Genomic DNA, 112956 nt, shown 5'->3' with positions numbered 1-112956 from the left:
TACCACTGCTACTGCACCGCCCTTGAGCTGGAGGCCCGCCGCGACGCCGCCCGCGCGGCCGGCAAGCCCTCCGGTTACGACGGCAAGTGCCGCGACCTGACCGCCGAGCAGAAGGCGGCGTACGAGGCCGAGGGCCGCACCTCCATCGTCCGCTTCCGGATGCCCGACGAGCCGATCACCTTCACGGACCTGGTCCGCGGCGAGCTCACCTTCACTCCGGAGAACGTCCCGGACTACGGCATCGTCCGCGCCAACGGCGCCCCGCTGTACACGCTGGTCAACCCGGTCGACGATGCGCTGATGGAGATCACCCACGTGCTGCGCGGCGAGGACCTGCTGTCCTCCACCCCGCGGCAGGTCGCGCTCTACAAGGCGCTGACCGAGCTGGGCATCGCCAAGGAGATCCCGGTCTTCGGCCATCTGCCGTACGTGATGGGCGAGGGCAACAAGAAGCTCTCCAAGCGCGACCCGCAGGCGTCCCTGAACCTGTACCGCGAGCGCGGCTTCCTCCCCGAGGGCCTGATCAACTACCTCTCGCTGCTCGGCTGGTCCTACTCCGCCGACCAGGACATCTTCTCGGTCGCCGAGCTGGTCGAGAAGTTCGACATCGCGGACGTCAACGCCAACCCGGCCCGCTTCGACCTGAAGAAGGCGGAGGCGATCAACGCCGACCACATCCGCCGGCTCGATGTGAAGGCCTTCACCGAGGCGTGCCGCCCCTGGCTGCAGGCCCCGCACGCCAACTGGGCGCCGGAGCAGTTCGACGAGGCGGCCTGGGAGGCGATCGCCCCGTACGCCCAGACCCGGGTCACCGTCCTCTCGGACATCACGGCCAACGTCGACTTCCTCTTCCGGGACGCGCCGGTCGAGGACGAGGCGTCCTGGACGAAGGCGATGAAGGAGGGCTCCGACGCCCTGCTCCGTACCGCCCGCGAGAAGCTGGAGTCCGCGGACTGGTCCAGCGCGGAGTCCCTGAAGAACGCGGTCCTGGCGGCCGGCGAGGAGCACGGCCTGAAGCTCGGCAAGGCCCAGGCCCCGGTCCGCGTCGCGGTCACCGGCCGCACGGTGGGCCTGCCGCTCTTCGAGTCCCTGGAGATCCTGGGCAAGGAGAAGACCCTGTCCCGCATCGACGCGGCGCTGGCGAAGCTCACGGCCTAAGCTCGCGGCATGCCGATCCGCGCGGTTATCTGGGACATCGATGACACGATCTTCGACTACGCCAGCGCCGACCGCGTCGGCATGCAAAGGCATCTGAACGCCGAGGGTCTGCCCGACGGATACGACTCCCTCGGGCAGGCCCTCGATGCGTGGCGCGAGCTCACCCAGCTGCACTGGACCCGGTTCGCCGGCGGCGAGACCGACTTCCAGGGGCAGCGCCGCGACCGCGTCCGGTCCTTTCTCCGTAGGGAGCTGAGCGACGCGGACGCGGACGCCTGGTTCGAACGGCACGTCGCCCACTTCGAGGCCGCCTGGTCCCTCTTCCCCGACACCGTGCCCGTCCTGGACGTGCTGGCGGACGAGTACCGCCACGCCGTCCTGTCGAACGCCAGCATTCACAACCAGGACCGCAAGCTGCGCGCCCTCGGCGTACGGGACCGGTTCGAAGCCGTCGTGTGCGCCGTCGAACTCGGGGTCTCCAAGCCCGACGCCGGCGCCTTCCACGCCGCCTGTGACGCCATCGACCTCACGCCGCAGGAGGTGGTGTATGTGGGGGATCATCCCGATATTGACGCTCGCGGCGCCGTCGCCGCGGGGCTCACCGGTATCTGGCTCGATCGCACCGGCCTCGGTGGGCACCCTGAGCTCACTCGTATCACCGGCCTCGACCAGCTTCCTGGCCTGCTGCGGGGCGATACCCGTTTTGGAGCGCCGGACACCTTCAGGTAATGTTCTTCCTGCGCCGCCCGAGAGGGCCGAGAGGTCCGGCCGGGAAGCGCAAACCAAACAAACCCCCACCTGGGGGTTGAGTTTTGGTGGGCTATGGTGTAATTGGCAGCACGACGGTTTCTGGTTCCGTTAGTCTAGGTTCGAGTCCTGGTAGCCCAGCGCAGATCTCATCTGTAACAAGCCCCCGTTGTGTAGCGGCCTAGCACGCTGCCCTCTCAAGGCAGTAGCGCCGGTTCGAATCCGGTCGGGGGTACAGATCCATCCCGTTGATCATCAGGGTCGCACCCGATGATCGTGCGGTGACATCACCCGGCTCTTGCCGGGTGGGATCGCTAGGGCCCCCGTTGTGTAGCGGCCTAGCACGCCGCCCTCTCAAGGCGGTAGCGCCGGTTCGAATCCGGTCGGGGGTACTGGTCTATACCATGGGCTATGGTGTAATTGGCAACACGACGGTTTCTGGTTCCGTTGTTCTAGGTTCGAGTCCTGGTAGCCCAGCGCGGTCGAGTGATCGACCTGCAAGTAGCTAGCCCCCGTTGTGTAGCGGCCTAGCACGCCGCCCTCTCAAGGCGGTAGCGCCGGTTCGAATCCGGTCGGGGGTACGCATCGAGAAGGCCCTTCGCGAACCGCGGAGGGCCTTCTCGCGTCTGTGGCCTTCCTCTGCCTTCCTCCTGCGGCCGCGTCGGCGGGATACTCCGCGTATGGATGCTGCCGGCGCGGAACCCCTCGTACGCACCGCGGAGTTACGCATCACGCGCATCCGCCGGCCTCCGGGCCTGAGCATCGAGGGCGTGGTTGACGTCCACACCCACCGCCATCTGCGTACCGCGCTCGAAGTGATCGCCTCGACCGACGGCGATGTCCAACTCGAGCTCTCCGGGCTCGAGTTCCTCGATCTCGGCGGACTGCGCATGCTGATTGCCTTCGCCGGAACGCGAGATGGGGGCCACCATGTGGAGCTGACCGGCCTCGCCCCGCATCTGCGGAATGTGATCGCCCTGGTCGGCTGGGACGACACTCCCGGTCTTCGGCTGGGAGCCCACCGTGTCAACTGACGCCCGGCCCAACGGTTTTGTGCACCATGCCTGTCTGTACCACGACGACGAAGAATTCCTGGCGATGGCAGTGCCGTTCGCCGAGGAGGGACTGGATGCGGGGGAGCCCGTGCTGGCCGCGACGACGCCCGCCAACATCCAACTCCTGGGGGACGCCCTCGGGGAGCGGGCCCGCGCACTCGACACCGCGGACACCGCCTACTTCGGCCGTCGCCCGGTGGAACGGGTCTCAGCGCTCCTGCGGTACGCGGACCGCGGCCGGATGTCCGGTCGCCCGGTGCGGATGATCGCCGAACCGGTCTGGGCCGGAAAAAGCGCGCGGCAGATCGCCGAGTGGAAGCGGATGGAGTCCGGGCTCAATGTGCTGCTCGCGCACACCGGCTCCCAGCTGATCTGCCCGTACGACACCCGGACCCTGCCCGGCCATATCGTGGAGGCCGCCTGGGCCACCCATCCCGGCCATGTGGTGGGCGATCTGGTGCTGCCCTGCGGGACGTACACGGACCCGGAGGCCTATGCGGCGGCCGGTGAGCGGCCGCTCCCGCCGCCGCCCGCGAGCGCCGCGCTGCTCGCGCTGCCCGTGTCACTCGCCGCGGTACGGCGCTTTGCGCGGCTGCGGGCCGAGACGGCCGGGCTGCCGGGGGAGCGGGTGGCGCTGGCCGAGACGCTGGCGAACGAGGCGCTGACGTGGCTGGTGGCGCGGGGTGCGGCGGCCGGTGCGGAGCTACGGGTCTGGGAGGAGCCGGGCGCGGTGGTGTGGGACGTGCTGGCCACGGGGGCGGGGGCGGCCCTGCCGGGCCGCTTCGCGGGCTTCGCGCCGCCGGGACCGGAGTCGTCCGCGGACGACGCGTTGTGGCTGCTGCGGACGCTGTCGGAGTCGCTGGACGTCCGCGTGGAGCATGGAGGGGGCTTGCGGTTGCGCGCGGTGTGCGCGGGCCCACGGGTGCTCACCCAGGGCTGAGGCCGCGACCTGGGGCTCCGCCTGCGCCTCAATCGCCGGGCGGGGCTTGTTCCGGAGGGGCTGGAAAATTCAGCCCCTCCGGCGATTGAGGAGACGCCCCGAGGGTGTGCCGCCTCAGCTCCGGCGGAGCGCCTCGCTCAGGCGGGCCGCCGCGTCGATGACCGCCTGGGCGTGCATGCGGCCCGGGTGGCGCGTCAGGCGCTCGATCGGCCCGGATACCGAGACGGCGGCGACCACGCGGTTGGACGGGCCGCGTACGGGCGAGGAGACCGACGCGACGCCCGGCTCGCGCTCGCCGATCGACTGGGCCCAGCCCCGGCGCCGTACGCCGGACAGCGCCGTCGCCGTGAAACGGGCGCCCTGCAGTCCGCGGTGCAGACGCTCCGGCTCCTCCCAGGCCATCAGGATCTGGGCCGAGGAGCCGGCCTTCATCGTGAGCGTGGAGCCGACCGGCACGGTGTCCCGCAGTCCGGACAGCCGCTCGGCCGCCGCCACACAGATCCGCATGTCTCCCTGCCGGCGGTAGAGCTGCGCGCTCTCGCCGGTCACATCGCGCAGATGCGTGAGTACGGGTCCGGCCGTGGCCAGCAGCCGGTCCTCGCCCGCCGCGGCGGCGAGCTCCGCCAGCCGCGGGCCGAGAATGAACCGGCCCTGCATGTCCCTCGCCACCATCCGGTGGTGTTCCAGTGCCACGGCAAGGCGATGTGCCGTGGGTCGTGCAAGCCCTGTCGCCGCGACCAGCCCGGCGAGGGTGGCCGGACCGGACTCCAGTGCGCTCAGTACCAGAGCTGCCTTGTCGAGAACGCCGACGCCGCTAGAGTTGTCCATGCAACGATATTCCCGTCTCACACTGTGAAACGCAAGTTCAATTTTCCCAGGAACTTGCGACGCTGTAGTTGCGGCCCGCGGACCAACGGGCTCTGCACAAGATCTCTAGTTGTGTCGGCGGACCAGTCGGCCGGAGGGAAAGCGATGGGTAGGACACTCGCGGAGAAGGTCTGGGACGACCACGTCGTCCGGCGCGCGGAGGGCGAGCCCGACCTGCTCTTCATCGATCTGCATCTGCTGCACGAGGTGACCAGCCCCCAGGCCTTCGACGGGCTCCGGCAGAACGCCCGCCAGGTCCGGCGCCTCGACCTCACCATCGCGACCGAGGACCACAACACCCCGACGCTGGACATCGACAAGCCCATCGCGGACCCGGTCTCGCGCGCCCAGTTGGAAACGCTCCGTAAGAACTGTGCCGACTTCGGTGTACGTCTGCACCCGCTGGGCGACATCGAGCAGGGCGTTGTCCATGTGGTGGGCCCGCAGCTGGGCCTGACCCAGCCCGGTACCACCGTGGTCTGCGGCGACTCGCACACCTCCACGCACGGCGCTTTCGGCGCGCTGGCGTTCGGCATCGGCACCTCCCAGGTGGAGCATGTGCTGGCCACCCAGACGCTGCCGCTGGCCCGCCCCAAGACCATGGCCATCACGGTCGAGGGCGAACTGCCCGACAGCGTCACCGCCAAGGACCTGATCCTGGCGATCATCACGAAGATCGGTACCGGCGGCGGCCAGGGCTACATCCTGGAATACCGCGGCTCCGCCATCGAGAAGCTCTCGATGGAGGCCCGGATGACCATCTGCAATATGTCGATCGAGGCGGGCGCCCGGGCCGGAATGATCGCCCCGGACCGCACCACCTTCGACTATCTGCAGGGCCGCGACCACGCCCCCAAGGGCGCGGAGTGGGACGCCGCTGTCGCGTACTGGGAGACCCTGCGTACCGACGACGACGCCGTTTTCGACGCCGAGGTGTTCATCGACGCCGCCGAACTGGCGCCGTTCGTTACCTGGGGCACCAACCCCGGCCAGGGTGCGCCCCTGACGGCGAACGTCCCCGACCCGGCTTCGTACGAGGATGCTTCGGAGCGGCACGCCGCCGAAAGGGCCCTGGAATACATGGGGTTGAGTGCCGGCCAGCCGCTGCGCGACATCAAGGTCGACACCGTCTTCGTAGGCTCCTGCACCAACGGCCGTATCGAGGACCTGCGCAACGTGGCCGCCATCGTCGAGGGCCGCAAAGTCGCCGACGGCGTACGGATGCTGGTGGTCCCCGGCTCCGTACGCGTCGCGCTGCAGGCCGTCGAGGAAGGCCTGGACAAGGTCTTCACTGCCGCGGGCGCCGAATGGCGGCACGCCGGCTGCTCGATGTGTCTGGGCATGAACCCCGACCAACTGGCCCCTGGCGAGCGCTCCGCGTCCACCTCCAACCGCAACTTCGAGGGCAGGCAGGGCAAGGGCGGACGCACCCATCTGGTCTCGCCCCAGGTCGCCGCGGCCACAGCGGTACTGGGCCATCTGGCCTCTCCCGCCGATCTGTCCGACGCCGACGCCCGTACGCCCGCTGGAGCCCGATAACCATGGAAGCTTTCACCGCACACACCGGCCGGGCCGTACCGCTGCGCCGCAGCAACGTCGACACCGACCAGATCATCCCGGCCCACTGGCTGAAGAAGGTCACCCGCGACGGCTTCGAGGACGGCCTGTTCGAGGCCTGGCGCAAGGATTCGTCCTTCATCCTCAACCAGCCCGAGCGCAAGGGCGCCACGGTGCTGGTGGCCGGCCCCGACTTCGGCACCGGATCCTCCCGTGAGCACGCCGTATGGGCCCTGCAGAACTACGGCTTCCAGACCGTCATCTCCTCCCGGTTCGCCGATATCTTCCGCGGCAACTCGCTCAAGAACGGCCTGCTGACGGTGGTTCTGGAGCAGAAGGTCGTGGACGCGCTCTGGGAGCTGACCGAGGCCGACCCGACTGCCGAAATCACCGTGGACTTGGAGAAGCGACAGGTTCTGGCCACGGGAATCACGGCTGACTTCGAGCTTGACGAGAACGCCCGCTGGCGGCTGCTGAACGGTCTCGACGACATCAGCCTCACCCTTCAGAACGAAGCCGACATCGCCGCTTACGAGGCATCCCGACCGGCCTTCAAACCCCGCACAATTGACGTCTGAGCAGCGGTTTTCCCGTACTGCGCCCTCCACCGCCCGGTGGGGGGCGCAGTCGCTTGTTGAGACCCTGTCGGGCGACAACTCGCCCCAGATGGCACAATCGGTGCATGGAACGCGACAGTCAACTCGAGCTCTACGAGGCAGTCGCCGCCCGATTGAAGGAAGCGCACACAAGGGTGCGTGAACTGCAAGTCCCGGAGGGCGTAAGGATGGCGCTGTCCCGGAAGCTGCTGGTCGTCACGGCCGCGGCGAAGCACGATCTCCCGGATGCGGCAAGGCGTCTGGACCGCTTGATGAAGGACCTCGACGAGGGCCGATTCCCTGAAGGCGACTGACACCCGGAGTTCCGCGACGGTCGACTTCGTTGCGGCACTAGGGTGATTAGCCCGTTTCGTGTTTGATTTGCGGTATATATCTGCCTAACGTGCGAAAAAGCCTGGACGCATTCGTTCCGGCAATGTCTCCGAAGGGGAAGACGTGAACAAGGCGCAGCTCGTAGAAGCGATTGCCGACAAGGTCGGAGGCCGTCAGCAGGCCGCCGAGGCTGTCGACGCGGTACTTGACGCGATCGTCCGCGCAGTTGTCGGCGGAGACCGGGTTTCGGTCACCGGCTTCGGCTCGTTCGAGAAGGTCGACCGTCCGGCCCGTTACGCCCGCAACCCGCAGACGGGTGAGCGCGTACGGGTCAAGAAGACCTCCGTTCCGCGCTTCCGTGCGGGACAGGGCTTCAAGGACCTGGTGAGCGGCTCGAAGAAGCTCCCCAGGGGTGGCGAGGTCGCCGTCAAGAAGGCTCCCAAGGGAAGCCTCTCGGGCGGTGCTTCCACTCGTACAGCGGTCAAGAAGGCCGCCGCCAAGAAGGTCGCGGCGAAGAAGGTCGCGGCCAAGAAGACCACGGCGGCAAAGAAGGTCGCGGCCAAGAAGACGACCGCCAAGAAGACCACGGCGAAGACCACGGCCAAGAAGGCCACCGCCAAGAAGGCGGCTCCGGCGAAGAAGACCACGGCCAAGAAGGCGGCGGCCAAGAAGACCGCCCCCGCCAAGAAGGCCACAGCCAAGAAGGCGCCCGCCAAGAAGGCGACGGCGCGCAAGACGACCGCCAAGAGGGCCGCTGCCAGGAAGAAGTAAGCGGCAAAGGGTCACAGGGCCACTCACGCGCCGGGCCGGACTCCCCCAGGGGAGCCCGGCCCGCGGCGTTTCCGTGGCGTTCGCAGTGGTCAGAGGGTCTGCAGCGTCACCAGCGTGATGCGGAGGGTCGTGCCCTCGCCCTCGGTCTCGATACGGACCCGCTGGCCCGGCCGGAGCAGTCGCAGACCGCCCGCGTCGAAGGCCGCGGCGTCGAACTCCACCGGCGTGCCGTCGTCGAGCAGCACGCTCCCGCTGCGGGTTTCGGAGTCGTATGTGTACGAGGTCGCCTGCATACGCGCCAGCCTATCCGCCTCATAGGCCGTCCACGGCGTGGGCTCAGCCGTCCATGACGTGGGCGCCGGACTGCCAGCGCTCCGCGGTGCGCGGCCCCACTCCGAGCACGAGCGCGGCCTTCAGATCGTCCCCGGTGTCCACGTCCTGCCGTACCGAATCGACCCCGGCGAGCAGGATTTCCGCAGCCCCCGAAGCCCTGTGCCGGCGCCGCGAGCGGCCGCCGAAAGCAGGACGCAATTCCACGCCGGGCGCTGCCGAGAGGAATGTCGTGCCGATTCCGGCCGCATCCGTCAGAAATGCCCGGGGAAATACCGAAGCTGTCGCGAGGACCCGCGCCAATTCCGCGGGACGCAATGCGGGCAGATCAGCGTTGAGTGCGGCGACCGCCGCGGCGGGTCGTACCGCCCGCACCGCTGCCGCCCCGTGCGCCAGCGCCGCGTTGAGTCCCGCCGCAGGAGCGTCCGGCACGATCCGCGCACCCAGTGCGGCCAGCTCGACCGCCGCCGCGGGGTCGTCCGTGACGACCGCCACATCCCGCACCGCCGGGCAGGCCAGCGCCGCGGCCACGGTGTCCTGGGCGAAAGCGAGTGCCAGATGCGGCCGCAGAATGTCGTCCGCCGCCTCCGCGAGCCTGCTCTTGGCCAGTACGAGGGGCTTCAGCGGGACGACCAGGGACCAGAGGGGCGTCGGGTCGGTGTTCGTGGCGGGCTCTCCGTCCGTGCGCATCGGGTGCCCATTGTCGCCTGAGCCCGCGAAGATCCGGAGGGCTGGGCCTGTGGCCGGGGCGTACGGTGTTCTCGACAGACCAGAGGCCTGGGGCGACACTTGACCCCCAGCAGCCAGGCAGCATGCCCGGTGATAGAGGAAGGTGTCCGAGTGTCCCGCCGTACAATCGGCTTCTGGTACCGCCTGGCGGCGGCCATCACAAAACCGCCGCTGCTGCTTCTGTTCAAGCGGGACTGGCAAGGAATGGAACACATTCCGGCTGACGGCGGATTTATCACCGCCATCAATCACAACTCGTATCTCGACATGTTCTCGTACGGTCACTTCCAGTACAACACCGGACGTGTGCCCCGGTTCCTGGCCAAGGCCGCGCTCTTCAGAGCGCCCGGTGTGGGGATCCTTCTGAGAGGTACCGGCCAGATTCCCGTCTATCGCGAGTCCTCCAACGCCTTCGGCGCCTTCCGCGCCGCCGTGGAAGCCGTGGAGCGCGGTGAATGCGTCGCCTTCTACCCCGAAGGCACTCTCACCCGCGATCCCGGCCAGTGGCCGATGACCGCGAAGACCGGAGTGGCACGTGCGGCACTGCTGACCAAGGCGCCGGTTGTGCCCGTCGCCCAGTGGGGCGCCAACTTGGCGATGCCGCCGTACGCCAAGGAGAACAAGGTCCGCTTCCTCCCCCGCAAGACGCTCCAGGTGAAGGCGGGGCCGCCGGTCGACCTCACGCCCTTCTACGACAAGGAGCCGACGCCGGAGGTGCTGAAGGAGGCGACGGAGATCATCATGTCCGCCATCACCGGCCTGCTGGAGGACCTGCGCGGCGAGCGGGCACCCGGGAAGCCGTACGATCTGCGCGAAATCCGCGCTCAGGAGCGCCGCAAGGCCGCCGAGGAGGGCACCAAGTGACGCGCGCAGCCGCCAGGGCAGCAGTATTCGGAACCGGCTCGTGGGGCACGGCGTTCGCCATGGTCCTCGCCGACGCGGGCTGCGAGGTGACGCTCTGGGCCCGCCGCCCCGAAGTCGCCGAAGCCGTCAACACCACCCGCACCAACCCCGACTATCTGCCGGGAATTGAGCTTCCGGAGTCGGTACGCGCCACCACCGACCCCGCCGAGGCCGCGGCCGGCGCCGACTTCACGGTTCTCACCATCCCCTCGCAGACCCTGCGCGGCAACCTCGCCGACTGGGTGCCCCTGCTGGCCCCCGACACCGTGCTCGTCTCCCTCATGAAGGGCGTCGAACTCGGCACCGCCAAGCGGATGAGCGAGGTCATCGAGGAGGTCGCCAAGGTCTCCGCGGACCGGGTCGCCGTGGTCACGGGGCCCAACCTCGCCAAGGAGATCGCCCAGCGCCGGCCTGCCGCGGCCGTGGTCGCCTGCCGCGACGAAGCCGTCGCACAGCGCCTCCAGTCCGCCTGCCACACCCCGTACTTCCGCCCGTACACCAACACCGACGTCGTCGGCTGTGAACTCGGCGGCGCGGTCAAGAACGTCATCGGTCTCGCCGTCGGCATCGCTGACGGCATGGGCCTCGGCGACAACGCCAAGGGCTCGCTCATCACCCGCGGCCTCGCCGAGACCACCCGCCTCGGCCTCGTGATGGGTGCCGACCCGATGACCTTCTCCGGCCTCGCCGGACTCGGCGACCTGGTCGCGACCTGCTCCTCGCCGCTCTCCCGCAACCACACCTTCGGCACCAACCTCGGGCGCGGCATGACGCTCCAGGAGACCATCGCGGTCACCAGGCAGACCGCTGAAGGCGTCAAGTCCTGTGAGTCGGTGCTCGATCTGGCGCGCCGGCACGGGGTCGACATGCCGATCACCGAGACGGTCGTCGGCATCGTCCACGACGGCAAACCGCCGGTGGTCGCGCTCAAGGAGCTGATGTCACGCAGTGCCAAGCCGGAGCGCAGTTGACGTGGCCCGCTGTGCCCTGTGGGGGGAATCCCCCCACGCCCCCCAAGCGGGTAGTCTCATCGCGATATGAGCAGCGAGAACCTCCCCCAGAGCCCTGAGCAGCAGCTCCGCAAGCCGCGCGTAGCCGTCGTCTTCGGCGGTCGCAGCTCCGAACACGGAATCTCCGTGGTCACCGCCGGTGCCGTGCTGCGGGCCATCGACCGTACGAAGTACGACGTACTGCCGATCGGCATCACGACGGACGGCCGGTGGGCGCTCACCGCCGACGACCCGGACCGGATGGCCATCGCCGACCGCAGGACGCCCAGCGTCGAGCAGCTGGCCGAGTCCGCCGACGGTGGTGTGGTTCTCTCCGTCGATCCGGCCAACCGCGAGGTCGTCTACAGCGAACCCGGCTCCGTGCCGAAGGTGCTCGGCGAGGTCGACGTCGTCTTCCCGATGCTGCACGGTCCGTACGGCGAGGACGGCACCCTCCAGGGCCTGCTGGAGCTCTCCGGCGTCCCGTACGTCGGCTCCGGCGTCCTCGCCTCGGCCGTCGGCCAGGACAAGGAGTACATGAAGCGGGTGTTCATCTCCTTCGGGCTGCCGGTCGGTCCGTTCGAGGTCGTCCGCCCCCGCGAGTGGGAGCAGGACCCGTCCGCCGCCCGCAAGAAGATCATTGACTTCGCCGGTGAGCACGGCTGGCCGCTCTTCGTGAAGCCCGCGCGCGCCGGCTCCTCGATCGGCATCACCAAGGTCGACGACCTCTCCGGCCTTGACGACGCGATCGCCGAGGCGCAGCGCCACGATCCCAAGATCCTGGTGGAGTCGCTGCTGCGCGGCCGCGAGATCGAGTGCGGAGTGCTCGAGTTCGAGGACGGTCCGCGCGCCAGCGTGCCGGCCGAGATCCCACAGGTCACGGCGCATGAGTTCTACGACTTCGAGGCCAAGTACATCGACTCGGCGGCCGGTCTTGTGCCCGCGCCGCTGACCCCGGAGCAGACCGCCGAGGTGCGGCGGCTCGCGGTCGAGGCCTTCGACGCCGCGTCCTGCGAGGGACTGGTCCGCGCCGACTTCTTCCTGCAGGAGAACGGCGAGTTCGTGATCAACGAGATCAACACCATGCCGGGCTTCACGCCCATCTCGATGTACCCGCGGATGTGGCAGGAGAGCGGCATCAGCTACTCGGAGCTGGTGGACAAGCTGATCCAGGCGGCGCTGCGCCGCCCGACCGGCCTGCGCTAGGGCACGTTTCAGAAGGAGCGCCGCTTGGAAGCAGCGCCGCCCGAGCTGCCTGCGCCACAGGTCAAAGGCTGGCCGGGACCGTCTTCTTGACGGGCCCGGCCAGATCTGTGAGCGGCCCGATGTCATGGGCGTACTGCTTCCCCAGCGTGACCTCGACATAGGTCTTGCGGTAGGTGGTGGTGAACCGGGGGCCGGCTTCCCGCTCTTCCAGCAGCCAGTTGACCCCGTTCACGTCCACGCCCTTCGACTGGGGGTCGCTCATCTTCTCCGGCCGGGGGACGCCGCAGCGCAGTACGATCGCGGCATCGCCCCAGCCGGCGGTCAGTTCGGAAGCCGGTTCGGGGTCGTTGCGGTCCTGTCCGGCGACGGAATCGGGCAGCTCCTTGTGCAGCGCACGGCACAAGGAGGCCTCCTCCGGCGGGGGGCTGGGAACCGTGATCGACGCCGCTGCGTCCGTGGAGGAGCAGCCCGCGGCAGCCAGGAGCACAACGGCGGCTGCGGACAGGCAGAAGGGCCGGCGGCGGTATGAAGTCACCGGCCAAGCGTAGACGGGGGCTACAGGTGCACGACCGGGCAGGTCAGGGTGCGGGTGATGCCGTCCACTTGCTGGATCTTGGCGACCACCATGCGACCGAGATCATCGACCGTCTCGGCCTGGGCGCGCACAATCACGTCATAGGGACCGGTTACGTCCTCGGCCTGTATCACTCCCGGAATCTTGCCGATGGTCTCGGCGACGGTCGACGCCTTGCCCACCTCGGTCTGAATAAGGATGTACGCCTGTACCACGGAACCTCCAGGGCGGCCACGAGGATCATGTGGGGAGAGAAGAAACGCCACGGTATCGCGTCGCCGCGGGCTGCGGGGAGACCTGCGCGCCGGACGATGTCGGCAGCGTGGCGTACGAAATGCAGAAGTTGGCGTATGTCTTGACGGTACGTACCGCGAAGACGGCTCGCGACCGCAAGCAAGCAGCACTGCCGGGCGTTCCGGCAGGACGACGGAGAGGTGAGACTCGGTGAAGGGCACTGTGGGCGAGTTGGGGGAGTTCGGGCTCATCAGGGAGCTCACCTCCCGGCTCACCTCCACCCCCGCGGTACGGCTGGGGCCCGGCGACGACGCCGCGGTCGTGGCCGCACCCGACCGCAGGGTTGTGGCAAGTACGGACATCCTGCTCGAGGGACGGCACTTCCGCCGCGACTGGTCGACGGCGTACGACGTAGGCCGCAAGGCCGCCGCCCAGAACCTGGCCGACATCGCCGCGATGGGCGCGGTCCCGACCGCGCTGCTGCTCGGCCTGGTCGTTCCGGCCGAACTCCCGGTCACCTGGGCCACCGAGCTGATGGACGGCATCCGGGACGAATGCCAGGTCGCGGGCGCGGCGGTGGTGGGCGGCGATGTCGTACGAGGCGACCTCATCACCCTCGCGATCACCGCGCTCGGCGATCTGCGCAACCACGAGCCGGTCACCCGGGCCGGCGCCCAGCCCGGCGATGTCGTCGCGTACACCGGCTGGTTGGGGTGGTCGGCGGCCGGGCACGCAGTGCTCTCGCGCGGCTTCCGCTCGCCGCGCGCCTTCGTCGAAGCGCACCGGCGGCCCGAGCCGCCGTACCACGCGGGCCCGGCGGCGGCCGGCCTCGGCGCCACCGCCATGACCGATGTCAGCGACGGACTCGTCGCCGACCTCGGGCACATCGCGGACGCCAGCAAGGTCCGTATCGATCTGCGGTCCGGCCTCATCGACATCCCCAGCCAGATGAACGACATCGGCCAGGCGGTCGGCGTCGATCCGCTGCAGTGGGTGCTGACCGGAGGAGAGGATCATGCGATCGTCGCGACGTTCCCTCCGGACGCGAAACTGCCGGCCCGCTGGAAGGTGATCGGCGAGGTGCTCAATCCCTCGGCGCTGCCACAGGTGACCGTCGACGGTGCGCCGTGGACCAGCAAGAGCGGCTGGGACCACTTCGGGGACATCGAGGACGGCAAGTAGATTCGGGGGCATGGACATACCCCCTCGCGTGCTCACCGTCGCCGGGTCCGACTCCGGCGGCGGCGCCGGCATTCAGGCCGACCTGAAGACCATGCTGGCGCTCGGAGTGCACGGCATGAGCGTGCTCACCGCCGTCACCGCGCAGAACTCCCTGGGGGTGCAGGGCGCGTGGGAACTGCCCGTCGACGCGGTACGGGCCCAGTACCGCAGCGTCGTCGACGACATCGGCGTCCAGGCGGTGAAGACCGGCATGCTGGCGTCGGCGCCGCTCGTCGAGACGGTCGCCGAGCTGCTGGCCGGCACGGACGCGCCGGTGGTCGTGGACCCGGTGGGCGTCTCCAAGCACGGGGACCCGTTGCTGGCTGCCTCCGCACTCGACTCCGTACGCACCAAGCTCCTGCCGTTGGCGACCGTGGCCACGCCCAACCTCGATGAGGTGACCCAGCTGACGGGCGTCGTGGTGAGCGACGAGGACGGGATGCGCCGGGCCGCGGACGCCGTGCTCGGCTTCGGACCGCGCTGGGCACTGATCAAGGGCGGGCATCTCGCGGGCGACGCGGTGGATCTGCTGACGGACGGCGCGGAGGAGCACTGGCTGCGCGCGCCCCGGCACGACAACCGGCATACGCACGGGACGGGCTGCACGCTGGCGTCCGCCGTCGCCGCGGGGCTGGCGAAGGGAATGGAGGTCCAGCGGGCCGTACGGGCCGCGAAGGAGTACGTCACGGGCGCGATCGCGGCCGGATTCGCGCTGGGAGGCGGGATCGGTCCTGTGGATCACGCGTGGCGCCTGCGCTGACGGGCACGAGGGGTGCGCGGGGCGGGGGAGCACGCGGGAACGACGAAAGCCGGCCCACCGAGGTGGACCGGCTTTCAAGGCAACCGCAGGGGCTGCGCTACGACGAAACGTCGCGGTTAGCGCGAGACCTTGCCGGCCTTGATGCACGAGGTGCAGACGTTGAGCCGCTTCGGCGTCCGACCGACCACGGCACGCACGCGCTGGATGTTCGGGTTCCAGCGACGGGACGTACGGCGGTGCGAGTGCGAAATGTTGTTGCCGAAGCCCGGCCCCTTGCCGCAGACGTCGCAGTTGGCAGCCACGGGTCACTCCAAAGACTTCAGATGCACTTACAGTGAATTCCGGCGCACCGGATCAGTGATCTGATTGGTGGCTTTGCCGGGGGAATGGCCCGACTTTCATCGGGCAACCGGAGCAGCATACAACGACTGCGTCCGAGATACGAAACTACCATGGCTTGTCCCGCACCCGCCCCGGCCCTTGGCCCCGACCGGGGTCTACCCTGCGGTGCAAACCCCGCAGCCCACGGCCCTGTCCGGCCGCTCAAGGAGGATCACCAGGTGCCAGAGAAGGAGGGGCGGCCCGCGGGGCCTCCCTTGAGGGCGGCGGTGGGAGACGGGCGGGCCCTCGACGCCGCAACGGTGCGTGCCTGGTGCTCACTGGCGCTGGAAGCCCTGGGCCGGGAGCGCGAGGCGATCGACGCGATCAATGTCTATCCGGTCGCGGACGGGGACACCGGAACGAATCTGTACTTGACCGTGGAGTCCGCGGCCCAGGCCGTTGAGGCGGTCTTCGCCGCTCATGAGACCGGGTCCTCCCTGCCCGCGTCGGCCGATGTGCTGCGGGCGATGGCGCACGGGGCGCTGATAGGGGCACGAGGGAACTCGGGGACGATCCTGGCGCAGCTGCTGCGGGGGATGGCGGAGCGGATCGGTGACGGTGATCATCTGGCCGCTGCGCTGCGGCGGGCGGCCGGGCTGGCGCGTGAGGCGGTCGCGCATCCCGTCGAGGGCACGATCCTGAGCGTGGCCGGTGCGGCGGCGGACGCGGCGGAGGCCTCCCCGGACGATGCCGTGCGCGCGGCGTACGCGGGGGCGCGGGCCGCGCTGGACGCGACGCCGGATCAGCTCGAGGTACTGGGGCGGGCGGGAGTCGTCGACGCGGGCGGACGCGGGCTGCTCGCCGTGCTCGGGGCGCTGGTCGAGGCGGTGTCGGGCGAGGCCCCGGTGCTCCCGGCGCTGGCCCATGTGCGGCCGGAGCCGGCGGCCCGGACCGTGGAGCCGTGCGCCAACGGGGGCCCGGCCTTCGAGGTCATCTACCTCCTGGAGGCGGACGACGCGGCCGTGGCCCGGCTGCGGACCCGGCTCGACAAGCTCGGCGACTCGCTCGTCGTCGTCGGCGGCGACGGCCTGTGGAACGTCCACGTGCACGTCGACGACGCGGGCGCGGCGGTGGAGGCGGGCGTCGAGGCGGGGCGGCCGTACCGGATCCGTATCACCCACTTCGACACCGCGGCGGCGGTGATGCGCGAACAGGTTCAGCGGGCGGTCGTCGTGGTCGTCCCCGGGGAGGGACTGGCGGGTCTGTGCTCCGAGGCCGGAGCGACCACGGTCCTCGCCCGCCCCGGCGAACCCCCGGCCAGCGGCGAACTGGTCGAGGCGATCCGGCACGCCCACGCGCGCGAGGTGGTCCTGCTGCCGAACTCCGCGGAGCTGCGTCACACGGCCGCGGCCGCCGCGGAACAGGCCCGCACGGAAGGTGTGCGGGTCGCTCTCATCCCGACCCGCGCCGCGGTCCAGGGCATCGCGGCGCTCGCCGTCCACGAGCCGGACCGGCGCTTCGACGAGGACGTGGTCGCGATGACCGCGGCGGCGGGCGCGACCCGCTACGCCGAACTGGCTGTCGCGGAACGGCAGTCGTGGACGACGGCCGGCATCTGTCAGGCCGGCGACGTACTGGGCCTGATCGACGGCGACGTGGCGGTGATCGGCGCCGACGTGCCGGCCACGGCGGAAACGGTCCTGGACCGGATGCTCGCGGCGGGCGGCGAGCTGGTGACGCTGGTACTGGCCGAGGAAGTACCGGACGCGGTGGCCGAACGCCTGGAGAGGTACGTTCGGGACGGCCACCTGGCCGTGGACACGGTTGTCTACCGGGGCGGCCGCCAGTCGTCACCGCTGCTGATCGGGGTCGAGTAGCGAGGCCGGCACGAGGCTCGCGGCACAGTTGTGACCAGGGGATATCCACAGGTACGCGACGACTGTCAGTGGTGTGGTGTGCAATGGATCGCGTGTCCGCGCTCGACGAACCCCTGACGAAGACGCTCGGTGCCGCCACCGCGAAGGTGATGGCCGAGCACCTCGACCTGCACACCGTCGGTGATCTGCTCCACCACTACCCGCGGCGGTACGCCGAGCGGGGCGAGCTCACACCCCTCTCCGAGCTGCCCCTGGACGAGCACGTCACGGTCGTCGCCCAGGTCGCGGATGCCCGCGTGCTCACGTTCAACCAGGGCCGCGGCCGACGGCTTGAAGTCACCATCACCGACGGCAGCGGACGGCTGCAGCTGGTCTTCTTCGGCAAGGGGGTCCACAAGCCGCACAAGGACCTGCTGCCGGGTAGCCGCGCGATGTTCGCCGGCAAGGTGTCGATGTTCAACCGCAAGCTGCAGCTCGCCCATCCCGCGTACGAGCCGCTGGGCGCCGCCAGTGCCGAGGACGCGGTGGACGCCTTCGCCAACCAGCTGATCCCGATCTATCCGGCCTGCAAGCAGCTGGAGTCCTGGAAGATCGCCAAGGCGGTGGACGCGGTCCTGCCGCGTGCCACGGAGGCCGCCGACCCGCTGCCGCCCTCGCTGCGTGAAGGCCGTGGATTCGCCACGCTCCCCGATGCCCTGCGCCAGATCCACCGGCCGCGCACAAAGGCGGACATCGCCGAGGCCAGGGACCGCCTCAAGTGGGACGAGGCGTTCGTGCTCCAGGTCGCGCTCGCCCGGCGGCGGTTCGCCGACAGCCAACTGCCCGCCGTGGCACGGAAACCCAGACCGGGCGGCCTGCTCGACGCCTTCGACGCCAAGCTTCCTTTCACTCTCACCGAAGGCCAGCAGAAGGTCACCGAGGAGATCTTCGACGACCTGGCGACCGAGCATCCGATGCACCGCCTCCTGCAGGGCGAAGTCGGTTCCGGAAAGGCGCAACCACTGGACGCGCAGGTGCTGACACCGGCCGGGTATCGCGCGATGGGGCAGATTCAGGTGGGCGATGAGATTGTGACGCCGTCCGGTGAGATCGCCCCGGTCGACGGCGTCTTTCCCCAGGGCGAGCGGGACGTCTGGCGCCTCGTCCTGTCCGATGACACCACGGTCGAGTGCGACGACGAACACCTCTGGATTGTGGCCACGAGCTGTTCGTGGCACAGAGGGGAAAACCCGAAGGTCCTTACCACGCGTGAGATTCGCCAAGATCTCCACAAGCGCAATGGCTCATCCAAGTGGTACCTGCCGGCGGCCGCACCAGTAGATCTTCATGGGGTGCACGAGGCGCTGCTGGATCCCTACCTCATGGGTGTGCTGCTCGGCGACGGCTCCTTTCGCCACAATCTCGTCCTCTCGACAATGGATCAGCAGATCCTCGATGCCGTCCGAACTGCCTTGCCCGAGGAGTGCGTGGTCGTGGCCGAGCCGGGTTCGCGATGCGACTACCTCATCCGGCTGCCCGGGCCGACCGGAGGCACGAGGCGGAATCCAGTGATCAGCGCTCTGCGCGATCTCGGCCTGTGGGGGACGGCATCCCACACGAAATTCGTGCCCGAGAGGTACAAGACAGCCTCGATCAAGGAGAGGCTTGCCGTCCTGCAAGGGCTGATGGACACGGACGGCACCGTTGCCAAGAACGGGTACAGCGTTTCCTTCTGCTCCGCGTCACGAGCACTCGCCGACGACGTGGCCTGGTTGGTGCGGTCGTTGGGCGGTAGGGCACGAGTGCTGCCGAAGCAGGCCGCGTTCCATGTCTCTGTGGAATTGCCGCGGGAATACGGGCCATTCCGGCTCGACCGCAAGGCTGGGCGCCTGGTGGAGCGTCGCAAGTACAACACCTTCCGCAGAGGGATCCGGCGCGTTGAATACGTGGGCCGGAAACCGGTTCAGTGCATCAGCGTCAACCATGCCGACCATGCCTATGTCACAGACAACTTCACTGTCACGCACAACACCATGGTCGCGCTGCGGGCGATGCTCACCGTCGTCGACGCGGGCGGCCAGGCCGCGATGCTCGCGCCCACCGAGGTCCTCGCCCAGCAGCACCACCGCTCGATCACCGAGATGATGGGCGAGCTCGCGGAGGGCGGGATGCTCGGCGGCTCCGAGCACGCCACCAAGGTGGTGCTGCTGACCGGTTCCATGGGCGCGGCCGCGCGCCGGCGGGCGCTGCTCGACCTGGTGACGGGCGAGGCCGGGATCGTCATCGGTACGCACGCGCTGATCGAGGACAAGGTGCAGTTCCACGATCTGGGGTTGGTCGTCGTCGACGAGCAGCACCGCTTCGGCGTGGAGCAGCGCGACGCCCTGCGCTCGAAGGGCAAACAGCCGCCGCATCTGCTGGTCATGACCGCCACACCCATTCCCCGTACGGTCGCGATGACCGTCTTCGGCGATCTGGAGACCTCGGTCCTGGACCAGCTGCCGGCCGGCCGCTCGCCGATCGCCAGCCATGTGGTCCCCGCCCAGGACAAACCGCACTTCCTGGCGCGCGCCTGGGAGCGCGTGCGCGAGGAGGTCGAGAACGGACACCAGGCGTACGTCGTCTGTCCCCGTATCGGCGACGGCGAGGACGAGCCGAAGAAGAAGTCCGCCGAGGACGACGCCGAGAAGCGCCCGCCGCTGGCCGTGATCGAGATCGCCGAGCAGCTCGCCAAGGGCCCCCTGAGCGGCCTGCGCGTCGAAGTGCTGCACGGCCGGATGCAGCCCGACGACAAGGACGACGTCATGCGTCGCTTCGCCGCGGGTGAGGTGGACGTCCTGGTCGCCACCACCGTCATCGAGGTCGGTGTCAACGTCCCCAACGCCACCGCCATGGTGATCATGGACGCGGACCGGTTCGGTGTCTCCCAGCTGCACCAGCTACGCGGCCGGGTGGGCCGTGGCACGGCCCCTGGACTCTGTCTGCTGGTCAGCGAGATGCCCGAGGCGAGCCCCGCCCGGTCCCGGCTGGGTGCGGTCGCCGCCACGCTCGACGGCTTCGAGCTCTCCCGTATCGACCTCGAACAGCGCCGCGAGGGCGATGTGCTCGGCCAGGCCCAGTCCGGCGTGCGCTCCTCGCTGCGGATGCTCACGGTCATCGAGGACGAGGAGGTCATCGTGGCTGCCCGCGAGGAGGCCGTCGCGATCGTCAGCGAGGACCCGGAGCTGGAGCGGCTGCCCGAGCTGCGTACGGCGCTGGACGCGTTGCTCGACACGGAGCGCGAGCAGTACCTCGACAAGGGCTGAGAGACTGTCGGCAAGAGATTCGCTCACCGAGCTCACGAGAAGGACTGAGATGACCCGCGTGATCGCCGGCGCGGCCGGCGGACGCCGCCTCGCCGTCCCGCCCGGCAACGGCACCCGCCCCACCTCCGACCGCGCTCGTGAGGGACTCTTCTCCAGCTGGGAGTCGCTTCTGGGCACGCTCAGCGGCATCCGTGTCGCCGATCTGTACGCCGGCTCGGGCGCCGTCGGCCTGGAGGCGCTCTCCCGCGGCGCGGTCCACGCACTCCTTGTCGAGGCCGATTCCCGCGCGGTCCGCACCGTCCGTGAGAACGTCCGCGCGCTCGGACTGCCCGGCGCCGAGGTCCGTACCGGCAAAGCGGAACAAATCGTGACGGGTTCCGCTCCCGAAGTCCCCTATGACGTGGTTTTTCTCGACCCTCCGTACTCCGTCACCGACGACGATCTTCGCGAGATTCTGCTCACACTCCGCACTCAGGGCTGGCTCGCGGACGATGCGCTCGCCACCGTGGAGCGCAGCACCAGAGGCGGCGAGTTCGTGTGGCCACCGGGTTTCGAGCCACTGCGGGCCCGTCGTTACGGCGAGGGCACGCTTTGGTACGGTCACGCCGCCTCTACGTGCGAAGACACACGATGACCGGACCGGAGAGCGAGGGACTTCAGTTGCGCCGCGCAGTCTGTCCGGGGTCATTCGACCCCATCACCAATGGACACCTCGACATCATTGCCCGCGCCTCCAAGCTGTACGACGTCGTATACGTCGCGGTGATGATCAATCAGTCCAAGCAGGGGCTGTTCACGGTCGAGGAGCGGATCGACATGATCCGCCAGGTGACCAGCGAGTACGGAAACGTCGAGGTGGAGTCCCACCACGGCCTCCTCGTCGACTTCTGCAAGCAGCGCGACATCCCGGCCATCGTCAAGGGTCTGCGCGCCGTCAGCGACTTCGACTACGAGCTGCAGATGGCCCAGATGAACAACGGCCTCTCGGGTGTCGAGACGCTGTTCGTCCCGACCAACCCCACCTACAGCTTCCTCTCCTCCAGCCTGGTGAAGGAGGTCGCCGCCTGGGGCGGCGACGTCTCCCACCTGCTGCCTCCCGTGGTGAACCAGGCGCTCACCAAGCGCCTCGCCGAGAAGTCACGAACTCAGTGACTACTCGGCGACGACTCACCGACGACGCGGTGACGCACTGAGTGACGAACGGGGTGGCGAGCTGACAGTCCGTCACCCGGTGTCGGACGGGCACCGACTGCCCGTACAGTCGTCCACGTCCGTCTCCCATCAGCTGTAGAGAGTGGCGAACACACGGTGGACGTCCAGAAGAAGCTCGACGAGATCGTCGAGGCGGTCGGCAACGCCCGGTCCATGCCCATGTCGGCCTCCTGCGTGGTCAACCGCGCCGACCTGCTCGCCATGCTCGAAGAGGTCCGCCAGGCCCTGCCGGGCTCGCTGGCCCAGGCCCAGGAGCTGATCGGCGGCCGCGAGCAGCTGGTCGAGCAGGCCCGCCAGGAGGCCGAGCGGATCATCGAGACCGCCCACGCCGAGCGCGGCTCGCTCATCTCGGACACCCAGGTCGCCCGCCAGTCCCAGGACGAGGCCGACCGGATCCTCGCCGAGGCCCGCCATGACGCCGAGGAGATCCGCGCCGAGGCCGACGACTACGTCGACTCCAAGCTCGCCAACTTCGAGGTCGTCCTCACCAAGACCATCGGCTCCGTCGACCGCGGCCGCGAGAAGCTGCTCGGCCGCGGCCCCGGCCTCGACCAGCAGGGATACATCGACCCGGGCGAGGACGACGCCCCCGAGTACAGCGCGGACCCGCAGACCCTGATCCAGCGCGCGGACGAGTACGTCGACGCCAAGCTCGGCGCCTTCGAGGCCGTGCTCTCCAAGACCCTCGACGCGGTGGGCCGAGGCCGGCAGAAGCTGCATGGCCGGACCACCAGTGACGCGCTCGGCGAGCACATGGCCGCCCAGGACGCGGCGGGCACGCAGCAGCACGCCAGCGACGCCGACTATCTGGCCGGCCTCGCGGGGCTGGCCGAGCCGCAGCCGCAGGTCCCGCAGCAGCCGCAGGTCCAGCCCCAGCACCAGTACCAGCCGCAGACTGAGCCGCAGCCCCAGATCCCGGCTCAGCCGCCGGCTCAGCAGGATCCGTACGCCTACCAGCCGCAGCAGCCGCAGGAGGTGTACGCCGCATATCAGCAGGATCCGTACGCCGCCTACCAGCAGCAGAGCTACGACCAGCAGCAGTACGCTCAGCAGGATCCGTACGCCTACCAGCAGCAGGTGCAGCCCCAGCATCAGCCTCAGCAGGCGCAGCAGCAGGGCGCCGCTCTCGATGAGACCAGCCTCTTCGACACGAGCATGATCGACCTCGAGCAGCTGCGCCGGTACGAGCAGGGACGCTGAGTATCAGGCCGCCGAGGACCGGATTGGGTCTACGGCGGCCCGTCCAGTATCCTGGCTCTTCGGTCGCGCGTATTTTCGCGATCCCGGCTGCCCGCTTCGACTCCGAGTCGGGACGGCCCCTCCCCACGATCCGAAAGCAGGAACAGCTCTGAACGCGCATCTCGACCACCGCAACCCCCTCGTGTTCGACACACGCGAGCTGGGTCGGCGTCCTGGTGCGCTTCAGCGGCTGACCCGCACGGTCACGGCCCCCAAGGACTTCGGTATCGAAGGGGTCATCGGCGTGCCCTTGGGCGCACCGATAGAGCTCGGGCTCCGCCTCGAGTCGGTCATGGAAGGTGTGCTTGTCACAGGCACCGCCCGTGCATCGGTCGAGGGGGAGTGCGTAAGGTGTCTGGAGCCGTTGCACCAAGAGGTTGCGGCGGACTTCCAGGAGCTGTTCACGTACCCCGACGCCGACGACCGGGGCCGCACTGCGGAACCCGTCGACGACGCCGAGGACGAGGACAGGCTCTATCTCGAGGACGGCCTGTTCGACCTCGAGCCCGTGCTGCGTGATGCGGTGGTGCTCGCACTGCCGATGCAGCCGGTGTGCCGGGAGACCTGTGCCGGCCTGTGTCCCGAATGCGGGATCAGGCTGGACGAGAACCCGGACCACCACCATGACGCCGTCGACATTCGTTGGGCGGCGTTGCAGGGACTCGTCGGAACCGTCAAGGACGACGAGAAGGACAACATGGGCGGCGCCGAAGCGGGCGTCGACGAGAAGCAGGAGAAGTAGCCGTGGCTGTTCCGAAGCGGAAGATGTCGCGCAGCAACACGCGCCACCGCCGGTCGCAGTGGAAGGCTGCGGTCCCCACCCTGGTTTCGTGTGAGCGTTGCCAGGAGCCGAAGCAGCAGCACATCGCGTGCCCGAGCTGCGGCACCTACAACAAGCGCCAGGTCCTCGAGGTCTGAGCGGCTGGTGAGAGGCCCGATGTCTGAGTTGTCCAACGCCAAGAAGCAGGCAGACAACGTCAACGCAGCCTCGTCCCACACGCTTCTGGAAGGGCGGCTCGGGTATCACCTCGAGTCCGCCCTTCTGGTGCGTGCGCTGACCCACCGTTCGTACGCGTACGAGAACGGCGGTCTGCCCACCAACGAGCGGCTCGAATTCCTCGGGGATTCGGTGCTCGGCCTGGTGGTCACCGACACGCTGTATCGCATCCACCCCGACCTGCCCGAAGGCCAGCTGGCCAAGTTGCGGGCCGCGGTGGTCAATTCGCGTGCGTTGGCGGAGGTCGGCCGTGGCCTCGAACTCGGTCTCTTCATCCGGCTCGGCCGGGGTGAAGAAGGCACGGGCGGCCGGGACAAGGCGTCCATCCTCGCCGACACCCTTGAAGCGGTGATCGGTGCGGTCTATCTCGACCAGGGCCTCGACGCGGCCTCGGAGCTGGTGCACCGGCTCTTCGACCCGCTGATCGAGAAGTCCTCGAACCTCGGCGCCGGCCTGGACTGGAAGACCAGCCTCCAGGAGCTCACCGCTGCCGAGGGGCTCGGAGTTCCGGAGTATCTCGTCACCGAGACCGGCCCGGACCACGAGAAGACCTTCACTGCTGCCGCCCGCGTCGGTGGTGTCTCGTACGGCACCGGCACCGGCCGCAGCAAGAAGGAAGCGGAGCAGCAGGCGGCGGAGTCCGCGTGGCGGGAGATCCGTGCCGCCGCGGACGAGCGCGCGGCTGCCGACAAGGCCGCCGCCGAGGTGGCGACCTCCGCGGAGGCTGCCGCTGATGCGGCGACCGACGCGGCGACCGACGCGGCAGGCGAAGAGGCCGCCGATACCTCTTCGTCCACGGAGTCCGCGGACCGGGCCTCGGCCTGAGTCCACGCTTCCGCTTTCCGCCGTGAGGCCCCTCGCTCCCTGGGAGCAAGGGGCCTCACGGATTTCGGTGGTGGGCGGAGCGGTACGCTGCGGGCGTCACCGCGAAAGTTCTGAAGGAGCCCCGTGCCCGAGCTGCCCGAGGTCGAAGTCGTACGTCGCGGACTCCAGCGCTGGGTCAGCGGACGCACGATCGCGGAGGTGCAGGTGCTGCACCCGCGTGCGGTCCGCCGGCATCTCGCCGGCGGCGAGGACTTCGCGGCTCGGCTCAAGGGTCACAGCGTTGGTGTGGCCCGCCGCCGCGGCAAGTACCTGTGGCTGCCGCTGGCGGACACGGACGCCTCGATCCTCGGCCACCTCGGCATGAGCGGCCAGCTCCTCGTGCAGCCGGAAGCCGCACCGGACGAGAAGCATCTGCGCATCCGTATCCGCTTCGACGACACCCTCGGCACCGAGCTGCGCTTTGTCGACCAGCGCACCTTCGGCGGGCTTTCGCTGCACGACAACACCCCTGAGGGACTGCCCGACGTCATCGCGCACATCGCCCGCGATCCGATCGACCCGGCCTTCGACGACGCGGCTTTCCACACCGCGCTGCGGCTGCGCCGTACGACCGTCAAGCGCGCGCTGCTCGACCAGTCGCTGATCAGCGGTGTCGGCAACATCTACGCGGACGAGGCGCTCTGGCGCGCGAAGCTCCACTACGAGCGCCCCACCGCGACCCTCACACGGCCGCGCTCGGTCGAACTCCTCGGCCACGTACGGGGCGTGTTGGTCGCCGCCCTCGCCGTCGGGGGCACCAGCTTCGACAGCCTGTATGTGAACGTGAACGGCGAATCAGGCTACTTCGCACGGTCGTTGGACGTGTACGGCCGCGAGGACGAGCCGTGCCGTCGCTGTGGCACGCCGATGCGCCGCCGCCCCTGGATGAACCGGTCCAGCTACTTCTGCCCGCGTTGTCAGCGGCCGCCGCGCACCTCGTCGTAAGTGTCGCGTGCCGCCAGTACCTCGGGCATCCGCCCCTCCACGAATCGGATGAGGGTCAGCAGCCGCTCCGCGACCTGGCGTCCCAGCGGGGTGAGTTCGTAGTCGACCCGCGGCGGATTGGTCGGCTGCGCGTCCCGTCGTACGAGCCCGTCGCGCTCCAGCGCCTGCAAGGTCTGGGACAGCATCTTCTCGCTCACACCGTCGATCCGCCGCCGCAGCTCGTTGAAGCGGAACGTGCCTTCGTGAAGCGCTCCCAGCGTGAGGCTGCCCCAGCGGCCGGTGACGTCCTCCAGCGTGTCGCGCGACGGGCACTGGCGGGAGAACACGTCAAAGGCGAGGTCGCCGCCCGGACAGACCCCGGTGCTCTCTTCCTGCGCACTGGTCTCCATGTCGACACCATACTCCGATGCAGCGCTAACTAGTGGGTTGCGCTATCTGGAAGTTAGTGCTCTTCTGGTGTCACCACCGACGAGCACACCGCTTTCGAGGAGACCCCTACCGTGACCACGCCTGTTGTCTCGATTGCCTACCACTCCGGGTACGGCCACACCGCCGTCATCGCCGAGGCCGTCCGCGAAGGAGCGGCCGCCGCCGGCGCCACCGTTCACCTGATCAAGGTCGACGAGATCGACGAGGCCCAGTGGGAGCTGCTCGACGGCTCCGACGCCATCGTCTTCGGGTCGCCCACCTACATGGGGACCGCGTCCGGTGCCTTCCACCAGTTCGCGCAGGACACCTCCAAGCGCTGGTTCACCGACGCCTGGAAGGACAAGCTGGCGGCCGGCTTCTCCAACTCCGGCTCCAAGAGCGGCGACAAGCTGCACACCCTGCAGTTCTTCGCGACGCTCGCCGCCCAGCACGGTATGCACTGGGTGAACCTCGGGCTCAAGCCCGGCTGGAACTCCACCGAGGGTTCCGAGCACGACCTCAACCGCCTGGGCTTCTTCTCCGGCGCCGCAGCCCAGACCAACTCCGACGAGGGCCCGGAGGGCGTGCACAAGGCCGACATCGCGACCGCGGAGCATCTCGGCCGCCGGGTGGCGGAGACCGCCCGCACTTTCATCGCGGGGCGGGCAGCCGTCGCCGCCTGACCCTGCATGACCTTGCCTCACCCGCCTGACAAGGAAGAAGGCCCCGTCACCGAGGTGACGGGGCCTTCTCGCGTACGTACGACCGGCTAGAAGCCGAAGTCCTGCGTCCACCAGGGGCCGCCGGCGCCCAGGTGCACGCCGACGCCCATGGTCTTGTAGTCGCAGTTCAGTATGTTCGCGCGGTGACCGTCGCTGTTCATCCAGGAGGTCATCACCGCAACAGCGTCGGCCTGCCCGCGAGCGATGTTCTCGCCGCCGAGCCCCTGCACACCCGCCTTGTCGGCACGGTCCCAGGGCGTCGCCCCTTCGGGGCTGGTGTGGTCGAAAAAGCCACGCGCGGCCATGTCGTCGCTGAAGTTCCCGGCCAGCGCCGCAAGCGGTGCACTGGCCTGCACCGGGCTGCACCCCACCTTCGCGCGCTCATCGTTGACCAGGCGGAGCACCTTGCCCTCGGCGGCCGCGGCGGTCTCCGCACCCGAGGAGACGGGGGGCTTGGCCGCCGCGGACGGCCGCTCGGGCGCAGGCGACTTCTTACGGGCCGGGGCGGCGCTCTTCGTCTGCTTCTGCGCCTCAGGGGCCTTCGCCTCAGGGGCCTTCGGCTGCTTCGAGGGCGTCGCCGACGGCTTGGTCGGCGTGGGCGAGGGAGTCTTCGACGGCGCCTGTGGGCGCGGGGCGCTCTGGCTCGCGGGGGCCGAGGCCCCGTTCGTCGGCTCCGCGCTCGCGTCGCCCTGGGTCTGCAGCTGCGCGGAACCCTCGGCGCGTACCCGCCCGGCGGAGTCGTTGCCGTGACCGACGGTGAACTTGTCGCCGCCAGGGAGCAGGCCGGTCGTGACGGCCACGGCACCTACGGCCATGGCTGCGGAGGCGCCGAGCAGTCCGGTGCGTACGGGTACAAGGCCCCGCTTCTTCCGGCGTGCACCACCCCGGTGCCGGCCTTCCGAGCCGTCCGCGTAGTCATCTGCAACGGGTGCGGCGGCGGAGCGTCGATGGCGTCCCATGCGCTGTGCCTTCCTGGTACTCGACGGTCAATCGTCAACATGACTCACCCATACGAGTGAGACTCATTGCGACGGGACTGTAGCCCATGTGGCGAGGGGGTGAAGTGATCGGAAATCTATTGGCCAGTTACCGTGCACGCATGAACGATGTTGCGCGGCTCACCGCGTGGGTACGCGGCCGAGTACAGGGAGTGGGCTTCCGCTGGTTCACCAGGGCAAATGCATTGGAGATCGGCGGCCTGACCGGCTTCGCGATCAATCTTGACGATGGCAGGGTGCAGGTTGTGGCAGAGGGGCCACGTGAGAATTGCCACCGTTTGCTGGAATGGCTTCGCTCCGACGACACACCCGGCCGGGTCGAAGGAGTCACCGAGATCTGGGACACGCCCCGCGGTGGATACGAGGACTTCGCGATCAGGTGATGATCACCGCGCAATTCGGCGCAACGAAGATCGCCGCCTATGCCGACGGCACCTGCCGCGGTGGAAATGGCCTGGTGGTTGCCAAGAACGGCTTGTCGTGCCAGGCTGCGGCAGTAAGGATGATCTCTACGCCCCCAGGGCCCCGCAGTGTGGCTCCGCCGCTTCTTTCGCGGCCGTGAGCCCCGGGTTGGCCCGTTGATACGGGGCGTGATCGTGTTGACCGTCAAACTTTTTGGTGAGACTCTGGAAGCCCCGCGCACCTTAGCTGTTTGGCAGTACAAATCGCAGTGCTAGCAAGTAACAATCACTGTCGAGCACCGCGGGTGCGAAATCCCTCACGACCCACACCGCATTCGGTCGGTCACTCAGTGTGGAGGACCATCCATCATGGCAAAGGCGCTTCTCGGTTACGTCGGCGGTTCCGACCCGCGACTCCTCGCCGAGATGCGACGGCTGCAGCAGCGCGTCCAGGACCTCGAATCCGAGCTTGTACGGATCCAGTCCGAGAATGACGCGCTCAACGCTGCCGTTGCTCAGCACCCTGGAGAGTCGCTGCTCAACGGCATCGACATCGACGTGCACCAGCCGGAGCCCGCGCTCACCTGAGCAGGGGCGATCAGCTGGAGTTCATCGCGCAAGATATGCAAGGGACGCTTCGGCGTCCCTTCTTTCTTTTCCCGCCCTGCCTCGCCCCTTGCAGTCCTTCCCTTACCGTCTGATGTGCCCTGCACCTTCATAGGTGAAACCGGGAGCGCTTTGTCTTGCGGGGTGACAACCCCCAGACCTTCAGTCGAAAATCCCACGTGGCAGGCCGGAGTGGAGCAGCTCCGGCGGTCCGAGCGAAGCGAAAGGTAGAGTCCGGCGGCGTGCACCTCAAGGCCATGACCCTGCGCGGGTTCAAATCCTTCGCCTCCGCCACGACGCTGCGTTTCGAGCCCGGCATCACCTGCGTCGTGGGCCCCAACGGCTCCGGCAAGTCCAATGTGGTGGACGCGCTCTCCTGGGTCATGGGAGAGCAGGGGGCCAAGTCGCTGCGTGGCGGCAAGATGGAGGACGTCATCTTCGCCGGGACGACCGGGCGGCCTCCGCTCGGCCGCGCCGAGGTCTCCCTCACCATCGACAACTCCGACGGCGCGCTTCCCATCGACTACGCCGAAGTCACCATCACGCGGATCATGTTCCGCAACGGCGGCAGTGAATATCAGCTCAATGGCGACACCTGCCGGCTTCTCGATATCCAGGAACTCCTCTCCGACTCCGGCATTGGCCGCGAGATGCACGTCATCGTCGGACAGGGCCAGCTCGACTCCGTACTGCATGCCGATCCGATGGGGCGACGGGCCTTCATCGAGGAGGCCGCCGGTGTTCTCAAGCACCGTAAGCGCAAGGAAAAGGCGCTGCGGAAGCTGGACTCGATGCAGGCCAACCTCGCCCGCGTGCAGGATCTGACCGACGAACTGCGCCGCCAGCTCAAGCCGCTGGGACGGCAGGCCGCGGTGGCCCGACGGGCCGCCGTCATCCAGGCCGATCTGCGCGATGCCCGGCTGCGGCTGCTCGCCGACGATCTCGTACGGCTCCGGGAGGCACTGCGCGGTGAGATCGCCGACGAGGCCGCGCTCAAGGAACGCAAGGACAGGGCCGAGGCGGAGCTCAAGGCCGCGCTGACACGCGAGGCGGAGCTCGAGGACGAGGTACGGCGGCTGGCGCCGCGGCTGCAGCGGGCCCAGCAGAGCTGGTACGAACTCTCCCAGCTGGCCGAGCGGGTGCGCGGCACGATCTCACTGGCCGACGCGCGGGTGAAGAGCGCGACCGCGGCCCCGGCGGAGGAGCGACGCGGCCGCGACCCCGAGGACATGGAGCGCGAGGCCGCCCGGATCCGTGAGCAGGAGGCGGAGCTGGAGGCCGCGCTGGAGGCGGCGGAGCACGCGTTGGAGGACACCGTCACGCACCGCGCCGAGCTGGAGCGGGAGCTGGCGGTCGAGGAGCGCCGGCTCAAGGACGTCGCGCGGGCGATCGCCGACCGGCGGGAGGGGCTGGCCCGGCTCAACGGCCAGGTCAACGCGGCCCGTTCGCGGGCGGCCTCCGCGCAGGCCGAGATCGACCGGCTGGCCGCGGCGCGCGACGAGGCCCAGGAGCGGGCCGTCGCGGCTCAGGAGGAGTACGAGCAGCTCAAGGCCGAGGTCGACGGTCTTGACGCGGGCGATGCCGAGCTGGGGGAGCGGCACGACGCGGCCAAGCGTGACCTGGCCGAGGCGGAGACGGCGCTGAGCGCGGCCCGCGAGGAGCTCACCGGCGCCGAGCGCAAGCGCGCCGCCGTCGCCGCCCGCCGGGAGGCGCTCGCCCTGGGGCTGCGCCGCAAGGACGGCACGGGTGCGCTGCTCGGCGCGAAGGACCGCCTCACGGGGCTGCTCGGGCCGGCCGCGGAACTGCTCGGTGTGACCCCGGGCTTCGAGGTTCCGGTGGCAGCGGCGCTGGGTGCGGCGGCGGACGCCATCGCCGTGGCCGACCCGGCGACCGCCGCCGAGGCGCTGCGGCTGCTGCGCAAGACCGACGCCGGACGCGCCGCCATACTGCTCGGCGGCGCCCCCGAATCCGTACCGCAGGCGCAGCGCTCCGACGGTCCTCCGTACGCTGCCGACCTGGTGCGCGGGCCCGCGGAACTGATGCCCGCCGTGCGCCGGTTGCTGCACGGCATGGTCGTCGTCGGGACGCTGGAGGACGCCGAGGACCTGGTCTGCTCGCGGCCCGAGCTCACCGCCGTGACCGCAGAAGGAGACGTCCTCGGAGCGCACTTCGCGCAGGGCGGCTCCGCCGGGGCGCCGAGCCTGCTCGAGGTGCAGGCCTCCGTCGACGAGGCCGCCGCCGAGCTGGAGGAGCTGGCCGTACGGTGCGAGGAGCTGTCGGCGGCCCAGCGGCAGGCCGCGGGGCGGCGCGGTGAATGCGCCGCGCTCGTCGAGGAACTGGGAGAGCGCCGCCGGGCCGCCGACCGCGAGAAGTCCGCGGTGTCCGGGCAGCTGGGGCGGCTGTCCGGACAGGCGCGCGGTGCTGCGGGCGAGGCCGAGCGGACGACCGCGGCCGCCGCCAGGGCCCAGGAGGCGCTGGAGCGGGCGCGCGAGGAGGCGGAGGAGCTGGCCGAGCGGCTGCTCGTCGCCGAGGAGGCGCCCGCGGAGGAGGAGCCGGATACGCATGTACGGGACCGGCTCGCGGCCGACGGCGCCAACGCACGCCAGACCGAGATGGAGGCCCGCCTCCAGGTCCGTACACATGAGGAGCGTGTGAAGGGGCTCGCGGGGCGTGCTGACGCGCTCGACCGGGGAGCGCGCGCCGAGCGCGAGGCCCGGGCACGCGCCGAACAGCGGCGCGCCCGGCTGCGTCACGAGGCGGAGGTCGCCGCCGCGGTGGCGAGCGGCGCCCGCCAGCTCCTGGCGCATGTAGAGGTCTCGCTGGTGCGGGCCGAGGCGGAGCGGGTCGCCGCCGAGGCGGCCAAGGCCGAGCGCGAGCAGGATCTGGGCGCCGCCCGTAATCAGGGACGCGACCTCAAGAGCGAGCTCGACAAACTCACTGATTCAGTTCACCGGGGCGAGGTACTCGGGGCCGAGAAGCGGCTGCGGATCGAGCAGCTGGAGACCAGGGCCCTGGAGGAACTGGGTGTGGAACCGGCCGGGCTGATCGCCGAGTACGGCCCCGACCAGCTGGTGCCGCCGTCCCTGCCGGCCGAGGGAGAGGAACTGCCTGATGACCCGGAGCACCCGCGCAACCAGCCGAGACCGTTCGTACGCGGAGAGCAGGAGAAGCGTCTCAAGTCCGCCGAACGGGCGTATCAGCAACTCGGCAAGGTGAATCCGCTCGCCCTGGAGGAGTTCTCGGCGCTGGAGGAGCGGCACAAGTTCCTCTCCGAGCAGCTTGAAGACCTGAAGAAGACCAGGACCGACCTGCTGCAGGTGATCAAGGAGGTCGACGAGCGCGTCGAGCAGGTCTTCACGGAGGCGTACCGGGACACCGCCCGCGAGTTCGAGGGTGTCTTCTCGCGGCTCTTCCCCGGTGGCGAGGGCCGGCTGATCCTGACCGATCCCGACAACATGCTCACCACCGGCGTGGATGTCGAGGCCAGACCGCCCGGCAAGAAGGTCAAGCGGCTGTCGCTGCTGTCGGGCGGCGAGCGGTCGCTGACGGCCGTCGCGCTGCTGGTGTCGATCTTCAAGGCCCGGCCGAGCCCGTTCTATGTGATGGACGAGGTCGAGGCGGCGCTCGACGACACCAACCTCCAGCGGCTGATCCGGATCATGCAGGAGCTCCAGGAGTCCTCGCAGCTGATCGTGATCACGCACCAGAAGCGGACGATGGAGGTTGCGGACGCGCTGTACGGCGTCTCCATGCAGGGTGACGGCGTCTCCAAGGTCATCAGCCAGCGTCTTCGCTGACAGGTCTTCAACTCTTCAATTCTTGAACACAAGTCCCTCACATGACTGCCTGGAACTTCTTAAGGATCAGGTCTTGACTTCGAAACTTGAACGAATAGTCTCTGCAGCGTTGCTTTTACCTTCAAGTGGTGGGTGGCAGGAAGTTGTGCGCCACTTGAAGGGCTCGCCCCCCACGCCCGGCGACGCTGCCGGACGGCCCCAGGAGTACACGTGACCAGCACTGAGCAGCCACAGCCGACATCGGGAGGCCGACAGGCCCACCCCGAACATCTCGGCCATGTCATCTTCATCACGGCCGCCGCCGCGATGGGTGGCTTCCTCTTCGGTTACGACAGCTCAGTGATCAACGGCGCCGTCGAAGCCATCCGGGACCGCTACGACATCGGCTCGGGAACGCTCGCCCAGGTCATCGCCATCGCCCTGATCGGCTGCGCCATCGGCGCCGCGACCGCCGGCCGGATCGCCGACCGTATCGGCCGCATCCGCTGTATGCAGATCGCAGCCGTGCTCTTCACCGCGAGTGCCATCGGCTCCGCTCTCCCGTTCGCCCTGTGGGACCTCGCCTTCTGGCGCATCATCGGCGGCTTCGCCATCGGCATGGCCTCGGTCATCGGCCCGGCCTATATCGCCGAGGTGTCGCCGGCCGCCTACCGCGGCCGGCTCGGCTCCTTCCAGCAGGCCGCGATCGTCATCGGCATCGCCATCTCCCAGCTGGTGAACTACGCCATCCTGCAGCTCGCCGACGGCAAGCAGCGCGGCGAGATGCTCGGTATCGAGGCCTGGCAGTGGATGCTCGGCGTCATGGTCGTCCCGGCGGTGCTCTACGGACTGCTCTCCTTCGCGATCCCCGAGTCGCCCCGCTTCCTGATCTCCGTAGGAAAGACCGACAAGGCGAAGGAGGTCCTCGGCGAGGTCGAGGGCCACAAGATCGACCTGGACGCCCGCGTCGCCGAGATCGAACTCGCGATGCGCCGCGAGCACAAGTCGACCTTCAAGGACCTGCTGGGCGGCCGCTTCAACTTCCTGCCCATCGTCTGGGTCGGCATCGGACTCTCCCTCTTCCAGCAGTTCGTCGGCATCAACGTCGTCTTCTACTACTCCGCGGCGCTGTGGCAGTCGGTCGGCATCGACCCGGCCAGCTCGTTCTTCTACTCGTTCACCACGTCGATCATCAACATCATCGGCACAGTGATCGCTATGGTCCTGGTCGACCGGGTCGGCAGGCGTCCGCTCGCCCTCGTCGGCTCGGCCGGTATGGCGATCGCTCTCGCCTTCGAGGCCTGGGCCTTCTCCGCCGACCTCGTCGACGGCAAGCTGCCCAGCACCCAGGGCGCCGTCGCCCTGATCGCCGCGCATGTCTTCGTGCTCTTCTTCGCCCTCTCGTGGGGCGTCGTGGTCTGGGTCCTCCTCGGCGAGATGTTCCCGAACAGGATCCGCGCCGCCGCGCTCGGCGTCGCCGCCTCCGCGCAGTGGATCGCCAACTGGCTCATCACCGTGAGCTTCCCGAGCCTGGCGGACTGGAACCTCTCCGGCACGTACATCATCTACACATTCTTCGCCGCGCTCTCGATCCCCTTCGTACTTCTGTTCGTCAAGGAGACCAAGGGCAAGGCGTTGGAGGAGATGGGCTAATCCCCGCTGCCCCGCTCCTCACCACGGAACTGCCCCGGCTCAGCTCTTGAGCCGGGGCAGTTCCGTTTCGCTGCGGCGGGACGGGTACGGAGGTCACCGTTCACGGGCGGTGACTGCCCTCGGCTCAGCCCTTGAGCCGAGGGAGAACGCGCTCCGCGAAGAGGTGCAGGCTGCGCCAGCCCTCATCCAGCGGCATCCCGCCGCACAGCGGGTGCAGCACCAGACTCTCCCCGCCGGCCTCCGCGCACTCGTCCGGTGCGACGACCCGGTAGACACCCTCGCGCCGCAACTCCTCGACGGTGGTGGCCTGCGAGCGCACCGCCGAGCGGATGTCCTTGGACTGCCAGGAGGCGTACATCCGAGCCTCGTGCAGGAAATGCTCGCCGTACGTGGCCCAGGTGCGGTCCGGGTCCTCCGATATGTGCAGCAAATGGGTCTTCGCTGCCGGCATCATCGTCCAGCCCTCCGTCCCGTACTCCGCGCGCCGCTCGTGGTAGTACGCCTCCAGCTCCGGCAGATGCGCGCTCGGGAAGAAGGGCAGTCCGAACCGGGCGGCGCGACGGGCAGCGGCCTGCGAGGAGCCGCCCACCAGCAGCAGCGGATGCGGCTGTGTGTATGGGCGGGGAGTGACCAGGACGGTGCGGCCGCGGTACTCGAACGGCTCACCCGTCCATGCCTTCAGCAGCGTCTCGAGGAGCTCGTCCTGGAGCTTGCCGCGCCGGCCCCACTCGACGCCCAACTGCGCGTACTCCTCGGGCCGGTAGCCGATGCCGGCCACCGTGACCAGCCGGCCCTTGCCGATCAGATCGAGTACGGCGATGTCCTCGGCCAGCCGCAGCGGATCATAGAGCGGGCCGATGATCGCGGAGACGGTGACCGCGATACGGCGCGTGGAGCCGAGCACCGAGCCGGCGAAGACGAAAGGGGAGGGCAGCCAGTTGTTGGTGGCGCCGTGGTGCTCCTCGGTCTGGATGCTGTCGATGCCGCGGTCGTCGGCGTACGCGGCCATCTCGAGCGCGGCGCGATAGCGGGCCGCGAGGGTCTCGGGCGTCGCGTCGGGATCGACGAGATTGAAGCGGGCCACTGTGAAGGCCATGGGAACGGTCCCCTCCGCCGGGTGTGCTGTGTCTTCCCGGGGGACAACCCCGGGACCCGCGGCCGAAGAACAGGTCGGCGGGGCTGAACGGACAGCGGAGGGAGACGGTAGCTGACGAAACGTCAGATGGACAGGGGTGCGGGGTCCGGTTCTGCGACCGGTGCGGCCGGAACCTGTTCCTGTGTCCGAGGCGGCACCGCGTACAGAACCGCCGCGACGACGATCGTGGCCGCCAAGCCCAGTCCGTTCTTCCCGACCCACGACGAAGCGAGCGGACCGCCGACCGCCGAGCCGACCATCGCCGTGCTGGAGGCAGTGCGGGGGAGGTGCGGGGGAGGTAGCGAGCGAAGTCGGGGCCCGAGGGGACCCGGCTGATACCGCCCGCCGCGACGGTGCCGATGCCCGCGACCACCATCGCCGTCGACCCGGCCGGCTTGTCGCAGCCGCCGCGCTTGCCGGCGATGGAGTTCAGGCCCACGATCCCGTACGAGAGGACCGGCGCCGCGGTGGCCGACGATCAGCACCTGCCAGAAGTTCAGGCCGTTGAAGACGATCATCCCCGCGCCCACCGTGAGCAACAGCACACTGATGTTGGCGGCGACCCAGGTGGGGAAGAGTTCGCGGACGTGGCCGGTGCGCTCGCCGTCAGGTACGGGTTCGAGGCCACGAGTCTCTGTCGCGCCTTCGGATTCGGAGGCGTACGGCATGAAAAAAGCTCCGCACAGGGGTGGCGGACTCCGGGGTTTCCGGGTCTCCGCGGACGAGGCGGATGGCTAAAGCCAGAACCACCAGCATCGTCCGTATCCCCCAAAGGGTTCAAATGGAGTCCGTCGTCCTTGTGTGATCCTCTGAGGCCGCTCTGTGTGAGCGGTCGTGGCCGATACTGGGTGGGTTATGGAAATCGTCATCCTTGCTGTAGTCATCGCCCTGGTCGCGGTCGGCGCGATCAGCGGGCTCGTGGTCAGCAGCCGCAAGAAGAAGCAGCTGCCGCCCTCGGCACCGTCGAGTACGCCGACCATCACTGCCCCGCCCGCCGAGCCTCAGGTCGGTGAGGACGCCGCACCGACGGTCGAGGAACCGCGCCGCACGATCGAGGAGGTCGACCTCCCCGACACCGCCGAGGCGGTCGGGACCCCGGCCGCCGTCGAGGATCCGGTCGTCGCGGCGCCCCCCGTCCCCGAGATCGAGATCCCCGAGCCGACCGCGGGCCGGCTGGTCCGGCTGCGCGCCCGCCTCGCCCGCTCCCAGAACTCCCTCGGCAAGGGGCTGCTCACGCTCCTGTCGCGCGAGCACCTCGACGAGGAGACCTGGGAGGAGATCGAGGACACGCTGCTCACCGCGGATGTCGGCGTCGCGCCGACCCAGGAGCTGGTCGAGCGGCTGCGCGAGCGCGTACGGGTGCTCGGTACGCGTACCCCCGACGAGCTGCGTTTCCTGCTGCGAGAGGAGCTGCTGCACCTCCTCGGTACCGACTTCGACCGCGCGGTGAAGACCGAGGGCGGTCTGGACACCCCCGGTGTCGTCATGGTCGTCGGCGTCAACGGCACCGGAAAGACGACGACGACCGGCAAGCTGGCGCGGGTCCTGGTCGCGGACGGCCGCTCCGTGGTGCTCGGCGCGGCGGACACGTTCCGCGCCGCTGCCGCGGACCAGCTGCAGACCTGGGGTGAACGGGTCGGCGCACGCACGGTGCGCGGCCCCGAGGGCGGTGACCCGGCATCGATCGCGTTCGACGCGGTCAAGGAGGGCATCGCCGAGGGCGCGGACGTCGTACTCATCGACACGGCGGGCCGGCTGCACACCAAGACGGGCTTGATGGACGAGCTCGGCAAGGTCAAGCGCGTCGTCGAGAAGCACGGCCCGCTGGACGAGATCCTGCTGGTCCTGGACGCCACGACCGGTCAGAACGGTCTGGTGCAGGCGCGGGTGTTCGCGGAGGTCGTGGACATCACCGGCATCGTGCTGACCAAGCTGGACGGTACGGCCAAGGGTGGCATCGTCATCGCGGTCCAGCGCGAACTGGGTGTACCGGTGAAGCTGGTGGGCCTGGGTGAGGGGCCGGACGATCTGGCGCCGTTCGAGCCGGAGGCGTTCGTCGACGCGCTGATCGGCGAGTAGCTGTCCCTGGGTGGGCCCGCTTTTCGTACCGGGGCTCCGCCCGGGCCCCCGCGCCTCAATCGCCGGCGGGGCTGAAATTCAGCCGTCCGGCGATTGAGGACACAGGGCGTACGGGCGGTCCCGCTGCGCGCGAGACCCGCGCGTCAGGGAAAGGTGCGGTGGCAGACGTACGCCAAGGTCCCCAGCAGCAGCCGCGCCTCCGGCGGAGCCGTCGCCGTGTCCAGGGACGGGGGCCGGAGCCAGCTCACCGGCCCCAGGCCCGCCTGGTCGGACGGCGGAGCCATGATGTGGTCACCGGTGCCCAGGCAGTACAGGTCCAGGTCCGCGTCGTCCCAGCCCATCCGGTAGAGCAGCTCCGGGAGTTCGGCCGCCGCGCCGGTGGCGACGAAGAACTGGCAGCGGCCGTCCGGCGTCGCCGAGACCGGGCCGAGCGGGAGGCCCATCCGCTCCAGGCGCAGCAGTGCGCGGCGGCCGGCCGGGGCGGCGACGTCGAGGATGTCGAAGGTGCGGCCGACCGGCAGGAGCAGGGACGCGCCCGGCACCTCCGCCCATGCCTTGGTGACCTCGTCCAGGGTGGCGCCGGCGGGAACCTCGGCGGCGAAGTCGAGAGGGTGGGCGCCCGGGGATGTACAGTCCGGGGCGCCACAGGAGCACCGGCCTGACGCGGCTCGCGCGCCAGGGATCACGGCCCAGCCCCACAGTCCCGTGTACTCGGCCACCACTGTGCACTCCGTGGTACGGCCGCGGCGCCGTGAGCCGGGCCTGATTTCCCTGGTCCCCCGGCTGCCGCCGATCGTGAAGCCCATGCCCCCTCCAACGGGTCGTCAACGCCGGTGGTTACGACCCGAAGTCTCCCCGTAACACTGCGTCGCAGTCGGTGAAGCTCCGGCGGCGTGCGGTAGCGCGAGGGGTGGTGCGGACCATGCCGAGCGCCTGTGCGTGCAACGCTCCGCTGCCTCCTGATCGTCGTATGTCAAGTGAATCGCGCCCGACGGTAAGCGAGTTCATTCGAAGGGGTGGCGAATGGTGGCGTTTCTGGAATCTCCCTCACTGGAGGGGTGATCGTAGGACTACTTTCAGTACACGAATCCTGGAGTTCTGCGCACCCATGGGTATGCCGGAGGCAACTCGGCTTCCTGTTCGATGGGGCGCAACCTCCGTACAGGCGGTCTCAACTCACGGCATTCTGGTAGGGGTTCGAGTACCAAGGCATTCAGTGGATGGGGGCGTTCCCGTGGGCGGCACCGGCGCAGACGGTACGAATACCGACAAGCGCCCGAACGAGCAATTGAGTTCGTGGTTCGTGCGCAGCGGTTGGTCGAAGGGCGAGCTCGCGCGCCAAGTGAACCGCCGGGCACGCCAGATGGGCGCACACCACATCAGCACGGACACCTCACGCGTGCGCCGCTGGCTCGACGGCGAGCAGCCGCGTGAGCCGATCCCGCGCATCCTTTCCGAGCTGTTCTCCGAGCGTTTCGGCAGCGTCGTCGCCATCGAGGACCTCGGACTGCGCTCGGCGCACCAGTCACCCTCGGTGTCCGGAGTGGATCTGCCCTGGGCGGGCCCGCAGACCGTCGCACTGCTCAGCGAGTTCTCGCGCAGCGACCTGATGCTGGCGCGGCGCGGCTTCCTCGGGACCTCGCTCGCACTGGCCGCGGGACCCGCTCTCGTCGAGCCGCTGCAGCGCTGGCTGGTGCCGTCGCCGGTCGGCGAGCCGGGACAGCCGGCGCCGGCCGCCATGCGCAGGGCCTCCCGGCTCTCCAAGCCCGAGCTCGAGCTGCTGGAGTCCACCACCGCGATGTTCCGCCAGTGGGACGCGCAGTGCGGCGGCGGGCTGCGCCGCAAGGCGGTCGTGGGCCAGCTCCACGAAGTAACCGATCTGCTCCAGGAGCCGCAGCCCTCGACCACCGCCCAGCGGCTGTTCAAATGCGCTGCCGAGCTCGCGGAGCTGGCCGGCTGGATGAGTTACGACGTCGGCCTGCAGCCCACCGCGCAGAAATACTTCGTACTGGCCCTGCACGCCGCCAAGGAAGCGGTCGACAAGCCGCTCGGCTCGTACATCCTGTCCTCGATGAGCCGCCAGATGATCCACCTCGGGCGGCCCGAGGACGCCCTGGAACTCATCCATCTGGCGCAGTACGGCAGCCGCGACTGCGCGACCGCGCGCACCCAGGCGATGCTGTATGCGATGGAGGCCCGCGCTTACGCCAATATGGGCCAGCCCAGCAAGTGCAAGCGAGCCGTCCGGATGGCCGAGGACACCTTCGCCGACGCCGGTCTCGACGGCGAGTCCGAGCCCGACTGGATCCGCTTCTTCTCCGAGGCCGAGCTCAACGGCGAGAACGCCCACTCGTACCGCGACCTTGCCTATGTGGCAGGACGAAGCCCTACGTACGCCTCGCTCGCCGAGCCGGTGATGGAGCGCGCCGTAGACCTCTTCGGCAAGGACGAGGAGCACCAGCGGTCGTACGCACTCAATCTGGTCGGCATGGCCACGGTCCATCTCCTGAAGAAGGAGCCCGAGCAGTCCATGGTCCTGGCCGGACGGGCGCTCACCGTCGCCAAGAAGGTCCGCTCCGAGCGGGTCAACACCCGACTGCGCAAGACCGTCGACACGGCGGCCCGGGACTTCGGAGACGTAGCCGAAGTCGCACACTTCACCGACGAGCTCACAGCCCTGCTCCCCGAAACCGCGGAAGCGGTCTGAGCGGACGGCGCCCACCGGACCCCGGTCGCGACGATCACCCCGGACAACCCGACTCGGCTCCCCCCCCCCGCGCCAGGTCAGCCGGGTGGCCGTCGCGGCCGGTCGTGATGTGCGCAGAGGATACTCCCGGGCCCCTCACCCGACCCGCCTGTTCATGGGGGCGTAACACGCAGGACCCCTTCGTCACTGCGGCGAAACATCGAGTGGCATCGACGGAAACCGCGCTGCGCCAACCTCATGGCGCATAACCGGCCCGCCCGTATCCGCACAGGCTTCGCCCGCACGCGGCCGCACCAACAACGAGGAGACGCCGATGCCTCCAGGCATCTCGACGCTTGCCGCAGACGCTCCGACGCTGTCTGCCGCCAACACCGGCTTCATGCTCATCTGCTCCGCCCTGGTGATGATCATGACCCCGGGCCTGGCCTTCTTCTACGGAGGCATGGTCCGGGTCAAGAGCACCCTCAACATGCTGATGATGAGTTTCATCAGCCTCGGCATCGTCACGATCCTGTGGGTGCTGTACGGATTCAGCGCCGCCTTCGGCACCGACAAGGGCGGCTTCATCGGCTGGACCTCGGACTATGTCGGACTGAGCGGCATCGGCATCACCCAGCTGTGGGACGGCTACACCATCCCGATTTATGTCTTCGCCGTCTTCCAGCTGATGTTCGCGATCATCACGCCCGCGCTGATAAGCGGTGCGCTCGCGGACCGCGTGAAGTTCTCCGCCTGGGCGCTGTTCGTGGCGCTGTGGGTCACCGTCGTCTACTTCCCGGTCGCGCACTGGGTGTGGGGCGCGGGCGGCTGGCTCTTCGAGCTCGGCGTCATCGACTTCGCAGGCGGTACGGCCGTCCATATCAACGCGGGCGCCGCGGCTCTCGGTGTGATCCTCGTCATCGGCAAGCGCGTCGGCTTCAAGAAGGACCCGATGCGGCCGCACAGCCTGCCGCTGGTGATGCTCGGTGCCGGGCTCCTGTGGTTCGGCTGGTTCGGCTTCAACGCCGGCTCGTGGCTCGGCAACGACGACGGCGTCGGCGCGGTGATGTTCCTCAACACCCAGGTCGCCACCGCCGCCGCCATGCTCGCCTGGCTGGCGTACGAGAAGATCCGCCACGGCGCGTTCACCACGCTGGGCGCCGCCTCCGGCGCCGTCGCGGGTCTGGTCGCCATCACCCCGTCCGGCGGCTCCTGCTCGCCGCTCGGCGCCATCGGGATCGGCGCCATCGCCGGTCTGCTCTGCGCCATGGCCGTCGGTCTGAAGTTCAAGTTCGGCTACGACGACTCCCTCGATGTCGTCGGCGTCCACCTCGTCGGCGGTGTCGCCGGCTCGCTGCTCGTCGGCTTCTTCGCCACCGGCGGTGTCCAGTCCGACGCCAAGGGCCTCTTCTACGGCGGCGGACTCGACCAGCTGGGCAAGCAGGCCGTCGGTGTCTTCGCGGTGCTGGCCTACTCTCTGGTGGCATCGGCGATCCTCGCCTTCCTCCTCGACAAGACCATCGGTATGCGGGTGGACGAGGACGTCGAGGTATCCGGAATCGACCAGGACGAGCACGCCGAAACCGCGTACGACTTCAGCGGTGCCGGCGGCGGTGCCGGCACCCGCAAGGCCGTAACCGCGCCGGGCGACTCCGTGGCAGCCGCAGCTCAGACCAAGAAGGTGGACGCATGAAGCTCATCACCGCAGTCGTGAAGCCACACCGGCTGGACGAGATCAAGGAGGCCCTGCAGGCCTTCGGCGTCCAGGGGCTCACGGTGACGGAGGCCAGCGGATACGGCCGCCAGCGCGGCCACACCGAGGTCTACCGCGGCGCGGAGTACACCGTCGACCTGGTCCCGAAGATCCGTATCGAGGTACTGGTCGAGGACGGCGACGCCGAACAGCTCATCGATGTCGTCGTCAAGGCGGCCCGTACGGGCAAGATCGGGGACGGCAAGGTGTGGAGCGTACCGGTCGACACGGCGGTACGGGTGCGGACCGGCGAACGCGGACCTGACGCACTGTAAGCGCTCGACAGAACAGGAGCTGCTGGGTGACGAGCCTCGAAGTGACCACCGAAGCGGAAGACTCGGGACCCAGCGGCTATGCGGCGGCCCGGCTGCGCCTTCTCAGTGAGAAGGAGCGGCCCGGGCCGCCGCGCCGTGCCGCCCTGGCGAAGCTGACCGACGACTGGCTGTCCGCGCTGTTCACCACCGCCTGTCTGGAGGCCGGGGTGCGGGGCGCGGCGCTCGTCGCCGTCGGCGGCTACGGGCGCGGCGAGCTGTCGCCGCGCAGCGACCTCGATCTGCTCCTGCTGCACGACGGCGGCGCGGATGCCGGTGCGATCGCCACTCTCGCCGACCGGATCTGGTACCCGGTGTGGGATCTGGGGCTGGCCCTCGACCACTCCGTACGCACCCCGGCCGAGGCCCGCAAGACCGCGGGCGAGGACCTCAAGGTGCAGCTCGGGCTGCTGGACGCACGCCCGGTCGTGGGCGATCTGGGGCTGGTGGCCGGGCTGCGCACCGCCGTACTGGCCGACTGGCGCAACCAGGCGCCCAAGCGGCTGCCCGAACTGGACGAACTGTGCCGTGAACGGGCCGAGCGCCAGGGCGAGTTGCAGTTCCTCCTCGAACCCGACCTCAAGGAGGCGCGGGGCGGGCTGCGGGACGCCACCGCGCTGCGCGCCGTTGCCGCTTCCTGGCTCGCCGACGCGCCGCGCGAGGGCCTCGCCGAGGCCCGCAGGCGGCTGCTGGACGCCCGGGACGCGCTGCATCTGGCCACCGGCCGGGCCACCGACCGGCTCGCGCTCCAGGAGCAGGACCAGGTGGCCACCGAGCTCGGTCTGCTGGACGCCGACGCGCTGCTGCGGCAGGTCTACGAGGCGGCGCGCACCGTCTCGTACGCCACGGACGTCACCTGGCGTGAGGTGAACCGGGTGCTCAGGGCACGGTCCCTGCGGCCGCGGCTGCGGTCGATGCTGACCGGCGGGCGCACTCCGCAGCCCGAGCGCAGCCCGCTCGCCGAAGGCGTCGTCGAACAGGACGGCGAAGTGGTGCTCGCCCGCGCCGCACGGCCGGAACGCGACCCGGTGCTCCCGCTACGGGCCGCCGCAGCCGCCGCCCAGTCCGGGCTGCCGATCTCCCTGCACGCCGTACGCCGGCTCGCGGCCGCCGCCCGACCGCTGCCGGTGCCGTGGCCCGCCGAGGCCCGCGAGGAGCTCGTCACCCTGCTCGGCGCGGGGGAGTCGACGGTCGCGGTCTGGGAGGCGCTGGAGGCCGAGGGCCTGATCACCCAGCTGCTGCCCGACTGGGAGCGCGTACGGTGCCGGCCGCAGCGCAATCCCGTGCACACCTGGACCGTCGACCGCCACCTCGTCGAGGCTGCGGTCAAGGCCTCGTCCCTCACCCGCCGCGTCGGCCGCCCCGACCTGCTGCTGGTCGCGGCCCTGCTGCACGACATCGGCAAGGGCTGGCCCGGCGACCACTCGGTGGCCGGCGAGACCATCGCCAAGGACCTCGCGACCCGGATCGGATTCGACCGCGCCGACGTGGCCGTCATCGCCACGCTCGTACGCCACCATCTGCTGCTCGTCGAAACGGCGACCCGGCGCGATCTGGACGACCCGGCGACCGTCGCCGCGGTCGCCTCCGTCGTCGGTTCGGCGGGCACCCTCGAGCTGCTGCACGCCCTCACCGAGGCCGACGCCCTCGCCACCGGACCCGCGGCCTGGTCGTCCTGGCGCGGTTCGCTGGTTGCCGACCTGGTCAGGCGGGTCGCCGCGGTTCTCGCCGGCGACGTCCCGCCCGAGGCGGAGCCCGCCGCGCCCAGTGCCGAGCAGGAACGGCTCGCCATCGAGGCACTGCGCACCGGTGAACCGGTGCTCGCGCTGCACGCCCACACCGAGCGGCCCGAGCAGCCCCAGGAACCGGACCAGCCCGAACCCGTCGGCGTGGAACTGCTGATCGCTCTGCCCGACCAGCCGGGTGTGCTGCCCGCCGCGGCCGGCGTGCTCGCTCTGCACCGGCTGACCGTCCGCGCCGCCGACCTGCGCTCCATCGACCTGCCCACCGAGCTCGGCGAGTCCGTAGGCGTACTGCTGCTGAGCTGGCGGGTGGCGGCCGAGTACGGATCGCTGCCACAGGCCGCCCGGCTCCGCGCCGATCTCGTACGGGCGCTGGACGGAACGCTCGACATTCCGGCCAGGCTCGCCGAACGTGAGGCCGCGTACCCGCGCCGGCGCGGGGTCAAGGCCCCGCCGCCGCGGGTGACCGTCGCCGCCGCGGGCTCCCGGCTCGCGACGGTGATCGAGGTCCGCGCCCAGGACGCGCCCGGACTGCTGCACCGGATCGGCCGCGCGCTGGACGAGTCGGCGGTACGGGTCCGCAGCGCCCATGTCTCCACACTGGGCGCGAACGCCGTCGACGCCTTCTATGTCACGGGCCTCGAAGGCGCGCCGCTGCCCCCGGAACAGGCCTCCGAGACCGCCCGTACGCTCGAGGCGACGCTGCGCGCCTGAGGTGAGACCGGCCACGGGGCATACCCCACCGCGCGCGGCCGGATACCCTGGGGGACACTGTCCGCCCGCTCCCGACCCGAGGATCCGCGACCACCGTGTTCGACACCCTCTCCGACCGCCTTGCCGCGACATTCAAGAATCTCCGGGGCAAGGGCCGCCTGTCCGAGGCGGACATCGACGCCACGGCGCGCGAGATCCGTATCGCGCTGCTCGAAGCGGACGTGGCGCTGCCCGTCGTCCGGGCCTTCATCAAGCAGGTCAAGGAGCGTGCGGCCGGCTCCGAGGTCTCGCAGGCGCTGAACCCGGCGCAGCAGGTCATCAAGATCGTCAACGAGGAGCTCATCGGCATCCTCGGCGGCGAGACCCGCCGCCTCCGTTTCGCCAAGCAGCCGCCGACCGTGATCATGCTCGCGGGTCTGCAGGGTGCGGGTAAGACGACGCTGGCCGGAAAGCTGGGTCTCTGGCTCAAGGGCCAGGGGCACTCGCCGCTGCTCGTCGCCTGTGACCTGCAGCGTCCCAATGCCGTCAACCAGCTGGCCGTCGTCGCCGAGCGCGCGGGCGTTTCGGTGTACGCGCCGGAGCCGGGCAACGGCGTCGGCGACCCGGTCAAGGTCGCCAAGGACTCCATCGAGCACGCCAAGGCCAAGCAGTACGACGTGGTCATCGTCGACACCGCGGGCCGCCTCGGTATCGACCAGGAGCTGATGCAGCAGGCCGCGGACATCCGCGACGCCGTCAGCCCCGACGAGGTTCTCTTCGTCGTCGACGCGATGATCGGTCAGGACGCGGTCAACACCGCGGAGGCCTTCCGCGACGGCGTCGGCTTCGACGGCGTGGTGCTCGCCAAGCTCGACGGTGACGCCCGTGGTGGTGCCGCGCTCTCCATCGCGCATGTCACCGGCCGCCAGATCATGTTCGCCTCCAACGGCGAGAAGCTGGACGACTTCGACGCGTTCCACCCGGACCGCATGGCGTCCCGCATCCTCGGCATGGGCGACATGCTCAGCCTGATCGAGAAGGCCGAGCAGACCTTCAGCCAGGAAGAGGCCGCCAAGATGGCCTCCAAGCTGGCGAGCAGCAAGGGCAAGGACTTCACGCTCGACGACTTCCTGGCGCAGATGGAGCAGGTCAGGAAGATGGGCTCCATCTCCAAGCTGCTCGGGATGCTGCCCGGCATGGGGCAGATCAAGGACCAGATCAACAACATCGACGAGCGGGACGTGGACCGTATCTCCGCGATCATCAAGTCGATGACCCCGGCCGAGCGCCAGGACCCGACGATCATCAACGGTTCGCGCCGGGCCCGTGTCGCCAAGGGTTCCGGCGTCGAGGTCAGCGCCGTGAAGGGCCTGGTGGAGCGCTTCTTCGAGGCCCGCAAGATGATGTCGAAGATGGCCCAGGGCGGCGGGATGCCGGGTATGCCCGGGATGCCGGGCATGGGCGGCGGTCCCGGCCGTCAGAAGAAGCAGATCAAGCAGGCCAAGGGCAAGCGCAAGAGCGGTAACCCCATGAAGCGCAAGGCCGAGGAGCAGGCGGCAGCGGCGCGCCGCGAGCAGGCGGCGCAAGGTGGGGCGTTCGGACTTCCGGCCGGTGAGCCGGGCGAGGACTTCGAGCTGCCCGACGAGTTCAAGAAGTTCATGGGCTGAGATTTCGTCTGGTTGTACGTCGGTGTGGGCACCCGCCTGAGCGGGTGCCCACACCGCTTTTCTGGCTTAACGTCCGGATATGAGCAACCCCGTGCCGCCGCGTCAGACGCCGGACAAGCCGTGGCGCTCCGAGGGCGCGCCGCCGCCCTCTCCGCCCAGGAAGAAGATGCCCGGCGGCTGGGGCGGACTGATTCTCACCGCGCTCGCCGTCTATGTGATCGCCTACCTGCTGCTGTCCTTCTTCGGCAACGGCGGCGAGCCGACCATCCCGTACACGGAGTTCAGCAAGCAGGTCGCGGCCGGGAACGTCGCGAAGATCTACGCCAAGGGCGACTCGATCCAGGGGCAGCTCAAGAAGGAGTCGCCGATTCCCGACGGCAAGGGTGAGTACGCGAAGTTCAGAACCCAACGGCCGGCCTTCGCCGACGACAAGCTCTGGGAACAGCTGAGCAAGCACAAGGTCACCGTGACGGCGGAGCCGGTCCTCGTGCAGCGCAGCTTTCTGGCCAATCTGCTGCTCTCGCTCGTGCCGATGGCGCTGCTGATCCTGCTGTGGGTGTTCGCCGCCCGTCGGATGGGCGCGGTGATGGGCGGCGGCGTGTTCGGGCGCAGGGGCCCGCCCAAGCCGGTCGAGGTCGAGCCGGGCAGGCGCACGACCTTCGAGGACGTCGCCGGGATCGACGAGGTGAAGAGCGAGCTCAATGACGTCGTCGACTTCCTCAAGAACCCCGAGGCTTACCGGCGGATGGGCGCGAGGATGCCGGGCGGGGTGCTGTTGGCAGGGCCGCCCGGGACCGGCAAGACGCTGCTCGCGCGTGCGGTGGCGGGCGAGGCCGGGGTGCCGTTCTTTTCGGCGTCGGCGTCGGAGTACATCGAGATGATCGTCGGAGGCGGCGCGAGCCGGGTCCGCGAACTCTTCGCCGAGGCGCGCAAGGTGGCGCCCGCGATCATCTTCATCGACGAGATCGACACGATCGGGCGCGTGCGCGGCGCCGGCGCGGGTCTGGGCGGGCACGACGAGCGCGAGCAGAGGCTCAACCAGATCCTCACCGAGATGGACGTCCTCACCGGCTCCGAAGGCGTGGTCGTCCTGGCCGCGACCAACCGGGCCGATATCCTCGACCCCTCCCTGACCCGGCCCGGCCGCTTCGACCGGATCGTCCAGGTCTCGCCGCCCGACCGCGCCGACCGCGAGGCCATCCTCAAGATCCACACCCGGCGGACGCCACTGGCGAAGGACGTCGACCTGGGCGAGATCGCGGGTGCGACACCGGGGATGACGGGCGCGGATCTGGCCAATCTGGTCAACGAAGCGGTACTTCTCGCGGTCAAGCGCAAGCAGCCGGAGGTCACCCAGGCCGATGTCCGGGCTGCCCTGGAGAAGGTCCAGCTCGGCGCGGAGCGCCCGTTGGTCATGCCGGAGGAGGACCGCCGGCGCACCGCCTACCACGAGAGCGGCCACGCGCTCCTCGGCATGCTCCAGCCGGGCGCGGACCCGGTCCGCAAGGTCACCGTCGTGCCGCGCGGCCGGGCGTTGGGCGTCACGCTCTCCACCCCCGACGCGGACAGGTACGCGTACACCGAGGAGTATCTGCGCGGCCGCATCGTGGGTGCGCTGGGCGGCATGGCGGCCGAGCATGTGGTCTTCGATGTGATCACGACGGGCTCGGAGAGCGACCTGGAGCAGGTCACCCAGTTGGCCCGGGGCATGGTCGGCCGCTGGGGCATGAGCGAGCGGGTGGGCAGACTGACCGCGATCCCGGCCGACGTCCAGCAGCCGTACGGACTGAGCGCGGCACCCGCCACGCTGGACACGGTGGACCACGAGATGCGCCGCATCGTCGACGAGTGCTACGAGAGCGCGTGCCGCCAACTCCGCGAACACCGCGGCAAACTGGACGCTCTGGCAGGGGCGCTGCTGGAGAGCGAAACCCTGGACGAGGACGCGGCGTATCGCGCGGCGGGCATCCCGCACGTCGACAAGGAGACATAACGCCTCCGGCGTGCTCCGGGTCGGTCTCCTGCGACGCGCGGTGGGCGAGCGCCCACGGGCGACGGCTCCGGGTTGGGTCCGGCGCTGGCGGCGGTGGGCTTTTGCCGGGCGAGTCGTGGGGGCAGCGGCTGGGGTGGGTGCACGGGCGAGGGGCGGTGGCCTCGCCCGCGGTGCCTGCGGGTGCGGCCGGCGGTGGGGTGCCGTGCTCCGGGTTGGGTCCGGTGGTGGCGGCGGTGGGCTTTTGCCGGGCGAGTGCCTGCGGGTAGCCGGCTCGGGGTGCGGGGCTCGGGTCCGGTTGCGGCGACGCAGGGGCGGGCCGCGGCCGGGTGAATGCCTGTGGGCAGTGCCTTGGGCAGGGTGCCCGCCCTACGGATCCGGCTACCGGCGCGCAGCGGGCGGCGGCGCGAAGCTGCCGCCTCCGGGGTCCGGGGCTCGCCCCGGTTGCGGGAAGGGGCGGGTAGGGGAAAGGCCCCGTGCAGCGGCCCCGCACCCGCACCCCGCCTCCACCTCAAGGCGTACGCGCGATCAGATACCGGAACACATTCGGCATCCAGACCGTCCCGTCCCGCCTCCGGTACGGATGCAGCGCCTCCGTGATCTCCTTGTCCACCTGCGCCTGGTCCGTCGCCCGTACCGCCGCCGCATACAGCCCCGTCGACAGCAGCCCCCGCACCGCGCTCTCCATGTCCGCATAGCCGAACGGGCACGCCACCCGCCCCGAGCCGTCCGGCTTCAGGCCCGCCTGCGACGCGACGTCCTCCAGGTCGTCCCGCAGCGCCGGACGCCAGCCGCCCGCCGACCGCATACGGTCGGTCAGCCGGCCGGCCACCCGGAGCACTCCCGACGTGGCGCAGCGCTCCGGCGGGCCCCAGCCGGTGAGTACGACCGCGCTGCCGTGCTCCGACCGCTCGACCGCCGCCTCCAGCGCCGGCCCGAGCCCCTCGGAGTCGCCCGCCGCACAGCCGATCGGCTGAAACGCGGTGATCATGTTGTACAGCGGCCGGCGCACGTCGGCCGCTGCCGACGCGAGGTTGTCCAGCAGCTCGGCATCCCGCGTCCGGCCATCACGGTCCCGGGCCTCCCGAGCCCCCCGCCCACCCTGAGGCTCCGGAGCCATCCGTTCCCGTGCCAGCGCGAGCCGCTCACCGTCCGCGTCGACCCCGGTCACGCCCGCACCGCGCGACGCGGCGATCAGCAGGGCGAGGCCGGAGCCGCAGTCGAGGCCGAGCAGCCGCGTCCAGGAGCCGACCTCCAGGCGCTCGTACACCGCCTCGTAGAGCGGCACGAGCATCCGTTCCTGGATCTCGGCCCAGTCCCGAGCGCGCGCACACGCCTCCGCCGGAGACGGAGCCGCCGATGCCGCGTGGGGTCGGTGCTGGACGAGCGTTGGTGTCATCGAAGCGCCCCAATCCGCCAAGAGGTCAGCCGAGCCCTGAAGGACAGCCCCCCGTGTGCGTACGCCTGCGCCCCCCGTATGCCAGAGAACTGCGCATGCGTCCCCAAGTCCAGGGGGCGTATGGCAATGCTTGTGTGCCCCGCGCGTGCGCCCCGGGCTAGCTGGCCGATTCACGTCTCTCACCCGTGTCGCCGTACGATGCGCGCCATGGCAAAGGCACCCGTTCTCACGCCCCAGGCGGAAGATTTCCCACGCTGGTACCAGGACCTGATCAACAAGGCCGAACTGGCGGACAACGGCCCGGTGCGCGGCACCATGGTCATCCGACCCTACGGATACGGCCTGTGGGAGCGGATGCAGCAGGAGATGGACGCCCGCATCAAGGACGCGGGTGCCCAGAACGCCTACTTCCCGCTCTTCATCCCTCAGTCTTACCTGACAAGGGAAGCTGAGCATGTCGAGGGCTTCGCGCCCGAGCTCGCGGTCGTCACGCACGGTGGCGGAAAGGAGCTCGACGAGCCCGTCGTCGTGCGCCCCACCTCCGAGACGATCATCAACGAGTACTTCTCGAAGTGGATCCAGAGCTACCGCGATCTGCCGCTGCTGATCAACCAGTGGGCCAATGTGGTCCGTTGGGAGATGCGTCCGCGCGTCTTCCTCCGTACGACGGAGTTCCTCTGGCAGGAGGGCCACACCGCCCACGCCACCTACGAGGACGCCCGCGACTTTGCCGCGTACATCCACCGGGACGTATACGCGGACTTCATGATCAACGTCCTCGGCATCGATGTGGTGCTCGGCCGCAAGACGCCCAAGGAGCGCTTCGCCGGAGCCATCAACACCCTCACGCTCGAAGGCATGATGGGCGACGGCAAGGCCCTGCAGATGGGTACGAGCCACGAGCTCGGCACCAACTTCTCCAAGGCGTTCAACACCACGTATCTGTCGAAGGACGGCAAGCAGGAACTGGCCTGGCAGACCTCCTGGGGCACTTCCACCCGGATGGTCGGCGGCCTGATCATGTCGCACGGCGACGACAACGGACTGCGCGTCCCGCCGCGTCTGGCGGCCGTCCAGGTCGTCGTCATGGCCATCAAGGGCGACGAAGCGGTCGCCAAGGTCCGCGAGATCGGCGACCGGCTGAAGGCCGCGGGCCTGCGCGTCCAGGTCGACGACCGTACCGACACGCCCTTCGGCCGCCGCGCGGTCGACTGGGAGCTCAAGGGCGTTCCGGTACGGATCGAGATCGGCCCGCGCGATCTGGAGGCGGGCACCGCGATGCTGGCCCGTCGCATTCCGGGGGGCAAGGAGCCGGTACGGATCGAGGCACTGGCTGAGTTGCTGCCGAGGGTTCTCGAGGAGGACCAGGCGCAGTTGCTGAAGGAATCGCGCGACCGTCGCGAGTCTCGTACGACTGATGTGACAACGATCGAGGAGGCCGCCGAGGCCGCGGTCGCCGGCGGCTGGGCCCGTATCCCGTGGTCGACGCTGGGCCACGAGGGCGAGGCCGAGCTCGCCGAGCAGGCCGTGTCCGTACGGTGTCTGGTCGCCGAGGACGGGTCGGTGCCCGACGCCGACGACGCCCCGGGTACTGTCGCGATCGTGGCCCGCGCCTACTGACGCGCACGCGCCCCACAGAGCAACTGACGCCCCGGCGTGCGGACTTCGTCTACGCGCTGGGGCGTACGCGCCGCTACGTACCACCTTGATGCGAGCTGCGAAGCTTCTCCGCAGATCAGCGCACCCGCCCTCGTCAGGGCGCATCATTGGCAACTGACGGGTACGTGCAAATTATTTGAGATGCCCCGGAATGGAACCCGCGAGCGTTCCGGCTCGTTATCACGACGTGAGCACGACACCACCTGTTCTCGCCGCAGAGCTGGCACAGGCGTGGGCCGATATTCAGCGGCACCACCCCGAGCTGCCGGATCTTGCCGCGCCCGAGTCCCTGATCGGAGAGTCCTCGTCCGCCTGCGGCGCCGAGCTCTCCTTCGAGCGACTGCTTCACGAGGCAGTCCACGGCATCGCCGCCGCCAGAGGTGTCCGCGACACCTCACGCGCCGGCCGCTACCACAACCGCCGATTCCTGGCGATCGCCGAGGAGATGGGCCTGGACCATGTTGATGAGCCGCATCCCAGCAGCGGTTTCTCGCTGGTCGCGCTCAATCCCGAGGCGAAGCGGCGGTACCGCCCCACCATTGAGAGACTTCAGCGCGCCCTCAAGGCGCACACGGTGGCCACGGCCGCCGACACCAAGCGCAGCTTCCGCGGGCCCGCTGCCCGCCACGGCTCCTCCGGCGGCGGGGTGCGCGTCAAGGCTGTCTGCGACTGCGGCCGCAATGTCCGGGTCGTACCCTCGGTCCTCGCCCAGGCGCCGATCGTCTGCGGTGGCTGCGGCAAGCCCTTCCGTATCCCGGAGGTAGTGGGCGCGGCGAGCTGACCGCGTCCGCCGGCCGGGATCGCGCCGCCGACGGGGGCGGTGCGACGCAGGCCGGGCGAGAGCGCACCGCAGGTGTGTGGCACAATGGCTAGCTGTACTCGACAGCCGCACAGGAACCCTCTCGCCTCCGGCTGACGCGTCCATCGGGCACCCGAGTACCGCAACCCCACGTGGCATCTCGTTGTGCCCAACCACGTCAAGACCAGGAGACACCACTCCAGTGGCAGTCAAGATCAAGCTGAAGCGTCTGGGCAAGATCCGTTCGCCTCACTACCGCATCGTCGTCGCCGACTCCCGTACCCGCCGTGACGGCCGGGCCATCGAGGAGATCGGTCTGTACCACCCGGTGCAGAACCCCTCACGCATCGAGGTCAACTCGGAGCGCGCGCAGTACTGGCTGTCCGTCGGCGCCCAGCCGACCGAGCCGGTCCTCGCCATCCTGAAGCTCACCGGTGACTGGCAGAAGCACAAGGGTCTGCCGGCCCCGGCGCCGCTGCTGGTCGCGGAGCCGAAGGACAAGCGCGCCGCGTTCGAGGCCTTCAGCAAGGCCTTCGAGGGCGACGAGCCGAAGGGTGAGGCGATCACCCCGAAGGCGAAGAAGGCTGACAAGAAGGCAGACGCGGCCGAGGCTGCGTCCACCGAGTCGACCGAGGCCTGAGCATGCTCGAGGAGGCTCTCGAGCACCTCGTGAAGGGCATCGTCGACAACCCGGACGATGTGCAAGTGGCCTCGCGCGATCTGCGCCGTGGTCGCGTGCTCGAGGTCCGGGTACACCCCGACGATCTCGGTAAGGTGATCGGCCGTAACGGCCGCACCGCACGCGCCCTGCGCACCGTCGTGGGCGCCATCGGCGGCCGTGGCATCCGCGTCGACCTTGTCGACGTGGACCAGGTTCGCTGACATACGCAACACCGGCACGGGCCGGGGAGGGCCTTCGGTCCTTCCCGGCTCGTGGCTGTTTGCGGGCCCGTGGCTGTTTGCGACCATGAGCCCACGACCGCAATCATCAATCGAGGAACCACGACGGTGGGAACCCGGTCCGCGAGAGCGGCGGCGGTTCAGCCGCAAAGGAGTGCAGTGCAGCTGGTAGTCGCGCGGATCGGCCGCGCCCACGGGATCAAGGGCGAGGTCACCGTCGAGGTGCGTACGGACGAGCCGGAGCTGCGGCTCGGGCCCGGAGCCGTACTGGCCACCGACCCGGCCTCCGCCGGACCGCTGACCATCGAGACCGGCCGGGTGCACAGCGGCCGGCTGCTGTTGCGCTTCGAGGGCGTACGGGACCGCAATGCCGCCGAAGCCCTGCGCAACACGCTGCTCATCGCCGAGGTGGACCCGGAGGAGTTCCCGGAGGACCCCGAGGAGTTCTACGACCACCAGCTGATGGACCTCGACGTGGTCCTCGTGGACGGCACCGAAATCGGCCGGATCACCGAGATCAGCCATCTGCCCTCGCAGGACCTGTTCATCGTCGAACGGCCGGACGGCAGCGAGCTGATGATCCCCTTCGTCGAGGCGATCGTGACCGAGATCGACCTCGAGAAGCAGCGCGCCGTCATCAGCCCGCCGCCGGGGCTGATCGACGAGAGCGAGGCCGAGATCGCTTCGTCGAGGGATGCGTCGGAGGACGACGCCTGATGCGGCTCGACGTCGTCACGATCTTCCCCGAGTACCTGGAACCGCTGAACGTGTCGCTTGTCGGCAAGGCGCGCGCGCGTGGGCAGCTCGATGTCCATGTGCACGATCTGCGCGAGTGGACGTACGACCGGCACAACACCGTCGACGACACCCCCTACGGCGGCGGCCCCGGCATGGTCATGAAGACCGAGCCCTGGGGCGACTCCCTCGACGAGGTGCTGGCGAGCGGCTACGAGGCCGGCGCGCACGGCCCCGTCCTGGTCGTCCCCACCCCCAGCGGCCGCCCCTTCACCCAGGAGCTCGCCGTCGATCTCTCCGAGCGGCCGTGGCTGATTTTCACCCCCGCCCGCTACGAAGGCATCGACCGCCGGGTCATGGACGAGTACGCGACCCGGATGCCGGTCCACGAGGTATCCATCGGCGATTACGTCCTGGCCGGCGGCGAGGCGGCCGTACTGGTGATCACGGAGGCAGTGGCCCGGCTGCTGCCCGGTGTCCTCGGCAACGCCGAGTCGCACCGGGACGACTCCTTCGCACCCGGCGCGATGGCCAATCTGCTGGAGGGACCCGTCTACACCAAGCCGCCCGAGTGGCGTGGGCGCGCGATTCCGGACGTGCTGGTCAGCGGGCACCACGGCAGGATCGCGCGGTGGCGACGGGACGAGGCGTTCCGTCGCACAGCCCTCAACAGGCCTGATCTGATCGAGCGTTGCGACCCGGCTGCCTTCGACAAGAAAGACCGGGAGATCCTCTCCATCCTGGGCTGGTCACCGGAGCCCGGCGGCCGATTTTGGCGCAGGCCCGAGGCCGTGGAAGAATAGGCCGCTGCTGTACGTCCAGTCGGCGCCCCTGCCACAGGGGGAACGACGCCCGCTCGACGCGAACAGCACCCTGACTCCCATCTCGATCATTCCGCTGATGACCTGTGGCATCGGCGAGGAAGCAGACCAACATGGCTCACCTGCTCGACAACGTCAACGCCGCTTCGCTGCGCAGCGACGTCCCCGCCTTCCGTCCCGGCGACACCGTGAACGTCCACGTGCGCGTCATCGAGGGCAACCGCTCGCGTATCCAGCAGTTCAAGGGCGTTGTCATCCGCCGCCAGGGCTCGGGCGTCAGCGAGACCTTCACGGTCCGCAAGGTCTCCTTCTCCGTCGGCGTCGAGCGCACCTTCCCGGTGCACAGCCCGATCTTCGAGAAGATCGAGCTCGTCACCCGCGGTGACGTCCGTCGCGCCAAGCTCTACTACCTGCGCGAACTGCGCGGCAAGGCTGCCAAGATCAAGGAGAAGCGCGACAACTGAGCTCCGGCTCACACTTCGCGCTCAGCTTGGGAGCAACCCAGTCACAGGGCGGCCGGATAGGCTCTGGGCCGATGGACACCGAAGCGAAGCACACGGAGCGCGACCGCTCTTCCGCCCCCGAAGCCGGGGGAGAGGGAGAGGGGTCGCGCTTCGCGCGTTCCGCGCGCCCCTCCGGGCGGCGTTCCCCGCGGCCATCCGGAGGGCTGGGTAAACGCCTCTCCGGGCTGTCCTGGCGTACGGCGGGGCTGCTCGGCGTCGCGTGCACGGTGCTCGTGCTGCTGTTCAGTCATTTCGTGCTGCAGCCCTTCCAGATCCCCAGCCGCTCCATGGAGCCCACCCTGCAGGTCGGTGACCGGGTGCTGGTGGACAAGCTGGCGTACCGTTTTGGTTCCCAGCCCGAGCGGGGAGACGTCGTCGTCTTCGACGGCACGGGATCCTTCGTACGAGAGGGCGTGAAAGAAAATCCGGTCAGCAGGCTGACGCGCGGGGCGCTCGCGGCGCTGGGGCTGGCCGAGCCGGCCGAGACCGACTTCGTGAAGCGCGTGGTGGGTGTTGGTGGTGACCGTGTGGTCTGCTGCGACAAAGGGGGCAGGGTCGAGGTGAACGGCGTACCGGTCGACGAGAGATATCTGCACCCCGATGACGTGCCTTCGGAGGTCCCCTTCGACATCGTCGTCCCCGAGGGCACGCTGTGGGTCATGGGAGACCACCGGAGCAACTCCCGCGACTCCCGCGACCATCTCGGCGAGCCGGGCGGTGGCATGGTGCCCGTCGACAAGGTGATCGGGCGGGCGGACTGGATCGGTTGGCCGGTCGGCCGCTGGACCTCGCTGGAGCCGGCCGGGGCCTTCTCCCGCGTACCGGATCCGGGTCGAATGCCGGGCGGAGCCCATGGGTAGCCGCGGGCGTAGTGCGAGCCATCGGGCCGACACCCGGCTGCCCACCGGGACACGGCCCACGGACGGCGCCAGGCCGCTGCCGGGCCGTGCGGAGCGGCGCAGGCTGGCACAGAAGGTGAAGCGCAAACGCCGCCGGTCGGCCGTGAAGGAAATACCCCTTCTGATCACCGTGGCGCTGATGATCGCCCTGGTCCTGAAGACATTTCTGGTGCAGGCCTTCGTGATCCCGTCGGGCTCGATGGAGCAGACGATCCGGATCCAGGACCGCGTGCTGGTGGACAAGCTCACGCCGTGGTTCGGCTCGAAGCCGCAGCGCGGCGATGTCGTCGTCTTCAAGGACCCTGGCGGCTGGCTGCCGCCGAATGAGCAGCAGAAGGAAGACCCGATCGGCGTCAAGCAGGTCAAGCAGGGGCTGACCTTCATCGGCCTGCTGCCTTCGGACGACGAGCAGGACCTGATCAAACGGGTGGTCGCGGTCGGCGGGGACACCGTCAAGTGCTGCGACAAGGACGGTCGGATCACCGTCAACGGCGTACCGCTCATCGAGCCGTATCTGAACCCCGGCAACGTTCCCTCGACGATCAAGTTCGAGGTCAAGGTGCCGGCCGGGCGGATATTCGTGATGGGTGACCACCGGTCCAATTCGGCCGACTCGCGCTTCCACCTCGACGAGAAGGACCGCGGCACGGTTTCGGAGGGCGAGGTCGTCGGCCGCGCGGTCGTCATCGGCTGGCCCATCGGCCACTGGCGGAAGCTGGAGGAGCCGGAGACGTACACATCCGTGCCGAACGCGCGCGCCGGGGCGACTTCGGCACTCCGTGGGTCGAATAGTGTGTCCCCTCAGGATCTGAACGGAATGATCCTGCTCCCGAGCCCTGCGGAACTCCCGCTCGTTATGGGAGTGATGGGCCTGTTCCGACTTCGGGGCAGGCGGTTCGCACGGAGTGAGGAGTGGATGTGGGGGATGTGGCGGTCGGCGCACGATCCGGACACGACGAGCCCGAGGAGAGGCCCGGGAAGCTCGACGAGTCAACCCCGGCCGTGACACACGATTCGGCCGGGACACCGGGGACCGCCGGGGCGACGGGTGCTGAGGGCGCCGAGAGGGCTGATGACGCCGAGATGGCTGAGGGCGGATCGTCGGTGGGCAGTCGTACGGGACAGAAGAAGCACCGATCCTTCTGGAAGGAACTGCCGCTCCTGATCGGTATCGCGCTGCTTCTCGCGCTCCTGATCAAAACGTTCCTGGTGCAGGCGTTCTCGATCCCCTCGGACTCGATGCAGAACACCCTGCAGCGGGGCGACCGGGTCCTGGTGGACAAGCTCACCCCGTGGTTCGGCTCGGAGCCCGAGCGCGGCGAGGTCGTGGTTTTCCACGATCCGGGCGGCTGGCTGGACGGTGAACCCACCCCCAACCCGAACGCCGTTCAGAAATTCCTCAGCTTCATCGGCCTGATGCCGTCGGCCGAGGAGAAGGACCTGATCAAGCGGACGATCGCGGTTGCCGGTGACACGGTGGAGTGCAAGAAGGGCGGCCCGGTCAAGGTCAACGGGAAGGCGTTGGTCGAGCCGTACATCTTCCCCGGTGACACTCCCTGTGACGACCAGCCCTTCGGCCCGTTCAAGGTGCCCAAGGACCGGATCTGGGTGATGGGCGACCACCGCCAGAACTCCCAGGACTCCCGGTACCACATGGCCGATGCGCGCGGCGGCTTCGTCCCGGTCGACAAGGTCGTGGGGCGCGCTGTCGTGGTCGCCTGGCCGGTCAACCGCTGGGCCACCCTGTCGGTGCCGGACACCTTCGACCAGCCCGGAATCAACGCCGCTGCGGCTGTTCTGCCCGCGGCTCCTGCGGCGATGGGCCTCGCGGGAGCACTGCCGATCGTGCTCTGGCGCAGGAGGAGGCTGACCGGCGGGCGTACCGCCGGGTAGGGTGCCGTCCCAGATCGCCGATCTCCGAGGGTTGACTCGACTCTCGGGGACCGAATCTCCGAAGTGGGGAGCGCTGGGATGAGCAATACAGGACGTACGGAAGACGGCCGCGGCCGGCTCGGCAATGCACTGTCGGGCCTGGCCGTGGCCGTCGGCTGTGTGCTCTTCCTCGGAGGGTTCATCTGGGGAGCCGTGGTGTACCAGCCGTACACCGTGCCGACCGACTCGATGTCGCCGACCGTCGCGGCGGGCGACCGGGTCCTGGCGCAGCGGATAGACGGCGAGGAGGTACGCCGCGGGGACATCGTGGTCTTCCGCGACAAGCAGTGGGGCGATATGCCGATGGTGAAGCGTGTCGTCGGCGTGGGTGGTGACGCGATCGCGTGCTGCGGCGACGGTGGCCGGCTGACCGTCAACGGCAAGGCGATTGAAGAACCGTATTTGCTCGCCAAGGGGCCGGCCTCGAACAGCTTTACGGCGACGGTGCCCAAGGGGCAGCTGTTCCTGCTCGGTGACGAGCGTATGGGCTCGCTGGACTCGCGCGTACACCTCCAGGACCCGGGACATGGGTCGGTGCCGCGCTCGGCGGTCACGGCCCGGCTGGACGCCATCGCCTGGCCGCTGGACGGCGGCCTGCTGGACCGGCCGCAGGGTTTCGCGGTGCTGCCGGGCGGGGTGTCGCAGCCGGGGCCGGTGAAGCTGGTGCTCGGTTCGGTGGTGATCGGCGCCCTGCTGATCGTGGGCGGGGCGGCATACGGTCCGATCGCCCGGCGGCTGTCGAAGCCGCGGCGAGGGGCCTCGGGCAGTGGCGGCAGCGGACGCGGGAAAGCGACTGCCGGTGTCGGATGAGCGGCGGAAGGTCGCACGGGTGGTTCTGCTGGACCCGCAGGACCGCATTCTGCTGATGCACGGATACGAGCCCGAGGACCCGGCCGACAGCTGGTGGTTCACTCCGGGCGGCGGCCTGGAGGGCGACGAGACCCGGGAAGAGGCCGCGCTGCGCGAGCTGGCGGAGGAGACCGGGATCACAGAGGTGGAGCTGGGGCCGGTGCTGTGGCGCCGGACCTGCTCGTTTCCGTTCGACGGACGCCGCTGGGACCAGGACGAGTGGTACTTCCTGGCACGTACGACGCAGACGGCGACGGCCCCGGGAGGGCTGACGGAGCTTGAGCAGCGCAGTGTCGCGGGGCTGAGGTGGTGGACCTCCGCCGAACTGTCGGCGGCGCGTGAGACGGTGTATCCGACCAAGCTCGCCGAGCTGCTGCGTACGCTGCTCGACGAGGGTCCTCCGAGCGCGCCGGTGGTCCTGGCCCCCGAAATCGTCTAGGGGCGCGGGGGGCTGGCGCACAATAGGGGGACGCAAGGCTGAAGGGGAACATGCCATGAGCGCCGAGGACCTCGAGAAGTACGAGACCGAGATGGAGCTGAAGCTCTACCGGGAGTACCGAGATGTCGTCGGGCTGTTCAAATATGTGATCGAGACCGAGCGTCGTTTCTACCTCACCAATGATTACGAGATGCAGGTGCACTCGGTGCAGGGCGAGGTCTTCTTCGAAGTCTCGATGGCGGATGCCTGGGTCTGGGACATGTACCGACCGGCGAGGTTCGTCAAGCAGGTGCGGGTACTCACGTTCAAGGACGTGAATATCGAGGAGCTCAACAAGAGCGATCTCGAGCTTCCGGGTGGCTGATCCCCGGGTGGCTGAGTTATCCACAACGGGCGGGTTGTCCACCAAGATCCACTGGTGAGGATCTGACGCGTCACAGTCGGTGCCGGAGGTGGTGCCGAGATGAACGCGACGGGGGCACTGGGGCGGTACGGCGAGGAGCTGGCGGCGAGGCTGCTGGCAGAAGCCGGTATGACGGTGCTGGCGCGCAACTGGCGCTGTGGGCGGGCCGGTGAGATCGACATCGTCGCCCGGGACGGCGACGCGGTGGTCGTCTGCGAGGTCAAGACCCGCAGAGCGGGTTGCTTCGAGCATCCGATGGCTGCGGTCACGCCGAGAAAGGCGGAGCGGCTGAGACGGCTGGCCGAGTGCTGGCTGGAGAGGCACGGCGGGCCGCCGCCCGATGGGGTCCGCATCGATCTCGTGGGAGTGGTGCTGCCCCGACGTGGTGCGCCGCTCGTAGAGCATGCGCGGGGGGTGGCCTGAGATGGGGTTCGCGCGGGCGTGTTCCGTGGCGCTGGTGGGTGTCGAGGGCGTGGTGGTCGAGGTCCAGGCGGACCTGGAGCCGGGCGTGGCTGCGTTCACGCTGGTGGGGCTGCCGGACAAGAGCCTGGTGGAGAGCCGGGACCGGGTCAGGGCGGCGGTGGTGAACTCCGGTGCGGAGTGGCCGCAGAAGAAGCTCACGGTGGGGCTCAGCCCGGCATCCGTGCCCAAGAGCGGCAGTGGATTTGATCTCGCTGTGGCCTGCGCTGTACTGGGGGCGGCGGAGCGCATCGACCCGAAGGACATCGCCGATCTGGTGCTGATCGGGGAGCTGGGCCTGGACGGGCGCGTGCGGCCGGTGCGCGGAGTGCTGCCGGCCGTCCTCGCCGCGGCGGAGGCCGGCTACCGGCAGGTGGTCGTCCCGGAGCAGACCGCGGGGGAGGCCTCACTGGTACCGGGGGTCTCCGTGCTCGGCGTACGGAGTCTGCGACAGCTCATCGCCGTACTGACCAATGAACCGGTGCCGGAGGAGGAGCCGGCTCCGGCAGGCAGTCCGGACGCGATGCTGGCCGGGCTGATGGTGCCCGGCGCGGGGGTGGGCACCGGGCTCGCGTTGGAGCCGGTGGACGGCCCCGACCTGGCCGATGTCGCCGGGCAGCGCAAGGCACGCACGGCGTTGGAGGTCGCCGCGGCGGGCGGCCACCATCTGCTGCTGCACGGACCGCCGGGCGCCGGCAAGACGATGTTGGCGGAGCGGCTGCCCGGGGTGCTGCCACCGCTGACCCGGCGGGAGTCCCTGGAGGTCACCGCGGTGCACTCGGTGGCGGGCATTCTGCCGCCGGGTGAGCCTCTGGTACGTACGCCGCCGTATTGCGCGCCGCACCATTCGGCGACGATGCAGTCGCTCGTCGGCGGTGGCAACGGACTGCCGCGGCCCGGCGCGGTGTCGCTGGCACACCGGGGCGTGCTGTTCCTCGACGAGACTCCCGAATTTTCCGGCAAGGCGCTGGACGCTCTTCGGCAGCCGCTCGAATCCGGGCATGTGGTGGTGGCGCGGAGCGCGGGAGTGGTGCGGCTGCCCGCCCGTTTCCTGATGGTCCTCGCGGCCAACCCATGCCCTTGCGGACGGCACACCCTGCATGGCGCGGGGTGCGAATGCCCGCCGTCGGCGATCCGCCGCTACCAGGCGCGGTTGTCCGGACCGTTGCTCGACCGCGTCGATCTGCGCGTCGGAGTCGAGCCGGTCGACCGAGGCGATCTGCTGGGCCAGGGCGGTCGCGGCGAGCCGACGGCGGCCGTTGCGGCACGGGTACGGGCCGCGAGGGAGCGCACCGCGGCCCGGCTGCAGGGCACCCCGTGGACCGTCAACAGTGAGGTACCCGGCCATGAGCTGCGTACGCGCTGGCCGGTCGCGGCCGGGGCGCTGGCCGCGACCGAGCGGGACATGGAGCGCGGCCTGCTCACGGCCCGCGGCCTGGACCGGGTGCTGCGGGTGGCGTGGACGATCGCGGACCTCGCCGGGCGGGACCGGCCGCAGGAGTACGACGTGGATCTGGCCCTGGAGCTGCGTACGGGCATCTCGCGAGGCGTACCCATCGCGGTCGGCGGGGGAGGGCAGTGATGCCGGGCTCGGGAGCGGGGGACGAGGAGCGGGTGGCGCGGGCAGCGCTGACTCGGGTGATCGAGCCGGGTGACGAGCACGGCGGGCGGTGGTTGCGCGAGATCGGGGCCAGGGAGCTCATGGCCAGGCTCACCTCGCCGGAGTACGAGGAACCGGCACTGACCGGCGCTTCGGCCCGACGGCTGGCGGGCTACCGGATACGGGCGACGGGGGTCGAGCCCGACTGCGATCTGGCTGCGGTCGCCGCCGTCGGCGGCCGCTTCATCTGCCCCGGCGACCAGGAGTGGCCCACCCAGCTCGACGACCTCGGTGACGCCAGACCCATCGGGCTCTGGGTGCGTGGCCGGTCCGACCTGCGGAAATGGGCGCTCCGCTCGGTCGCAGTCGTTGGGGCCAGGGCCTGCACGCCGTACGGCGCTCATATGGCGACCAGCCTCGGCGCGGGGCTCGCCGAGCGCGGCTGGGTCGTGGTGTCGGGTGCCGCCTTCGGGGTCGACGGCTCGGCGCACCGAGGTGCACTGGCCGCGGGCGGGGCCACCGTCGCCGTGCTCGCCTGCGGGGTCGATGTCGTCTATCCGCGCGGTCATGCCGAGTTGATCGGGCGCATTGCGGAACAGGGCCTGGTCATTGGGGAGTTGGCGCCGGGCGACCACCCGACACCCAGCAGATTCATCCTCCGGAACCGGGTGATCGCCGCGCTCACCAGGGGCACTGTCGTTGTGGAGGCCGAGTACCGCAGCGGTTCGCTGGTGACCGCACGTAGTGCAGAGAAGCTGGGCCGCTTCACGATGGGAGTCCCGGGGCCCGCCACCAGTGGGCTCTCGGCCGGTGTGCATGCACTGCTGCGGGGTGAGGGCGTGCTGGTCACCGACGCCGCCGAAGTGGCGGAGCTGGTGGGCGACATCGGAGACCTCGCTCCAGACCGCCGGGGACCCGTGCTTCCCAGGGATCTGCTGGATCCCGTCAGCGCACGGGTCCTTGAAGCGCTGCCGGCCCGTGGCGCGGTCGCCGGAGCGCAGGTGGCCCGTGGTGCGGGGACGACGGCAGACGAGACGCTCGGCAGGCTGTACGAACTGCACTCGCTGGGTTTTGTCGAACGGCACGGCGACAGCTGGCAGTTGACGCGGAGCGCGATCCGCGGCTCGAACGCGCGGCGAGGCGGTACTTGACCTGGAGCATTCGGGTGAAAAGGTGATGTCGATGACCTTTGGAGCCCTGTCGATGGCACCTGAGGGGCCGATGCGCGCGGTGTCGGCCCCGGTTCGAAGGTGTGGCCGACGGCAGATACCCGCACAGGTTCGTTCCCCCGTCCTTCGCCCACCGCGACACCGCAGTCACGCTACGCTCACCAGAATTCCGGCCCAGACGCTCGTCCCCTCCCCATCACAGCAGAACGGCTCAAGGCAACGCATGCCCCAGCACACCTCCGGGTCTGACCGCGCGGCAGTGCCACCCGCTGCCCGTGGCACGGTGCGGCCCCCCGCTCCCTCGTCGCTCGAGGAGCTGTGGCGGTCGTACAAGGCCACGGGTGACGAGCGGCTGCGGGAGCAGTTGATCCTGCACTACTCGCCACTGGTGAAGTACGTCGCGGGCCGGGTGAGCGTGGGACTGCCGTCCAATGTTGAACAAGCGGACTTCGTCTCCTCCGGAGTATTCGGCCTCATCGACGCCATCGAGAAGTTCGATATCGACCGGTCGATCAAGTTCGAGACGTACGCCATCACCCGCATCCGCGGCGCGATGATCGACGAACTCCGCGCCCTGGACTGGATCCCGCGCTCCGTTCGGCAGAAGGCCAGGGCCGTGGAGCGCGCTTATGCCACGCTCGAGGCTCAGCTGAGGCGTACGCCCTCCGAGTGCGAGGTCGCCACCGAGATGGGCATCGCCGTCGAGGAACTCCACGCGGTTTTCAGCCAGTTGTCGCTGGCGAACGTCGTTGCGCTGGAGGAGCTGCTGCATGTCGGCGGCGAAGGCGGCGACCGGCTCAGCCTGATGGACACCCTTGAGGACACCGCCGCTGACAACCCGGTGGAGGTGGCCGAGGACCGGGAGCTGCGGCGGCTGCTCGCCCGCGCCATCAACACCCTGCCGGAGCGCGAAAAAACCGTCGTCACCCTCTACTACTACGAGGGCCTCACCCTCGCCGAGATCGGCAATGTCCTCGGCGTCACGGAGAGCAGAGTCAGCCAGATCCATACAAAGTCGGTTCTGCAACTCCGCGCGAAGCTGGCCGACGTCGGGCGCTGACGCGAATCTTCCCTGCCACGTCCGCAGACATCCGTAGAGTGGAGGCGTGCCCAGGATTCGAGCGGCCTCCGTGGCCGAGCACCGGACGATGCAGCGAGGCGCCCTGCTGGATGCCGCGCGCTCCCTCCTGTCCGAAGGCGGTACGGAGGCGTTGAGCTTCCCCGCCCTCGCCGAGCGCACCGGCCTGGCCAGGTCCTCCGTCTACGAGTACTTCCGCTCGCGCGCCGCGGTCGTCGAAGAGCTCTGCGCGGTCGACTTCCCCGTCTGGGCGGCGGAGGTCGAGGCCGCGATGGAGCGGGCGGACACGGCCGAGGGCAAGGTCGAGGCGTACGTACGCCAGCAACTGGAGCTCGTCGGGGACCGCCGCCACCGGGCGGTCGTCGCGATCTCCGCCAGCGAGCTGGACGCGGGGGCGCGGGAGAAGATCCGTGCCGCGCACGGCGGGCTGATCGCCATGATCGTCGAGGCGCTCGGAGAGCTGGGCCAGGACCAGCCGCGGCTTGCGGCGATGCTGCTGCAGGGCGTCGTGGACGCCTCGGTCCGCCGTATCGAACTCGGCGCAGCAGAGGACCCGGCGAAGATCGCCGACGCGGCCGTGTCCATGGCGCTGCGGGGCGTACGGGGCTGACTCCGCGCGGGCGCCCTCCACGGCCGCCGATGTGTCACGGCGGCCGTGACCACGAGCAGTACCGCGTGGAGCGCGTCCCCAGGCCCCGCGCCTGCAGTCCTCGCGCCGCCGGGCCACGCGACCGCAGCCCCCGCGACCGCAGGCGCGGCATGCGCCGCCGGTGGGGCCGCTTCCAGTGCCGGGACGCCGATGACCGGGAGCAGCCGGGACGGGCCGCGGCGCAGCAGCCAGGGCGGCAGCAGGGACAGCGGATCCAGATATTCCGTGCCGCGCAGCAGACCCCAGTGCAGGCAGCCCGCGGCACAGTGCGACGGTCCCGGGGCGACCGTGGCCACCACCTGGCCGGCGCTCACCGCCGTGCCCTCCGGCAGGAGGGGGCGAACCGGCTCGTATGTCGTGCGCAGCGGCGGCTCACCTGTACCGGTGAGGACGATGGAGAGCACTCCGCGGCCCGCGACCAGGCCCGCGAACGAGACCCGGCCGGGTGCCACGGCCCGTACCGGGGTGCCCGGCGGCGCGGCCAGATCCACTCCGCGGTGCCCCGGCCCGTAGACAGACGCCGGCGGCTCCCAGCCCCGTACGACCGCGGGGCGCGGCGGCCCCAGCGGCCAGCCCACGTCGCGGCCGGCGGCCGGGGCCACGCCCGCGCCCACGACGAGCAGGGCCAAGGCGAGCAGCGGGACGAGCAGTCTGCGGTCCATGCGGTGGCCCATGAGGCCGTCCATTGAGTGGTCCATGACGCGGTACATGGCACAGACCGTCCCGCGGAACACCGCCACCGCGCTGATCATGGTCCAGATCTGTGGAGTACTGACGGGTTGTGGACAGCGCCGTCACCCGGCACCGCCCCGGTCCCGTACACTTCTCATGGCGATCCGGGTCACCGGGTCGACTTCGCACGCCCCGCCACCACACCCTCAGCGGTCGGTGGCCGCGCTCCTCGGTCCCTTGTGGCACGGCGCGTCGGGGCGTCAGGACATAACCGAGAATCCAAGGAGATACGGCCATGGCCGTCGTCACGATGCGGGAGCTGCTGGAAAGCGGCGTCCACTTCGGTCACCAGACCCGTCGTTGGAACCCGAAGATGAAGCGATTCATCTTCACGGAGCGCAACGGCATCTACATCATCGACCTGCTCCAGTCGCTGTCGTACATCGACCGCGCCTACGAGTTCGTCAAGGAGACCGTCGCCCACGGCGGCTCCATCATGTTCGTCGGTACCAAGAAGCAGGCCCAGGAGGCCATCGCCGAGCAGGCGACGCGGGTTGGTATGCCGTACGTCAACCAGCGTTGGCTGGGCGGCATGCTCACCAACTTCTCCACCGTCTACAAGCGCCTTCAGCGTCTGAAGGAGCTCGAGCAGATCGACTTCGAGGATGTGGCCGCGTCCGGCCTCACCAAGAAGGAGCTCCTGGTCCTCTCCCGCGAGAAGGCCAAGCTGGAGAAGACCCTCGGTGGTATCCGCGAGATGCAGAAGGTGCCGAGCGCCGTCTGGATCGTCGACACCAAGAAGGAGCACATCGCCGTCGGTGAGGCGCGCAAGCTCCACATCCCGGTCGTCGCGATCCTCGACACCAACTGCGACCCCGACGAGGTCGACTACAAGATCCCGGGCAACGACGACGCGATCCGCTCCGTCACCCTGCTCACCCGCGTGATCGCCGACGCCGTCGCCGAGGGCCTCATCGCCCGTTCCGGCGTCGCCACCGGTGACTCCAAGCCGGGCGAGAAGGCCGCCGGCGAGCCCCTCGCCGAGTGGGAGCGCGACCTCCTCGAGGGCGAGAAGAAGGCCGACTCCGACGAGGCTGCCGAGGCCGAGAAGCCGGCCGAGGCCGCTGCTGAGGCCCCCGCCGCCGAGGCTGCTGCTGAGGCTCCGGCCGACGAGGCTGCTGCTGAGGCTCCGGCCGCCGAGGCCCCGGCCGCGGACGCCGAGCAGGCCTGACCTCACAGGTTCGGTAGTTGACGGCGGGGGACGGTGCCATGCACCGGCCCCCGCCGCTCACCCGTAGATCTTCGACTTTCGACTTTCGAGAGAGATTCAAGGACATGGCGAACTACACCGCCGCTGACGTCAAGAAGCTCCGTGAGCTCACCGGCGCCGGCATGATGGACTGCAAGAAGGCCCTGGACGAGGCCGACGGCAACGTCGACAAGGCCGTCGAGCTGCTCCGCGTCAAGGGCCAGAAGGGCGTCGCCAAGCGCGAGGGCCGCAGCGCGGAGAACGGCGCCGTCGTCTCCCTCATCTCCGAGGACAAGACCTCCGGCGTTCTGCTCGAGCTGAAGTGCGAGACGGACTTCGTCGCCAAGAGCGAGAAGTTCCAGGCCGTCGCCAACACGCTTGCCGCGCACGTGGCCGAGTCCTCCCCGGCCGACATCGAGGCGCTGCTCGCCTCCGAGATCGAGGCCGGCAAGACCGTCCAGGCGTACGTCGACGAGGCCAACGCCAACCTCGGCGAGAAGATCGTCCTCGATCGCTTCGCGCAGTTCTCCGGCGGCTACGTGGGTGTGTACATGCACCGCACCATGCCCGACCTCCCGCCGCAGGTCGGCGTCCTGGTCGAGCTGGACAAGCAGAACGCCGAGATCGGCAAGGACGTCGCGCAGCACATCGCCGCCTTCGCGCCGAAGTACCTCTCCCGCGACGAGGTTCCGGCCGACGTCGTCGAGAACGAACGCCGCGTCGCCGAGGCCACCTCGCGCGAGGAGGGCAAGCCCGAGGCCGCCCTGCCGAAGATCGTCGAGGGGCGCGTCAACGGCTTCTTCAAGGAGGTCACCCTCCTCGACCAGCCGTTCGCCAAGGACAACAAGAAGTCCGTCCAGAAGGTTCTGGACGAGGCCGGTGTCACGCTGAAGCGCTTCTCGCGCATCCGCGTCGGCGCCTGAGCCGTACGCGATCGACACGGGAGCCCGCTAGGGTTTCCCACGCAGTCATCGGCCGCGTAGGCGCCGGACGACCGCAGATCTGACGAGGAGGCCATTGCCGACAGGGACACCAGCACCCACCGGCAATGGCCTTCTTCGTATGTGCACGAGGAGATCTCCATGAACAAGGGCGCGCACGCCAACCAGGCTGCCGACGACAAGAGCGACGACCAGGACGGCAAGAAGATCGGGCGCTTCATGCTGAAGCTGTCCGGTGAGGCTTTCGCCGGCGGCGGGGCGCTCGGCGTCGACCCCGACGTCGTACACGCCATGGCGCGCGAGATCGCGGCGGTCGTCCGCGACGGCGCGGAGATCGCGGTCGTCATCGGCGGCGGCAACTTCTTCCGCGGGGCCGAGCTCCAGCAGCGGGGCATGGACCGGGCCCGCTCCGACTACATGGGCATGCTCGGTACGGTGATGAACTGCCTCGCTCTCCAGGACTTCCTGGAGAAGGAGGGCATCGACTCGCGCGTCCAGACCGCCATCACCATGGGCCAGGTCGCGGAGCCGTACATCCCGCTGCGCGCCGTGCGTCACCTGGAGAAGGGCCGCGTCGTCATCTTCGGCGCCGGTATGGGCATGCCGTACTTCTCCACCGACACCACCGCCGCCCAGCGCGCCCTGGAGATCGACGCCGAGGCCCTGCTGATGGGCAAGAACGGTGTCGACGGGGTCTATGACTCCGACCCCAAGACCAACCCCGACGCGGTGAAGTTCGACGCGCTGGAGTACGGCGAGGTGCTCTCCCGCAACCTCAAGGTCGCCGACGCCACCGCCATCACGCTCTGCCGCGACAACAACCTTCCGATCCTTGTCTTCGAACTGCTCACCGCAGGCAATATCGCTCGCGCCGTCAAGGGTGAGAAGATCGGCACTCTCGTGAGCGACCAGGGCACCCGGGCCTGACTCGGGCGAGTCCCTCGAGGGATGGACAAAGCCCTGCCGGTCGGACACCGTGCAGGGGAACGCGACACAGGTTCCGCCGGCCCTGTTGCACGCCGGGCCTACTCAAGACACGCAGGAGCAAGTGGTGATCGAAGAGACCCTCCTCGAGGCCGAGGAGAAGATGGAGAAGGCCGTCCTGGTCGCCAAGGATGACTTCGCCGCGATCCGCACCGGACGTGCGCACCCGGCGATGTTCAACAAGATCGTGGCGGACTACTACGGTGCACTGACCCCGATCAACCAGCTGGCCTCGTTCTCGGTTCCCGAGGCGCGCATGGCCGTGGTGACCCCGTTCGACAAGACCGCGCTGCGCAATATTGAGCAGGCGATCCGCGACTCCGACCTCGGCGTCAACCCGAGCAACGACGGCAATATCATCCGGGTGGTGTTCCCCGAGCTCACGCAGGACCGCCGCAAGGAGTACATCAAGGTCGCCAAGACCAAGGCCGAGGACTCCAAGATCTCGATCCGCTCCGTCCGCCGCAAGGCCAAGGAGACGATCGACAAGCTGATCAAGGACGGCGAGGTCGGCGAGGACGAGGGCCGCCGCGCGGAGAAGGAGCTCGACGACACCACCGCGAAGTACGTCGCGCAGGTGGACGAGCTGCTCAAGCACAAGGAAGCCGAGCTGCTCGAGGTCTGATGAACGACTCTTCCTGGGGGGCCCCGCCGAGAGCCGGTTACTGGGGGCCGCCCGACCAGGGGCGTGCCCCGGCGGGTCCCGCATACGATGAGCATGACGCACAGCAGACTCGGCCCATGCCCATCGTGCCGGACTTTCCCGACGCAGGTAGAGACGCCGATGACCCTAACGACGGCGACGACCGCAACGACCGCGACCGGGGGGCCGCTCGGCTGAGTGGTCCCCTGTCCCGTGACGAGATGCCGCAGGAGCCCATGCCCACCCCGCCGCCGACGGCACCCGAGCCGCCGCAGAAGAAGCGGGCCGGCCGTGATCTACGGGCGGCCATAGGGGTAGGCGTCGGCCTCGGCGCGGTGATCGTCGCGTCACTCTTCATCGTCAAGGCCGTGTTCGTCGGCGTGATAGCGGTCGCCGTCGTGGTCGGGCTGTGGGAACTGACGTCGCGGCTCGAGGAGCGCAAGCAGATCAAGGCACCGCTGGTGCCCCTAGCGGTCGGCGGCGCGGCGATGGTTGTGGCCGGCTATGTGCGCGGTGCGGAGGGCGCATGGGTCGCCATGGCGCTCACGGCGCTCGCGGTGCTGGTCTGGCGGATGACCGAACCGCCCGAGGGGTATCTGAAAGACGTCACGGCGGGCGTCTTCGCCGCGTTCTACGTGCCTTTCCTGGCGACGTTCGTCGCGATGATGCTCACCGCGGACGACGGGCCGCAGCGGGTGCTCACCTTCCTGGTGCTGACGGTGGTCAGCGACACGGGTGCGTACGCCGTCGGCTGGCGCTTCGGCAAGCACAAGCTCGCGCCGCGCATCAGCCCCGGGAAGACCCGCGAAGGCCTGCTCGGCGCGGTGGCGTTCGCAATGGCGGCGGGCGCGCTGCTCATGCAGTTCGTGATCGACAACGGCACCTGGTGGCAGGGGTTGCTGCTGGGCTTCGCGGTCGCGGCCAGCGCCACGCTGGGTGACCTGGGCGAGTCGATGATCAAGCGAGACCTGGGCATCAAGGACATGGGCACGCTGCTGCCGGGCCACGGCGGCATCATGGACCGGCTCGACTCGCTGCTGCCGACGGCTCCGGTCGTCTGGCTGCTCATGGTGATCTTCGTAGGTGGCGGCTGACCTGCGCGTTCGTATGTGAGGCGTTGATGAGGGGTTCGTTGTCCACAGGGCGGCGGGCCCCTCTTCGTATCTCTGCGACACTGGTAGGACCATGCCCAAGCCCGGAGAACTGGCAGGCGTCAGACGCGAACGTGCAACCCACCTGCGCGTTTGACGTCGGTAAGGTCCCTGTTTCGACTTGCTGGGCCGTCTCTGGGCCGTGCTCAGCGCTCAAGTGTGAGACAGACGGCGGCGCACCGCTTTGCCGCTGGCCGCTACGAACTGCTTCATAGCAGCGTGGTGTTGGTCCCAAAGGTCGGAATAGTCCGCAGTATTCATGTCCCCACGTCGCCAGCAGCTTCCAAGCCGCCGGCCAGCCCTGTTCAGCTCATCCAGTGACGACAGCAGGGCTTCATCCTTCGAGAGGATGTGCAGGCGGGCTGTTGCCAGCCGCAGGGCCGAAAGATCCCAACTAGCGACCCGCCCCTCCAAGCCCAGGTGACGTTCCTCCCAGATGCGATCCCGGAACTCTGTGGAGGACGCCGCCACCATGGCGCATTGCTCAAGTAGAAGCTCCGAGATGCGAGCCCGTTCCTCAGACCGCTTCACCAGGTGCTGACCCACGAGTGCGATCGCGGCACCAGCAATGGTTGCTAACAACGTCCCCCATGCGCCCATGCAAGGCATTGTTCCCGTGCCTCGCACGGGCGCATGCATGTCGGGTGGGGTCGGGATGCGAGACGTCACGGCTAGGCGATAGGACGCCGTCCACTGTTTTCCTGGTCCGCTCCTGGCTCGAAGGCATGAGGTGCGCGTACACCCCCAGTGTCAGGGCCGCTCCGCCGGGCGCGCTTCCCGGCTCCGCTGCGGGCGCCGCTCCTGCCTCCGGCCCGCTCCGCCCGCGCTGCGCCGACGCGCGCCCACAAAGTCACCTAAGCAGAACGGATGAATCTCCCAACGAGCCGGAGGGGTTGGTAAACGTACCGCCTCGACCTGACACCACTGGCCGGGCCGAGGTAGCTCCTGCTTCTACTCTCCGGCCGGGTCGGCGGAACACCGAAGACCCGCGACGGCATCGTGGAGGCCATCCGCACCCTGCGCGTAGTCCGCCGCTCGGCCGTCAAAGACCGCACCCAGACCATCAACCAGATCCACACTCTCATCGTCACCGCACCGTGCCCGCGCGAGTGATCTCAGAAGGTGCCATGGGCGACACCGTAGAACAGGGCACTGACAAGGGATCCAAGGCCGTCTCCTCCCGGGCATCTCCCACAACTCGCTGCGCGGGTCTCAGTTGTGGTCTCACCCGATGTCGAATCCGTGCATGTCCGAGGTAGTGTCAACACGACCGTCGGTATTGCTGAGCTGCAGAAACGGTCGGCGGGTGGATGGCCCTGGACGGTCCCGGAGCGCGATCGGACAACTCCCCCTGGGAGCAACACACCGAACCTCCCTCTATCGGTGGTCTCCCCAGCTGTGTCTGGCAGCTGCTGAAGGCATCGGTTCTGCGGGGAATCTGGCTGCGTTTCGCGGAGTGGCCGGAGACACCGGTGGTCACCGCACCGAGGCCACCACGGCGTCCCACAGCGACATTTGGCAGTGCGCGACTGACCGCCGGGTGCCTACATCCCATATCTGAATGCCGCTGGATGACCAAGTTACAAGGAGGCGACCGTCAGGGGTCCACCCGGCTGGGGTGATGTCCTCGTCGTGGACGGTCAGTTCGCGTGCCGTGCCGTCCGTGAGGGACCAGATACGCACGGCGCTGCCGGTAGACGCAAGCCACTTGCCGTCGGGGGACCACGCTACCCGAGGTTCGAAGGGAGATAGAGAACCGTAGGAGAGGCTGCGCTCAAGGGTGCCGTCCGTACGCCACACCAGGGCGCGTTTACCCCGCCAGGAGGCAGTGGCTAAGCGGCGACCATCCGGGGACCATTGGAGATCGTCAACGAGCCCCTGCCAGCCAGGGGAGAGTCGTACGGTGTCGCCGCCCTCCTCAAGACGATGAATTACCAACGGCGGGTCTTCTCCGCTCAGGCTGGTGGTGGCCAGCATTTCACCGTGTGGGGACCAGGCCAGCAAGTCGACGGACTGCTGTACTTGAAAGGTGCGCAAGGTGTCCAGCCGCTTGGAATTGGCACTGACCACCATGGCATTGTGCATCAGTCCGCCGACGGCGAGACGGTTGCTGTCCGGCGACCAGGACAGGGCGCTAACGCCCGAGTTGAAAAACCTGTCGCCCACGGGTGTTCCGGTGTGGGTGTTCCAGACGTGCAGGGTCCCTCCGTAGGCACCAGCAGCGATCCGGTCTCCGGAGGGCGACCACTCGACACTTTCGATCATGCGTTGGCCTCCGGAGAGGGTGCGTAACGGCGTCAGCGTCGCAGGGTTCCATACGCGTACGTTCCCGTCGGATTGCCCGGTGGCGATCCGACTTCCGTCCGGCGACCAACGTAGGATCCACACGATCGGACCGTTGGACTCGGTGCGGGAGGCCAACTGCGAGCCGCTCCGCGTGTCCCAGAGCCGAAGCGTGGTGGCGGTGCCCCAGCCTTGGCCGTGGGCCGATACCGCGTACCGCCCGTCCGGCGAAAGCGCGACGTTGTTGACGATCCGCGCGTCGGCGGCGAATGCCACAGCCCCAACCCAGACGAACGGCAAGAGGACAGCCGTCAGAAACGCGGTTACACCAGCCCTGTGGCGCCGCCGAGCGGGAGGCGTCTGGAGCAGCTCCGACCGTTCGAGTCGGAAAGAGTTCTCGAACCGCTCGAGAAGCCCGTCCAGGTCTTTACCGAACTCGGGCCCCGGCCGCAGATACGTCGCCTGTAGGAAAGGCAGCTTCTTGAGGGAGTTGGGAAGCCGCTCGTCGGCCGGGAGGCCAGCCCTGCCGACCAGGACCGGAATTACAGCGATTTCGGCGTCGATCGCTGTTTCGATCTCTGTACGGACGGGATCGTCCGGCTGGTCGAGCCGCCGCTCGCCTCTCGCGTCGCGGGTTTCGAGCCAGCTCTCTCCGATCAGGGCCAGCATGCAGTCACAGCGCCTGATCAGTGTGGGGAGATTCGTTGCCCCCAGGGCGTGCAGAAAATTCCTACCTGGGGGCAGCGTCTCCGAATCCTTGAAAACGCGGGTGTGGCCGTATCGCTTCGACAGAGCGTCGTAGATTTCGTGGCACTCACTCAGTGAGTCGCTTTGGCGGTAGTTGATGAAGAATCTAGGTTTGCGCCGTAGTTGGGCGAGGTCGCCCAGCCAGAGTGAAAGCGGGCAACTCAGTCCGCCAATGAGTAACCCTGCTGCGGCCCCGGTCCCCTCCTCGCCGCGCGCGGCGATACCGCACGCAAGGCCGAGGGCAGTTGACGAAACGAGGTTGAAAACGCAGACCGACGGAGGGGTCAGCTTTCCGCGGAGAAGGGTCACCTGTACTACCTGCAGAAGTCCTGCGCCTGCCAGGAGGAAGCATATGATTCCCGCCGCATCGCTGCCTGACAGGCCTGCAAAAAGGGTGCCCCAGAGCGCCGATAAATACAGCGGTACAACTAGAACCAAACGCGTACGGGTGGTCACTTCCGCCCCCTCGACCCTCTACACGAGTCCCCTGGATCGAGATAATAGCCATAATCTGGGAGGAACATGGCGCTTTCGGCGAGGCGGTAATCCAGGTGGCTCACGAGGCTGGGGTTATCCCGTAAATGATCTACGGAGCGTTGGCTGAGCATTGCGGGACCAGTTGGGGGTAGTCAGCAACAATGACGGTGTGCGGGTGTGCGGCTGGCCTACTCCCTGGCCATGAGCTTGCGCTGCTGAACAAAGTTGTCGCCGGTCAGCCAGCTCCACGCGAGGGCCGGCCTCCCCGCAGGTGCCATACCGCCACTCCGTCCCGGCGCGGTCCGCCCCGGCGTAGCTGACGGCTCAGTCGCGGCCCAGGTTGAATTTGTGTGGCTCGTCGCGACGCCAGTCCACCCACTGTGGATCGTCCAAGATCTCCCACGCGTCCGGCAGGCCCGCGCGGCGCAGGAACTCGATCAGGTCGGCGTCGCTGTGGGCGAGGCCCGCGATCTGGCCTCGGATCGTCACCCGGCGGCCGCCCGTCCCGGATGCAGGGTGCACGACGATCGGCGCAGTGCCCATGCCCTTCGGCTCCGACGGTTCGCGGTTCACAGCACACCGAGGTCTGTGTCGGGCCGGCAGTACGGGCACGCCCTGATGCCGTCTTGTGTGAGCGCGCGGAGTGCCTGCTCCCGGGTCAGCTGCTTCGTGGGGTTGCCGGCCATGCGGCAGTCGCTGGTGTGGACCGCGTCCGGGCTGGGTTTGCCGCCTGCTCGCAGCATCGACAGCTTCCACGCCGGCTCGCGCGGCGGCAGCGTGCGTGCCGTACGCACGGCGGCTGTCTCCTGGCGCTCCAGCTCCGCGATGGATTCGTCAGTGCGGCGCAGCTGCCATGAGAGCCACTGGCGGACGCTGCGCAGGCGCTCCAGGCGAGGCACTTCTTCGGACACGCGTTCGAGTCTAGGCCCCCGGAGCTCCGGTTCGGCAGAGAGGCCACAGCGGGGGAGAGGTTCGCCATGCCGTGGTCGACGGCTCCAGCGGTATCGCTTGCGCTTCCCCTTGGCTCGCTGGCCAGCCAGAACGCGCTCCGGGCTGGGCCGTCTGCGGGCCGTCCGAGGGTGCCCGGCAGTGACCCACAACGACGTCAATGCCCACCCCGGGCGTCAACGGCCGCAGGTCACGAGATTCCGTCTGCGACACTGGACGAACCATGCCCAAGCCCGGAGAACTCACTTTCGTCGCGCCCCGCGGAGCCAAGAAGCCCCCGCGGCATCTCGCCGACCTCACGCCCGCCGAGCGCAAGGACGCCGTCGCCGCGATCGGCGAGAAGCCGTTCCGCGCCAAGCAGCTCTCGCAGCACTACTTCGCGCGGTACGCCCACGACCCGGCCCAGTGGACCGACATCCCCGCCGCCGCGCGCGAGAAGCTCGCCTCGGAGCTGCTGCCCGACCTGATGTCCGTCGTACGGCATATCTCGTGCGACGACGACACCACCCGCAAGACTCTGTGGCGGCTGCACGACGGCACGCTCGTCGAGTCCGTGCTGATGCGCTATCCGGACCGGGTGACGATGTGCATCTCGTCGCAGGCCGGCTGCGGGATGAACTGCCCCTTCTGCGCGACCGGTCAGGCCGGTCTCGACCGGAATCTGTCGACCGCCGAGATCGTGCACCAGATCGTCGACGGCATGCGCGCCCTGCGCGACGGCGAGGTGCCGGGCGGACCGGCGCGGCTGTCCAACATCGTCTTCATGGGGATGGGGGAGCCGCTCGCCAACTACAAGCGGGTCGTCGGCTCCATCCGCCGGCTCACCGACCCCGAGCCGGACGGCCTGGGTCTCTCGCAGCGCGGGATCACCGTCTCCACCGTCGGCCTGGTGCCCGCGATGCATCGCTTCGCCGACGAGGGCTTCAAGTGCCGTCTCGCCGTCTCGCTGCACGCGCCGGACGACGAGCTGCGCGACACCCTGGTCCCGGTCAATACGCGCTGGAAGGTCCGGGAGGTGCTGGACGCCGCCTGGGAGTACGCCGAGAAGTCGGGCCGCCGTATCTCAATCGAGTACGCGCTCATCCGCGATATCAACGACCAGGCGTGGCGGGGTGATCTGCTGGGCCGGCTGCTCAAGGGCAGGCGGGTCCATGTCAATCTGATCCCGCTCAACCCGACGCCGGGATCCAAGTGGACGGCTTCGAGGCCCGAGGACGAGAAGGCCTTTGTGGAGGCCATCGCGGCGCACGGGGTGCCGGTCACCGTCCGGGACACCCGTGGCCAGGAGATCGACGGAGCGTGCGGACAGCTGGCCGCTTCGGAGCGTTAGCGCCCGTGTAACCTGGCTTGAAACATCTACATATTCCGACAGGGGAGCGCCACAGCGCTGAGAGTGCGACGCGGGTTTGGTAAATCAAGCCCAGTGGTCGCAGACCCTCTGAACCTTGCCCAGGTCATTCTGGGTAGGAAGTTCGGTCATTACTCACAAGCTGTTGCGCCCTGCCCGGATTCCCTTCGAGGGAGCCGGGCAGGGCCGCGTCTCTTCCTGGTCAACTCCAGGAGGAATTTCAGTGAGCACCACCAAGAAGATCACGGTCACCGCGCTGGCCGCGGCGCTCGGTGTCACCACGCTCGCGGCCTGCGGCGGCGAGGCCAAGGACTCGTCGGCCTCGGACGGCCGCTCGAAGCCGAAGACCGTGACGCTCGTCAGCCACGACTCGTTTGTCGCCTCCGCCTCCGTGCTGAAGGAGTTCACCAAGGAGACCGGCTACACGGTCAAGGTGCTCAAGAGCGGCGACGCGGGCGCGGCCCTCAACAGGGAGATCCTCACCAAGGGCTCCCCGCAGGGCGATGTCTTCTTCGGCGTCGACAACACCCTGCTCTCGCGTGCTCTCGACAACGGCCTGTTCACGCCGTACGAGGCAAAGGGCCTGAGCCAGGTGAACGACGAGGTGCAGCTGGACCAGGACAAGCACCGGGTCACGCCCGTCGACACCGGCGACATCTGCGTCAACTACGACAAGAAGTACTTCGCCGACAAGAAGCTGGCGCCGCCGCAGTCCTTCGACGACCTGGCCAAGCCCGCGTACAAGAACCTCCTGGTGACGGAGAACGTCGCGACCTCCTCGCCCGGCCTCGGCTTCCTCCTCGGCTCGGTCGGCAAGTACGGCGAGGACGGCTGGCAGGACTACTGGAAGAAGCTGAAGGAGAACGGCGTCAAGGTCGTCGACGGCTGGGAGCAGGCGTACAACGAGGAGTTCTCCGGCTCCGCGGGCGGTAAGAAGGCCAAGGCCGACCGGCCGCTCGTCGTCTCGTACGCCTCCAGTCCGCCCGCCGAGGTGCTCTTCTCCAAGCCGCAGCCGACCGAGGCGCCCACCGGGGTCGCGACCGGAACCTGCTTCCGCCAGACCGAGTTCGCGGGTCTGCTCAAGGGTGCGAAGAACGAGGCGGGCGGCAAGGCCCTGCTGGACTTCCTGGTCTCCAAGAAGTTCCAGGAGGACATGCCGCTGAACATGTTCGTCAACCCGGTGATCAAGGACGCGAAGCTGCCCGAGGTGTTCACCAAGTTCGGCGCGGTGGCCGTCAAGCCCCAGACCGTCGCTCCCGACACGATTGCCAAGAACCGTGAGCAGTGGGTCCAGTCATGGTCCTCGCTCGTACTGAAGTAACGAAGTCCGTCCGCGGGAGTGCGGCGCGGCTCGGTCTGATGGCCGGGCCCGCCGTGTTCTTCGCGGTCTTCTTCGCCTATCCGGTCGTCGCGATCGTCGGCCGGGGCCTAGAGATCGACGGGGTCTGGCAGTTCGGGCGGATCGGTGAGGTGCTGAGCCGCCCCGACATCCTGCGGGTGCTGTGGTTCACCACGTGGCAGGCGCTCGCCTCCACAGCGCTCACACTGCTGATAGCCCTGCCCGGCGCGTATGTCTTCGCCCGTTTCGACATTCCCGGAAAGCGACTGCTGCGGGCGGTGGTCACCGTCCCGTTCGTGCTGCCGACCGTCGTCGTCGGGACGGCGTTCCTGGCGCTGCTCGGGCGCGGCGGGCTGCTCGACGAGCTGTGGGGCGTACGGCTGGACACGACGGTGTGGGCGATTCTGCTCGCGCACGTCTTCTTCAACTACGCGGTGGTCGTACGGACCGTGGGCGGTCTGTGGTCGCAGCTCGACCCGCGTCAGGAGGAGGCCGCCCGGGTGCTGGGCGCCGGGCGGTTCGCGGCCTGGCGGAGGGTGACGCTGCCGGCCCTCGGGCCCGCCGTGGCCGCCGCCGCGCTGATGGTCTTCCTCTTCACCTTCACCTCCTTCGGTGTCGTACAGATCCTCGGCGGACCGACGTTCTCCACGGTCGAGGTGGAGATTTATCGACAAACGGCTCAGCTGCTGGATCTGTCCACGGCAGCCGTGCTGACGCTGGTGCAGTTCGCCGCGGTGGGCGCGGTCCTCGCCGTACACGCGTGGACGGTACGGCGGCGGGAGACCGCGCTGAAACTGGTGGACCCGGCACAGACCGCGCGGCGACCGCGCGGCCCCGGACAGTGGGCGCTGCTCGGCGGGGTGCTGACCACGATTCTGCTGCTGATCCTGGCGCCGCTCGCGGTGCTGGTCGAGCGTTCCCTCGACGGGCCCGGCGGCTACGGCTTCGACTACTACCGGGCGCTGACCGCGATGGACGCGAGCGGAGGAGCCTTCCTCGTACCGCCGATCGACGCGGTGTGGAACTCCCTGCGGTACGCCCTGGTCGCCACCGCCATCGCGCTGGTCATCGGCGGTCTCGCGGCGGCGGCGCTGACCCGGAAGGCCGGCCGGCTGCTGCGCGGCTTCGACGCGCTGCTCATGCTGCCGCTCGGCGTCTCTGCCGTGACCGTCGGCTTCGGCTTCCTCATCACCCTCGACGAGCCGCCGCTTGATCTGCGGGAGTCCTGGATCCTGGTGCCGCTCGCCCAGGCCCTGGTCGGCGTCCCCTTCGTCGTACGGATGATGCTGCCGGTGCTGCGGGCGGTGGACGGGCGGCTGCGCGAGGCGGCGGCGGTGCTGGGCGCCTCGCCGCTGCGGGTGTGGCGGGAGGTCGATCTGGCGCTGGTGCGGCGGGCGCTGCTCATCGCCGCTGGATTCGCCTTCGCCATCTCGCTCGGCGAGTTCGGCGCGACGGTCTTCATCGCCAGGCCGGACAATCCGACGCTGCCGGTCGCCGTGGCGCGGCTTCTCGGCCGGCCCGGCGAGCTCAACTACGGGCAGGCGATGGCGCTGAGCACCATCTTGATGGTGGTGTGTGCGGTGGCGCTGCTGGTGCTCGAACGAATCCGTACCGACCGATCGTCCGGGGAGTTCTGATGGCTTTGCTGCGACTGGAGGACGTGACCGTACGGTTCGGGGCGCGCGCGGCGCTCGACGCGGTGGATCTCGAGGTCGCCGAGCACGAGATCGTCTGTGTGCTGGGGCCGAGCGGCAGTGGAAAGTCCACCCTGCTGAGGATCGTCGCCGGACTGCAAGCAGCCGACGGCGGGCGGGTGTTGCTGTCCGGCGCGGACCAGGCCGGCGTTCCGGTGCACCGGCGCGGGGTGGGCCTGATGTTCCAGGATCACCAGCTCTTCCCCCAGCGCGACGTCGGCGGCAATGTCGCCTTCGGGCTGCGGATGCACGGCGCAGGACGGGACGAACAGGCCCGCCGCGTCGGCGAGTTGCTGGAGCTGGTCGGGCTGCCGGCGGCGCAGCGGCGGGCCGTGGCCTCGCTGTCCGGCGGCGAGCAGCAGCGGGTGGCGCTGGCCAGGGCGCTGGCGCCGCAGCCCCGGCTGCTGATGCTGGACGAGCCGCTCGGCCAGCTGGACCGAGGGCTGCGGGAGCGGCTGGTCGTCGAACTGCGCGGGCTGTTCGGGCGGTTGGGTACGACGGTGCTCGCCGTCACTCATGACCAGGGCGAGGCCTTCGCGCTCGCCGACCGTGTCGTCGTCATGCGGGACGGCAGGATCGCCCAGGCGGGCACGCCGCTCGAAGTCTGGCAGCGGCCCGCGTCCGAGTTTGTCGCGCGCTTCCTCGGCTTCGACAACGTCGTCGCGGCGACGGTGAGCGGCGCGGCCGCGGACACCCCGTGGGGCAAGGTGCCGGTGCCGGAGGACGCGCCGCAGGGCGCCCGGCAGGTGCTGGTGCGACCGGCGGGCGTCCGACTTGTCCCGCCGGCAGAGGGGCTGCGCTGCACGGTGGAGGCGCGTACGTTCCGGGGCAGCCACGTCGCCGTACAGCTGCGACCCGACGACGGTCCGCAGCTGGAGGCGGAGTGCTCCTTGCTGGATGCGCCGGAGGTGGGCGCGACGGTGGGAGTCGTCTTCGCCGCCGAGGACGTGGTGGTGCTGGCCCCGGACGGCTGACTCGGTCGCCGCTGCCCTGAACGCTGCCGGCCTTGCCGGTCGCCCGGACCGTGCCCGCCGGCTGGGTCCGTGAGCATCGGTTCCGGACCGCCCACGACGTTCATGTCGACCGTCGTGGCGTCGGGATCGGGCGCCTGGCCCTCGGCCAGGGCACGGAAGTGGTCCGCGCCATCGGCGTGCGTCGAGCGGGGGCGGATCCAGGGGACGGTCGGATCCTCGGCGATCTCCCAGTCGACCGGTTGCGCGAACAGCGCGGCGATGCGGTGGACGGCCCCTAACGGGCGGGGGTGAGCTCCTCAGGACGTGGCTCCTGTGACCCCGACTCCGAGCTCGGCTCCGGCGCCGTGCCGTGCGCCTCGGGCGCGCCGAACCAGGCCACCGCGACCGCGCCCGCCACCGCCAGTACGAAGCCGAGGATCGCCATCCAGGCGAAGCCGGCGCGCGAGGAGTCGCCCAGCCACAGCACGCCGATCATGCCCGGCAGCACGGTCTCGCCGACCACCAGCGCCGCGGTGGCGCCGTTCACCGAACCGATCTGCAGCGCGACGGTGTGCAGATACATGCCGCCGATACCGGCCACCAGAATCGCGTACAGCGCAGGATCCGAGAGCAGCGCGCCCAGGTCGAAGGGGTCGACGCCGTTCAGCACGCGTACGCCGACGCCCAGCGCGCCGAAGCCGAGGCCCGACAGCAGACCCGCCAGGATCGCGGCGCGTGCGCCCAGGAGGCGTACGACAACGGTGCCGCCGGCCATCAGCAGCAGCGAGATCGCCAGCAGCCACCAGTGGGTGGCGATCGGGGTGTGGCCGCTGCCCTCCGGGCCCGCCGCCGTGGCCAGCAGCACGAGTGCGGAGCAGACGACGGCGATGGAGGTCCACTCGGCGCGGTTCAGCCGGATGCCCAGCAGTTTGACGCTCAGCACCGCCGTGATCACCAGATTGGCGCTGATGACGGTCTGGGAGAGGAAGAGCGGGAGCAGGCGCGCGGCGAGTGCGCCGAGGCCGAACCCGATGAAGTCCAGGATCGTGCCGACGATGAACTCCCAGGTCATCGCGGCCTTGGCAGTCGAGGAGAGGCTCGGTCCGCCGTGCTGGGTGACTCCGGCCGCGGCCGCCTCGCGCCGGGCGGACCTGCGTGAGCCCACCGCTTGCAGCACCGACCCCGTGCCGTAACAGATCGAGGCCGCGACAGCGGTCAGTAGGCCGATCAGCACCAGGCGCTCCGTTCACATGAGGTCAGTCCAACTCCGACTGGAATGCCAGACGTGCCTTCGGCCTCTGAAGTTGCTTCTTGCGGACTACTTGTCTCCGGTCAGCAGCTTCAGCGCCGCCGGGGCCTCGTCGACCGAGTCCACGAGCGCGATACGGGACTCCATCGAGCGGCCCGCCGCCAGCGACTGGAGCAGCGGCCAGGTGGGCAGCCGCTCCGTCCAGTGCTCGCGGTTGACGAGGACCATCGGGGTCGGTTCGCCGCGGGACTCGTAGTAGTTCGGGGTCGCGTTGTCGAAGATCTCCTGGACCGTGCCTGCGGCGCCGGGCAGGAAGATCACGCCTGCGTTGGAGCGGGCAAGGAGGCCGTCTTCGCGGGTGGCGTTGGCGAAGTACTTGGCGATGTGGCCGGCGAAGGCATTCGGCGGCTCGTGGCCGTAGAACCAGGTCGGGATACCGACGGAGTCGCCGCCGCCGGGCCAGCGGTCGCGCACGTCGAAGGCGGCGGCGGCCCAGTCGGAGATCGACGGGGTGAACGAGGGGGCCTTGGCGAGGAGTTCGAGCGCCTCGGCGAGCATCTCGTCGGGGTGCGGCGCGGCGTACGCGCCGAGGTTCGCGGCTTCCATGGCGCCGGGGCCGCCGCCGGTCGCGACGGTGAACCCGTCGCGGGCGAGGGACTGGCCGAGGCGGGCGGCACCGGCGTACGCGTCCGTGCCGCGGGCCATCGCGTGGCCGCCCATCACGCCTACGACGCGGGCGCCGACGAGGAGTTCGTCGAGAGCGTCGGAGATCGCGTCGTCGTGGATCGAGCGGAGCATCGAGGCGAAGATGTCGCCGTCGGCCTTCGTCTCCTGGAACCAGGCGTAGGCGAGGGCGTCGGGGGTGGCGTCGTATCCGCCGGCGGTGAGGCCTTCGAACAGCTCGTCGGGGGAGTAGAGGAGCCCGCGGTACGGGTCGAAGGGCAGGTCGGGGACGGGCGGGAAGACGAGCGCGCCGTCGGAGCGGACCTTGGCGGCAGCGTCGGGCTGCATGGGACAGCCCAGGAATATGGCGCCGGTGGTGTCTGCGGAGAGCAGGGCGAAGGTGCGGTGGCTGAGGTCGACGGACTGGACGCGGTGTCCGGCGAGGGAGCCGCGGGTGACGACGTCGTCGAACTCGTCGAGGGACTCGATCTCCCGGTCGCTGCGGTGCCGTTGTCCAGGTGCCATGCCGACACGATAGGCGCTGGGGGTGGGGGTGCATGGGGGCGGGGGTGGCCGGGCCCGGGGATTGTTCCTCCACGGGGATTGTTCCCCCACGGGAGCTGACGCCCCCGCCCCCCTTGCGCCTGCTTCGCCGCGCGAGGGTCCCCCACCCGGGCACACCCGGGCAGCGCGGCGCCGAGGCCGGCCTCCTGAGCCGGCCCCGGTTCCTCAGGCCGAGAAAGGAAGCGCAGCCAGGGCCGCGACCGCCCATGTCAGCGGGGCGAAGACCGTCAGCAGGGTTACGGCGCGGAGAGCCGTCGCGTTGCGGAGGGTTGCCGTGGGCGTGCCCAGGCGGCGCAGTGACGTCGTCGTGTCGGCGCGGGCCTGTTTGGCCTCCAGGGCCGCGGTGAGCAGCGTCGCCGTCGTACAGATCATCACCAGGGCCGCGCCCAGGCCGGTCAGCGGGCCGAAGGGGTGCGGGCCCGTGTCCTGGAGGGTCGAGGCCGCGATCGCCGCCGAAGCCACCGCACACACCACGCCCAGCGGGCGGCCGATGCGGCCGGACTCCTCCATCAGGATGCGGCCGGCCAGCAGACGGGTCGCGCCCGGGCGGGCGGACTGGAGGGCGCGGCCGCAGAAGCGGGTGATGCCCGGGCCTGCCAGAGCGAGGCCCAGCGCCGTGAGCGCCCAGCCGGCGAGGACGCCCGACGAGCTGCCGTCGAAATGACCCGGGAGGGGGAGCGGCGAGCCGGGCGCGCCACGGCCCGCATACGTCTCGACGGCGAGGCCTGCCGCGATCAGTGCGACGCCCCACGGCAGGCCCGACGGCGCGGCGGACGGGGCGTCCGGCGCCTCGGGATCGGCACCCGGCCTGGCACGCCGCGGGCGCAGCGCCAGCGCCGTCGCCGCCGTGGACGCCAACGGCACCAGCGCGAGCAGCGTCAGCGCTGCCGCCAGCGGCAGCGGCCGGCCCGCGGCGAGCAGCTCGGCCGCCGAGCCGTCGAACGGCAGGCCCGTCAGATCGCCGCGCAGATGGAGGAAGAGCAGCAGGGCGAATGCGCTGCCGAGCGTTCCGGCGACGGCGGTGGAGACCGCCGCCAGCACGCCGAGGCGGGCGGGACCGAGACCGACCGCCGAGAGGCCGGCCCGCGGTCGCGTACTCGGGTCCGTACGGGCCACCGCCACCGCGAAGTGCGCCGTCGCGGCCAGCGGGATCAGGCACCAGAGCAGGCGCAGTCCGGAGCCGGAGTCCGTGGGATGGGCCAGCGCATACGTCAGCGTGCACAGCAGCAGAAAGCCGACGCCCGCTGACGCCGCCGCCACCATCAGCCGGCGCAGCAGGACCAGCGGGTGCGTGCCGCGGGCTAGACGGAGAGCGAGCACTCGGCCCGGCCTTCCGCGTCGGCGGCCGCGAGGGAGTTCACGCGCCGGCCGTCGATGAGCGTGAGTGAACGGTCCGCGAGCGCCGCCACCTCCTCGTCGTGCGTGGCGAGTACGACGGTGATCCGGTGCGAGCGGGCCGCGGTCGTCAACGTACGCAGCACCAGCGCCTGGTCCGCGCGATGCAGCGTCGCCGTCGGTTCGTCCGCGAAGATCACCGACGGCGTGGCGACCAGCGCCCGCGCGACGGCGACCCGCTGGCGCTGCGCCTGCAGCAGCGCATGCGGCCGCAGTCGGGCGCACGCACCGATGTCGAGCCGCTCCAGCCACTCCATGGCGGTGCTCTTCGCGCCACGGTGCGAGGAGCCGCGCAGCAGCAATGGCAGCGCGGCGTTCTCCCAGGCGGTCAGCTCCGGGACGAGCGTGGCCTCGGGGTCGATCCAGCCGAACCGGTCGCGCCGCAGCCGTTCCCGCTGCAGCGGGCTCATCGTGTGCACGGGGGAGCTGTTGAACCACACCTCGCCCTGCTGCGCGACGAGTTGGCCGGACAGACAGCGCAGCAGCGTGGTCTTTCCGCTGCCGCGCGGGCCGCACACGGCGAGGATCTCGCCGTCCCGTACGCCCAGCGAGACGCCGACGAGTGCGGGCGAGCCGCTGTGGGAGTGGCGCAGGGAACGCGCCCAGAGCACATCGTTGTCCGGCGGGGCCACCATGACGTACACCTCGGTTCTGATCAGATTTCCCTTCCCCCGTACGGGGGAACGAAGACAGGGCCGATCGGTCACTCGGCACGCTAAGGATTCAGAACCGGGGTGTCGGGAAGCACGCGGCCCGGGTGCACCCCATCTCACTCGTACGGCCGAATGATTGGCCGAGTGAGTGTCCGGGCGCCCCGGGCCGTACGAGGCCGGTGAAGCCGGCCGGTGAGGCTAGAGCTTTGTCCACGCCTCCGTGAGGACGCTGCGCAGAATGCCCTCGATCTCGTCGAAGGTCTGCTGGTTGGAGATCAGCGGCGGCGCCAGCTGAACGACCGGGTCGCCACGGTCGTCGGCACGGCAGTACAGGCCGTTGTCGTAGAGCGCCTTCGAGAGGAAGCCGTAGAGCACACGCTCGGTCTCCTCGTCGGTGAAGGTCTCCTTGGTGGCCTTGTCCTTCACCAGCTCGATGCCGTAGAAGAAGCCGTTGCCGCGGACGTCGCCGACGATCGGCAGGTCGTGCAGCTTCTGCAGCGTGGAGAGGAACGCGCCCTCGTTGTCGAGGACGTGCTGGTTGAGGCCTTCCTTCTCGAAGATGTCGAGGTTCGCCAGGCCCACCGCCGCCGAGACCGGGTGGCCGCCGAAGGTGTAGCCGTGCAGGAAGGTGTTGTCGCCCTTGTAGAACGGCTCGGCGAGGCGGTCGGAGATGATGCACGCGCCGATCGGGGAGTAGCCCGAGGTCATGCCCTTGGCGCAGGTGATCATGTCCGGCACATAGCCGAACTTGTCGCAGGCGAACATCGTGCCGAGACGGCCGAAGGCGCAGATGACCTCGTCCGATACGAGCAGTACGTCGTACTCGTCGCAGATCTCACGGACCCGCTGGAAGTACCCGGGCGGCGGCGGGAAGCAGCCACCGGCGTTCTGCACCGGCTCGAGGAAGACCGCCGCGACCGTCTCGGCGCCCTCGAAGAGAATCTGCTGCTCGATCTGGTCGGCGGCCCAGCGACCGAAGGCCTCGGGGTCGTCGCCGTGGATCGGCGCACGGTAGATGTTGGTGTTCGGCACCTTGCGCGCGCCGGGGACCAGCGGCTCGAAGGGGGCCTTGAGGGCCGGCAGGCCGGTGATGGACAGGGCGCCCTGAGGAGTGCCGTGGTACGCGACCGCGCGCGAGATGACCTTGTACTTGGTGTGCTTGCCCTGCAGCTTGAAGTACTGCTTGGCGAGCTTCCAGGCGGTCTCGACCGCCTCACCGCCACCGGTGGTGAAGAAGACCTTGTTGAGGTCGCCAGGGGCATGCTGCGCCAGCCGCTCGGCCAGCTCGACCGCCTTCGGGTGGGCGTACGACCACACGGGGAAGAAGGCGAGCTCCTGACCCTGCTTGTACGCGGCCTCGGCAAGCTCGTGACGGCCGTGGCCGGCATTGACCACGAAGAGGCCGGAGAGGCCGTCGAGGTAGCGCTTGCCCTTGTCGTCGTAGATGTAGGTGCCCTCGCCACGCACGATGGTGGGCACGGGTGCGTTCTCGTACGACGACATGCGGGTGAAGTGCATCCACAGGTGGTCGTAGGCGGTCTTGGAGAGGTCCTTGCTCACGGCTATCGGGTTCCCCACATATAGGTCTGCTTCTTCAGCTTGAGATAGACGAAGCTCTCGGTGGAGCGCACGCCGGGGAGCGCGCGGATCCGCTTGTTGATCACTTCGAGCAGGTGGTCGTCGTCCTCGCAGACGATCTCCACCATCAGGTCGAAGGAGCCCGCGGTCATCACCACGTACTCGCATTCGGCCATGGCAGTGAGCGCGTCCGCGATCGGGTCGACGTCGCCCTCGACCGTGATGCCGACCATCGCCTGCCGACGCAGACCCACGGTGAGCGGGTCGGTGACGGCGACGATCTGCATCACGCCCTGGTCGAGCAGCTTCTGGACGCGCTGACGCACGGCCGCTTCGGAGAGGCCGACGGCCTTGCCTATGGCGGCATACGGGCGACGCCCGTCCTCCTGGAGCTGTTCGATGATGGCGAGGGAGACGGCGTCGATCGTCGGGGACGATCCGTTCCCGTTCCTGGACTCTGCGCTACGACTGGCCACGAGCTCACTTTGCACTGCGACTCGTCTGTCTGGCAACCCTTGAGCAATGAAATTCGTTGTTCTTGAGCCCCAATCTCACTGAATCCGAAGTTGGGGAGGGTCGGGTCTGTCGAAAGCGTCACCTAAGCGATTAGGGTTGATGGTCTCACCCATCGGACATCTGACAGGAGGGGTGGCAACAGTGACCACCGAGCTGCGTCGTCTGCGCAACTACATCAACGGGGAGTTCCGGGACGCCGCCGACGGGCGGACGATCGAGGTCATCAACCCGGCCACCGGTGACGTGTACGCCACATCTCCGCTCTCCGGGCAGGCCGACGTCGATGCCGCCATGGACGCTGCCGCGGCCGCCTTCCCCGCCTGGCGCGACACCACCCCGGCCGAGCGCCAGAAGGTACTGCTGAAGATTGCGGACGCCTTTGAGGAGCGGGCCGAGGACCTGATCGCGGCCGAGTCGGAGAACACGGGCAAGCCGCTGGAGCTGACCCGTACCGAAGAGATCCCGCCCATGGTGGACCAGATCCGCTTCTTCGCGGGCGCGGCGCGGATGCTCGAGGGCCGTTCGGCCGGCGAGTACATGGAGGGCTTCACCTCCATCGTCCGGCGCGAGCCGGTCGGCGTCTGCGCGCAGGTCGCGCCGTGGAACTACCCGATGATGATGGCCGTCTGGAAGTTCGCGCCCGCGCTGGCGGCGGGCAACACCGTCGTGATCAAGCCGTCCGACACGACGCCGGCGTCGACCGTGCTGATCGCCGAGATCATCGGCTCGATCGTGCCCAAGGGCGTCTTCAACGTCATCTGCGGCGACCGGGAGACCGGCCGCGCGATGGTCGAGCACCCGACCCCGGCGATGGCCTCCATCACCGGTTCCGTACGGGCGGGCATCCAGGTCGCCGAGTCCGCGGCCAAGGACGTCAAGCGCGTTCACCTCGAGCTGGGCGGCAAGGCGCCGGTCGTCGTCTTCGCGGACACGGACATCACCAAGGCCGTCGAGGACATCGCGGTGGCGGGCTACTTCAACGCCGGTCAGGACTGTACGGCCGCGACGCGTGTCCTCGTACACGAGTCGATCCACGACGAGTTCGTGTCGGCGCTGGCGAAGGCCGCCGCCGACACCAAGACGGGTGCGCCGGACGACGCCGATGTGCTGTACGGCCCGCTCAACAACGCCAACCAGCTGGCGCAGGTCTCCGGCTTCATCGACCGGCTGCCGGCACACGCCAAGGTCGAGGCGGGCGGTCACCGGGTCGGCGAGAAGGGCTACTTCTACGCCGCGACCGTCGTCTCCGGCCTGAAGCAGGACGACGAGATCATCCAGAACGAGGTCTTCGGCCCGGTCATCACCGTCCAGTCCTTCACGGACGAGGCGCAGGCGCTGGAGTGGGCGAACGGCGTGGAGTTCGCGCTGGCCTCTTCGGTGTGGACCAAGGACCACGCGCGGGCGATGCGGATGTCCAAGGCGATGGACTTCGGCTGTGTATGGATCAACACCCACATCCCGCTGGTCGCGGAGATGCCGCACGGCGGCTTCAAGAAGTCGGGTTACGGCAAGGATCTGTCGGCGTACGGCTTCGACGACTACACGCGCATCAAGCACGTGATGACGTCGCTCGACGGCTGACATCTGCTCTTACGAGGCAGCGCCAGGAGTACGGGGCGCGGGACACTTCCCGCGCCCCGTACTCGTGCCGTCTCGTGCCGTCTCGTGCCGTTTCATGTCGTCGGTGTGCGGTGCAGTGCCAGCAGCAGGCGCCAGACCTGGGCCGTCATGGCCTCGGGAGTCGCGTCGATCAGGCCGTGGAGCCAGTCCGCCAGGAGGCCCGCGAAGGTGGCCGCCACCGCGGAGGCGATCAGGTCGGGCGCCGGGGCGCCGGCCAACTCCCTTTCCCTGCGGCTGCGTTCGCGCAGCTCGTGGTGGAGCAGATCGCCCAGCGGGCCGCTGCCGCCCTCGCGCAGCAGGGTCCGGTAGAGCGGTGCGTGTGGCGCGAGGCCGGTGAAGAAAGCCGTCAGCGCGGGCGGCGGAGCGGCCGGGTCCGGAGTGCCGCGCCAGGCGTGGAGGGCCTCCACCGCCTCCCGTACGACCTCCGCGCACGCGTCGACCGCGAGCGCCTGCAGATCCGTGTAGTGCAGATAGAACGTGGCCCGGCCCAGACCCGCCCTGCGTACCAGCGCTGCGACGCTGACCTCTTCGAGCGGGCGCTCGGCGCACTCCTCGAGCAGTGCCTCGCGCAGCCTGGCTCGGGTGCGCTCCGCCCGCGGATCGCCGGTCGCGGCGCTCATCCAGCCACCAGGACGGCCGCCAGCGCGAGAGCACCCGGGAGCGCCTGTGCCACCAGGATGCGGCGGTTCGCGGTGATGCCGCCGTAGACACCGGCGATGACCACGCAGCTCAGGAAGAAGACCTGCACCCGGTACCCCGTCGGGTCCGCGGCGATCAGGCCCCAGACCAGGCCGGCGGCGAGGAAGCCGTTGTACAGGCCCTGGTTCGCGGCGAGCGGGGCGGTCGCGCGGGCCATCTCCGCGTCGAAGCCGGAGAGTTCGCGGCCCGGCTTGCGCTGCCACAGGAACATCTCCAGTACCAGGATGTAGGCGTGGAGCGCGGCCACCAGGCCGACCAGGACTTGGGCGGTTGTGTTCATGAGCGACTCTTCTCGTGACTTCGTGACTTCGTGCTTCTGGACTTCGTGAATCGACTTCTTGGACGGCTGTCCAGGAAGTATAGACATATGACCATGATCGACAGGGTGTCGGGCCGGGCCCGTACGGATCGACGTAGCGTCCATTGCCGCGCCCACGAGCCGCCCGGCATCCTGCGGACGTGCCCGCGATTCGGATGAACCCCATGTCAAGGCGGTCCCTCCTGCTCGGCCTCGCCGCCGGCGCCGCACTCACCGGCTGCGGGGTGCCCGCCGCGTACGTACAGCCCGGGGACCGTGCCCGGCGCGATGTCTCGGAGGGCGACAGAAGCGTCGACTTCGCCAACTGGCCGCTCTACATCGACACCGACGACGAGGACACCTCCAAGCGGCCCACCCTCGACTCCTTCACCGAGCGCACCGGGATCTCGGTCCGCTATACCGAGGAGATCAACGACAACGACGAGTTCTTCGGCAAGGTCAGCCCCGCGCTGATGAACCACCAGGAGACCGGCCGGGACCTGATCGTCGTCAGCGACTGGATGGCCGCCCGGTTCGTGCGGCTCGGCTGGGTGCAGGAGATGGACCGGGCGAAGCAGCCCAATGTCGCCAAATATCTTGATCCGCAGCTGCGTTCACCCGCCTTCGACGAGGGCCGGCTGCACAGCGTCCCCTGGCAGTCCGGGATCACCGGCATCGCGTACAACCGCAAGAAGCTCGGCCGCGAGATCAGGCACACCAGTGATCTGTGGGCGGACGATCTGCGCGGCCGGGTCACGCTCCTCTCCGGACTCGACGAATCCTTCGCCCTGCTGATGCAGGGCAACGGCGTGGACGTCACCCGCTGGACCGCGGAGGACTTCCACGAGATCTGTGAGCAGGTGGAGAAGCTGGTGAAGCGGAAACACATCAGGCGCTTCACCGGCAACGACTACATCAAGGACCTCTCCACCGGGGACGTGCTGGCCTGTCAGGCGTACTCCGGCGATGTCATCCAGCTCCGGGCCGACAACCCCGACATCGAGTTCGTGGTGCCGGAGGAGGGCGCGGAGCTGTGGGCGGAGAGCCTGATGGTCCCCAACCTCGCCCGGCACAAGCGCAACGCCGAGGCGCTCGTCGACCATTACTACGAGCCGGAGGTCGCTGCGGAGCTCGCGGCCTGGGTCAACTACGTCTGCCCGGTGCCGGCGGCCCGCGACGTACTGGCCTCGTCGAAGGACGAGGAGACGGCCGCGCTCGCCGAGGACCCGCTGATCTTCCCGGACGACGCGATGCGCAAACGCCTCGCAATCGCGCGCGACATCACCTCCGAGGAGCGCACCCCCTTCGCAAAGCGGTGGAACGCGATCGTCGGGCTGTAGCAGACTTTCGATCATGAGCGATGATCACGTGAACTCCGCGGTGACGTACGGTCTGTTCGCCGCCTGGCTGCTGCACGACGCCGAAGAACTGGTGGCCGGTCCGCGCTGGATGCGCGAGAACGTGCCCGTACTGCGCAAACGCTTCCCGGGCGTCCCCGAGCGTGCATGGCGTGCCATGGAGGCCGTCGACGAGCGCGAATTCGCCGTCGCCGTCGGGGTGATGGGCGCGATCGTCGCCTCGGCCGCCGCCGCGGGCGGGCGCTCCGGTGGCCGGTCCGCCTTCTACCAGGGAGCCCTGGATGGTTTCGGGCTGCACGGCCTCGTCCACCTCGCGCAGGCCGCTGCCGTACGCGGCTACACCCCGGGCTCGGCGACCTCGCCACTGATCGTGGTGCCGTTCACGCTCTGGGCGCGTGGCCGGCTGCGGCGCGCCGGTGTGCTCCGGCCCGCGCGGGCGCGCGACGTGGCGGCCGGTCTGGCGCTGGCTGCAGGCGCCACCATCGTCTCGCACGCGATCGCCCGCAGAGTCACCGGGGGCCGGTAAAGGGCGCGTAAACCCGGGCGTACGCTGCGGATATGAGCGAGCGAAGAGTCCTCTTGCGGCGCATACGCGTGTGGTTGGCCGTCTTCATTGTGCTTCTGGTGCTGAGCGGTGTCACCGCCTTCCCGCTGGTGCATGAGCTGCACTGGGTGGAGGATCTGCTGAAGTCCTCGGCCTCGCCGGTCCCGGATCATCTCCCGGGCCTGATGGAGTGGATCGAGCGGGTACGGGCCGGGCTGGACGCCACCGACACGAAGTACCCCTTCGTGCTGTACGGCACGGACTGGCTGGCCTTCGCGCACGGCGTGATCGCGGTCGCCTTCTACGGCCCCTACCGCGATCCCGTACGGAACATCTGGGTCGTCGAGTTCGGGATGATCGCCTGCGCCGGGATCATCCCGCTCGCCCTGATCTGCGGTCCGATCCGCGGAATCCCCTTCTGGTGGTCGGTCATCGACATGTCGTTCGGGGTCTTCGGGGTGATCCCGCTGTATGTCGTGCGCCGCAAGATCAAGCAACTCGAGGCGCTGACGGAGTCGGTGGACGGGCCACAACCGGTCGCTGCCGCGGCGTAGTTCAGTCGGCGAGGCCGTCCGGCTCCGCGCGGTCCTGGGCCTCCAGCCGTGCTCCAGGCGCCGGCGTTCGGCTCTACGGCTTGCGGCCGACCGCGCCGAACTGCGCCACCTGAACCGTCTCGCCCTCGGTCTCCGGATCGTGGCGCCAGCGGGCGCACGACACGATGCCCGGCTCCAGGACCTCCAGACCCTCCAGGAACGAGGCGAACTCCGCGCGGCTGCGGGCCGTGATCGGCGGCGTGGCGTTCTCGTTCCAGAACCGCATCGCCGCGGCATTGCCCTCGCCGCCCAGCTCCAGCGTCGGATGGGTGAGCACCAGATGGCTGCCGGACGGCACGGCGTCCATCAGCTGCCGCACGATCGACCGGGCCTCGTCGGTGTCCAGGACGAAGTTCAGGATGCCGAGCATCATCACTGACACCGGCTGCTTCAGATCCAGCAGTGGCTCGACGGCGCGGAGGATCCGGTCCGGGTTGTGGGCGTCCGCGTCGATGTACTCGGTCGCGCCCTCCGGGGAACTGGTGAGCAGCGCTCGCGCGTGCGCCAGCACGATCGGGTCGTTGTCGACATAGACGATCCGTGCGTCGGGGGCGATCCGCTGCGCCACCTCATGGGTGTTCTCGACCGTGGGCAGGCCGGTGCCGATGTCCAGGAACTGCCGTATGCCCGCCTCGCCGGCCAGGTAGCGCACGGCGCGGCGGAGGAAGGCGCGGTCCGCGCGTGCCACCTCGCCGATGCTCGGGTACATCCCGGTGACCTGGTCGCCCACCGCGCGGTCGACCTGGTAGTTGTCCTTGCCGCCCAGCCAGTGGTTCCAGACCCTGGCGTTGTGCGCTACGTCGGTGCGGATCCTGTCGGTCACGTTCTGCTCCTCGGCCGGCTGCGTGGGGCCCATCATGCCGGACAGATCAACGACCGTTGCCGACGGGTGAGTTGGGCCGTGGGGACAGTACGCGGTGAAGCGCGTCCACGCGATTGGTGGTGATCGAGTCCACGCCGTACCCGACCAGGCGGCGCATGGTGCGGCGGGTGTCTGCCGTCCAGGCGGAGACCAGCACGCCGTCCCGGTGGAGACGGTCCGTCAACTCCTCGCCGAGCAGACCGAAACGGTAGTTGAGCCAGCGCGGTCGCACCGCGTCGAGCAGCGCCGGGCGCGGCGGGGCCAGCGTCGTCCAGGTCATCGCGATCTCGGCCGAGGGATCGGCGGCGCGGACCGCGAGCATGGCGACGGGGCCCGCGCAGTAGTACACCCGCTCGTCCGCCCCGCACTCATGGACGGTGCCGACCACCGTCCGCACCGACTCCTCCGAGGCGCCCGGCAGATCGATCATCACGCGGTGCGCGCCGACCGCGAGCAGCGCCTCGCGCAGGGTCGGCACTCCGCCGTCGGTCAGCTCGTGCAGTTCCTTCGCGGTGAGATCCGCGAGCGGTCGGTCGTGTCCCCACAGCCGCTTCAGCGAGTCGTCGTGCAGCAGCACGGGCACGCCGTCACGGGTGAGGCGTGCGTCGATCTCGACAGCGCCCGCGCCCCGCTCGAAGGCCGAGCGGAGCGAGGGCAGGGTGTTCTCACGGACGCGGTAGGGATCACCGCGATGGCCCACGACACGGACAGCGCGCATGGGGCCATTGTCGGTGCCGGTCAGCGGGCGAGCCAGGCGGCGGTGTACGAGTCGATCTCCGCGATGATCCGCGCCTTGCCGGCCTCGTCGAGGAAGGATGCCTCGACGGCGTTCTTGGCGAGGGCGGCGAGGCCGCGCTCGTCCAGCTCCAGCAGCCGTGCGGCGACCGCGTACTCGTTGTTGAGGTCGGTGCCGAACATCGGCGGGTCATCGCTGTTGATCGTCACCAGCACACCGGCCTCGACCATCTCCTTGATCGGGTGCTCGTCGAGGTCGGCGACGGCGCGGGTCGCGATGTTCGAGGTGGGGCAGACCTCCAGCGGAATGCGGTGCTCGGCGAGGTACGCCAGCAGCGCCGGATCCTGCGTGGCACTGGTGCCGTGGCCGATGCGCTCGGCGCCCAGCTCGTTCAGCGCGTCCCAGATGGTCTGCGGGCCGGTCGTCTCACCGGCGTGCGGCACGGAGTGCAGGCCCGCGGCGATGGCCCGGTCGAAGTACGGCTTGAACTGCGGCCGCTCCACCCCGATTTCGGGGCCGCCCAGACCGAAGGAGACCAGGCCCTCGGGGTGCAGATCCACCGCGAGGCGGGCCGTCTCCTCTGCGGCTTCGAGTCCGGCCTCGCCCGGAATGTCGAAGCACCAGCGCAGTACGACACCGAGCTCGGCCTCGGCCGCCTTGCGGGCGTCCTCGATCGCCACCATGAAGGCATCCTCGTCGATGCCGCGACGGGTCGAACTGAACGGCGTGACGGTCAGCTCGGCATAGCGGATGTTCTGCCGGGCCATGTCCCGGGCGACCTCGAACGTGAGCAGCCGTACGTCCTCAGGGGTGCGGATCAGATCCACCACCGAGAGATAGACCTCGATGAAGTGCGCGAAGTCGGTGAAGGTGAAGTAGTCGGCGAGCGCCTCGGGGTCGGTGGGGACCTTGGAGTCCGGGTGGCGGGCGGCCAGCTCGGCGACGATGCGCGGCGAGGCCGAGCCGACATGGTGAACGTGCAGTTCCGCCTTGGGAAGCCCCGCGATGAAGGGGTGCAGATCGGTCATCGGAGTCCTCCGTGTTCAAGGGGCCGCTCGGGTCAGGGATCATCGTAGGCGGCCGTTCGAGGACTGTGCGAAGGCCGTAGCATGACGGCGAACCACGATGGGGGAGAACATGTCTGACAACCAGGCCCAGCCGCCCGGCGCGCCCGAGCCGCGTGACCCGTGGGCTGCGCCGGAGAGCAGCGCGGCACAGAACAAGGTCCCGCTGGACAAGCCCGCCGCCACCCCGAGCCCGTCGGCGCCGTTCCTGCACAGCGAGCCGACGGTCACCTCGATGCCCGGCGTAGGACCCGCTGCCCAGACCGGCGCCGTGCCGCCGCCCCCGATAGCACCGGGCGGACCGGCCCAGCCCGCCGCGGGTCCCTACGGCTACCCGGCCGCTCCGGGCGGACCGGCCCAGCCCGCCGCGGGTGCCTACGGCTACCCCGCCGCCCCGAGCCTCCCGCAGCCCACCCCCGGAGTCGGTGATCCGTACGGCGGCTATCCCGGATACCCCGGATACCAGGCCTACGGCCAGAACGGCTGGCAGAGCGCCCCGGCGAACGGCATGGGCATCACCGCGATGGTGCTCGGCATCCTCTCCGTCTGTCTGTTCTGCCTGTACGGCGTTGTCGGGGTCGTGCTGGGCGTACTCGCCCTGATCTTCGGCATCATCGGCAGGAAGCGGGCCCAGCGCGGCGAGGCCACCAACGCCGGCATGGCCCTGTCCGGCATCATCCTCGGCGTCATCGGCATCGTCATCGGCCTTGTCGTCGTCGGCTTGATGGTCTGGGGGATCACCAACGCGTTCAACAAGGACAGGACCGAGGACACGGAAGACGTCTACGGCGACTACTCCAACTCCCTGGTGATCGACAACGCACTGCCGGCGATCGAGCGCGTCAGCCGCTAGCCGCAGCCGTCCCCGCCCGCAACTCCTCGCGCGCCTCCATCAGCGCGAACCCCAGCAGATTGAGCCCGCGCCAGCGTGCGGGATCCTGCGCCCGTTCGTCGTCAGCGGCCAGCCCGATGCCCCAGATCCGGTCCATCGGGCTGGCCTCGACGAGCACCCGGTCCCCCGTGGCCAGCAGAAAATCGCGCAGCTCGGCGTCCTGCCCGAACTTGTGCACACTGCCCGAGCGCACGATGCCGAACCGCTCGCGCTCCCATATCGCGTCGTCGAAACCGCGCACCAGCCGCCCGGCCCTCTTGGCCTGCGCAGGCGTGCGCGCCTCCAGCGCCCGCTGCTCCGCATCCGCGTCGCCGAAGAGCCGCGCCTTGGACGCCATCATCCAGTGCTCCGCGGTGGCGTACTGAATTCCGTCGACCACGAAGGGCGACGGCCACCACTGGCTCAGGCAGCTCGCGCCAATGCTTCCGTCCCGGCGCGGCGCATGCCCCCAGAACTGCAGATACTTGATTCGGTTCCCCTCGCTGACCTGCTTGATCAGCTCATCCATCCCCATGCACGCGAGTCTTGCATCCACCACTGACACTCCGTACCGCGATATGCGGGTCGACGCGACACATGGTCGACCGATTCCGTCGCGTAATCAAAAGGCAACAACGGAATCCCTTGTTGGGTACGTCACTCTCTGCCAGGATCGGCAGTCAACTCGAGCTGGAACGACGGAGTGAGTTTCATGGACAACCGCTTCCAGGTGCAGGACCGCTACGCGGACGGTGCACAGTTCATCGGCGGGCGGCTGCAGCCCGGCACCTCAGGACATACGCAGGACATCGTGAACCCGGCGACCGGCGAGCTGATCCACGGCTACGAGCTGGCGGGGACCGCCGACGTCGACGCGGCCGTGGCTGCCGCCCGCGCGGCCTTCCCCGGCTGGGCGGGCGCCACCCCGGGCGAGCGCTCCGACGCCCTGCACCGCTTCGCGTCCGTGCTCGCCGAGCAGGCGGCCGACTTCGCCTATGCCGAGTCCCTGCAGTGCGGCAAGCCCATCAAGCTCACCACCGAGTTCGACGTGCCCGGCACCGTCGACAACACCGCCTTCTTCGCCGGCGCGGCCCGCCATCTCCAAGGGCAGTCCGCGGGCGAGTACAGCGGTGACCACACCTCGTACGTGCGCCGCGAGGCGATCGGTGTCGTCGGCTCCATCGCGCCCTGGAACTATCCGCTCCAGATGGCCGCCTGGAAGGTCCTGCCGGCCATCGCCGCGGGCAACACCATCGTGCTGAAGCCCGCCGAGATCACCCCGCTCACCTCGCTGATGTTCGCCGAGGCGGCGAAGGAGGCCGGGATTCCCGACGGCGTCGTCAATATCGTCAACGGCGCGGGCCGGGAAGCGGGCGAACACCTGGTGGGCCACCCGGACGTCGTCATGACCTCCTTCACCGGCTCCACCCCGGTCGGCAGGCGGGTCGCCGAGATCGCCACCGCCACCGTCAAGCGCCTCCACCTCGAGCTGGGCGGCAAGGCCCCCTTCGTCGTCTTCGACGACGCCGACCTCGAGGCCGCGGTCAACGGAGCGGTCGCCGCCTCACTCATCAACTCCGGCCAGGACTGCACTGCCGCCACCCGCGCCTATGTCCAGCGGCCCCTGTACGACGCCTTCGTCGCCGGAGTCGCCGATCTGATGTCGACCGTCCGCCTCGGCGACCCCTTCGACCCGTCGACCGACCTCGGCCCGCTCGTCTCGCACCTCCAGCGCGACCGCGTCGCCGGCTTCGTCGACCGGGCACGCGCGTACGCCACCGTCGTCACCGGCGGCGAAGCGCCCCAGGGAGAACTGAAGAGCGGCGCGTACTACCGCCCCACCCTTGTCGCGGGCGCCGCCCAGGACAGCGAGATCGTCCAGTCCGAGATCTTCGGCCCGGTCCTGGTCGTGCTGCCCTTCGGCTCCGACGACGAGGGCATCGCGCTGGCCAATGACACCCCCTACGGCCTCGCCGCCTCCGCCTGGAGCCGCGACGTCTTCCGCGCGAACCGCGCCACCCGCGAGATCAAGGCGGGCTGCGTCTGGGTCAACGACCACATCCCGATCATCAGCGAGATGCCGCACGGCGGCTACAAGGCCTCCGGCTTCGGAAAGGACATGTCGGCGTATTCCTTCGAGGAGTACACGCAGGTCAAGCACGTGATGTACGACAACACGGCAACAGTCCGCAAGGACTGGCACCGCACCATCTTCGGCGACCGCTAGCAGCTCAGCCCAGGTCGGCCACCCCACCCCACCCCAGACCAGACCAGTCCAGCCCAGCGCCGCCCGACCAGCGGCACCATCCCGAAAGGGCACAGCGCATGGATCAGCACGAGCCGGACGTCCTGTCCGCGGCCCAACTCGCGGCGATGCGACGGAGCATCACCAGCGGCAGGGGCGCCCTCTCCCGGCGTGCGATGCTGCGCGCCGGCGGCATAGGCGCGCTCACCATTGGCGGACTCGCCTCCTTGAGCGCCTGCGGCATCCCGCCCGCCAAGCGCGAGGGCGGCGCGGAGGCCTCGGACGACCACTCGGACCAGGAGAAGCAGATCAGCTTCTCCAACTGGACCGAGTACATGGACGTCAGTGAGGACGAGAAGAGCCGTCCGACGCTCAATGAGTTCACCAAGCGCACCGGGATCAAGGTCAAGTACACCGAGGACATCAACGACAACGTCGAGTTCTTCGGCAAGATCCAGCCGCAGCTCGCGGCGGGCCAGGACACCGGCCGTGACCTGATCAATGTCACGGACTGGCTGGCTGCCCGCATGATCCGGCTCGGCTGGGTGCAGAAGCTGGACCCGTCGCTGCTGCCGCACGCCTACGCCAATCTCTCCCCGCAGTTCCGCAGCCCGGACTGGGACCCGGGGCGCGCCTACTCCTACCCCTGGACCGGAATTCCGGCCGTCATTGCCTACAACGTCAAGGCGACCGGCGGCAAGAAGGTCGACTCCGTGACCCAGCTGCTGGACGACCCCACCCTCAAGGGCCGGGTCAGCTTCCTCACCGAGATGCGCGACACGGTCGGCATGACCCTGCTCGACCTGGGCAAGGACCCGGCCAAGGTCACCGACGCCGACTACGACGCCGCCATCAACCGGCTCCAGAAGGGCGTCGACAAGAAGCAGATCCGCCGCTTCACCGGCAACGATTACACCTCGGACCTCGACAAGGGCGACATCGCCGCCTGCGTCGCCTGGGCCGGTGACCTGATCCAGCTGCAGGCCGACAACCCCGACATCAAGTTCGCGATCCCGGCCGCCGGTTATATGACGGCCACCGACAATCTCCTGGTCCCGGCGCACGCCAGGCACCAGAAGAACGCCACCCGGCTCATCGACTACTACTACGAGCTCCCGGTGGCCGCACAGCTCGCCGCGTACATCAACTACGTGTGCCCGGTCGCCGGAGTCGGCCCCGAGCTCGCGAAGATCGACCCGGAGCTGGCCAAGAACCCGCTGATCATCCCGGACGCGGCCATGTCGGCCAAGTCTCACTCCTTCCGCTCGCTGAGCAGCAAGGAAGAGACGGCGTACGAAGAGAAGTTCGCCAAGCTCATCGGCGCCTGACCTGCCCTTCTCCCTCCGACACCACTGGGATCGCGACCCATGACTGAAAAGACAGAAGGCGGCGACGTCCGCCTCTCCGGGATCAGCAAGACCTATGGCTCCTTCACTGCCGTCCACCCGCTGGACCTGACCGTCCCGCAGGGCTCCTTCTTCGCCCTGCTCGGCGCCTCCGGCTGCGGGAAGACCACCACCCTGCGGATGATCGCCGGACTGGAGGACCCGAGCACCGGGAGCGTCTTCCTCGGCGGCAAGGACGTCACCCACCTGCCGCCGTACAAGCGCCCGGTCAACACCGTCTTCCAGTCGTACGCGCTCTTCCCGCACCTCGACATCTACGAGAACGTCGCGTTCGGGCTGCGCCGCCGCGGCATCAAGTCGGTGAAGAAGCAGGTCGGCGACATGCTCGACCTCGTCGAGCTGGGCGACTTCGCCAAGCGCAAGCCGCATCAGCTCTCCGGCGGTCAGCAGCAGCGCGTCGCCGTCGCCCGCGCGCTCATCAACCACCCGCAGGTGCTGCTCCTCGACGAGCCGCTCGGCGCCCTCGACCTCAAGCTGCGCCGCCAGATGCAGCTGGAGCTCAAGCGCATCCAGACCGAGGTCGGCATCACGTTCGTCCATGTCACCCACGACCAGGAAGAGGCCATGACCATGGCCGACACCATCGCGGTGATGAACGGCGGACGGGTCGAGCAGCTCGGCGCACCTGCCGAGCTCTACGAGAACCCGCAGACCACCTTTGTCGCCAACTTCCTGGGCACCTCCAACCTCATCGAGGCCGAGGTCGCCCAGAACAGCGGCGGCGAAGTCGTCGTCACGGCCGCGGACGCCAAGCTGCGGCTGCCCGCCGAGCGCTGTGCCACCCAGCCCCGTACCGGCGGAAAGCTGCTGGTCGGCGTGCGCCCGGAGAAGGTCTCGCTGGCGCACGCGGACGACGCGGGCACGATAGCCGACGGCCGCAACCGGTTCACCGGGAAGATCGCCGACTCCAGCTTCATCGGCGTCTCCACGCAGTTCGTCATCGACAGCCCGGTCTGTCCGGAGCTCGAGGTGTACGTACAGAACATCGAGCGGGACCCGCGCCTGGTCCCCGGCGCCGAGGTCGTCCTGCACTGGAACCCCGAGCACACCTTCGGTCTCGACGCGGCCCAGGACATCGACGCCGGTGTGGAGACGGTGGAGGAGACGCCATGACGGTCACCGAGGCACCGCCCGCCGCGCCGGTCCCCGAGCCGGTCGAGCCGGTAGTCCACAAACAGTCCGTCCGCCGGAAGCTGATCCCGTACTGGCTGCTGCTGCCCGGCATCCTGTGGCTGGTCGTCTTCTTCGCGCTGCCGATGGTCTACCAGGCCTCGACCTCCGTGCAGACGGGCTCGCTGGAAGAGGGCTTCAAGGTCACCTGGCACTTCCAGACCTACTGGGACGCGCTCACCGAGTACTACCCGCAGTTCCTGCGCTCGGTGCTGTACGCCGGCACGGCCACGATCCTGTGTCTGCTGCTCGGCTACCCGCTCGCGTATCTGATCGCGTTCAAGGCGGGTCGCTGGCGCAATCTGCTGCTGGTCCTGGTCATCGCGCCGTTCTTCACCAGCTTCCTGATCCGCACGCTCGCCTGGAAGACGATCCTCGCGGACGGCGGACCGGTGGTGGACGTCCTGAACAGCGTCGGCTTCCTGGACGTCACCAGCTGGCTCGGAATGACCGAGGGGAACCGGCTGCTCGCCACCCCGCTCGCGGTGGTCTGCGGGCTCACGTACAACTTCCTGCCGTTCATGGTGCTGCCGCTGTACACCTCGCTGGAGCGGATCGACCCGCGGCTCCACGAGGCGGCGGGCGATCTGTACGCGAAGTCGTCCACCACCTTCCGCAAGGTGACCTTCCCGCTGTCCATGCCGGGCGTCGTCTCCGGAACACTGCTGACCTTCATCCCGGCCAGCGGCGACTACGTCAACGCCGAACTGCTCGGCTCCACGGACACCAAGATGGTCGGCAACGTCATCCAGTCGCAGTTCCTGAGGGTGCTCGACTATCCGACCGCGGCCGCGCTGTCCTTCATTCTCATGGCGGTCGTGCTGATCATGGTCACCGTCTACATCCGCCGGGCCGGGACGGAGGATCTCGTCTGATGCGTTGGATACGACAGAACTTTGTGGTCATCGCGGGACTGCTCACGCTCGCGTACATGATCCTGCCGAACATCGTCGTGATGGTGTTCTCGTTCAACAAGCCGGCCGGTCGCTTCAACTACGCCTGGCAGGAGTTCTCCACCGACGCCTGGAAGGACCCGTGCGGTGTCGCCGATATGTGCGGCTCGCTCTCGCTCTCCCTCCAGATCGCCCTCTGGGCGACGATCGGCTCCACCGTCCTCGGCTCGATGATCGCCTTCGCGCTGGTCCGCTACCGCTTCCGGGCGCGTGGCGCGATCAACTCACTGATCTTCCTGCCGATGGCGATGCCCGAGGTGGTCATGGCCGCATCGCTGCTCACGCTCTTCCTCAACCTGGGTGCGGAGCTGGGCTTCTGGACCATCCTCATCGCGCACACCATGTTCTGCCTGAGCTTCGTGGTGGTGGCGGTCAAGGCGCGTGTGCTGTCGATGGACCCCCGCCTCGAGGAGGCGGCCCGCGACCTCTACGCCGGACCTGTGCAGACGTTCGTACGGGTCACGCTGCCGATCGCCGCTCCCGGCATCGCTGCCGGTGCGATGCTCGCGTTCGCGCTCTCGTTCGACGACTTCATCATCACCAACTTCAACTCGGGCAACACCGTCACCTTCCCCATGTTCGTGTGGGGCTCGGCCCAGCGCGGTACGCCCGTCCAGATCAACGTCATCGGCACGGCCATGTTCGTCATCGCCGTACTGGTCGTGGTCACCGGCCAGCTCATCAGCGGCCGGCGGAAGAACAGCGCACTGCTCAAGTAGCCCCTGAAGGAGTGGAAACCATGGCCCCAGCTGCCATGACCTTTGCCTCATCACTCTCCGACGCCCAGCCCGTCTCCTATTGGCTGGACGACCCCGCAAAGCCGGGAGCACTGCCCGCACTCACCGGCGACGAGCGCTGCGACCTCCTTGTCGTCGGCGGCGGCTACAGCGGACTGTGGACCGCGCTGCTGGCCAAGGAGCGCGACCCCGGGCGGGATGTCGTACTGATCGAAGGGCGCGAGGTGGGCTGGGCCGCCTCGGGCCGCAACGGCGGCTTCTGCGCCGCCTCCCTCACCCACGGCTTCGGCAACGGACTCGCCCGCTGGCCCGGTGAGCTGGCCACGCTCGAGGTGCTCGGCGACCGCAATCTCGACTCCATCGAGGCGGCGGTCGCCAGGTACGGCATCGACTGTGACTTCGAGCGCACCGGTGAGATCGACGTCGCCACCGAGCCGTACCAGCTCGAAGAGCTCCACCAGATGTATGAGGAGGCGACCGGGCTGGGCTTCACCGGCCTCGAATTCCTCGACCAGGACGCGCTGCGCGCCGAGGTGAACTCCCCGACCTTCCTCGGCGGGCTCTGGGACCGGCGCGGCGTCGCCATGCTGCACCCGGCGAAGCTCGCCTGGGGTCTGAAGCAGGCCTGTATGGACCTCGGCGTACGCGTCTACGAGAACACCCGCGGCCTGGACCTCACGGCGTCCGGCGCCGGCATGTCGGTCCGCACCCCGTACGGCCGGGTCTTCGCCCGCCGGGTCGCGCTCGGTACGAACGTCTTCCCGTCGCTGGTCAAGCGGGTGCGCCCGTACACCGTCCCGGTCTACGACTACGCCTTGATGACCGAACCGCTCAGCGCGGAGCAGCTCGACGCGATCGGCTGGAAGAGGCGGCAGGGACTCGGCGACAGCGCGAACCAGTTCCACTACTTCCGGATCACCGCCGACCACCGCATCCTGTGGGGCGGTTACGACGCGATTTATCCGTACGGCGGCAAGGTCAGCGCCGAAATGGACCACCGGCCGCAGACCTATCTCAAGCTCGCCGAACACTTCTTCCGCTGCTTCCCGCAGCTGGAGGGGCTGCGCTTCAGCCATGCCTGGGGCGGCGCGATCGACACCTGCTCGCGTTTCTCCGCCTTCTTCGGGACGGCGCACGGCGGCAAGGTCGCCTATGCAGCCGGGTTTACGGGACTCGGCGTCGGCGCCACCCGCTTCGGCGGGGACGTCATGCTCGACCTCCTCTCCGGCGAGCGGACCGAGCGCACCGAGCTGGAGATGGTGCGCAGCAAGCCGCTGCCGTTCCCGCCCGAGCCCGTCGCCTGGGCCGGTATCGGACTCACCAAATGGGCGCTGGCCAGGGCGGATGCCAACGGTGGCCGCCGCAACGTGTGGCTTCGGGCCATGGACAGGCTCGGCCTCGGCTTCGACAGCTAGGCCGTCTTGATCAATGCGATCGCGCTGATGGCCCAGGCCGATGCCGACGAGGACCTGAACTGGGCCTTCTCGTTGGATGGAGTCCACGATCGTGCGTGCCGACCAGTACGCGGCCGGGCTCGCAAAAGAGGGGCCCCGGCCGGGCCAGCAAAAACGGGGCCCCGGCCGGCAGTTCGGCGTCCAGCACGGTGGGCTGGCGGAGGGCGGCGGCGATGGTGGCCCGGCGCCGGGAGCCGGCAGCGAAACGGCTTGGGCGGCCGGCTCGGGTTGAGTGAGGGGCGGGAGCGCTGCCAGAGGCCTTGACAACCACATTGGTCTGGACCATGTTGTGCGCGTCGCTCCCCCTCCATTCCCCCCATGCCCGGAGGCAGTTGTGCACCGCACCAGACTCTTGGCCGCTCTGTCGGCGGCCGCCCTCGCCATCAGCGGACTCGTCGCCACGGCATCGGCCGCCGGAGCGGCCGACACCGAACTCGCCCGCAACGGTGGCTTCGAGACCGGCCTCACCGGCTGGAGTTGTACGGCGGGCAGCGGTGCAGCCGTCAACTCGCCGACCCACAGCGGCAGTTCCGCACTAAAGGCCACCCCGGCGGGCAATGACAACGCCAACTGCAGTCAGACGGTCACCGTCAAGCCGAACTCCGACTACACGCTCAGCGGCTGGGTCCAGGGCAGTTACGTCTACCTCGGCGCAGCCGGCACCGGCACCACCGACGTCTCCACCTGGACCTCCTCGGCACCCACCTGGCAGCGGCTGTCGACCACGTTCCGTACGGGCGCGTCGACCACCTCGGTCACGATCTACACCCACGGCTGGTACGGCACCCCCGCCTACTACGCCGACGATCTCTCGCTGCTCGGGCCGGGCGGCGACCCGGTCCAGGTACCGGCCGCCCCCACCGGCCTGTCCGCCGGCGCCCCCGGCTCCACCTCCGTACCGCTGACCTGGTCCGCATCCTCGGGCGCCACCTCGTACAACGTCTACCGGGGCGGTGCCAAGGTCCTTGACGTCAGCGGGACTTCGGCCACCGTCACCGGTCTCGCCCCCTCCACCGCGTACAGCTTCCAGGTGTCCGCGGCCAACGAGGCCGGCGAGTCCGCCAAGTCGTCGGCGGTCACCGCGACCACCACGGCGGGCGGCGGCGACAGCGGCGGCGAACTCCCCGCCCATGCTCTCGTCGGCTATCTGCACGCCAGCTTCGCCAACGGCTCCGGCTATACGCGCATGGCCGATGTGCCCGACTCCTGGGACGTCATCAACCTGGCCTTCGGCGAACCGACTTCGGTCACCTCGGGCGATATCCGCTTCAGCCTCTGCCCGGCCGCCGAATGCCCGAACGTCGAGTCCGCCGCCGACTTCAAGGCGGCCGTCAAGGCCAAGCAGGCCGCGGGCAAGAAGGTCCTGATCTCCATCGGCGGCCAGAACGGCCAGGTGCAGCTCGCCACCACGGCCGCCCGTGACACCTTCGTCTCCTCCGTCTCGAAGATCATCGACGAGTACGGGCTCGACGGCCTGGACATCGACTTCGAGGGCCACTCCCTCTCCCTGAACACCGGCGACACGGACTTCCGCTCGCCGACTTCGCCGGTGATCGTCAATCTGATCTCGGCGGTCAAGACTCTCAAGGCCAAGTACGGCTCGAAGTTCGTCCTCACGATGGCCCCGGAGACATTCTTCGTCCAGCTCGGCTACCAGTACTACGGCTCGGGCCCCTGGGGCGGCCAGGACCCGCGCGCCGGCGCGTACCTCCCGGTCATCCATGCCCTGCGCGACGACCTCACCCTGCTGCATGTCCAGGACTACAACTCGGGCTCGATCATGGGCCTGGACAACCAGTACCACTCCATGGGCGGCGCGGACTTCCACATCGCCATGACCGACATGCTGCTGACCGGCTTCCCGGTCGCCGGCGACACCACCAAGGTCTTCCCCGCCCTGCGCCCGGAGCAGGTCGCCATCGGTCTGCCCGCCTCCACCCAGGCGGGCAACGGCCACACCGCGCCCGCCGAGGTGAACAAGGCGCTGGACTGCCTGACCAGGAAGACCAACTGCGGCTCGTACCAGACCCATGGCACCTGGCCGGCGATGCGCGGCCTGATGACCTGGTCGATCAACTGGGACCGCTTCAACCAGTGGGAGTTCTCGAAGAACTTCGACGCGTATTTCGGAGGCTGAACGGGAGCAGGATCATCCCGCAGAGGCACCAGCTGCCGATGACGTCCAGCGGCCAGTGATAGCCGCGCAGGACAAGTCCGATGCCCGTCGCCAGGGTGAGCACCAGGGCGACGGGCATCGCCCATCGGCGCCTCAGATCCGGGCTGAGGAGCAGCGCGGCGCCGCAGTAGGCCACCATCGCGGTCGCCGAATGGCCGGACGGGTAGAAGCCGCCCGCCTCGGTGAGCGGGCCCTGGCGGTCGATCACCGCCTTCAGCGGCGAGACGAGCACAGGGACCGTGACCATGGCGAGGACGGCGTACAGCGCCGCGAAGCGCCGGCCGCGCCACAGGGCGTACGCCACGGCCGCGGCCAGAACAGGAAGCGCGACCTGTGTACTGCCGAGGTCGGAGAGCTGATCGGTCAGTACCCGGGGCGCATGGCCGACGATCCGCAGTTCCACGCGCTCATCGAGGGACCTCAGCGGACCATCGGCAGCCACCTGCCAGGTGATCACAGCGAAGAGAACGGCACACAGCGCCAGAAGAACCGGCGGGGCCACAAGAAAAAAAGTCGGCCGCCTCGGAACAGGGGGGGTGGTTCCGAGGTGACCGACTGGACCGGTTTGCCGCGCGCCCCGGGGGGTTTGGGGCGGGCGGCCATCCGATCGGTGAGGAGTTCCGGAGCCGGAGGCCCCAGTGGTGTGCGCGAGGGCACGTCCGAGGCGAGGCTGGGGAGGCTCCGCCCTGGAGTCGCCCGCAGTCCCCTGCGAGCGGGGTGTTTCTCTCATCTGCAAAAACCGTACGGCAGGGGCGGGGGGACCGACAGGCGGATCTCCATCCCGCCATCGGCCCCCCACAGAGTCTTCACAGGCCCCGACCGTTCCCCTTGGTCACACGCCCGCGAAGGCCTGCTCGATGATGTCCAGACCCTCGTTGAGCAGGTCCTCACCGATCACCAGCGGGGGCAGGAAGCGCAGCACATTGCCGTACGTACCGCAGGTGAGCACCAGCAGACCCTCGGCGTGGCAGGCCTTGGCGAGCGCGGCGGTCGCGGCCGGGTTCGGCTCCTTGGTGGCGCGGTCCTTGACCAGCTCGATCGCGATCATCGCGCCGCGGCCGCGGATGTCGCCGATGATGTCGTACTTCTCGGCAATCGCGGTGAGGCGGCCCTTCATGACCTCCTCGATGCGCTTGGCCTTGCCGTTGAGGTCGAGCTCCTTCATCGTCTCGATGGCGCCGAGCGCACCGGCGCAGGCCACCGGGTTACCGCCGTACGTACCGCCGAGGCCGCCCGCGTGCGGGGCGTCCATGATCTCGGCGCGACCCGTCACGGCGGCGAGCGGCAGACCGCCCGCGATGCCCTTGGCGGTCGTGATCAGGTCCGGGACGATGCCCTCGTCCTCACAGGCGAACCACTGGCCGGTCCGGCAGAAGCCGGACTGGATCTCGTCCGCCACGAACACGATCCCGTTGTCCTTGGCGAACTGCGAGATGGCCGGCAGGAAGCCCTTGGCCGGCTCGATGAAACCGCCCTCGCCGAGGACCGGCTCGATGATGATCGCGGCGACGTTCTCGGCGCCGATCTGCTTGTTGATCATGTCGATGGCCTGCGCGGACGCCTCGGCGCCGGCGTTCTCCGGACCGGTGAGCCAGCGGTAGCCGTACGCGACGGGGACGCGGTACACCTCGGGCGCGAACGGCCCGAAGCCCTGCTTGTACGGCATGTTCTTGGCGGTCAGCGCCATCGTCAGGTTGGTGCGGCCGTGATAGCCGTGGTCGAACACCACGACCGCCTGGCGCTTGGTGTAGGCACGCGCGATCTTGACGGCGTTCTCGACGGCCTCGGCGCCGGAGTTGAACAGCGCCGACTTCTTCGCGTGGTCACCCGGCGTCAGCTCGGCCAGAGCCTCGGCGACCTCGACGTAACCCTCGTAGGGCGTGACCATGAAACAGGTGTGGGTGAAGTCGGCGAGCTGCGCGGAGGCGCGGCGCACGACGGCCTCGGCGGAGGCGCCGACGGAGGTCACGGCGATGCCGGAACCGAAGTCGATGAGGCGGTTGCCGTCCACGTCCTCGATGACACCGCCGCCGGCGCGGGCGGTGAAGACGGGCAGCACGGACCCCACACCACCGGCGACCGCGGCGGTACGGCGGGCCTGCAGCTCGATCGACTTCGGGCCGGGGATGGCGGTGACGACGCGGCGCTCCTGCGGGATTGCGGTCATGAGGGGCTCCTGGGGGTGTTCCGGACGCAACTTCTCTTTCTCCGCAGGCTAGGCGCGAGGAAGGGGGCCGGGCATGCTCCGTTCGGGAGTGTTGAGCCCAAGCCGTTGTCCCCGACGGACAAGGACACCCGTGGCCCGGTCATCCGTACCTCCCGGGTCCCGGCACCGCGACACCACCCGGATCGGTGAACTCCCCTCAGTGGGGCACTAGATTGGCCGGTGCACAGAGCGGGCCTGGCTGGTCAGGGGGCAGCAGTTCATGGATTCCGAAGGCACTTTCGACGCACGCGGCGCACGGTCCGATCCGGTGCCGCGTCCCGCCGGGCCGCCACCCTCCGTGCCACCCTCCGTGCCGCCCGCCGCGGCGCCCGGGATCCCCGCGCTGCCCGGTCACGCTCCCACTACTCGCCCCGCCGTCGTCGACTGGCTGCGCACCCCCCGCCCGGCCGCCGACCCCGGCATCTGGCGCCTCGGCCACCGCGCCCGCCCCGACGAGGAGCCCGAGCTCGTCCCCGCCCGCCGTCTCTTCGCCGGCGCCGTCATCGCGCTGCTCAGCGGCTGGCTGCTGTGGTCGCTCCTGTGGAACGGCTACCTCGGCCGCTACTGGATCTGGCCCCTCCTCGTACTGACCCCGGACTCCTGGCGCTCCGACCCGCCCACCTGGGCCACCGCCAGCTACATCTACTATGCGATCGTCGGCGGCGGCCTGCTGGTGTTCTTCGCCCGGATCGGCCATGTACCGGAGATCTGGAACCGGTACGTGCGCCGCGCCGACAAGCCCGTCACCGCGCCGCCGCCCCGGCCCGAGGCCGACCCCGCCGACTGGCCCGACCTGCGCACCGCGGGCCTCACCGATGCGGCGAAGAGCCTCGCCGAGGCCACCCGCGCCGGTCTGCTCGGAGATGTCGACTACGCCAGGATCCGGCGTGCCTGGCAGGGCGTGCACGCCAGGCCCGAGCGGCTCGCCGCCTTCACCGACACGGTGCGCAAGCACGGCGCGGCCGCCTGCGCCCACCCCTCAGGCGTACGCGACCTGCCGCTCCGTACCGCCACCCACGATCTCGCCACCGCACAGGTCAAGATCGGCACCGCGGTCGACGACGTCCGCAACCCCTATCCGCGCCGCACCACCGGCGTGGCTCTGGAGCCCGCGCTGCTCGGCACCTCGCTGCTCGCCGTCGGGCCCTCCGGATCCGGCAAGAGCGTGCGCCTGGTGCGGCCCGTCGTCGAGTCGATGTGCCTGCTCGCGCTCGCCAACCGCGCCGCCGTCGTCGCCGTCACGGCGTACGGCACCGGCCTCGCCCCGGACGACGCCTTCGACCTCGTCATCGCCGTCGGCCGCCCCGACTCCACCCACGACCTCGACCTCTACGGCGGCGCCGACGACCCCGACGAGGCCGCCAGGATGCTCGCCGAGGCGCTCGTCGGCGATCTCGCCGCCACCCTTCCCGGCGGCGACAGCAGGCGCGCCGCCACCGCGCTGGCCCAGCTCATCGGGCCGTACCAGTGCGTCCACGGCCACTTCCCCACCGTTCCGGAGCTGCGCGAGCTCCTCGGCGGCGCACCCGCCGCCGTCGGCGCGCTGCGCACCGCCCTGGAGACCGGGACCGACCCCGGCGCCGCAGCCCAGCTGCGTGAACTGGACGCCCGTGAGCGGCAGTCGGCCCGCGCCGACGACATCGGCGTACTGCTCGCCGAGCGGATCGCCTTCCTGGACCGGCCCGCGTTCGCGCACTTCTTCCGTACGGACGGCGGCGGCCGGCAGTTCTCGCTGCGCGCCATCGAGCACCCGCTGCGGGTCCGTGTCGACCTGCCCGAGCGCGGCCACGCCGAGGCCTCACGGATCGTCGCGCGCCTGGTACTCGCCCAGTTCACCGAGGCCGCGCTCAGCCGCTCGGACAGGTCGCTGTTCGCCTGTCTGGTGCTGGACGACGCGACGTACACCGTGACCGCCGACTCGGTGCGCTCGGTCCAGCGGCTGCGCTCCGCCAACGCCGGGGTGGTGCTGGCGCTGCGCACCCTGGAGGACGTGCCGGAGCCGCTGCGCGGCCCGCTGCTCGGCGCGGTCGGCTGCCGGATGGCGTTCGCCGGCCTCGCTCCCTGGGACGGTGGCCGGTTCGCCGAGACCTGGGGCACCGAATGGGTGCAGACCCGGGACGTCACCAACCGGCAGATCATCTCCGACGAGCCCGTCACCAAGGCGCTGCACATCATGCGCCGCCTGGTCACCGGCAAGGCGGCCACCTCCGAGGCGATCACGGTGCGGGAGGTCGAGCGCGCCCGCTGGTCGGCGTCCGACCTCGCGCACGCCGTGCCCGCGGGGCATGCAGTGCTGTCGCTGACGACCGTACGAGGCGAACACGCGCCGCCCCTGCTGGTGGATCTGCGCACCTGACCGGCTTCCGGAACTGCTACGCCCTGGCAGAATCGGTGTACGCCGTTCATACGGGACGGCGAAATCCTCCGCGCTTCTGCCCCTGCGCCTCTGCTCGAAGGGCCTACGGTCCCCATGCCGCCCACGCTCGCCTCGCTTGTCCAGCACTCGGCGCTCAAACTCACCGTGCGTGCCGGGGAGGACCGGCTCGAGACGCCGGTGCGCTGGGCGCATGTCAGTGAGCTCGCCGACCCCGTGCCGTACATGGAGGGCGGCGAGCTGCTGCTCGTCACGGCGATGACGCTGGACGCCGAGGACCCTGAGGCGATGCGCCGCTATGTGCGCAGGCTGGTGGGCGCGGGCGTCGTCGGGCTCGGTTTCGCGGTCGGCGTGTACTACGAGGACATCCCGGAGGCCCTCGTCGAGGCGGCGAAGGAGGAGGGGTTCCCGCTCCTCGCCGTGCCACGCCGCACTCCGTTCCTCGCGATCAGCAAGGCGGTCTCCGCGGCGAACGCGGCCGACCAGTACCGGGCGGTGACAGCCGGTTTCGAGGCGCAGCGGGAGCTGACGCGCGCCGCCCTCGCCGAGGGCCCCGACGCGGTCGTCGCCCGTCTCGCCGCGCATATCGACGGCTGGGCGGCGCTGTACGACGCCTCCGGCGCGGTCGTCGCCGCCGCGCCCGAATGGGCCACGCGCCGGGCCGCCAGGATCACCGGCGACGTGGAGCGGCTGCGCGAGCGGTCCGCGCCCGCGAGCGCCGTCGTCGGCGACACGGAGGACCGCGTCGAGCTGCAGTCGCTCGGCAGCGGCCGACGCGTGCGCGGCGCGCTGGCCGTCGGCACGGGCGCCCCGCTGGGCACGGCCGAGCGGTACGCCGTGCACTCCGCCGTCGCCCTGCTGACCCTCTCCACGGAGCGCTCGCGCGCGCTCCAGGCGGCGGAACAGCGGCTCGGCGCGGCCGTGCTGCGGATGCTGCTCTCCGGCCAGCAGGACCACGCCCGTGCGGTCGCCGGCGATCTGTACGGCGGCCTGCTCGACGCGCCATTCCGGCTGGTGATCGCCGAACCCGCCGGAGAGCCGGACCCCGCGAGCGAGCATCCGCTCCATGCGTTCGCCGAGTCACTGGAGTCGGCGGCGGCGCGGGCCGGCGAGGCGGTGCTCGTGGTACCGGACAGCGACGGCCGGCTGGTGGTGCTGGCCGCGGACGGCGGCGCGGTCGTCGCGGCGTGCACCTCCGCCTACGCCGACAAGGAGGCCGATGACGCCGAGGTCGTCGTCGGCCTCTCGGCGCCGACCGGACCCATAGCGGCGGCTGGCGCCTACAAACAGTCCGAGCAGGCGCTCTCGGTCGCCCGGCGACGCGGCCGCGCTCTGGTCGAGCACGAGGAGCTGGCGGCAGGATCGATCCTCCCGCTGCTCGCCGACGACGCCGTACGCGCCTTCGCGGACGGAATGCTGCGCGCGCTGTACGAACACGACGCGACCGGCCGCGGAGACCTCGTCGCCTCGCTGCGCGCCTGGCTATCGCGCCACGGTCAGTGGGACGCTGCCGCCGCCGACCTCGGCGTACACCGCCATACGCTGCGCTACCGGATGCGCAGGGTCGAGGAGATCCTGGGCCGCTCGCTCGACGACCCGGACGTCCGGATGGAGCTGTGGCTGGCGCTGAAGACGACATCGGCGGCCGCGGCCGAGTAACAGTCGGAGTAGCAGTCGGGGGGCGCAGGATTTTTCCGTTTTCGTGCCCGAAGTCGGGCAAAAACATTGGTGATTGACCGCTGGACTGCCTAAGGTCCTGCCTCGTGGCCACCAACTCCAGCACCCCTGAGGCCGGCACCTCCGCCGTCGGTACCGCTGTCGCACCCCCGCCCGAGCGCCGGACATCCGGAGCCGTCTGGGTCGCGCTCGCCATCGTGTACGTCGTCTGGGGCTCCACCTACCTCGGCATACGCATCGTCGTCGAGACCATGCCGCCGTTCCTCTCCGCCGGAGGCCGCTTCATCCTGGCGGGCCTGATCCTCGCCGGGCTCGTGGCCTGGCGGCAGGGGACCTCGGCGCTCAAGGTCAACCGCGTCCAGCTCGCCTCGGCCGCCGTGGTCGGTCTGCTGCTCCTGCTCGGCGGCAACGGCCTCGTCGTGCTCGCCGAGACCTCCGTGCCCTCCGGGCTCGCCGCCCTGCTGATCGCCGTCGTGCCCGCCTGGGTGGTCGTACTGCGCAGGGGCTTCGGCGAGCGGCCCGGCCTCGGCGCGTACCTGGGCGTCCTCCTCGGCCTGGCGGGCCTCGCCGTGCTGACCCTGCCCGGCCTCAGCGGCGACGTACGCCTGTGGGGCGTTCTCACCGTCATCGCGGCGACCGTCATGTGGTCGGTGGGCTCCTTCTCCTCCTCGAAGATCCCCATGCCGAAGAACCCCTTCGCGGCCAGTGCGTACGAGATGGTCGCGGGCGGCATCGGCTGCCTGCTGGTGGGACTCGGCCGCGGCGAGCAGCACGGCTTCGTACTCGGCGAGGTATCCGCCCGTTCCTGGACCGCCCTTGGCTATCTCGTCGTCTTCGGCTCGCTCGTCGCGTTCACGGCGTACGCCTGGCTGCTGCACTCCGCGCCGCTGTCCCTGGTCGCGACGTACGCGTACGTCAACCCGGTCGTCGCCGTCCTCCTCGGCGCGCTGATCCTCAACGAACAGCTGAGCTGGCCGATCGCCGTCGGCGGCGCGGTCGTGGTGGCGGGCGTCTGCCTGATCGTGTCGACCGAACGCCGCCGCTGAGGCAACTCCGGTGGCCGCCCCCGTAACCCCGTACGGCCTTCGGCCGTGTCTTCAATCGCCGGACGGGCTGGAAATGCCGGCCCAGCCGCATTCAGCCTCGCCGCGTTTGAGGCGCGGGGTCCGGGGCGGAGCCCCGGTTGAGCGCAACGCACGCCAAAGCGGCGGACCCGCCCCGCCCACCACTCCACCCCGGACAAA

Annotated in this window: 104 protein-coding genes, 5 tRNA genes, 3 pseudogenes and 1 riboswitch (1 of these 113 cut by a window edge); of the genes and pseudogenes, 81 read left to right on the top strand and 31 right to left on the bottom strand. The window is 69.4% G+C overall.

Annotated elements, in window-relative coordinates; all coding sequences use genetic code 11:
* The 9 genes from gltX to AB0D12_RS26615 all read left to right on the top strand — a co-directional run.
* On the top strand, window positions 1-1158 hold the 3' portion of the coding sequence (gene gltX / locus AB0D12_RS26655) for a glutamate--tRNA ligase (protein WP_362687715.1). The gene continues 318 nt to the left of window position 1, outside the view; the window shows 1158 of its 1476 coding nt (coding positions 319-1476); the start codon falls outside the window, past its left edge; it ends in the stop codon at window positions 1156-1158.
* A 9-nt stretch (window positions 1159-1167) separates the two neighbouring features.
* Window positions 1168-1887 carry an HAD family hydrolase gene (locus AB0D12_RS26650; RefSeq protein ID WP_362687712.1) on the top strand — a complete coding sequence of 240 codons (720 nt, stop codon included), beginning with the start codon at window positions 1168-1170 and terminating at the stop codon, window positions 1885-1887.
* Between the two features lie 87 nt (window positions 1888-1974).
* Window positions 1975-2046 (top strand) — tRNA-Gln (locus AB0D12_RS26645).
* 21 nt (window positions 2047-2067) lie between these two features.
* Window positions 2068-2140, top strand: a tRNA-Glu gene (locus AB0D12_RS26640).
* Window positions 2141-2224: 84 nt separating this feature from the next.
* Window positions 2225-2297: transfer RNA gene (locus AB0D12_RS26635), tRNA-Glu, on the top strand.
* Window positions 2298-2310: 13 nt separating this feature from the next.
* Window positions 2311-2382, top strand: a tRNA-Gln gene (locus tag AB0D12_RS26630).
* 31 nt (window positions 2383-2413) lie between these two features.
* Window positions 2414-2486: transfer RNA gene (locus AB0D12_RS26625), tRNA-Glu, on the top strand.
* 99 nt (window positions 2487-2585) lie between these two features.
* Window positions 2586-2939 carry an STAS domain-containing protein gene (locus AB0D12_RS26620; RefSeq protein WP_362687710.1) on the top strand — a complete coding sequence of 118 codons (354 nt, stop codon included), beginning with the start codon at window positions 2586-2588 and terminating at the stop codon, window positions 2937-2939.
* A complete protein-coding gene (locus AB0D12_RS26615) occupies window positions 2929-3900 on the top strand; it encodes an MEDS domain-containing protein (protein ID WP_362687708.1) in 972 nt (323 codons plus the stop codon). Before AB0D12_RS26620 ends, AB0D12_RS26615 begins: the two co-directional genes overlap by 11 nt.
* Before the next feature lie 114 nt (window positions 3901-4014).
* On the opposite strand, the gene ndgR is transcribed toward AB0D12_RS26615, so the two are convergent.
* Complete coding sequence (gene ndgR / locus AB0D12_RS26610) at window positions 4015-4728, bottom strand: IclR family transcriptional regulator NdgR (protein ID WP_362687705.1); 714 nt, start codon at window positions 4726-4728, stop codon at window positions 4015-4017.
* A gap of 144 nt (window positions 4729-4872) precedes the next feature.
* On the opposite strand from ndgR, the gene leuC reads away from it, so the two are divergent.
* From leuC to AB0D12_RS26590, 4 genes are all read left to right on the top strand, one after another.
* Entirely contained in the window at window positions 4873-6306 is a 1434-nt protein-coding gene (gene leuC, locus AB0D12_RS26605) for a 3-isopropylmalate dehydratase large subunit (protein WP_362687702.1), read from the top strand.
* Between the two features lie 2 nt (window positions 6307-6308).
* A complete protein-coding gene (gene leuD, locus AB0D12_RS26600; protein WP_362687700.1) occupies window positions 6309-6902 on the top strand; it encodes a 3-isopropylmalate dehydratase small subunit in 594 nt (197 codons plus the stop codon).
* A 104-nt stretch (window positions 6903-7006) separates the two neighbouring features.
* Complete coding sequence (locus AB0D12_RS26595) at window positions 7007-7234, top strand: hypothetical protein (RefSeq protein ID WP_215177549.1); 228 nt, start codon at window positions 7007-7009, stop codon at window positions 7232-7234.
* Window positions 7235-7376: 142 nt separating this feature from the next.
* On the top strand, window positions 7377-8024 hold the full coding sequence (locus AB0D12_RS26590; RefSeq protein ID WP_362687697.1) for an HU family DNA-binding protein: 648 nt from the start codon (window positions 7377-7379) through the stop codon (window positions 8022-8024).
* A gap of 89 nt (window positions 8025-8113) precedes the next feature.
* Here AB0D12_RS26590 and AB0D12_RS26585 read toward each other — a convergent pair whose 3' ends face one another.
* Together AB0D12_RS26585 and cofC are read right to left on the bottom strand one after the other, a co-directional pair.
* Window positions 8114-8317, bottom strand: coding sequence for a hypothetical protein (locus AB0D12_RS26585; RefSeq protein WP_362687694.1), 204 nt, complete (start codon window positions 8315-8317; stop codon window positions 8114-8116).
* A gap of 43 nt (window positions 8318-8360) precedes the next feature.
* Window positions 8361-9044, bottom strand: a complete 684-nt coding sequence (gene cofC / locus AB0D12_RS26580) for a 2-phospho-L-lactate guanylyltransferase (RefSeq protein ID WP_362687692.1) — start codon at window positions 9042-9044, stop codon at window positions 8361-8363.
* Between the two features lie 150 nt (window positions 9045-9194).
* Between cofC and AB0D12_RS26575 the strand changes: the two genes are divergently transcribed.
* The 3 genes from AB0D12_RS26575 to AB0D12_RS26565 all read left to right on the top strand — a co-directional run bounded on the left by AB0D12_RS26575 (window position 9195) and on the right by AB0D12_RS26565 (window position 12181).
* Window positions 9195-9947 carry a lysophospholipid acyltransferase family protein gene (locus AB0D12_RS26575; protein WP_362687689.1) on the top strand — a complete coding sequence of 251 codons (753 nt, stop codon included), beginning with the start codon at window positions 9195-9197 and terminating at the stop codon, window positions 9945-9947.
* The gene (locus tag AB0D12_RS26570) at window positions 9944-10957 is read left to right on the top strand and encodes an NAD(P)H-dependent glycerol-3-phosphate dehydrogenase (RefSeq protein ID WP_362687686.1); all 1014 of its coding nucleotides are present in this window, start codon (window positions 9944-9946) and stop codon (window positions 10955-10957) included. Before AB0D12_RS26575 ends, AB0D12_RS26570 begins: the two co-directional genes overlap by 4 nt.
* Window positions 10958-11023: 66 nt before the next feature.
* Complete coding sequence (locus AB0D12_RS26565) at window positions 11024-12181, top strand: D-alanine--D-alanine ligase family protein (RefSeq protein WP_362687684.1); 1158 nt, start codon at window positions 11024-11026, stop codon at window positions 12179-12181.
* A 61-nt stretch (window positions 12182-12242) separates the two neighbouring features.
* Here AB0D12_RS26565 and AB0D12_RS26560 read toward each other — a convergent pair whose 3' ends face one another.
* Entirely contained in the window at window positions 12243-12716 is a 474-nt protein-coding gene (locus tag AB0D12_RS26560; RefSeq protein WP_362687681.1) for a DUF3515 domain-containing protein, read from the bottom strand.
* Window positions 12717-12736: 20 nt separating this feature from the next.
* Window positions 12737-12970: an Lrp/AsnC ligand binding domain-containing protein gene (locus AB0D12_RS26555; RefSeq protein ID WP_327326315.1), complete on the bottom strand. Its 234-nt coding sequence runs from the start codon at window positions 12968-12970 to the stop codon at window positions 12737-12739.
* A gap of 229 nt (window positions 12971-13199) precedes the next feature.
* Here AB0D12_RS26555 and AB0D12_RS26550 point away from each other — a divergent pair, with 229 nt between their 5' ends.
* Both AB0D12_RS26550 and thiD read left to right on the top strand, forming a co-directional pair.
* Entirely contained in the window at window positions 13200-14171 is a 972-nt protein-coding gene (locus AB0D12_RS26550; protein WP_327326316.1) for a thiamine-phosphate kinase, read from the top strand.
* A gap of 10 nt (window positions 14172-14181) precedes the next feature.
* Window positions 14182-14970 carry a bifunctional hydroxymethylpyrimidine kinase/phosphomethylpyrimidine kinase gene (gene thiD / locus AB0D12_RS26545; protein ID WP_362687678.1) on the top strand — a complete coding sequence of 263 codons (789 nt, stop codon included), beginning with the start codon at window positions 14182-14184 and terminating at the stop codon, window positions 14968-14970.
* 116 nt (window positions 14971-15086) lie between these two features.
* On the opposite strand, the gene rpmB is transcribed toward thiD, so the two are convergent.
* Window positions 15087-15272, bottom strand: a complete 186-nt coding sequence (rpmB, locus tag AB0D12_RS26540) for a 50S ribosomal protein L28 (RefSeq protein WP_003957616.1) — start codon at window positions 15270-15272, stop codon at window positions 15087-15089.
* A 306-nt stretch (window positions 15273-15578) separates the two neighbouring features.
* Between rpmB and AB0D12_RS26535 the strand changes: the two genes are divergently transcribed.
* From AB0D12_RS26535 to mutM, 9 genes are all read left to right on the top strand, one after another.
* The gene (locus tag AB0D12_RS26535) at window positions 15579-17168 is read left to right on the top strand and encodes a DAK2 domain-containing protein (RefSeq protein ID WP_362687757.1); all 1590 of its coding nucleotides are present in this window, start codon (window positions 15579-15581) and stop codon (window positions 17166-17168) included.
* An 83-nt stretch (window positions 17169-17251) separates the two neighbouring features.
* A complete protein-coding gene (locus tag AB0D12_RS26530) occupies window positions 17252-20452 on the top strand; it encodes a helicase-related protein (protein WP_362687675.1) in 3201 nt (1066 codons plus the stop codon).
* Window positions 20453-20501: 49 nt separating this feature from the next.
* Window positions 20502-21086, top strand: coding sequence for a 16S rRNA (guanine(966)-N(2))-methyltransferase RsmD (gene rsmD / locus AB0D12_RS26525; RefSeq protein ID WP_362687672.1), 585 nt, complete (start codon window positions 20502-20504; stop codon window positions 21084-21086).
* Window positions 21083-21604, top strand: a complete 522-nt coding sequence (gene coaD, locus AB0D12_RS26520) for a pantetheine-phosphate adenylyltransferase (protein WP_362687669.1) — start codon at window positions 21083-21085, stop codon at window positions 21602-21604. The genes rsmD and coaD overlap by 4 nt, the downstream gene beginning before the upstream one ends.
* 156 nt (window positions 21605-21760) lie before the next feature.
* Window positions 21761-22864, top strand: coding sequence for an ATP synthase F0 subunit B (locus tag AB0D12_RS26515; protein ID WP_362687667.1), 1104 nt, complete (start codon window positions 21761-21763; stop codon window positions 22862-22864).
* A gap of 148 nt (window positions 22865-23012) precedes the next feature.
* A complete protein-coding gene (locus AB0D12_RS26510; RefSeq protein ID WP_362687755.1) occupies window positions 23013-23645 on the top strand; it encodes a DUF177 domain-containing protein in 633 nt (210 codons plus the stop codon).
* Window positions 23646-23647: 2 nt separating this feature from the next.
* Complete coding sequence (gene rpmF, locus AB0D12_RS26505) at window positions 23648-23821, top strand: 50S ribosomal protein L32 (RefSeq protein WP_026165248.1); 174 nt, start codon at window positions 23648-23650, stop codon at window positions 23819-23821.
* Window positions 23822-23840: 19 nt separating this feature from the next.
* Window positions 23841-24725: a ribonuclease III gene (gene rnc, locus AB0D12_RS26500; RefSeq protein WP_362687664.1), complete on the top strand. Its 885-nt coding sequence runs from the start codon at window positions 23841-23843 to the stop codon at window positions 24723-24725.
* 123 nt (window positions 24726-24848) lie between these two features.
* Window positions 24849-25709: a bifunctional DNA-formamidopyrimidine glycosylase/DNA-(apurinic or apyrimidinic site) lyase gene (mutM, locus tag AB0D12_RS26495; RefSeq protein WP_362687661.1), complete on the top strand. Its 861-nt coding sequence runs from the start codon at window positions 24849-24851 to the stop codon at window positions 25707-25709.
* On the opposite strand, the gene AB0D12_RS26490 is transcribed toward mutM, so the two are convergent.
* Window positions 25682-26098 (bottom strand): helix-turn-helix domain-containing protein, encoded by a 417-nt coding sequence (locus tag AB0D12_RS26490; protein ID WP_362687658.1) that lies wholly within the window; start codon window positions 26096-26098, stop codon window positions 25682-25684. The two genes, mutM and AB0D12_RS26490, sit on opposite strands and share 28 nt — an antisense overlap.
* A gap of 111 nt (window positions 26099-26209) precedes the next feature.
* On the opposite strand from AB0D12_RS26490, the gene AB0D12_RS26485 reads away from it, so the two are divergent.
* On the top strand, window positions 26210-26800 hold the full coding sequence (locus AB0D12_RS26485) for a flavodoxin family protein (RefSeq protein WP_362687655.1): 591 nt from the start codon (window positions 26210-26212) through the stop codon (window positions 26798-26800).
* A gap of 86 nt (window positions 26801-26886) precedes the next feature.
* On the opposite strand, the gene AB0D12_RS26480 is transcribed toward AB0D12_RS26485, so the two are convergent.
* On the bottom strand, window positions 26887-27798 hold the full coding sequence (locus AB0D12_RS26480; RefSeq protein WP_362687652.1) for a CAP domain-containing protein: 912 nt from the start codon (window positions 27796-27798) through the stop codon (window positions 26887-26889).
* A 140-nt stretch (window positions 27799-27938) separates the two neighbouring features.
* Between AB0D12_RS26480 and AB0D12_RS26475 the strand changes: the two genes are divergently transcribed.
* The 4 genes from AB0D12_RS26475 (at window position 27939) to AB0D12_RS26460 (ending at window position 34273) form a co-directional block, all read left to right on the top strand.
* Entirely contained in the window at window positions 27939-28220 is a 282-nt protein-coding gene (locus tag AB0D12_RS26475) for an acylphosphatase (RefSeq protein ID WP_362687649.1), read from the top strand.
* 387 nt (window positions 28221-28607) lie between these two features.
* Window positions 28608-28826, top strand: coding sequence for a hypothetical protein (locus AB0D12_RS26470; protein ID WP_327326328.1), 219 nt, complete (start codon window positions 28608-28610; stop codon window positions 28824-28826).
* 260 nt (window positions 28827-29086) lie between these two features.
* Complete coding sequence (gene smc / locus AB0D12_RS26465; protein ID WP_362687646.1) at window positions 29087-32641, top strand: chromosome segregation protein SMC; 3555 nt, start codon at window positions 29087-29089, stop codon at window positions 32639-32641.
* 210 nt (window positions 32642-32851) lie between these two features.
* Window positions 32852-34273 (top strand): sugar porter family MFS transporter, encoded by a 1422-nt coding sequence (locus AB0D12_RS26460; protein WP_362687643.1) that lies wholly within the window; start codon window positions 32852-32854, stop codon window positions 34271-34273.
* 124 nt (window positions 34274-34397) lie between these two features.
* On the opposite strand, the gene AB0D12_RS26455 is transcribed toward AB0D12_RS26460, so the two are convergent.
* Together AB0D12_RS26455 and AB0D12_RS26450 are read right to left on the bottom strand one after the other, a co-directional pair.
* Window positions 34398-35369, bottom strand: coding sequence for an LLM class flavin-dependent oxidoreductase (locus AB0D12_RS26455; protein ID WP_362687640.1), 972 nt, complete (start codon window positions 35367-35369; stop codon window positions 34398-34400).
* A 275-nt stretch (window positions 35370-35644) separates the two neighbouring features.
* Window positions 35645-36076, bottom strand: a pseudogene (locus AB0D12_RS26450) (cytosine permease); the annotation flags it as partial.
* Window positions 36077-36263: 187 nt separating this feature from the next.
* Between AB0D12_RS26450 and ftsY the strand changes: the two are divergent.
* A complete protein-coding gene (ftsY, locus tag AB0D12_RS26445) occupies window positions 36264-37487 on the top strand; it encodes a signal recognition particle-docking protein FtsY (RefSeq protein WP_362687637.1) in 1224 nt (407 codons plus the stop codon).
* A 143-nt stretch (window positions 37488-37630) separates the two neighbouring features.
* On the opposite strand, the gene AB0D12_RS26440 is transcribed toward ftsY, so the two are convergent.
* Window positions 37631-38293 carry a bifunctional DNA primase/polymerase gene (locus tag AB0D12_RS26440; RefSeq protein ID WP_362687635.1) on the bottom strand — a complete coding sequence of 221 codons (663 nt, stop codon included), beginning with the start codon at window positions 38291-38293 and terminating at the stop codon, window positions 37631-37633.
* Window positions 38294-38721: 428 nt separating this feature from the next.
* Here AB0D12_RS26440 and AB0D12_RS26435 point away from each other — a divergent pair, with 428 nt between their 5' ends.
* From AB0D12_RS26435 to ftsH, 6 genes are all read left to right on the top strand, one after another.
* Window positions 38722-40194: a hypothetical protein gene (locus AB0D12_RS26435; protein WP_362687632.1), complete on the top strand. Its 1473-nt coding sequence runs from the start codon at window positions 38722-38724 to the stop codon at window positions 40192-40194.
* Between the two features lie 313 nt (window positions 40195-40507).
* Entirely contained in the window at window positions 40508-41866 is a 1359-nt protein-coding gene (locus tag AB0D12_RS26430; protein WP_362687630.1) for an ammonium transporter, read from the top strand.
* Window positions 41863-42201, top strand: coding sequence for a P-II family nitrogen regulator (locus AB0D12_RS26425; RefSeq protein ID WP_030351756.1), 339 nt, complete (start codon window positions 41863-41865; stop codon window positions 42199-42201). The genes AB0D12_RS26430 and AB0D12_RS26425 overlap by 4 nt, the downstream gene beginning before the upstream one ends.
* A gap of 26 nt (window positions 42202-42227) precedes the next feature.
* Window positions 42228-44693 carry a [protein-PII] uridylyltransferase gene (locus tag AB0D12_RS26420; RefSeq protein WP_362687627.1) on the top strand — a complete coding sequence of 822 codons (2466 nt, stop codon included), beginning with the start codon at window positions 42228-42230 and terminating at the stop codon, window positions 44691-44693.
* Between the two features lie 95 nt (window positions 44694-44788).
* Window positions 44789-46339, top strand: coding sequence for a signal recognition particle protein (gene ffh / locus AB0D12_RS26415; RefSeq protein WP_362687624.1), 1551 nt, complete (start codon window positions 44789-44791; stop codon window positions 46337-46339).
* Window positions 46340-46418: 79 nt separating this feature from the next.
* Entirely contained in the window at window positions 46419-48332 is a 1914-nt protein-coding gene (gene ftsH, locus AB0D12_RS26410) for an ATP-dependent zinc metalloprotease FtsH (RefSeq protein WP_362687622.1), read from the top strand.
* A gap of 508 nt (window positions 48333-48840) precedes the next feature.
* Here the strand turns inward: ftsH and AB0D12_RS26405 are convergent.
* Window positions 48841-49728 (bottom strand): SAM-dependent methyltransferase, encoded by an 888-nt coding sequence (locus AB0D12_RS26405; protein ID WP_362687619.1) that lies wholly within the window; start codon window positions 49726-49728, stop codon window positions 48841-48843.
* 207 nt (window positions 49729-49935) lie between these two features.
* Here AB0D12_RS26405 and proS point away from each other — a divergent pair, with 207 nt between their 5' ends.
* The 18 genes and pseudogenes from proS to AB0D12_RS26315 all read left to right on the top strand — a co-directional run bounded on the left by proS (window position 49936) and on the right by AB0D12_RS26315 (window position 64583).
* The gene (proS, locus tag AB0D12_RS26400; protein ID WP_362687616.1) at window positions 49936-51348 is read left to right on the top strand and encodes a proline--tRNA ligase; all 1413 of its coding nucleotides are present in this window, start codon (window positions 49936-49938) and stop codon (window positions 51346-51348) included.
* A 226-nt stretch (window positions 51349-51574) separates the two neighbouring features.
* Window positions 51575-52168: a hypothetical protein gene (locus tag AB0D12_RS26395; RefSeq protein WP_327326342.1), complete on the top strand. Its 594-nt coding sequence runs from the start codon at window positions 51575-51577 to the stop codon at window positions 52166-52168.
* A 220-nt stretch (window positions 52169-52388) separates the two neighbouring features.
* Entirely contained in the window at window positions 52389-52826 is a 438-nt protein-coding gene (gene rpsP, locus AB0D12_RS26390; RefSeq protein WP_362687613.1) for a 30S ribosomal protein S16, read from the top strand.
* Window positions 52827-52828: 2 nt separating this feature from the next.
* Window positions 52829-53068, top strand: coding sequence for an RNA-binding protein (locus AB0D12_RS26385; protein WP_014153811.1), 240 nt, complete (start codon window positions 52829-52831; stop codon window positions 53066-53068).
* 177 nt (window positions 53069-53245) lie between these two features.
* A complete protein-coding gene (gene rimM, locus AB0D12_RS26380) occupies window positions 53246-53803 on the top strand; it encodes a ribosome maturation factor RimM (protein WP_362687610.1) in 558 nt (185 codons plus the stop codon).
* Complete coding sequence (gene trmD / locus AB0D12_RS26375) at window positions 53803-54624, top strand: tRNA (guanosine(37)-N1)-methyltransferase TrmD (protein WP_362687608.1); 822 nt, start codon at window positions 53803-53805, stop codon at window positions 54622-54624. The genes rimM and trmD overlap by 1 nt, the downstream gene beginning before the upstream one ends.
* A gap of 131 nt (window positions 54625-54755) precedes the next feature.
* The gene (gene rplS, locus AB0D12_RS26370) at window positions 54756-55106 is read left to right on the top strand and encodes a 50S ribosomal protein L19 (protein ID WP_327326346.1); all 351 of its coding nucleotides are present in this window, start codon (window positions 54756-54758) and stop codon (window positions 55104-55106) included.
* A 71-nt stretch (window positions 55107-55177) separates the two neighbouring features.
* Window positions 55178-56005: a signal peptidase I gene (lepB, locus tag AB0D12_RS26365; RefSeq protein WP_362687605.1), complete on the top strand. Its 828-nt coding sequence runs from the start codon at window positions 55178-55180 to the stop codon at window positions 56003-56005.
* Window positions 55998-57099, top strand: a pseudogene (lepB, locus tag AB0D12_RS26360) (signal peptidase I). Before lepB (AB0D12_RS26365) ends, lepB (AB0D12_RS26360) begins: the two are co-directional and overlap by 8 nt.
* Window positions 57100-57127: 28 nt before the next feature.
* Window positions 57128-57937, top strand: a complete 810-nt coding sequence (lepB, locus tag AB0D12_RS26355; RefSeq protein WP_362687602.1) for a signal peptidase I — start codon at window positions 57128-57130, stop codon at window positions 57935-57937.
* Window positions 57938-58015: 78 nt separating this feature from the next.
* On the top strand, window positions 58016-58786 hold the full coding sequence (gene lepB / locus AB0D12_RS26350; protein ID WP_362687599.1) for a signal peptidase I: 771 nt from the start codon (window positions 58016-58018) through the stop codon (window positions 58784-58786).
* A complete protein-coding gene (locus AB0D12_RS26345) occupies window positions 58776-59264 on the top strand; it encodes an NUDIX hydrolase (protein ID WP_362687596.1) in 489 nt (162 codons plus the stop codon). Before lepB (AB0D12_RS26350) ends, AB0D12_RS26345 begins: the two co-directional genes overlap by 11 nt.
* Window positions 59265-59319: 55 nt before the next feature.
* Window positions 59320-59628 (top strand): DUF2469 domain-containing protein, encoded by a 309-nt coding sequence (locus AB0D12_RS26340; RefSeq protein WP_003965949.1) that lies wholly within the window; start codon window positions 59320-59322, stop codon window positions 59626-59628.
* Between the two features lie 99 nt (window positions 59629-59727).
* The gene (locus AB0D12_RS26335) at window positions 59728-60090 is read left to right on the top strand and encodes a YraN family protein (RefSeq protein WP_327326351.1); all 363 of its coding nucleotides are present in this window, start codon (window positions 59728-59730) and stop codon (window positions 60088-60090) included.
* A gap of 1 nt (window position 60091) precedes the next feature.
* The gene (locus AB0D12_RS26330) at window positions 60092-61708 is read left to right on the top strand and encodes a YifB family Mg chelatase-like AAA ATPase (RefSeq protein WP_362687593.1); all 1617 of its coding nucleotides are present in this window, start codon (window positions 60092-60094) and stop codon (window positions 61706-61708) included.
* A complete protein-coding gene (dprA, locus tag AB0D12_RS26325) occupies window positions 61708-62877 on the top strand; it encodes a DNA-processing protein DprA (RefSeq protein WP_362687590.1) in 1170 nt (389 codons plus the stop codon). Before AB0D12_RS26330 ends, dprA begins: the two co-directional genes overlap by 1 nt.
* Before the next feature lie 241 nt (window positions 62878-63118).
* Window positions 63119-63955, top strand: coding sequence for an RNA polymerase sigma factor WhiG (whiG, locus tag AB0D12_RS26320; protein ID WP_326652901.1), 837 nt, complete (start codon window positions 63119-63121; stop codon window positions 63953-63955).
* 70 nt (window positions 63956-64025) lie between these two features.
* Window positions 64026-64583, top strand: a complete 558-nt coding sequence (locus AB0D12_RS26315; protein ID WP_362687752.1) for a helix-turn-helix domain-containing protein — start codon at window positions 64026-64028, stop codon at window positions 64581-64583.
* Window positions 64584-64762: 179 nt separating this feature from the next.
* On the opposite strand, the pseudogene AB0D12_RS26310 reads toward AB0D12_RS26315, so the two are convergent.
* Window positions 64763-65194, bottom strand: a pseudogene (locus AB0D12_RS26310) (M23 family metallopeptidase); the annotation flags it as partial.
* Window positions 65195-65589: 395 nt separating this feature from the next.
* Between AB0D12_RS26310 and rpsB the strand changes: the two are divergent.
* The 5 genes from rpsB to AB0D12_RS26285 all read left to right on the top strand — a co-directional run bounded on the left by rpsB (window position 65590) and on the right by AB0D12_RS26285 (window position 70205).
* Window positions 65590-66525 carry a 30S ribosomal protein S2 gene (rpsB, locus tag AB0D12_RS26305; RefSeq protein ID WP_362687587.1) on the top strand — a complete coding sequence of 312 codons (936 nt, stop codon included), beginning with the start codon at window positions 65590-65592 and terminating at the stop codon, window positions 66523-66525.
* Between the two features lie 104 nt (window positions 66526-66629).
* Window positions 66630-67466, top strand: coding sequence for a translation elongation factor Ts (gene tsf / locus AB0D12_RS26300; RefSeq protein ID WP_362687584.1), 837 nt, complete (start codon window positions 66630-66632; stop codon window positions 67464-67466).
* Window positions 67467-67625: 159 nt separating this feature from the next.
* Window positions 67626-68411 (top strand): UMP kinase, encoded by a 786-nt coding sequence (gene pyrH / locus AB0D12_RS26295; RefSeq protein WP_327328512.1) that lies wholly within the window; start codon window positions 67626-67628, stop codon window positions 68409-68411.
* 124 nt (window positions 68412-68535) lie between these two features.
* Window positions 68536-69093, top strand: a complete 558-nt coding sequence (gene frr, locus AB0D12_RS26290; RefSeq protein WP_326652908.1) for a ribosome recycling factor — start codon at window positions 68536-68538, stop codon at window positions 69091-69093.
* Window positions 69093-70205 (top strand): phosphatidate cytidylyltransferase, encoded by a 1113-nt coding sequence (locus AB0D12_RS26285; protein ID WP_362687580.1) that lies wholly within the window; start codon window positions 69093-69095, stop codon window positions 70203-70205. Before frr ends, AB0D12_RS26285 begins: the two co-directional genes overlap by 1 nt.
* 210 nt (window positions 70206-70415) lie before the next feature.
* Here AB0D12_RS26285 and AB0D12_RS26280 read toward each other — a convergent pair whose 3' ends face one another.
* The 4 genes from AB0D12_RS26280 to AB0D12_RS26265 all read right to left on the bottom strand — a co-directional run bounded on the left by AB0D12_RS26280 (window position 70416) and on the right by AB0D12_RS26265 (window position 74680).
* A complete protein-coding gene (locus tag AB0D12_RS26280; RefSeq protein WP_362687577.1) occupies window positions 70416-70862 on the bottom strand; it encodes a hypothetical protein in 447 nt (148 codons plus the stop codon).
* An 876-nt stretch (window positions 70863-71738) separates the two neighbouring features.
* Window positions 71739-73748 carry a toll/interleukin-1 receptor domain-containing protein gene (locus tag AB0D12_RS26275; protein ID WP_362687574.1) on the bottom strand — a complete coding sequence of 670 codons (2010 nt, stop codon included), beginning with the start codon at window positions 73746-73748 and terminating at the stop codon, window positions 71739-71741.
* Between the two features lie 345 nt (window positions 73749-74093).
* On the bottom strand, window positions 74094-74312 hold the full coding sequence (locus AB0D12_RS26270) for a hypothetical protein (RefSeq protein ID WP_362687571.1): 219 nt from the start codon (window positions 74310-74312) through the stop codon (window positions 74094-74096).
* A 26-nt stretch (window positions 74313-74338) separates the two neighbouring features.
* Complete coding sequence (locus AB0D12_RS26265) at window positions 74339-74680, bottom strand: DUF6233 domain-containing protein (protein WP_362687568.1); 342 nt, start codon at window positions 74678-74680, stop codon at window positions 74339-74341.
* 260 nt (window positions 74681-74940) lie between these two features.
* Between AB0D12_RS26265 and rlmN the strand changes: the two genes are divergently transcribed.
* The 4 genes from rlmN to AB0D12_RS26245 all read left to right on the top strand — a co-directional run bounded on the left by rlmN (window position 74941) and on the right by AB0D12_RS26245 (window position 80072).
* Entirely contained in the window at window positions 74941-76047 is a 1107-nt protein-coding gene (gene rlmN, locus AB0D12_RS26260) for a 23S rRNA (adenine(2503)-C(2))-methyltransferase RlmN (protein ID WP_362687565.1), read from the top strand.
* Between the two features lie 30 nt (window positions 76048-76077).
* Window positions 76078-76205: riboswitch (TPP riboswitch) on the top strand.
* Window positions 76206-76288: 83 nt separating this feature from the next.
* On the top strand, window positions 76289-77386 hold the full coding sequence (locus AB0D12_RS26255) for a thiamine ABC transporter substrate-binding protein (RefSeq protein ID WP_362687563.1): 1098 nt from the start codon (window positions 76289-76291) through the stop codon (window positions 77384-77386).
* Between the two features lie 38 nt (window positions 77387-77424).
* A complete protein-coding gene (locus tag AB0D12_RS26250; protein ID WP_362687750.1) occupies window positions 77425-79041 on the top strand; it encodes an iron ABC transporter permease in 1617 nt (538 codons plus the stop codon).
* On the top strand, window positions 79041-80072 hold the full coding sequence (locus AB0D12_RS26245; RefSeq protein WP_362687561.1) for an ABC transporter ATP-binding protein: 1032 nt from the start codon (window positions 79041-79043) through the stop codon (window positions 80070-80072). The genes AB0D12_RS26250 and AB0D12_RS26245 overlap by 1 nt, the downstream gene beginning before the upstream one ends.
* 274 nt (window positions 80073-80346) lie before the next feature.
* Here the strand turns inward: AB0D12_RS26245 and AB0D12_RS26240 are convergent, their stop codons facing one another.
* The 6 genes from AB0D12_RS26240 to AB0D12_RS26215 form a co-directional block, all read right to left on the bottom strand.
* On the bottom strand, window positions 80347-81285 hold the full coding sequence (locus AB0D12_RS26240; RefSeq protein ID WP_362687558.1) for a hypothetical protein: 939 nt from the start codon (window positions 81283-81285) through the stop codon (window positions 80347-80349).
* 84 nt (window positions 81286-81369) lie between these two features.
* Window positions 81370-82488, bottom strand: coding sequence for an LOG family protein (locus tag AB0D12_RS26235; protein ID WP_362687555.1), 1119 nt, complete (start codon window positions 82486-82488; stop codon window positions 81370-81372).
* Between the two features lie 204 nt (window positions 82489-82692).
* Entirely contained in the window at window positions 82693-83847 is a 1155-nt protein-coding gene (locus AB0D12_RS26230; RefSeq protein ID WP_362687552.1) for a hypothetical protein, read from the bottom strand.
* The gene (locus tag AB0D12_RS26225) at window positions 83829-84557 is read right to left on the bottom strand and encodes an ATP-binding cassette domain-containing protein (RefSeq protein WP_327326366.1); all 729 of its coding nucleotides are present in this window, start codon (window positions 84555-84557) and stop codon (window positions 83829-83831) included. The genes AB0D12_RS26230 and AB0D12_RS26225 overlap by 19 nt, the downstream gene beginning before the upstream one ends.
* 216 nt (window positions 84558-84773) lie before the next feature.
* Window positions 84774-86153 carry an aspartate aminotransferase family protein gene (locus AB0D12_RS26220; RefSeq protein WP_362687549.1) on the bottom strand — a complete coding sequence of 460 codons (1380 nt, stop codon included), beginning with the start codon at window positions 86151-86153 and terminating at the stop codon, window positions 84774-84776.
* A complete protein-coding gene (locus tag AB0D12_RS26215) occupies window positions 86138-86629 on the bottom strand; it encodes an Lrp/AsnC family transcriptional regulator (RefSeq protein WP_326652921.1) in 492 nt (163 codons plus the stop codon). Before AB0D12_RS26215 ends, AB0D12_RS26220 begins: the two co-directional genes overlap by 16 nt.
* Window positions 86630-86810: 181 nt before the next feature.
* On the opposite strand from AB0D12_RS26215, the gene AB0D12_RS26210 reads away from it, so the two are divergent.
* The gene (locus tag AB0D12_RS26210; protein ID WP_362687747.1) at window positions 86811-88250 is read left to right on the top strand and encodes a gamma-aminobutyraldehyde dehydrogenase; all 1440 of its coding nucleotides are present in this window, start codon (window positions 86811-86813) and stop codon (window positions 88248-88250) included.
* Window positions 88251-88342: 92 nt separating this feature from the next.
* Here the strand turns inward: AB0D12_RS26210 and AB0D12_RS26205 are convergent, their stop codons facing one another.
* Both AB0D12_RS26205 and AB0D12_RS26200 read right to left on the bottom strand, forming a co-directional pair.
* Window positions 88343-88909 carry a TetR/AcrR family transcriptional regulator gene (locus tag AB0D12_RS26205; RefSeq protein ID WP_362687546.1) on the bottom strand — a complete coding sequence of 189 codons (567 nt, stop codon included), beginning with the start codon at window positions 88907-88909 and terminating at the stop codon, window positions 88343-88345.
* Window positions 88906-89268: a DUF1304 domain-containing protein gene (locus tag AB0D12_RS26200; RefSeq protein ID WP_362687543.1), complete on the bottom strand. Its 363-nt coding sequence runs from the start codon at window positions 89266-89268 to the stop codon at window positions 88906-88908. Before AB0D12_RS26200 ends, AB0D12_RS26205 begins: the two co-directional genes overlap by 4 nt.
* Before the next feature lie 203 nt (window positions 89269-89471).
* Between AB0D12_RS26200 and AB0D12_RS26195 the strand changes: the two genes are divergently transcribed.
* From AB0D12_RS26195 to AB0D12_RS26185, 3 genes are read left to right on the top strand one after another with little or no spacing between them, the layout of a single operon-like run.
* Complete coding sequence (locus AB0D12_RS26195; RefSeq protein ID WP_362687540.1) at window positions 89472-90626, top strand: spermidine/putrescine ABC transporter substrate-binding protein; 1155 nt, start codon at window positions 89472-89474, stop codon at window positions 90624-90626.
* Between the two features lie 13 nt (window positions 90627-90639).
* A complete protein-coding gene (locus AB0D12_RS26190; RefSeq protein ID WP_362687537.1) occupies window positions 90640-91170 on the top strand; it encodes an HXXEE domain-containing protein in 531 nt (176 codons plus the stop codon).
* A gap of 32 nt (window positions 91171-91202) precedes the next feature.
* Window positions 91203-91742, top strand: a complete 540-nt coding sequence (locus AB0D12_RS26185; protein WP_362687534.1) for a hypothetical protein — start codon at window positions 91203-91205, stop codon at window positions 91740-91742.
* Between the two features lie 73 nt (window positions 91743-91815).
* Here AB0D12_RS26185 and AB0D12_RS26180 read toward each other — a convergent pair whose 3' ends face one another.
* Genes AB0D12_RS26180 through AB0D12_RS26170 form a run of 3 tightly spaced genes read right to left on the bottom strand, consistent with a single transcriptional unit; the run spans window position 91816 to window position 94407 of the window.
* Window positions 91816-92637 (bottom strand): SAM-dependent methyltransferase, encoded by an 822-nt coding sequence (locus AB0D12_RS26180; RefSeq protein ID WP_362687745.1) that lies wholly within the window; start codon window positions 92635-92637, stop codon window positions 91816-91818.
* A 13-nt stretch (window positions 92638-92650) separates the two neighbouring features.
* Window positions 92651-93361 carry a glycerophosphodiester phosphodiesterase gene (locus AB0D12_RS26175; RefSeq protein WP_362687531.1) on the bottom strand — a complete coding sequence of 237 codons (711 nt, stop codon included), beginning with the start codon at window positions 93359-93361 and terminating at the stop codon, window positions 92651-92653.
* A gap of 20 nt (window positions 93362-93381) precedes the next feature.
* Window positions 93382-94407, bottom strand: coding sequence for an adenosine deaminase (locus tag AB0D12_RS26170; RefSeq protein ID WP_362687528.1), 1026 nt, complete (start codon window positions 94405-94407; stop codon window positions 93382-93384).
* A 109-nt stretch (window positions 94408-94516) separates the two neighbouring features.
* Here AB0D12_RS26170 and AB0D12_RS26165 point away from each other — a divergent pair, with 109 nt between their 5' ends.
* A complete protein-coding gene (locus tag AB0D12_RS26165) occupies window positions 94517-95296 on the top strand; it encodes a DUF4190 domain-containing protein (RefSeq protein WP_362687525.1) in 780 nt (259 codons plus the stop codon).
* Here the strand turns inward: AB0D12_RS26165 and AB0D12_RS26160 are convergent.
* A complete protein-coding gene (locus AB0D12_RS26160; protein WP_362687522.1) occupies window positions 95286-95849 on the bottom strand; it encodes an NADAR family protein in 564 nt (187 codons plus the stop codon). The two genes, AB0D12_RS26165 and AB0D12_RS26160, sit on opposite strands and share 11 nt — an antisense overlap.
* Before the next feature lie 177 nt (window positions 95850-96026).
* Here AB0D12_RS26160 and AB0D12_RS26155 point away from each other — a divergent pair, with 177 nt between their 5' ends.
* From AB0D12_RS26155 to AB0D12_RS26125, 7 genes are all read left to right on the top strand, one after another.
* Entirely contained in the window at window positions 96027-97541 is a 1515-nt protein-coding gene (locus AB0D12_RS26155; protein WP_362687519.1) for a gamma-aminobutyraldehyde dehydrogenase, read from the top strand.
* 98 nt (window positions 97542-97639) lie between these two features.
* Window positions 97640-98887, top strand: a complete 1248-nt coding sequence (locus tag AB0D12_RS26150) for a spermidine/putrescine ABC transporter substrate-binding protein (protein ID WP_362687516.1) — start codon at window positions 97640-97642, stop codon at window positions 98885-98887.
* A gap of 39 nt (window positions 98888-98926) precedes the next feature.
* Window positions 98927-100078, top strand: a complete 1152-nt coding sequence (locus tag AB0D12_RS26145) for an ABC transporter ATP-binding protein (protein WP_362687513.1) — start codon at window positions 98927-98929, stop codon at window positions 100076-100078.
* Window positions 100075-101010, top strand: a complete 936-nt coding sequence (locus tag AB0D12_RS26140) for an ABC transporter permease (protein ID WP_362687510.1) — start codon at window positions 100075-100077, stop codon at window positions 101008-101010. Before AB0D12_RS26145 ends, AB0D12_RS26140 begins: the two co-directional genes overlap by 4 nt.
* Window positions 101010-101807, top strand: a complete 798-nt coding sequence (locus tag AB0D12_RS26135) for an ABC transporter permease (RefSeq protein WP_362687507.1) — start codon at window positions 101010-101012, stop codon at window positions 101805-101807. Before AB0D12_RS26140 ends, AB0D12_RS26135 begins: the two co-directional genes overlap by 1 nt.
* 20 nt (window positions 101808-101827) lie before the next feature.
* The gene (locus AB0D12_RS26130; RefSeq protein WP_362687504.1) at window positions 101828-103240 is read left to right on the top strand and encodes an FAD-binding oxidoreductase; all 1413 of its coding nucleotides are present in this window, start codon (window positions 101828-101830) and stop codon (window positions 103238-103240) included.
* Between the two features lie 373 nt (window positions 103241-103613).
* Entirely contained in the window at window positions 103614-105416 is a 1803-nt protein-coding gene (locus tag AB0D12_RS26125; protein WP_362687501.1) for a glycoside hydrolase family 18 protein, read from the top strand.
* Here AB0D12_RS26125 and AB0D12_RS26120 read toward each other — a convergent pair.
* The gene (locus tag AB0D12_RS26120) at window positions 105367-105957 is read right to left on the bottom strand and encodes a phosphatase PAP2 family protein (protein WP_362687498.1); all 591 of its coding nucleotides are present in this window, start codon (window positions 105955-105957) and stop codon (window positions 105367-105369) included. The two genes, AB0D12_RS26125 and AB0D12_RS26120, sit on opposite strands and share 50 nt — an antisense overlap.
* Before the next feature lie 330 nt (window positions 105958-106287).
* Entirely contained in the window at window positions 106288-107622 is a 1335-nt protein-coding gene (gabT, locus tag AB0D12_RS26115; RefSeq protein ID WP_362687495.1) for a 4-aminobutyrate--2-oxoglutarate transaminase, read from the bottom strand.
* A 259-nt stretch (window positions 107623-107881) separates the two neighbouring features.
* Between gabT and AB0D12_RS26110 the strand changes: the two genes are divergently transcribed.
* The 3 genes from AB0D12_RS26110 (at window position 107882) to AB0D12_RS26100 (ending at window position 112758) form a co-directional block, all read left to right on the top strand.
* Complete coding sequence (locus AB0D12_RS26110) at window positions 107882-110017, top strand: ATP-binding protein (RefSeq protein ID WP_362687492.1); 2136 nt, start codon at window positions 107882-107884, stop codon at window positions 110015-110017.
* 114 nt (window positions 110018-110131) lie between these two features.
* Window positions 110132-111694, top strand: a complete 1563-nt coding sequence (locus tag AB0D12_RS26105) for a PucR family transcriptional regulator (RefSeq protein WP_362687489.1) — start codon at window positions 110132-110134, stop codon at window positions 111692-111694.
* A 212-nt stretch (window positions 111695-111906) separates the two neighbouring features.
* Window positions 111907-112758: an EamA family transporter gene (locus AB0D12_RS26100; protein WP_362687742.1), complete on the top strand. Its 852-nt coding sequence runs from the start codon at window positions 111907-111909 to the stop codon at window positions 112756-112758.
* Window positions 112759-112956: the final 198 nt, after the last annotated feature.

This window comes from Streptomyces sp. NPDC048479 (assembly GCF_040651435.1).
In the GTDB taxonomy this organism is placed as follows: domain Bacteria; phylum Actinomycetota; class Actinomycetes; order Streptomycetales; family Streptomycetaceae; genus Streptomyces.
This window is presented reverse-complemented; position numbering and strand designations above follow the sequence as displayed.

What these genes read in the sequence shown, in the direction of transcription:
- AB0D12_RS26565 (WP_362687684.1), top strand. Translation starts at nt 11,024, where the DNA reads ATGAGCAGCGAGAACCTCCCCCAGAGCCCTGAGCAGCAGCTCCGCAAG.
- AB0D12_RS26385 (WP_014153811.1), top strand. Translation starts at nt 52,829, where the DNA reads ATGCTCGAGGAGGCTCTCGAGCACCTCGTGAAGGGCATCGTCGACAAC.
- cofC (WP_362687692.1), bottom strand. Translation starts at nt 9,044, where the DNA reads ATGCGCACGGACGGAGAGCCCGCCACGAACACCGACCCGACGCCCCTC.
- AB0D12_RS26455 (WP_362687640.1), bottom strand. Translation starts at nt 35,369, where the DNA reads ATGGCCTTCACAGTGGCCCGCTTCAATCTCGTCGATCCCGACGCGACG.
- AB0D12_RS26285 (WP_362687580.1), top strand. Translation starts at nt 69,093, where the DNA reads ATGAACGACTCTTCCTGGGGGGCCCCGCCGAGAGCCGGTTACTGGGGG.
- AB0D12_RS26150 (WP_362687516.1), top strand. Translation starts at nt 97,640, where the DNA reads ATGGATCAGCACGAGCCGGACGTCCTGTCCGCGGCCCAACTCGCGGCG.
- rnc (WP_362687664.1), top strand. Translation starts at nt 23,841, where the DNA reads ATGTCTGAGTTGTCCAACGCCAAGAAGCAGGCAGACAACGTCAACGCA.
- lepB (WP_362687602.1), top strand. Translation starts at nt 57,128, where the DNA reads ATGGCTGAGGGCGGATCGTCGGTGGGCAGTCGTACGGGACAGAAGAAG.
- leuC (WP_362687702.1), top strand. Translation starts at nt 4,873, where the DNA reads ATGGGTAGGACACTCGCGGAGAAGGTCTGGGACGACCACGTCGTCCGG.
- AB0D12_RS26620 (WP_362687710.1), top strand. Translation starts at nt 2,586, where the DNA reads ATGGATGCTGCCGGCGCGGAACCCCTCGTACGCACCGCGGAGTTACGC.
- AB0D12_RS26330 (WP_362687593.1), top strand. Translation starts at nt 60,092, where the DNA reads ATGGGGTTCGCGCGGGCGTGTTCCGTGGCGCTGGTGGGTGTCGAGGGC.
- AB0D12_RS26530 (WP_362687675.1), top strand. Translation starts at nt 17,252, where the DNA reads ATGGATCGCGTGTCCGCGCTCGACGAACCCCTGACGAAGACGCTCGGT.
- AB0D12_RS26135 (WP_362687507.1), top strand. Translation starts at nt 101,010, where the DNA reads ATGCGTTGGATACGACAGAACTTTGTGGTCATCGCGGGACTGCTCACG.
- AB0D12_RS26650 (WP_362687712.1), top strand. Translation starts at nt 1,168, where the DNA reads ATGCCGATCCGCGCGGTTATCTGGGACATCGATGACACGATCTTCGAC.
- rplS (WP_327326346.1), top strand. Translation starts at nt 54,756, where the DNA reads ATGGCTCACCTGCTCGACAACGTCAACGCCGCTTCGCTGCGCAGCGAC.
- AB0D12_RS26185 (WP_362687534.1), top strand. Translation starts at nt 91,203, where the DNA reads ATGAGCGAGCGAAGAGTCCTCTTGCGGCGCATACGCGTGTGGTTGGCC.
- AB0D12_RS26130 (WP_362687504.1), top strand. Translation starts at nt 101,828, where the DNA reads ATGGCCCCAGCTGCCATGACCTTTGCCTCATCACTCTCCGACGCCCAG.
- AB0D12_RS26170 (WP_362687528.1), bottom strand. Translation starts at nt 94,407, where the DNA reads ATGACCGATCTGCACCCCTTCATCGCGGGGCTTCCCAAGGCGGAACTG.
- trmD (WP_362687608.1), top strand. Translation starts at nt 53,803, where the DNA reads ATGCGGCTCGACGTCGTCACGATCTTCCCCGAGTACCTGGAACCGCTG.
- AB0D12_RS26470 (WP_327326328.1), top strand. Translation starts at nt 28,608, where the DNA reads ATGGCAAAGGCGCTTCTCGGTTACGTCGGCGGTTCCGACCCGCGACTC.
- AB0D12_RS26225 (WP_327326366.1), bottom strand. Translation starts at nt 84,557, where the DNA reads ATGGTGGCCCCGCCGGACAACGATGTGCTCTGGGCGCGTTCCCTGCGC.
- thiD (WP_362687678.1), top strand. Translation starts at nt 14,182, where the DNA reads ATGGACATACCCCCTCGCGTGCTCACCGTCGCCGGGTCCGACTCCGGC.
- rlmN (WP_362687565.1), top strand. Translation starts at nt 74,941, where the DNA reads ATGCCCAAGCCCGGAGAACTCACTTTCGTCGCGCCCCGCGGAGCCAAG.
- AB0D12_RS26165 (WP_362687525.1), top strand. Translation starts at nt 94,517, where the DNA reads ATGTCTGACAACCAGGCCCAGCCGCCCGGCGCGCCCGAGCCGCGTGAC.
- AB0D12_RS26595 (WP_215177549.1), top strand. Translation starts at nt 7,007, where the DNA reads ATGGAACGCGACAGTCAACTCGAGCTCTACGAGGCAGTCGCCGCCCGA.
- AB0D12_RS26105 (WP_362687489.1), top strand. Translation starts at nt 110,132, where the DNA reads ATGCCGCCCACGCTCGCCTCGCTTGTCCAGCACTCGGCGCTCAAACTC.
- coaD (WP_362687669.1), top strand. Translation starts at nt 21,083, where the DNA reads ATGACCGGACCGGAGAGCGAGGGACTTCAGTTGCGCCGCGCAGTCTGT.
- rsmD (WP_362687672.1), top strand. Translation starts at nt 20,502, where the DNA reads ATGACCCGCGTGATCGCCGGCGCGGCCGGCGGACGCCGCCTCGCCGTC.
- AB0D12_RS26110 (WP_362687492.1), top strand. Translation starts at nt 107,882, where the DNA reads ATGGATTCCGAAGGCACTTTCGACGCACGCGGCGCACGGTCCGATCCG.
- whiG (WP_326652901.1), top strand. Translation starts at nt 63,119, where the DNA reads ATGCCCCAGCACACCTCCGGGTCTGACCGCGCGGCAGTGCCACCCGCT.
- lepB (WP_362687599.1), top strand. Translation starts at nt 58,016, where the DNA reads ATGAGCAATACAGGACGTACGGAAGACGGCCGCGGCCGGCTCGGCAAT.
- AB0D12_RS26205 (WP_362687546.1), bottom strand. Translation starts at nt 88,909, where the DNA reads ATGAGCGCCGCGACCGGCGATCCGCGGGCGGAGCGCACCCGAGCCAGG.
- AB0D12_RS26155 (WP_362687519.1), top strand. Translation starts at nt 96,027, where the DNA reads ATGGACAACCGCTTCCAGGTGCAGGACCGCTACGCGGACGGTGCACAG.
- AB0D12_RS26480 (WP_362687652.1), bottom strand. Translation starts at nt 27,798, where the DNA reads ATGGGACGCCATCGACGCTCCGCCGCCGCACCCGTTGCAGATGACTAC.
- AB0D12_RS26190 (WP_362687537.1), top strand. Translation starts at nt 90,640, where the DNA reads ATGAGCGATGATCACGTGAACTCCGCGGTGACGTACGGTCTGTTCGCC.
- AB0D12_RS26160 (WP_362687522.1), bottom strand. Translation starts at nt 95,849, where the DNA reads ATGGGGATGGATGAGCTGATCAAGCAGGTCAGCGAGGGGAACCGAATC.
- AB0D12_RS26280 (WP_362687577.1), bottom strand. Translation starts at nt 70,862, where the DNA reads ATGGGCGCATGGGGGACGTTGTTAGCAACCATTGCTGGTGCCGCGATC.
- AB0D12_RS26200 (WP_362687543.1), bottom strand. Translation starts at nt 89,268, where the DNA reads ATGAACACAACCGCCCAAGTCCTGGTCGGCCTGGTGGCCGCGCTCCAC.
- leuD (WP_362687700.1), top strand. Translation starts at nt 6,309, where the DNA reads ATGGAAGCTTTCACCGCACACACCGGCCGGGCCGTACCGCTGCGCCGC.
- ftsY (WP_362687637.1), top strand. Translation starts at nt 36,264, where the DNA reads ATGGAAATCGTCATCCTTGCTGTAGTCATCGCCCTGGTCGCGGTCGGC.
- AB0D12_RS26475 (WP_362687649.1), top strand. Translation starts at nt 27,939, where the DNA reads ATGAACGATGTTGCGCGGCTCACCGCGTGGGTACGCGGCCGAGTACAG.
- tsf (WP_362687584.1), top strand. Translation starts at nt 66,630, where the DNA reads ATGGCGAACTACACCGCCGCTGACGTCAAGAAGCTCCGTGAGCTCACC.
- AB0D12_RS26270 (WP_362687571.1), bottom strand. Translation starts at nt 74,312, where the DNA reads ATGGGCACTGCGCCGATCGTCGTGCACCCTGCATCCGGGACGGGCGGC.
- rpsB (WP_362687587.1), top strand. Translation starts at nt 65,590, where the DNA reads ATGGCCGTCGTCACGATGCGGGAGCTGCTGGAAAGCGGCGTCCACTTC.
- AB0D12_RS26235 (WP_362687555.1), bottom strand. Translation starts at nt 82,488, where the DNA reads ATGGCACCTGGACAACGGCACCGCAGCGACCGGGAGATCGAGTCCCTC.
- AB0D12_RS26440 (WP_362687635.1), bottom strand. Translation starts at nt 38,293, where the DNA reads ATGGGCTTCACGATCGGCGGCAGCCGGGGGACCAGGGAAATCAGGCCC.
- AB0D12_RS26425 (WP_030351756.1), top strand. Translation starts at nt 41,863, where the DNA reads ATGAAGCTCATCACCGCAGTCGTGAAGCCACACCGGCTGGACGAGATC.
- dprA (WP_362687590.1), top strand. Translation starts at nt 61,708, where the DNA reads ATGCCGGGCTCGGGAGCGGGGGACGAGGAGCGGGTGGCGCGGGCAGCG.
- AB0D12_RS26145 (WP_362687513.1), top strand. Translation starts at nt 98,927, where the DNA reads ATGACTGAAAAGACAGAAGGCGGCGACGTCCGCCTCTCCGGGATCAGC.
- lepB (WP_362687605.1), top strand. Translation starts at nt 55,178, where the DNA reads ATGGACACCGAAGCGAAGCACACGGAGCGCGACCGCTCTTCCGCCCCC.
- gabT (WP_362687495.1), bottom strand. Translation starts at nt 107,622, where the DNA reads ATGACCGCAATCCCGCAGGAGCGCCGCGTCGTCACCGCCATCCCCGGC.
- proS (WP_362687616.1), top strand. Translation starts at nt 49,936, where the DNA reads ATGGCAAAGGCACCCGTTCTCACGCCCCAGGCGGAAGATTTCCCACGC.
- AB0D12_RS26140 (WP_362687510.1), top strand. Translation starts at nt 100,075, where the DNA reads ATGACGGTCACCGAGGCACCGCCCGCCGCGCCGGTCCCCGAGCCGGTC.
- AB0D12_RS26250 (WP_362687750.1), top strand. Translation starts at nt 77,425, where the DNA reads ATGGCCGGGCCCGCCGTGTTCTTCGCGGTCTTCTTCGCCTATCCGGTC.
- AB0D12_RS26180 (WP_362687745.1), bottom strand. Translation starts at nt 92,637, where the DNA reads ATGGGCCCCACGCAGCCGGCCGAGGAGCAGAACGTGACCGACAGGATC.
- AB0D12_RS26430 (WP_362687630.1), top strand. Translation starts at nt 40,508, where the DNA reads ATGCCTCCAGGCATCTCGACGCTTGCCGCAGACGCTCCGACGCTGTCT.
- pyrH (WP_327328512.1), top strand. Translation starts at nt 67,626, where the DNA reads ATGAACAAGGGCGCGCACGCCAACCAGGCTGCCGACGACAAGAGCGAC.
- AB0D12_RS26175 (WP_362687531.1), bottom strand. Translation starts at nt 93,361, where the DNA reads ATGCGCGCTGTCCGTGTCGTGGGCCATCGCGGTGATCCCTACCGCGTC.
- AB0D12_RS26335 (WP_327326351.1), top strand. Translation starts at nt 59,728, where the DNA reads ATGAACGCGACGGGGGCACTGGGGCGGTACGGCGAGGAGCTGGCGGCG.
- ftsH (WP_362687622.1), top strand. Translation starts at nt 46,419, where the DNA reads ATGAGCAACCCCGTGCCGCCGCGTCAGACGCCGGACAAGCCGTGGCGC.
- ndgR (WP_362687705.1), bottom strand. Translation starts at nt 4,728, where the DNA reads ATGGACAACTCTAGCGGCGTCGGCGTTCTCGACAAGGCAGCTCTGGTA.
- AB0D12_RS26585 (WP_362687694.1), bottom strand. Translation starts at nt 8,317, where the DNA reads ATGCAGGCGACCTCGTACACATACGACTCCGAAACCCGCAGCGGGAGC.
- AB0D12_RS26245 (WP_362687561.1), top strand. Translation starts at nt 79,041, where the DNA reads ATGGCTTTGCTGCGACTGGAGGACGTGACCGTACGGTTCGGGGCGCGC.
- AB0D12_RS26340 (WP_003965949.1), top strand. Translation starts at nt 59,320, where the DNA reads ATGAGCGCCGAGGACCTCGAGAAGTACGAGACCGAGATGGAGCTGAAG.
- AB0D12_RS26490 (WP_362687658.1), bottom strand. Translation starts at nt 26,098, where the DNA reads ATGGAGACCAGTGCGCAGGAAGAGAGCACCGGGGTCTGTCCGGGCGGC.
- AB0D12_RS26405 (WP_362687619.1), bottom strand. Translation starts at nt 49,728, where the DNA reads ATGACACCAACGCTCGTCCAGCACCGACCCCACGCGGCATCGGCGGCT.
- AB0D12_RS26195 (WP_362687540.1), top strand. Translation starts at nt 89,472, where the DNA reads ATGTCAAGGCGGTCCCTCCTGCTCGGCCTCGCCGCCGGCGCCGCACTC.